Below are 115,343 nucleotides of genomic sequence, written 5' to 3' on the forward strand. Positions count from 1 at the left end.
ACGGTCGTCATGCCGCTCCTGCACGGTCCACTCGGCGAGGACGGCACGGTGCAGGGGCTCCTCGAGTTGGCGAACGTTGCCTACGTCGGCGCGGGCGTGCTCGCGTCAGCGGTGGCGATGGACAAGGCGATGGCCAAGCAGGTACTCGCCGCCGCCGGGATTCCGCAGGCGGCCTACCAGGCGTTCGCCGAACACGACATGACGCCCACGCTGATCGACGAACTGATCGACACTCTGGGCTTTCCCATGTTCGTCAAGCCGGCGAACATGGGCTCCTCGGTCGGTGTCTCGAAGGCGTCATCGGCCGACGAACTCCGCGACGCGATCGCCGTCGCTCTCTCCTACGACGAGATGATCGTCGTCGAGGAGGCGATCGTCGGCAAGGAGATCGAGGTGGCCGTGTTGGGCAACACCGATCCGCAGGCAGCGACGCCTGGTGAGATCGTCCCCGGTGACGAGTTCTACAGCTACGACGACAAGTACCTGAGCGATCAGTCGTACGCGATCATCCCGGCGCCGCTCGACGCTGCTGTGCTCGACGAGGTACGGGAGCTCGCGATTCGCACGTTCAGGGCCTTGCGCTGCGAGGGCCTCGCTCGGGTCGACTTCTTCTACGAGGACCCGACGGAACCGACCGGACGCGGCCGGGGCTTCTTGTGCAACGAGGTCAACACGATGCCGGGCTTCACGCCGATCTCGATGTTTCCGAAGATGTGGATCGCCGACGGCGTCTCGTATCCCGAGATCATCGACCGCCTGGTCGACCTCGCCATCGAGCGACACGGCCGCCGCCGCCGCAACACGAAGCACTGAGATGAACGCGTCCGATCCCGACCGGGCGACGCCTGACGACCTGAATCCCGAGGCGATCACCGAGGAGCGCGCCTGGGAGGAACCACCCCTGAACCATCTCTCGCCGATGGGGCAGGTCGAGGCGATCGGGCGATTCGCACAGGGTGCTGGCGGACCGCGCCTTCGTCGGTGGTTCCAGATCGCCATTCCCCCAGTGATCGCCGCCCTGCTCATCGCCGCGTTCTTGCGCTGAACGCGCCCGCCCGCAGGATCAGAGCGGCGCCAATGCGGCGCGGAGGAACGAGCGGAGTTCGTCTCTCAGCGAGCGGAGTCCCGACGCGTCGGCCGTCCAGCCGACGGTGCGGAGCGCTTCGGGCTCGGTGGCGATGCCGGTCACCGTGGCGTATCCCAACGCAGCGATCAGCCCCGGGTTGCCGCGACGGAGCCGGCCAGCGTCCATCTCGTCACCGAGATAGCGAACCGCACGATCGACCAGCGGTTGGATGCCGACCCGCAGCCGATCGGCGTGAGCGACGTCGAGCCGGCTCAACTCACGAACGAGGCCGAGCAACGCCGGGCGCCGAACGGCAGGGCGGAAGACCGCCCGCACCACGGCGTCGATGCGTTCCAGCGGATCGTCGGGTGCCGCGCGCACCGCAGCATCGATGACCACGAACAACTCCGCAGCGACGGTCTCGAGCACGCCGTCGATCAACGCGTCCTTGGAGGCGAACCAGTAGAGCACCGTCTGTTTGCGCACGCCGACGACCCGAGCGATCTCGTCGAGCGACACGGCGTCGACACCGCGCCGCCCGAACAGGTCGACCGACGCGGCGAGGATGCGCTCGCGTGTCGACGGATTCGAGGTCGGGGGTATGTTCATCGCGCTCTCTACCAATTGGTAGAGGAACGTGGTAGAACTGTCAACCATGAAGGCCGACTCGATCCCCGAATCGCTGGCGGGCAAACGCATCGCGATCACCGGTTCGACCGGCTTCGTCGGCACGGCACTCGTCGAACGGCTGCTGCGTAGCGTCCCAGAGTGCGAATTGATCCTGCTGGTTCGTGACGGCAAGCGCACGCCAGCCGCTCGACGCACGCAGCGCGAGATCCTCAAGAACGATGCCTTCGACCGCCTCCGCGAGACCCACGGCGACGACTTCGACACCGCCGTCGCCTCGCGCGTCTCCACTGTCGCCGGTGACGTCACCCGGGACGGGCTCGGTCTGAACGAGGCCGATCGCTCGCTCTGGGGCACGGCCGACGTGATCATCCACTCGGCAGCCGCCGTGTCGTTCGACTCACCGCTCGACTCCGCGGTCGAGATCAACCTCCTCGGACCCACGCGCATCGCGAACCTCTGCAACGAGATGGGGGTCACGCCCCACCTCGTCGCCGTCTCCACCTGCTACGTCGCCGGAAATCGACGCGGCAACGCGCCCGAAATACTCGTGAGCGACGGCCCCTTCGACGTCGGCATCGACTGGCGCTCCGAAGTCGCCGCGACGAAGCGAATCCGTTCCGACCTCGACGCGGCGAGCCGCACACCCAAGCAACTCGTCACGTTCCGCAAAGCCGCGAGGGCCGAGATCGGCGCAGCCGGCGCTCCGGCACTCGCCGCCAAGACCGAAGACCTGCGCCAGAAGTGGGTGAAGTCCGAACTGGTCGCTGCGGGTCGGGCTCGCGCCGCAAGCGTGGGCTGGCCCGACGCCTATGCGTTCACCAAGGCGCTGGGCGAACAGGCGCTCACCGACTCCAAGGGCTCCGTCCCGGTGTCGATCGTTCGTCCCTCGATCATCGAGTCCGCGCTCGCCGAGCCCAAGCCCGGATGGATCCGCGGGTTCCGCATGGCCGAGCCGGTGATCATCTCTTTCGCTCGCGGTCTCCTCAAGGAGTTCCCGGGCGTCCCGGAAGGCACCGTCGACGTCATCCCCGTCGATCTCGTCGTGGCCAGCATCATCGCCATCGCCGCACAAGGCCCCGACGACGCACCCGCGATCACCCAGATCGCATCGGGTGGCATCAACGCGCTCAAGTACCGGGTGCTCGTCGACAACGTCACCGCGTGGTTCACCCGCAACCCGGTGTACGACCCCAAAGGCCAGCCGATCGTCGTGCCCGAATGGCGGTTCCCCGGCCGCGGGCGCGTGCAGAAGCAACTCCGCCAGGCCAAGACCGTGCTGTCGACCACCGACCGGGTCTTGCAAGCCCTCCCGTTGCGCGGCAAGCAAGCAGAGATCACGGCACAACTCGAAGAGAAGCGCATCGAAGTGGAAACGGCGCTGGAGTACGTCGAGCTGTACGGGCTCTACACCGAATGCGAAGCGATCTATCAGGTCGACAACCTGATGTCGGTGTGGGAGTCACTCGGCGAGTCAGATCGCCGCGATTTCAACTTCGATCCGCGCTCGGTCGACTGGATCGAGTACGTCAACGAGATCCATCTGCCGTCGATCATCCAGCACGCCAGGGTGAAGACGACGCCGGGGCCGTCCAAGTCGATCGACCGGATGGCGCGGATGCGCTCGCAGGTGCTCGATCCGAAGCGACAGGTCGCCGCGTTCGACCTCGAGAACACCCTGATCGCCTCGAACGTGGTGGAGAGCTTCTCGTGGTTGGCGACCCGCCGACTGAGCACCCCGGAGCGGATGCGCTACGTGCTGCGGACGATGGCCGAAGCGCCAGGGCTGCTGCGTCTCGATCGTCAGGACCGGACCGACTTTCTTCGCCACTTCTATCGGCGCTACGAGCACGCACCGGTCGAACAGATCGAGATCGACGCGCGCGAGATGCTGACCCAGCTCATCGTCACCAAGGCGTTCCCCGACGGCTTGCGCCGAGTTCGCGAGCATCGAGCGCTCGGGCATCGCACGATCCTCATCACCGGCGCGCTCGACTTCGCTGTCGCCGGGCTGGCGCCGCTGTTCGACGAGATCGTCGCCGCCGAGATGTCGGTGCGCCCCGATGGCACGCTCTCGGGCGAGATGGTCACCGTGCCACCGACCGGTGAAGCCCGAGCCCAGATCCTCAGCGACTACTGCGAGGCCGAAGGGCTCGACATCACCAACTCGGTCGCCTACGCGGACTCCAGTTCCGACCTGCCGCTGTTCGAAGCGGTCGGGTTCCCCGTCGCGGTCAACCCGGAAACGCGTCTCGCCACGATCGCCCGCAAGCGAGGCTGGTTGGTCGAGAACTGGTCGAAGGCCAACGGCGGACCTCGTCCGATCCTGCCCATCGGCGAGCTGATGGTCGAGCGTGAACGCACTCGGAGGTTCGCGTGATGAAGGCGCTCCAGATCTCCCGCAACGTCGGCCGCTTCGGTGCCGCCCGCATCCTGTCGGCGGTGTCGTCGAGCGGAGCGACACGGCTCGGCCCGCTCGAACTCCGCACGATCGACGACCCCGTCTCACCCGGCAACGGCTGGCACCGCGTGCGGACCCGCTTGTCCGGCATCTGCGGATCCGACCTGTCGCTCGTCGACGGCCATGCGTCGACGTACTTCGAGCACTGGGTGAGCTTTCCGTTCGTGCCGGGGCACGAGGTCGTCGGCGAATTGGCCGACGGCGACGAGGCCGGAACACGCGTCGTGCTCGAACCGGTCCTCGGGCACGCAGCACGCGGGGTCGACCTTCCGTTCGACGGCGCCTGCCCAGCGGACGGCAACGACTACGCCCACCTCGCCACCACGTCGCCACAGGGCGTCGAGCCGGCGATCCAGACCGGCTTTTGCTGTTCGACCGGCGGCGGTTGGGCTCCGTGGTTCTGGGCGCACGAATCGCAACTCCACCGCATCTCGAACGACGTCGCCGCCTTTCCCGACGAGCGAGCCGTGCTCGTCGAACCCTTCGCCGGCGGGATCCACGCCGCACTCCTCACTGCGACCGTGCGCTCCGAGGGCCATGCACCGGTCGTCGCGGTGCTCGGCGCCGGCACGATGGGCCTCGCCGCGGTCGCTGGCCTGCGTCGCTACGTCCCCGGCGTGCGGATCATCGTCGGAGCCCGCTACCCCCACCAGCGCCAGTTGGCGCGCGAGTTCGGTGCCGACGTGGTCGTCGATGCGGCGGAACTCGACCGGGCGGTACGTCGCGAAGTCGGATGCCACATGATCGGCGACCCCGAGTCGGGATTGCTGTCAGGCGGGGCCGACGCCACCATCGACGCGGTCGGCTCCAGCGAGTCGATCGCCGATTGTCTGCGCATCACTCGGCCCCGCGGGCGTGTCGTGTTGCTCGGCATGCCCGCCGACGTCGCACTCGACCTCACCGGGCTGTGGCATCGCGAGGTGGAGCTCAAGGGCGCGTACACCTACGGCACCGAAACACTGTCCGATGGCACCCGAGCGGCGACGTTCGACCTGGCGATCGACACGGTCAGCGCAGTCCGCGCCGAACAACTCGTCAACGCCACCTATCGCCTCGATGATCACGTCGACGCGATCGCCCACGCCGCCAACGCCGGCCGTCGTGGCGCCGTCAAGATCGCCTTCGATCTCCGCACGCAGCAGGAGCCAGCATGAACCATTCCATCCCGTCAGCGCCGTGGCGCACCCCGTCGAAAGTGAGCCGCTGATGCCTCGGCCCGGATTCGTCCTCGACGTCGACCGTTCGACACCGCCCACGCTGTTCTGGCGCGGCGAAGGGTTCAGCCTCGAACGCCTGCCTGCGAACCGCAGTCGGATCATCTACCCGCCGGAGCCTCTGGCGGGCCTCGACGACCTCGACGGCGAGATCCGCAACGCGCTACTCAACCCGCTCGACATGGATCCGCTGCCGACGCTGCTGCACCCCGGCATGAAGCTCACGATCTGCTTCGACGACGCCAGCCTCTCGCTGCCCAAGATGCAGCGCCCCGACAACCGCCAGCGGATCGTCGAAGCGGTGCTCGACATGGCAGCGGCCGCCGGCGTCGACGACGTCCACATCATCGCGGCCCTCGGGTTGCATCGCCGGATGCACGAGTACGAGTTGCGCCACGTGCTCGGTGATCGCGTCGTCGACGCGTTCTTGCCACGCGGATTGCTCTACCAACACGACGCCGAAGACCCCGACAACCTGGCGGTGATCGGCACGACCGATCACGGCGAGATCCTCGAGATCAACAAGCGCGCCGCGGACTCCGATCTCGTCGTCTACGCGAACGTCAACCAGGTCGCGATGGACGGCGGATGGAAATCGCTGACCACCGGCCTCGCCAGCTATCGCTGCCTCAGCGAGCACCACAATCCCGAGTCGTTGCAGAACACCCGCAGTCTCATGGACCGCCACCATTCGGCGCTCCACAAGTCGATCTGGCGGATGGGCAAGCTGTTGCGCGACTCCGGCCCCAAGATCTTCCAGGTCGAGACCACGATCAACACCGAGGCGTTCCCGTCGCCGTTCGAGTTCCTCGCCAAGCGCGAATGGGAGTGGACCGCAAAGGACCGCGCGCTGTTCCTCGGCACGTCGAAGTCGTTGAATCGCCTCCCGAACCGCACGAAGCGAAAGATCTTCCACTCGATCGAGGCGCCATACCGAACCACCAGCGTGCAGGCCGGCTTCACCGAGACCGTGCACGAGGTCACGCTCCAGAACGTCTACGCCCAGCACCTCGTCGAGGTCGAAGGCCAGACCGACATCCTCACGATGGGCATTCCGTTCATCAGCCCGTACAACCCCGAGTCGATCATGAACCCGATCCTCGTGATGTGCATGGGGCTCGGCTACCTGTTCAACATGTACCGCGGCAAGCCGCTCGTGCGTGAAGGCGGCGTCGTGATCATGACGCACCCGACGTACGAGGAGTTCCACCCGGTGCATCATCCGAGCTACATCGACTTCTTCGACGAGGTGCTCGCCGACACCACCGACCCGGCCGTGATGTCGGCCAAGTGGGAGAAGAAGTACGCGGAAGACGACTGGTACCGCCACCTGTATCGCACGAGCTACGCCTACCACGGCGTCCACCCGTTCTACGCCTGGTACTGGGGCGCACACGGCCAACAGCACGCGGGCAAGGTGATCATCGTCGGCGGCTACCCCGACGCGGTTCGCCGCCTCGGGTTCACGCCCGCGTCGACGATGAACGACGCACTCGAGATCGCGTCCGACACCGTCGGCCGATCCCCCACCATCACCCACCTGCACGTGCCAGGCGTCTTGGTCGCCGACGTCAAGTAGGTCGATCGATGTCGAGCAGGACACGACGCCAGTACATCCGACGTGCGCAGCAGTCGAACGGCGGCACCGCCGCGATCCGTGGAGCGCAGCAGGTCGCGGGGTCGGTCGAACGCGCCGTGCGAACGGCGGCGATGCCGCTGCGCCGAGCGACGTTTCCACTTCGTGCGCCGACGGTGCCCCGAGGCGTCGAGGTACCGAGCGAACCCAGCCGGCTCGGACCGAACTACGACACCGAGTGGGCCCGCTCCCCCGTCGCCCGAGCGGCACGGGGACTGATCGTCGAAGGGCCGCTGCGACTCGCCGTCTCGACGGTCGCGAGCCCGACGATCACCGGACTCGATCGGCTCGCCGACCTGGAGCGCGCCGACGAACCGACCCCGGTCATCTTCACCCCCAACCATCACAGTCACATCGACACCGGGTTGATGATCCGCGCGATTCCGGCGCTGTGGCGGCGAGAGTTGATCGTCGCGGCGGCTGCCGACTACTTCTTCGACGCACACTGGAAGGCAGCGCTGTCGGCGCTGTCGCTCAATGCGATCCCGATCGACCGCGACGCGACGAGCCGAGCGACCGCCGATCAGTTGCGCGACCTCATCGCCGACGGCCACAGCCTGATCATCTACCCCGAAGGCGGTCGCTCTCCCGACGGGTGGGGCCAGGAGTTCAAGGGCGGCGCGGCGTACCTGTCGGCGCGAACCGGCGCACCGGTCGTTCCCGTGTTCCTCGACGGGACCGGCGAGATCTACGGCAAAGGAGCGTCACGCCTGCGTCGCGGACGCACCAAGGTCGTGTTCGGATCGCCGCTCGTACAGCGCGACGACGAGAACACGCGCCGGTTCAACGCCCGGATCCAGGCGGCGGTCACGCGTCTCGGCGACGAAGCGCTGACCGACTACTGGACGGCGAGTCAGCGAGCCGCCGACGGATCGAGCCCGTCGCTGTCGGGCCCCGATCACGGCGGCTGGCGGCGGCAGTGGCAACTCGGCGAACGCCGTCGGCTCAGCACTGCCGGAATCCGTCGCCGCCGCGCCCGTCGCTGGCCGGACCTCGGCTGAGCGAGCGGTAACAATGATGTCGATGTTCTCTCGACGCCTGCTCGCTCTCGGATCCATCGCCGCACTCGCCGTGACGGCGTGCTCGGAAGAACAGGCCGCCGCACCGAACACGACGGCGACATCGGGGACGACCGTGGCACCGGCGACATCGACGACCGCTGCGCCGGAGTCGACGACATCGAATCCGGAACCGGCCGTCACCAGCACGACCGTTCCCGGCACGACGATGCCACCGGTCACGACGACCCCTGCGACGACCGCTCCTCCCCCGCCGAGCGGCATTCCCACCGACGACAGCGTCGAGTTGTTCGCCGGCAGCGACCTCGGACCATGGCTCTACGTCGGCCGATGGACCGGTGCAGCGTGGGAAGGCCCCTTTGCCGCCGACGCCAGCCCGATCGCCGCAACGGTCGGCAGTGGCGACACACTGCGAATCACCGACCTCACGGCCGGAACCCGCGAGGGCACCGTCGGTGGTGCCGGCGAAGCCTGCTTCGACGAGCGCATCGGCCCCGTCATCACCCCGAACGCCGGTGTTCCCGACGAGCCCGGATTCGGCTACTCGGCGATCGCCGCCGAAGGTGACGGGCCCCTGCGCCCCCGACCGGTCGCCGACGTCGACGCCGACGTCCCGTCGTACGAAACCGCCGGCGTCGCGGCGTTCGCCGACGACGACGTCGAAACCCAGGCGGGCGAGATCGACCAGATCGTCGTGGCCGACCTCGACGGTGACGGCGACAGCGAAGCGCTCGTCGTGTTCGGCGACGAGTCGCTGAGCGAAGGCGACACCATCGATCCGGGGTTCTCCGGGCTGCTGCTGATCGACACCGACACCGGAGCCGCCACCACCATCACGAAGAGCTTCATCCCGCTCACGTTCGAGGAGGGCACGGCGCCGGTATTCGACACCTACCGCGTCCTCGACGTCGCCGACCTCAACGGTGACGGACTCATGGAGATCGTCGTGCGCTGGTGGTACTCCGAAGGCGCCGGCGTGTCGGTGTACACCTACGACGGCACCACGACCGCCGAGGTGATCGTCGCCGGTTGCGGCGCCTGACCGACAGCGACGCCGTCCGCTGCCCGGGCGGTCACCAGGTGTCGATGTGCGATCGGACCGGTTCGTTGCGCACCGAGCGATGGGTGTCGGGCGCTGCTGCGAAGAGCGTGCTCAGCCACGCTCTCGTGTCGACGGGGTCGATGACGTCGTCGATCTCGAAGTACGTGGCGACGCTCAGTGCCTTGCCGTGCTCGTACATCCGGTCGACCATCTGGCGGAACAACGCCTCGCGTTCGGCATCGTCGGTCACCGCTTCGAGTTCCTTGCGGTAGCCGAGCCGAACGGCGCCCTCCAATCCCATTCCTCCGAATTCGCCCGTCGGCCACGCGATGCAGGCGAGCGGTGCCTTGGTCGAGCCGCCCATCATCGCCTGGGCGCCCAGGCCGTACGCCTTGCGGGTGACGACGGTCGCCGTCGGAACCGTCAGGTTCGCTCCCGTGGTGAACAGGCGCGAGCAGTGTCGTACGAGTGCGGTCTCCTCGACATCGGGGCCGACCATCATGCCGGGCGTGTCGCAGAGCGTCACGAGCGGCAGACCGTACGCATCACAGAGTTGCATGAAGCGTGCGGCCTTGTCGGCGCCGTCGCTGTCGATCGCCCCACCGAGGTGTTTGGGGTTGTTCGCCAGCACGCCGACGGGACGCCCTTCGAGGCGGGCGAGCGCCGTGATCATCCCGGTGCCGAAGCCCGCTCGCAGTTCGAGGACCGAGTCGACGTCGAACAGTCCGTCGATCGCTTCGCGAATGTCGTAGGCCCGCAGCCGGTCGAGCGGTACGACGTCGCGCAACACCGTCTGGTCGGGAGCCTCCCAGTCGTCGATGTGACCCTGGAAGTACGACAGGTAGCGCTTCGCGACGGCGACGGCTTCGACCTCGTCGGTTACCACGATGTCGACGACACCGTTTGCCGATTGGACCTCGATCGGGCCGATCTGTTTCGGTTCGAACACACCGAGCCCGCCGCCCTCGATCATCGCCGGACCGCCCATCCCGATATTGGAGTCCTCGGTGGCGATGACGACGTCACAGCACCCGAGAATCGCTGCATTGCCGGCGAAGCAGTAGCCCGAGCTGATTCCGACCAGCGGCACGGTGCCCGAGAGACGCCCGAACCACCAGAAGGCGAAACAGTCGAGGCCGCTCACTCCGGTGGTGTCGGTGTCACCAGGCCGACCGCCCCCGCCTTCGGTGAAGAACACGACCGGGATGCGGAGTTGCTCGGCGACGTCGATCAGGCGGTCCTTCTTGCGATGGTTCTGATGACCCTGCGTGCCGGCGAGCACGGTGTAGTCGTACGACATCACGACCGCCTTCGACGCTCGTTCCCCGGCGCCGAACAGATCGCCGTTGACCTCGGCGATCCCGCCGATCATGCCGTCGGCGGGTGTGTTGCGAACGAGATCCTCGAGATCTCGACGCCGCCGCTGCGCAGCGACCACCGTCGGCCCGTACTCGACGAGCGTTCCGGCGTCGACGAGGTCGGCCACGTTCTCGCGAGCGGTTCGTCGATTGCGGGCGCGGCGCTTGTCGACGGCCGACGGCCGGGCGGCGTCGAGGCCGAGTTCGTGACGCTCGATCACTTCGCGTAGATCCGGACGGTCGAGCCCGACAGCTGGCGGGGCGTGTCGGTCGTCGTCACTCCCCGGCGGAGGAAGGTCGTGCGTCGAGCGCGCTCTCTCCCCTGTCGCCATCCGCACGGCGACCTCGCCGGGCATCAGGGTCGTCCCGACACCTGCCACCACCGCCTCGATCGTCCCATCGACTCGAGCGACGATCTCGTGGTGCATCTTCATCGACTCGATCAAGGCGAGCACGGTGCCCGCGGTGACGAACTGGCCCACCTCCACGTAGGTCGTGACGATCGTGCCCTGGAGTTCGGTGACGACCTCCACCTGAGAGGGCGACGCAGCAGCAGTGTCAGATTCCGGCATGCCAGCGAAGTTACCGACCCCGGCTTGGCGAGTCGGGATCGAGACCGTCCCACGCAGCGCACGCGAGCCGGCTCGACGCTCTGACGAGACGGGCGAATCGACCTTGCTGACAGCGGGGCTAAGTGTCGGTGTTCGGCGTGCGCTGGAAGGTGGTGATCGAGACCTCACCCATCACGAGGTCGGCGGCGACCGCCGCGAAGAGCGCTGGCACGATGAACCCCGGCTGCCCGGTGGTTTCGGCGACGAACATCACGGCCGCGAGCGGCACGCGATAGCCCGCGCCGAGGAATGCGGCGATGCCGAGCAGCACGTAGAGCGTCGGGTCGACCGTGTTGAACACCTCGCCGACGATCCGTCCGACGAGCGCCCCACCCACGACGAGCGGGATGAACACGCCACCCACACCGCCTCCGGCGAGGGTCGCCGCCGTGGCGCACATGCGGAGCACGAACACCGCGACGAGCAGCCACAACGCCTGCTCCTCGCCCAGCCAGAAGAAGACCTCGTAACCCGATCCCAGCGTGAGGCTCTCGCCATCGGCGGGATTCCATCCGTCGGCCGTCAAGATGCGTGTGACCAGGAACAACGCGCCCAGAAGGGTGCTCGCCACGACGATCCGGATGACGACGGGTCGCAGGGTGTACGCCTTCGCCGTACGCATCAGCTTCGAGAACAGCCGAGCTCCGATCGCACACCCGATACCGATGAGGATGGCACCGAACAAGTCGACGTACTGGAACAGCGACACGGTTCGCTCGTCGTCCGCGAACGAGAAGATGGGTCGCGTGCTACTCAGCGCGACGAAGGTGAGATATCCCGACGCGCTGGCGACGAGTGCGGGGAGCAGCATGCGACGTGCCATCTGGTCACGGAACGGCACCTCGAGTGCGAAGATGGCCCCCGTGGCGGGCGCCTTGAAGATGGCAGCAACACCTGCAGCCGCTCCGGCGACGAGCAGCGTTCGATAGTCGGCTCCGCGGAACGAGGCAGGCAGACGACGCTGCACCATGGCACCGATCGCCGAGCCGCTGTACATCGACGGGCCTTCCAGGCCCATCGCGCCGCCCGATCCGAGCGTCGCGAACGCCGCTGCGAGGCGCCCGACGAACGCCCGCCATCGCAACGGGTACTCCGGGTCGTGGAAGGCCCGGAGGTACTCGTCCGACGTCGCCGGTGAGGCACCGGCGCCAACGGTGTGGAGCAGGATCGCCGACGCCGCGAGGCCGACGCCGGGGGCGATGATGCCCCACCGCCAGTCGGCGTCGAGCAGCGCGTGGAACGCGACTTCGGCCACCACGTACTCGAAGAACCTCACCAGGAGCCCGGTGATCGCGCCGGTGACCGCGGCCAACAAGACCACTTCGCGCGAGCGACGAACGAGACTTCGGAGCTCGCCAGCGCGCAGCTCGAGGTTTCCAGGACGAAAACCCTTGATCACCCCGGCCGTCCACACGTCGGTCGATCCTACGCCCAGTGCGTCCACTCGCCCGGCAACTCGGACACTTCTCGTCGAAGAAGCTCGAATCCCCGACGGCTGGGAGCATCAGCGCTTCAGTTTCGGCCGAAACGTACGATGAACAGGGCATGGCAATCGCATTGGTCACCGGCTCGGCCGGTCTCATCGGCTCACAGGCCGCAGAACACTTCGCCGGTCTCGGCCTGCACGTCGTCGGCGTCGACAACGACATGCGCAAGGTGTTCTTCGGCGACAGTTCCTCGACCGCGTGGATGGCGACCGCGCTGGAGGAAAAGCTCGGTGAGCGCTACACCCACCACAGCCTCGACATCCGTGACCGTGACGGGGTCGAGTCGTTGTTCCGCAAGTACGGCACCGACATCGAACTCGTGATCCACACCGCGGCCCAGCCGTCGCACGACTGGGCCGCACGCGACCCGTTCACCGACTTCGACGTGAACGCGGTCGGCACGCTCAACATGATCGAGAACACCCGCCAGCACTGCCCGGAGGCCGTGTTCATCTTCACGTCGACCAACAAGGTCTACGGCGACACACCCAACCGGCTTCCGCTCGTCGAGCAGGAGACGCGTTGGGAGATCGACCCCGGCCACGAGTACGCCGACGGCATCAAGGAGGACATGTCGATCGACATGACCAAGCACAGCCTGTTCGGTGCGTCGAAGGTCGCCGCCGACGTGGTCGTGCAGGAGTACGGCCGCTACTTCGACATGAAGACGTCCTGCTTCCGCGGTGGCACCCTGACCGGCCCCAACCACTCGGCGGCCGAACTCCACGGGTTCCTCGCCTACGTGATGCAGTGCACGATGAGCGGCACGCCGTACCGGGTGTTCGGCTACAAGGGCAAGCAGGTGCGCGACGCGATCCACTCGTCCGACCTGATCAGCTGTTTCGAACACGTCTGGCGGGCACCGCGTTCGGCCGAGGTGTACAACATCGGCGGCGGGCGATTCTCGAACTGCTCCGTTCGCGAGGCGATCGCGATGTGCGAGGACATCACCGGAAAACAACTCGATCACACCTACGTCGAAGACAACCGCATCGGCGACCACATCTGGTGGATCGGCAGCAACGCGCGCTTCGAGGAGCACTATCCGACGTGGAAGCTCGAGTACGACGTTCGTGCCATCTTGGAAGAGATGTTCGCCGCCAACGCCGATCGCTGGACCTGATGATCGACCGTGGCAAAGTCTCGGTGCTCGGCGTCCAGGTCGACGCGGTCGACTACGAGGCCGCCGTCGCACGCATCATGACCGCGGCCGAGGAGGGGCGACCGTACGCGGTGTCAGCCCTCGCAGTTCACGGCGTGATGACCGGGGTCGACGATCCCGAACACATCACCCGGCTCAACACGTTCGATCTCATCACCCCCGACGGCCAACCGGTCCGGTGGGCGATGAACGCGATTCACGACACCGGGCTCCCCGACCGTGTCTATGGCCCTCGCTTGACCCTCGAGGTCTGCCGAGCCGCGGCCGCCGTCGGCGTGCCGGTGTTCTTCTACGGCAGCACCCAAGACACCCTCGATCATCTGGCCGAACGTCTGCCCACGCTGACGCCGGGTATCGAGATCGCCGGGATGCGCCCGTCGAAGTTCGCGACTTCGACCGAGGACGAACTCGACGAGATCGCGGCCGAGATCCGGGCGACCGGGGCCAAGATCTGCTTCGTCGGACTGGGATGCCCACGCCAGGAAGTCTTCACCTACGAGAACGCACAGCGCCTCTCGATGCCGACGCTCGCCGTGGGCGCTGCGTTCGACTTCCACGCCGGACTCCAGGCCGAACCACCGGCCTGGGTGCAACGGGCAGGGCTGCAGTGGGCGCAACGGCTCATCGCCAACCCGATGCGCCTGTGGCGCCGGTATCTGATCCTCAACCCTCGGTACGTGTGGGCGGCGGTGCGCCAGAAGTTCGGTCGCTACTCCCCCACGACCGGCACCGAGCCGACCCACATCGGCTACAGCTGACTCCGACGAGCAACGGCTCCGCCAACAGGCAACGGCTCCGCGAACAGGCAACGGCTCCGCCAACAGGCAACGGCCTCGCCAACAGGCCAGGCAACGGCCCCGCCAACGAGCGGCGCCTCGTCGCGCTTCCGGGTCGTTCGCCGTCATGCGGCGAGCGATCGACCGGATGTCAGCTGCCGGCGTTGTCGCCGAGCATCGCTGCAGGCGTCTTGACCAAGATCTTCAGATCGGTGCGCCACGACACCTGTTCGACGTAGTCGAGGTCCCATCTGCCGTTCTCGTGCATCGGGCCTTCGCCACGTGCAGAGATCTGCCAGAGTCCGGTCAGGCCGGGACGAACGAGATGGCGCTGTTCCAGACCCGGCCGATAGCTCGCCACGACGTGTTCGAGTTCAGGACGCGGTCCGACGATGCTCATCTCGCCACGCACGACGTTGATCAACTGTGGCAGTTCGTCGAGGCTGTAGCGGCGAAGCACCCGGCCGACAGCGGTGTGGCGAGGATCGTGCACCGTCTTGTGGGTCTCGCGTCGGTCGTAGATGACGTCGAGCGCCGAGTTCCGCCGATCCGGACGCATCGTGCGGAATTTGAGGACCTCGAAGACCTCACCGTCGAGGCCGACCCGTCGCTGCCGGAACAGTACCGGTCGCCCCATCGATACCAGGATGACGATCGAGATGATCGCCATCGGTACCGCAGCGACGACCAGCCCGGCGAACCCTGCCGTACGATCGAACGACGGCTTCACGACCCGCGTGTAGAGCGACGGCCGGAAGGTGACGGGGCGCATCGGCTCGAGTGGCGAGGCCGACTCGAGTTGCGGGACGACCGACAGTCGAGTCCGGTGCTCGCTCTCATGATCCGGCTCGGCGTGCCGCGCCTCGATGACCGATTCGATTCGTACTCGTTCCGCCATGTGACCGCCTGCTTCCATTCTCACCCTCGCGACATCGACACGTTCTCCACCGAACGTGAGCGATTTCCGCCATGCGAGGGCACCGCCCGAGCGCAGTGGGAGTCCGCTCTTCCCGTGCTGCTGAACGCCAGTGTGACAGTGAAACTGTCCATAGGCAAGGCAGTTGACCGAACCTTGACGCGCCACGGAACGTGACATCTGTCAGCCGATCGCCGGACCTCGAACCGAACCGTGTCGCATCCCGACCGAGCCATGACCACCTCGCTACCATCGACTCGTGGTGAACGTGGGGCGAACTGCTCGAGAGCTCGGCAAGCGCGGCGTTCGTGCTGCGGCGATGGCCACCGCCGACCTGCGACCGATGCCCGAACTCGTCATCATCGGCGTCAAGCGCGGCGGGACCACGTCGCTGTTCCGCGATCTGGAGCAACATCGGGCGATGCTCCCACTCGTTCCGTCGGCGAAGCGGCTCCCGCTGCGAGAGAACCAGAAAGGCGTCCACTACTTCGATTCGAACCTGCACCGCGGCCGCCGCTGGTACCGCAGCCACTTCGTGACCGAACTGACCCGAAGCAGGCACCGACGTTCGGTCGGGGCCGCGTTCACCGCCGAAGCCAGTCCCTACTATTTCTTCCAGCCGCTCGCGGCACGTCGCGTGGCTGCCGAACTCCCCGACGCCGTGTTCGTGGTGCTCTTGCGCGATCCCGTCGAGCGCACGATCTCGCATTGGGCCGAGCAGACCCGCAACGGGGTCGAGACTCTCGGATTGCGTGAGGCATTGTGCGCCGAAGCGGAACGCGTCGGCAACGACGCTGACCGGCTGCGATCGGGTGATCTGGCGACGAGCCACGCTCACGAGCAGCAGAGCTACGCCGCGCAGAGCGAGTACGCCGACTCGCTGCAGCGTTGGTTCGACTCGGCCGGACCCGACCGAGTCCTCGTCGATTTCTCGGAGCGCTACTACGGCAACCCGATGCGGGTGATCGGTCGGATCACCGACCGGCTCGGCATCGCGCCGTTCGACGAACCGGTCGGGGGTCATCGCAATGCCGCTCCCCGGCCTGGCACGATCGACGACGACCTCGAAACCGAGTTGATCGAACGCTTCCGGCCTGACGTCGAGCGGGTCGCCGAGCTGCTCGGCGACCCGCCCCCGTGGCCGCGTTTCGGAGGCCCGTCGCCGGTCTGATGCTGCTTCGACACGAGAGATCACTCCAGACCTCATGACTCGCTGCCGATGACGACTCGATGAACGACGACTCGATGAACACGTCGCCCAGCATCGCGATCGTTCCCGCGATCAGCACGGCGAGATGGCGGTCACGATGAAGATGTTGCAGCTCCACGCCGGCTATCGCACGCCCGCGGGCGAAGACACGGTCGTCCACGCCGAGGCAGCTGCGCTTCGCGACGCCGGCCACGAGGTCGAGCAGCACATCGCGCACAACCCGCCAAACGCAGCCGGCGCCGTCGTTGCCCTGGCCCGAAGCCGCAACAACCGCCGCGCAGCAGCTGCGGTGCGACAGCGCATCGTCGAGTTCGGGCCCGACGTCGTGCACGTGCACAACACGTGGTTCGCCTTGTCGTCGTCGGTGTTCGAGGCGGCCGCAGCCTGCGATGTCCCGGTGGTGATGACGGTACACAACTACCGCCTCGGCTGCTTGAGCGTCGATCTGTTCCGGGGATCGACCGTCTGCACGGCCTGCGTCGGACGAACGCCGATACGAGGTGTGGTTCACGGGTGCTACCGGGACTCGCGGATGCTGTCGGCCGTGGCTGCCGTCGAGGTCATGTCGGCGCGACGTCGGCGTGCGCTCGACGCCGTCGACCGGTTCGTCGCCCCGTCGGCGTTCATGGGAGACCGACTCATCGACATCGGCGTGCCCGCGGACCGGCTCATCGTCAAGCCGCACTTCACCGCCGACGTCGGCGAGCGAACCGCTCCCCCGTCGGCCTCGCACGAGTTGCTGTTCATCGGTCGGCTCGCGCCGGGCAAGGGCTTGGAGGTCTTGATGCGCGCGTGGGAACGCCGCGACCGACGAGTCGATCCACAACTACGACTCACCGTGATCGGTGACGGCCCGCTCGCATCCGAGCTCCACGAGGGCGCACCTCGTGACGTCGATTTCGCGGGCTGGATGCCCTACGACCAGGTGCAGCAGCGGATGCTGAGCGCACGAGCATTGGTGTTCCCATCCGAGTGGTACGAACCCTTCGGGATGGTGTTGATCGAAGCGATGAGCGCCGGGCTGCCCATCGTCGCGACGACAGCGTCGGCAGCTGCAGAGATCACCGGAACGCCACCCCCACTCGTCGCCTCTGCCGGCGACGAACGATCGTTCGCCGCCGCCCTCGGCGCGCTCGACGACGACCTCGTCGACACGGCAGGTCGAGCCGCGCGTGCCCGCTACGAGGCGACGTACACCGCGCAGGCCGGCGTCCGCGATCTCGAAGCGCTCTACGAGTCGACGATCTCCCAGCGACGGAGTCGACGATGACGCGGCTCGTCTCCGCGCCCAGCTCCTCGACCGACTGGCGGCGCGTCCCCGGATCTCACCGAATGCTCATCGCACCCGACTCTGGGCGTTCGGCGCGACGCCTTCGCTCGTTGGCCGGCAGTTCGGATTGGCGACGTGACCTCGTCGATCGCGCGGGAATGACCGCGCTCGGCGTGCTCGGCGCACGAGCGCTCCCGGTGGCGCCGCCGCTCGACTGGCCTCCGGTCTCCTACGACGAACTCACCGGAGCGCTTCGGGCGGTGCTCCCGGGCCTGCGCCCGATCGGTCTCGTCTCACCCCGCCAATCGGGTCGTCGACGGCTGTCGATGCTCGCCCGCCTGACCGGCAACCCGGTCGTCATCAAGCTCGGCGACGGCGATGATCGACTCGAACGCGAGGCCGCTGCGCTCGACCTGTTGGCCGCACACCCACTTCCGGGAATCGCCACGCCCGCACCGATCGCAGTCGGCGCGCTGACGCTGCCCGGCGCCACCCAGGTGTCCACCTACCTGGTCACCACGTCGATCTCGCTCGGACGGCAACGCCCCGCCATCGACGCTCCACTACGAACGTTCGAACGCGACCTGGCGACCCGTCTGTCGTCGTTGCCTGAGCCTCCGCGCGAGGTAGCGCACGATGCCGAACATGCGGACAGCGCCTCGGAGTTGGTTCCGGTGCACGGCGACCTCACCCCGTGGAACCTTCGTCGAACCTCACACGGCCTCGCGTTGTTCGATTGGGAGTCGGCCGGATGGGGACCGCGTGGCAGCGACCTGGCCGCCTATCGACGCGCCTGCGACAGCGTCCGACCGTGGTGGGCGCTGCTGCAACAGCACGCGCCACTCCCCTCACCCGCCACACCGGCCTCCCCCGCCCGCGAGCCGGGAGCCTGACGATGCGCGTCCTGGTCATCCACAACTTCTATCGATCCGAGAACGCATCGGGCGAGAACCTCTCCGTACTCGACGAGATCGAGGGCCTCCGCAACCGGAACTGGGACGTCGAGGTGCTGTCGGCCGACAGCGACGTCATCACCGATGGCGACGTCCCGCTCGCCGACCTCGCGATCCGACCGATCTACAGCCGACGCAGCGTCCGTCGCGTGCGCGAGAGCATCCGTCGTTTCCGGCCGCACGTCGCCCTGGTCGAGAACTTGTTCCCGCTGCACTCTCCGTGGGTCGTCAAGACCTTGCACGAAGCGCAGGTGCCGGTTGCGGCTGGCGTGCGTTCCTATCGGATGCTGTGTGCGAAGTCGACGCTGTACCGCGACGGCGCAGCGTGTCGAGCGTGCCTCACCTCGCGCTGGAACCTGCCCGCCATCCGCCATGGCTGCTACCAGAGTTCGCCGATCAAGACGGCGCCGATGGCATTGAGCCTCGCGCTGCATCGCTCGACGTTCGCCTCGATCGACCGCTATCTCGCCGTGTCCGACTACGTCCGTGACGAGTTGATCGACGCCGGATTCGACGCGGAACGCATCGTCGTTCGCCCGAACTTCGTCGACGACCCGGGTCCGCCCGATTCGTCACCGGGCGACGGGTTCCTCTTCGCTGGCCGCCTCACCGAAGACAAGGGCGTCGCCCCGATGCTCGACGGCTGGGTTCGTTCGGAGGTGTGGAGGCACCAGACGCTGCACGTCGCCGGGACGGGACCGCTCGACGAACTCGTGCGCGAACACGCCGACCGCGGTGTGGTGCCGCTCGGGCTCGTACCGCACGAGCAGATCCTCGACGTCGTCCGGACCGCGGCGGTCACCGTGGTGCCCTCGACCTGGCCCGAGCCGTTCGGCCGCGGCGTCATCGAAGCGGCGGCACGCGGTCGCGCGTCGTTGGTGAGCAACGGGGGCGGCGTGGCGAGCCTCGTCGACGACGGCGTGACGGGCTGGACCACCGAGGCCACACCGGACGGACTGGCGGACGGATTCCGACGCGCCGCCGACCTCGAGGCACAACGCCGATTCGGCGACGCCGCCCGACGCCGATTCCTCGAGCGCTACACCCGCGACGCGTCGATCGGCGTCCTCGATCGCGAACTGAGCGTCCTCGCCACGTCGGGCGTCGGCCACGACTGACCACCGCCAGATCGACAGCGCCCGCAACAGCACATCACGCCAACCCGCCAACCCGCCGTCACGCCTGCTCGAGGACCGTGACCATCACGGGAGCAGTACGGAACGAGAGATTGCCTGCGGCGTCGGCCGCCTGCAGCTGGATCCAGTGTGTTCCCGATCCGAGGTCGAGTGACGTGGTCAGCGTCGCCGCGTCGACGACCGCGACCTCCACGAGATTGCGAAGCACTCGGTACTCGGTGACGGCGACATTGTCCGTGGAGGCCGTCCACGACACGCTCAGCGTGCCATCCGCCTCGACCGTGACGTCGAGTTCGCCCGGCGGCGACGGCGGCGTCGTGTCGAGCCCGACGACGTCGACACGCACCGGAGACGTCTTGAACGATTGATTTCCCGCAGCGTCGATGGCCCGCACCTGAATCCAGTGCGACCCGCCGCCCAGGCCGGCCAGGTTCGCCGACGTCGTCGCGCCGTCGACCACGAGCACCTCGACGTTGTTGCGTTGGATCTCGTAGCTGGTCACCCCGACGTCGTCCGTCGACGCGCTCCATGACACATCGATCGTCCCATCGGCGGCCTCGGTCGCGACCAGATCGGTCGGAGTACTCGGCATCTGCGTATCGACACCGTCGTCGATCTCGACGAAGACCGGCGTGGTGCGCGCCGACACGTTGCCCGCCACATCGAAGGCCTCGACCTGGAGGAAATGCCCGCCGACGCCGAGATCGAGCTCGACCGTGAGCGTCGACGAGTCCACGGCCGCGACCTCGACGAGGTTTCGACGAACGACATAGCCCTCCACGGCGGTGTCGTCGGTCGACGCCAGCCAGGAAAAGCTGATGACATCGGTCGCAGGGTCGACCGTGGCATTCGGCGTCCCCGGTTGTGTCGGCCGCTGCGTGTCCGGGCCAGCGATGTCGATACGAACCGGGGGCGTCCGGAACGATGCATTGTCCGCGGCGTCGACCGCCTGCACCTGCAGCCAGTGGGGCCCGGCCGCGAGGTCGTCGATCTCGATCGACGTCTCGTCGCCGGGAACCAATGCGAGTTCGACACCGTTGCGCAGCACGCGATACACGTCGACGCCGACATCGTCGAACGACGGATCCCAGCTCAAGACGACGAGCCCGTCGCCATCGACCGATGCTGCGAGGCTCGTCGGCATCGTCGGGGCGAGATTGTCGCCTGGTGTCATCGAGGGTGAACTCGCCGATCGGTTGCCGGACGGATCGACCGCGCGAACGAAGTAGCGGTCGGCGATCGACCCGTTCGGATCGACGTAGCTGGTGCCGTAGACGAGGGGGCTGACGACGCGGTCGTTGCGGAGGATCTCGTAGCCGACGAAGCCGGGACGGTCGTCGTTCGACGGATCCCAGTCGACCTGAACACCGCCGCTGCTCAACACCGTGGCCGCGGCGTCGCTCGGAACCGACGGAGCCGTCGTGTCACGCGGACAGAACTTGGAGAAGCTCTCCAGGTACTGGCGCTGCCCGCCGACGAACGGTCCTCCGACGATGTCTCCCCCGAACCAGAGACAGTCGTCGACGTCGGCGTGGAGTTCCCACACTCCTTCGGTGAAGGCTGACCGCAGCGACGGCACCCAGGTGGTCTCGTACGTGCGATCGAGCGCGTCGAACGCGCCGACCCACTTGTAGTCATCGGCGCGCGAGAACTCGTCGAGCTGCGGCCAGGTCCGAGCATCTTCGTAGATCCACGAGTTGCCGTGACTGGCCTGGAACACCGTCGAACCGATCCGGGCGAACGCTTGGGTGTCGCCTCCGCGTCCGGAGGTGACGTGACGCTTGAGGATCGAGTAGTCGGAGTCGGTGTAGACGTGGACGTTGTGCTCCGAACCTCCCTGCCAGACCTCGTCGTCGACGGCGATGACCGCCTGCTGATACTGGCGTGAGACGTTCGGGGTCGTGTACTCGGCAGGGCCGTACGCGGCGAGGACGTTTCCGGTCGTCCAGTCGAGGGTCGACACCCCCTGGTCGGCGTTGCCGTTGACGCCTTGGAACGCGCCGACGACGTGCACGCGCCCCTCGTTCGCCTCGACGTCGTACGGGACGCCGCCGACATCGGGAAGGAACTGGTTGTCGGGGAACCCGTCGCTGGCTCGCACTCGGCCGAGACGACCCTGGTTGCGGGTGGCCGACGTCGACTCGATCTGAGTGAAGTTGCCGCCGACGTAGATCCAGGTGACCCCGTCGACGTCGGCCACGTCGAGCGCACGCGCCATCGGCCGCGCCGTCGAGCCACTCAGCTCCATCGAAGCGCGCCAGCCGGGCACGAGCGTTCCGGTGTCGAGGTCGAGCGCAGCGAGTCCTGCGGTCAACGGCTCGCCGTCGACGTTGCTGAACTGACCAGCCACGATCAGTTTGTCGTCGACGACTCGAAGATCCCAGACCGTCCCGTCGAGCGTCGGACGCCAGTCCGGATACCACACACCGGTCTCGCGGTCGAACGCGGCCAGGTAGTTCTGGTCGACGAGCTCGCCGGTACGAGCATCGCGGACGTCGTCGAACTTGCCGCCGACGTAGACCGTGTCGCCATGCGTCGCGATCGCCAGTACCGGTGCATCGACCTGCGGTTCGGAGTCCTCGACCTTGCGCACGCCGAGTACGCCACCTGCGAGTTCCTCGGGATGATCGCTCAGGAACGGGCTGAGCGTCTGTTCCGCGGTACCGGTCGGGGCGATCAGGTCGAGCGGTGGCGTCGAGATCTGCGGACGGAGGTAGACCTGCGTGAACGGGATCGCGTGGTTCTCGTCGGCGAACTCCCACAGGTACGACGCGGCATCGCCAGAGCCCGACACGCTCCCGCCGAACGAGAACCCGGCGAGCCCGCCGTGTCCACTCCACGGGTACGTGAACCAGCGGCCGGCACCGTTCTGGCCGCCGTTGCCGGCACCGACTTCCCCGGGAAGTTGCTCGTTGGAATCTCGGGTGTTCGAGCCCGTGCCGACGACACCGTCGACCGAGAACGACGCGAGCCGATGACCCGCTCCGACCGCCCACGACCACGAGGTGAGATCGAGAGGTTCCCATCGGATCTCTTGCCACGTGGTCCCTGTGACATCCATCGCTCGCCGCAGGCGAACCCCATCGGGCACCAAACGGACATCGCCACCGTTCAGTAACGCGTCGATCATCTCGGTCGACAGTGCTGCGGGCGAGAACGCCGCCGGGCCGTCGACGTTGGTGCGGAGATCCTGCGGGGTCAGCTGCCCGTAGTCACGGAACGTCCATCCTTCGCGTCCGCGGGCGATGAGCAGCCAGCCTCCGCCGTCGGTGGTCATGTCGCAGTAGAACTGTTCGGGTCGCACCAACGATTCCGTCCGCAGCCAGTACACGCCGTCGACCGAATCCGGGTGCACCTGCTTGATCTCCCAGCATGATGCCGCCGCGTGATCGGCGCTGCTGCCGTCGAGCGTGGAGGTGGCCGGTTCGGGCTCTCCTTGCGCCCGTGCCGCCGATGGAGTGATCGTCGCTGCCAGACCGAGCGCGACGACGAGACCGATGATCGACATTCCCGCTCTGGTGTGCATCGTGCTGCCCTCCTCGCCCGGTCCGCCAACACCCCGAGCTGCGCTGCGTCAACGTTAGATCGAGATTCGTGCGGCGGACCACCACGTTCGGTCAAGATCCTGCAAGGAATCTCACGATGCGCGTCAACCCGACTCGTCCGCCAGCCGCACGACCTGGCAAACCGGTACGTTGCAGCTCGGCCCCGTCCACGCCGTCGACCCGGGGTGGTTCACCGCCATCCGATTCTCCGATCCTCAACGAACACTCAAGATGTCCCCCGCTTCGACCGATCACATGTCACCATGAGTTCTTCTGTGTCGACGTCTCCGAACTCCGGATTCTCCACCGGCGCGCCCGGCGGGCCGACCGGCATCGGTCCGGTCGAGGCGTTCTGGCGCTTTCGCGCCTGGACGGTTCCGATCACGATCGTGATCGGCGTCCTCGCCGGCCTCGCCGCGCTCGCGACGAGTGGCACGTCGACCGCCACCACGACGCTCTACCTCACCGATCCACGCGGCACCTCGATCTTCCGAGGCGACGCGTCGAGCAATCCGGCCGACCTCAGCCGATACGCGCGCCAGCGTGCCGAGTTCGCGCAATCGGCCAACGTCCTCGCGAACGTGGTGTCGTCGATCGAGACGCTTCGCGCTGCCGACCCTTCGATTCCATCCGAGGACCTCGACTCGCTGGACGCCGTGGTCGAAGCGTCGACCACGGCCAGTGCCGACGTCCGAGTCGACTGCACGGCGGTCGAACCCGACCGTGCGCTGCGCATCTGCGGTGAGATCGTCACGCAGTACGTCGCGCTCACGCTTGCCGACATCGACGAGCGAGCCGAGCTGCAGATCAACACGCTGCTCGCGGAACGCGACCGGTTGATCGCCGACAGCGACGCACAGGCCAGCTCCATCGCGTCGATCGATTTCCGAATCAGCGAGATCCGGTCGAATGCGGCGTTGTTCGGGAGCGGCGTCGAGTTCGTCGAGCCACCGAAGGTCGAAGAGGATTCGCGGATCATCCCAGCAGTCCAGTTCGGCCTCGCAGGTCTGCTCTTCGCCGGGTTCGCGATGGCGGCGCTGGCCTGGTTCCGGGCTGGCCGTCGACCCGTCGTCACGTCGGGTTCTGACGCGACGCTCACGCTGCGCTCGCCGCTACTCGGGGAGATCGTGGCCAACCCAGCCGAAGCATTCGCTGCAGCGACGCCTCCCGGTTCGGCATACCAGCTCCTCGCAACGAGCTTGGGTGCGGTCCATCCGAGCGGCGGCATCGTGCTCGCGGGGTCCGCTCGCCCGAGCGCGAACGCACCCGAGACCGTGGCCCGCATGGCCACCGCATCCGCCCGCGAAGGTCGCCGCGTCCTCGTCATCGACGGTGACACCGATGGCCGTCGGCTCAGTCGCCTGTTCGGTGTCGAACAGACCAACGGCGGGCTCACCGAACTGCTCGCCGGACTCGTCAGTTTCGACGACGTCCGCCGCTCGGTCGGCGTCGGCGGCGCTGCCGTGCTCGATCTGGTCACCTGTGGTCGACCGATCGACGATCCGTCCAGCCTCTTCCGGTCCCATCAGGGTCGGGAGACACTCGCGTCATTCAAGAGCCGCTACGACCTCGTGCTCGTCTCCATTCCGCCGCTGCTGACCGCAGCCGACGGATCCGCGTTGGCCAGCGCGGCCGATGGCGTCGTGCTCATCGTCGACAGTGGAGCCGAGACGCACGACCTCGACACCGTGCGACAGCGCTTGGAGGTCCTGCGCACGCCGACGATCGGTGTGGTCTTCGATCACCGCGGAGACAATGGCCGCTGACCGGCGATCGCGCCCGCTCGCGGCAGTTCTGTCGCAAGGCATCGTCGCCGGATCCAGCCTCGTCCTCCAACTGATCGCTCTACGCGAGTTGGGAACGGAGGGCCTCGGCGCGTTCGCCGTGCTCTTCGGCATCCTGGTCACGATCAACTCGGTCCAGAGCGGCTGGCTCGGTGACTCCCTCACGGTGCTCGATCGTTTCGACCCCGGCATTCGCCGCGCGCTCGTCCGGTCGCAGCTCGCGATCTTGGTGCTCGTGTTCGTCGGGTCGAGCGTGCTGTCGCTGCCCATCGCTGGTGTCGACGCCACCACGGCGCTGCTCTTCGGACTGGCGTCGGTGGCCTGGGTGTTCGAGGAGACCTTGCGCCGCTTGTTGATCGCCCGCCGCGAGTTCTGGCAGCTCGTGGTCAACGATGCGGCCTTTGCCGTCGGATCATTCGGTCTCGTCGGGTTCGTCATCGTCACCGGCGGATCGTTCACCCTCGAGACATTGATCGTGTCGTTGCTCGCCGGAGCGACCGTCGCGACCGGTGTGGGCGTGGTCCAGTTGCCTCGTGTCGAGCTGTCACGAGGCATACTCGGTCCGAGTCGGATGCGCGAGGTGGCGTCGTTCGCCGTCTGGCGGGCCGCCCAGATCGGGCTCCGTCCCGGCAGTCAGGCACTCGTGCGAGTGATCGTTGTCGGTGCTGCGTCCTACCAGGCCCTGGGCCAGCTCGAGGCCGCTCGCCTCCTCCTCGCTCCCGTGCTCACCGTCGTCAACGGCGCCGGCGTGTATCTGCTGCCGACGTACGCAGCACAGGCGAAGTCCGGTACGAGGTTCCGCCCGTCCGTTCCGGTGGCCATGCTCGCCGTCGGGGGCATCGCTGCGCTGTACGGCGCACTCGCCGTCGTGCTGCGGGTACCGCTCACCGAGATCTTGACCAACGAGCCAGCCGCGATCACCATCGCTGCGATTCTGGCCTGGACGGCCTACTCCGTCGGCTTCGGAGCCGGGGTGCCCGCCGGCAACGCAATGGTCGCTCGCGGTCGCTCGCGCACTGCGTTCGGGGTGCGCGTGATCGACGCCGCCGTCGGCGTCGCTGCTGCGACGGTGTTCGCTGTCGTCGGTTGGGTCGAAGGCGTCCCGTTCGGCCTCGCAATCGGCACGCTCATCGGCGCGGTGCTCCTGCTGCGTCGACTCACCGAAGTCCCCGACGAAGCCGGTTCCGCCACCGTGTTCGCTGCGCCTGGCCTCGCGAGCGTTGCTCCCGACGCGCCGGCGACGCTCGTCGAGATCTCCCCCGTCGCATCGATCGATGCGCCACTCGATCCGGCACCCGACGATTCGACCGCGTTCGTCTGGACGCCTGTCGCTTCGCGACGTGCCGATCCGCTCCCGCCTCCGGCGGTCGGGGCGGTGACATCGGCGGCTCCCGCCGGCTGGTCACCACCGACAGCTTCCGCCAGGTCGTCGACGCCGGTTCCGCAGCGGACAGATCGCGTCTGGCGCCCAGCCGCGCACGCCTTCGCGACCATCGGTCGAGTGCGCGACATCGATCGGTACCTCTGGCTCCTCCCGCTGTTGCTGATCGTCGCGACCGAGTACAAGTTCCGCCGGCGAGCCATCGACGACGCGTTGGGGGGCTCGATCGACATCATGATCGCGGCCGAACTCGGGGTCTACGCTCTCGTCGGAGCCTGGGCCGTGTACCGCCTGGCCCCGACCAGACCGCGCTTGACACCGCTCACGGTCGTGATGTGGGGCTACATCCTGACCACCGCAGCGAGCGCGCTCTATTCGACGTTCCCGATGTTGGCATTGGCGCGAGCCGTCCAGCTCGTGATCATCGGCGCGGTGATCCACGTGGTCGCGACCGACGGTCGACTCGGTCAGATCACCAAGTTGGTCCATGGGTGGATCGTGTTGCTGACGATCTCGATCGCTGCGGGTCTCGCCTACGTTGCGCCCACGACGCGGGCGCAGGAGGGTCGCTTCACCTGGTTGTTCGTCCACAGCGTGAGCGCCGGGTCGATGCTCGCCCTGTCGGTGCCGATGCTTTTCGGGCTCTGGATGACGATGGCCCGACGAGACAACCGGCTCGTGCTTCCATGGCCGAGGTGGGCCTACGGCGCGTTGCTCGCCGTGCACATCGTGTTCTTGCTGCTGACACGGACCCGCGGCTCGATCGGTGGAGCGTTCATCGCGCTCGCCGTCATGGCCTGGATCATGTCGGGCCACAAGGCCAAGCCGCAGTTGGTGCTCGGCAGTCTCGTCGCCGCCGGTGCGTTCCTGCTGGCGTTCGGAGCCGTGATCATCGAGTTCCTCACGCGTGGCGAGACCGTCGAGAGCATCGGCACGTTCAACCGGCGCACCGAGATCTGGACGCTCGCCTGGGACGCGTTCGTCAGTCGACCCCTGCACGGGCTCGGTTTCACCTCGGCGAAAGGTGTGTTCTTCGACGAGACCGGGCTCGGCGGCGCACACAACGCTCTGATCAACGTGATGATCGATGCTGGCCTCGCCGGATTGGTCTGGTGGACGGCGCTCTTGGTCGCCGTCGGCGTGGGCATCGGGCGACTCGGTCCGCTGTCTCGCTCGGACACGCCGATGTCCGGAGCGTGCGGCTCACTTCGTGCCGATCGCAGCATTCTTCTCGGCATGTTCGTCGCCAGCATGATCAACAGCGTGACGACCGAAGGCCTCGGTGCCGGGGTGAACGTCAGCGCGATCTGGCTGTTCTTGATGGTCGCCTGGATCTCGACGATCCGACGAGCGTCCGTGCCCATCGAACCCCCGGCTGTCGACGTCACATGGCAGCACCAGCGCGAGGTCCCTCGCCGCGACGATGCGGCCCAGATCATCTGATCCGGTCAGGAGCCGAAACCTCGACGCCCGGCGCCCGTCACCGTCAAGCCAACCGAGGTGAAGGGCTCCACCATCAGGCCAGCAGAGCGTGACCGAACAGGCGTGACCGAACAGGCGTGACCGAACAGGCGTGACCGAACAGGCGTGACCGAACAGGCGTGATAGCCGGGGCGGGTCAGCAGGGGCGAACGGCTCAGCCCGCGAGCGCGGAGCGGAAGAACTCGATGGTGTGACCGAGTCCGGTTCGCAGATCGACCGTCGGTTCCCAACCAAGCCGATCGCGAGCGATCGTGATGTCGGGCTTGCGCTGTTTCGGATCGTCGCTCGGCAACGGTTCGAACACGATGCCAGCCTCGTTGGCCGTCATCTCGGTCACGAGCTCGGCGAGCTCGAGCATGGTGAACTCTCCCGGATTACCGATGTTGATCGGTCCGGTCTCGTCGCTGTCGAGCAGCGCGAGGAACCCGCGAATCTCGTCGTCGACGTAGCAGAAACTGCGCGTCTGGGTTCCGTCGCCGTAGATCGTGAGTGGTTCGCCGCGCAACGCCTGCGTGACGAAGTTCGACACGACGCGTCCGTCGTCGGGCTGCATGCGCGGCCCGTACGTGTTGAAGATGCGTACGACCCGGATCGGCACACCGTGCGCTCGGTGGTACGCGAACGTGAGCGCCTCCGAGAAGCGCTTCGCCTCGTCGTACATGCTCCGCTGGCCGATCGGGTTGACGTTGCCCCAGTAGTCCTCGGTCTGCGGGTGCACCGACGGGTCGCCGTAGACCTCGCTCGTCGAGGCCATGAAGAAGCGGGCGTCGTGGTGCCGGGCCAGTTCGAGCAGGTTGCGCGTGCCGATGCTGCCGACGTCGAGGGTCTCGATCGGGAGTTCGTAGTAGTCCTTCGGCGAGGCCGGGCTGGCGAGGTTCATGACCGCATCGACGACACCGTCGACGACCATCGGCTCGGTGACGTCGTGCTTCATCAACTCGAAGCGGTCATGACCCTCGAGATGCTCGATGTTGTCGGCGCTACCGGTCACGAAGTTGTCGATGCAGACGACCGAGTCGCCCCGCGCGAGCAGGGCGTCGCAGAGGTGCGACCCCAGAAAGCCGGCCCCTCCGGCGACCGCGACGTGCATCAGCGGCGGCCCACGCCGTCGTAGCCGAGACCCGCTGCCTTGACGTCGCTCGGAGCGAACAGGTTGCGCATGTCGACGATCGTGATGCCGGCGCCCGCGCGTTCGGCGACCTGGTCGAGGTCGAGCTTGGCGAACTCGGGCCATTCGGTGAACACACAGATCACGTCGGCCCCGTCGGCGATGTCGATGAGTTCGCTGCTCAACTCGACGCCGGCCAGCGTGGCTTCCTGGTGCGGCGACAGATCACCGCAGGTCGTCGGATCGAAGGCGCGCACGTGCGCCCCCGCCTTGCGGAGCTGGGCGATGATCGCCATCGCCGGTGATTCGCGCAGGTCGTCGGTGCCAGCCTTGAACGTGAGTCCCATCGCCCCCACGGTGACACCGGAGAGGTTGGAATGATGCCGGCCGACGGCTTTGGCGACCTTGTCGACCATGCGCGTCCGCTGTTCGTCGTTGACGTCGATGACGCCCTTCATCATCGAGAAGTTGTACCCGTGCTCTTCGGCGATCTTGACGAGCGCTCGCGAGTCCTTCGGGAAGCACGATCCGCCCCAGCCCGGTCCGGGCCGCAGGAACTGCGAACCGATACGCGAGTCGGATCCGATGCCGTCGACGACCGCGGCCACGTCGGCGCCGACCGCTTCGCACATCGCTGCGACGGCGTTGACGAAGCTGATCTTCATCGCGAGGAACCCGTTGGCGGCGTACTTGATCGTCTCGGCTGATGCCGGGTCGGTGATGATGATCGGCGTGTCGATCGAGTCGTAGAGCGCACCGACCTTCTCGGCCGCTTCGCGATTTGCAGCGCCGATGACGACGCGATCGGGTTGCAAGAAGTCACGGACCGCCGTGCCCTCTCGGAGGAACTCGGGGTTGGACACGACGAACACGTCGTCACGCTGGAGTTCGTTCTCGACGGCCAGGGTCGAGCCGACCGGCACGGTCGACTTGTTCACGACCACGGCACCGGGCTTCAGAACCGGAGCGATTTCGCGTGCGGCCTGTTGGATGTAGGACAGATCGGCGGATCCGTCGTCACCTTGTGGGGTCGGAACGCAGAGGAACACGATGTCGGCATCGCGGGCGGCTGCCACGGATCCCATCACGAATTCGAGACGGCCGAGCGAACGCGAGTCGTTGACGAGCTGTTCGAGCCCGTCCTCGACGATCGGGATGTGTCCGGCATTGAGCAGGTCGACCTTGCGCGGGTCGATGTCGCCGCACACCACGTGGTGCCCCAGGTGGGCGAAACAGGCACCGGTGGTGAGGCCCACGTATCCTGTTCCTACTACGCCCAATCGGATCGAGGTGTCTGGCATGGGTGTGAATCCTTGGCTGATGACGGTGGACATTGCGGGCCCCTTCGGGTCTCTGGCGGTCGTTCTATCTGGTGAGCGGTCATCGGCGTCCGAGACACTCGCAATTTCATCGGCACCGAGAGCACCGATCTTGAGGAATCGTTGACGAGCAGGCGGTCTGATCAGCTCACCGGTTCCGAGCGTTCGGCCGCACTCGCGACCGCGGCTTCGACGCTCTGCACCACGACCGACCATCCCCCACGACGAGGCGAGACAGCGGTCATGGTTTCGGTTGCGGTTCCGGCTCCGGTTGTGGCAGCCGGCGGCTGGTCCGCTGCTGCACGAGCGCCGTTGGATGGCGACGCCGTCGGCGTCGCGGATTCGGCGCGTGTTTGCACACGTTCGGCAGACGCCGGACGCGTCGCCACCGCGCGCGTGTCGATCCCGCCCTGTCCACCGCCGGAACCCGGCGTGGTCGTCGGTGTCGTCGGTGTCGTCGTCGGTGGAGGCACGGTCGAGCCGGGTGGCGGAGTGGCTGTCGAGCCGGGCGGAGTCGTCACGGTCACGCCGTCGTCGGCGAGATCGGCCGGCCGCGTCACCGCGCCGGCCGGGTAGGCGGTGTCGAGCAGTGCCGATGCCGCGGTGACTCGATCCGTCAGTGGCAGACCGAGCGGCGCTCCTGGCATCACGCGAGCGTCGGATGACGACCGGACGAAGGGGTTGGCATCGGCGATGACCACGTCGTCGAGGCCCGCACCGGTGACGGATCGGTGGGTCTCGACATCTGGCGACAACGCCAGCGAGTATGGCCAGCGCGCCCAACGCGAGACCAGCGGAGTTGCCGAGGTGGGCGACATCCAGTACCGGTTGGCGTCGACCTTCACTCGCATCTGCTCGGCCGATCGCTGCTCTGTCCAGTCGTCGACGTTGAGTAGCGCCGGCGCGCCCGGCCGTCCACCGCCCAACAGGTTGTTGATCACGGCGACGTCGGTCAGGTCAGCACGATCGCCGTCGAGCACATAGACGTCGCGGACGTTGCCGAACAAGCTGTTGTGCCAGACCTCCACGTCGCTGCTCTCGAGCACCCAGACCCCGGCTTCGCCGTTGTCTTCAGCAACGTTGTCGATCACGACGACGTCGGTCGACAGCTCGATCTCGATACCCGAACGACCATTGCGCGACGCCACGCTCGAACGCACGACAGCACCGATCACGTCCAGGTCGGTCCAGATTCCGGGACCCGCGTTGTCGGTCACCACGGCTCTCGTGACCGTCAGGCCGTCGGTGTCGGTGATCTTCATCCCGCCCGCGGAGTGTTTCGGGTCGAAGCCTTCCGCGTTGTTCTGCGTCACGACGACGCGCTCGAACGCCAGCGCAGTCCCCCGATGCCCGTGGATGCCGAGATGGCCGTTGCGGTGTGCGGTCACATCGGAGACCGCAACGCGAGCGCCCATCACCGACAGGCCGATGCGTGCATTCGACTCGACCGTGACGTTGGCAACGCTCAGATCGTCGGCGTAGGCGCGCACCGCCGCCATGTTCCGGTTCTGCGTCGCGTAGCGCCGAACCGTGAGGTGCTCGACGCTCGAACCGTGCGCCTCGTTGAGATACAGACCCCAGTTCAGCGCACTGCCCTCGACGAGTCTGCCGGTCGGATCGTCACCCAACCAGACGCGGTCCGCGACCCGATCGTGATGGAACGTTCCCGGTCCGACCTCGCTGCGTGCCGCGACCTCACGAAGTGCGACCCCATCAAGAAAGAACATCTCCGGCCACGCTGCCTCCGGCCGTTCCGGCGTGGTGAAGGGCGCTTCGACACGTTCGAAGTCCGTCGACCAGGAAGCAAACCAGGCGCCTTCCGAGGCGGCCCAGCCGGAGACCGGAATGGCGCCGTCGAGCACCACTCCATCGGCTTCATCGGCTCCACCGGCTCCCGCGGCGGGTGCTCCTCGCAGGTGGAGCGCCTTGCGGTACACCTGGACCGATTCGTGATATCGGCCGGCTCCGATCGAGACCGTGTCACCGGAGTGCGCGAGTTGTACGGCGCGCCCGATCGTCGCCAGCGGATCTCCTGCCTGCCCGGTCGCCTGGTCGCTGCCGTCCGGAGACACATGCCAGATCCGAGACGCAGTGGCCACCTCCGACGTCGACTCAGCCACGACCAGCCCGAGCAGCAGCGCGAGCGCGGCGAGCACAGCCCTCCGGCGACGACGACCGTCGATCGACATGTCGACGAGTGACGCGTGGGCGGAGAAGCGTGAGGTCGGGAGGTGCATCGAGGCGAGCGGCGACCGTTCCGGAAGCGTCCCCTTCGACACTCCACCTTCGATCACTCGCGTGTGCATCGGTCACGCTGACGTCGTCTTGACCCAAGACTCCGGCAAGGAATCGGCTGGATTCCGTCAAGCCGCGGCGATGCACGCTGGTCGCGTCACTCGTCGCGTGTCGGGTATGGCCTGCGTCACCCGAAGGCGTTCGGTACCGTCGGGGTCGTGTTGACAGCCATCAGTTCCGTCGCCCAGCCGGTCGCCCTCCAGCTCGCACGACAGGCCGACGGCACCAACGACGTCGACGCCCCGCTGCTCGACGCTTGCGGGGAGACCCCGAACTGGCTGTGCGAACGGGTCCTGGAGTGGACCGACGGCAACGAGACCGCCGCCGGTGCCGCCGATTGGCTCGTCGGCCGCCCGCTGACGATCGTGCTGATCCTGCTCGGAGCCTGGGTGGTCTCGAGATTCGCACGCCGCTACGTGGTGCGGACGATCGAGAAGCTCATGGCGCCGACCCGTGACCAGGCGCGACGCAGCATCGAACGCCTCGGGTTCGAGGCCCCGCCGATCCTCGTCGGCGAACAGGTCGACCCGCGGGTGCTCGCCCGCCGAGCATCGCGCGCGACCTCCGTCGGCGCCGTCGTCTGCAACACGGTGACCGTGCTGATCTGGTCGATCGCGATCGTGTTGGTCCTCGGCGAGATCGGGCTCGCTCTGGGCCCGTTCATCGCCGGGGCCGGCATCGTCGGAGTCGCGCTCGGCTTCGGCGCGCAGAGCCTCGTGAAGGACTGCATCACCGGGCTGTTCATGCTGCTCGAAGACCAGTACGGGATCGGCGACGTCGTCGATCTCGGCGAAGCGATCGGCACCGTGGAAGCCGTCGCCCTCCGCACGACCGTCTTGCGCGGCATCGACGGCACCGTGTGGCACGTCCCGAACGGTGAGATCGTACGGGTCGGCAACAAGTCACAGCTCTGGTCGACGGCGCTGATCGACATCGACGTCGCCTACGACGCGGATCTCGACCGGGTGCGCCAACTCCTGCTCGACACCGCGCTCGAGGTGTGCGCTGCGCCCGAATGGGCCGACGACGTGCTGGAAGAACCGCAGGTGCTCGGCGTCGAGATGCTCGGCGCCGACGGCATCACGTTCCGCATGGTGGTGAAGACGGCGCCCGGAGCCCAGTGGGCGCTGCAACGCGCCCTGCGCGAAGCGTTCAAGCATTCCTTCGATGCGGCCGGGATCGAAATTCCCTTCCCGCAACGAACGATATGGATGCGAAATCCTCCGAGCGAGTGACATGATGTGCCCTCGATGATCGGCTTGAGTTGGGATTTCTTCGCGCCGACGCCCGGCGGCGCGATGCTCGGCGTCGCCGTGATTCTCACGTTCGGCGCCTACGCCGCGTTCTGGTTCGCCGAGCGCCTGAGCGCGCCCCGCCGACCTGAGGTGGTCGGCTCGTCGGGTGCGCTGCGCAGCGAGTCTCCCGCGGTGGTCAACGTGCTCCTCAACGACGCGACGCTCACCGCTGAGGGTATGCGAGCGACGATGATCGACCTTGCGGCACGTGGCTGGTTGCGGATCCTGCCGCCCGAAGACGACGACGAGGTCAGCCGAGTGCGACCCGCCGCGACAGCGCTCGACGGCGACTCGCTGCTCCCGCACGAACGGCTGGTGTTGCAACACACGCTCGCTCGCTTCACGACCGATCGGGCGATTCCCGCCCGGCATCTGGCTGTGGACATCTCCGGACAGTGGTGGGCCCGGTTCCGCCGTCTCGTCTACGCGGAGGGTCGCCGCGCCGGGCTCCTCACCCGACGCTGGACACCGCTCATCGTCGCCGGCCCGGCCGCGGTTGCCTTCTTTGCCTTGCTCGCCTGGAATGCCGGACGTGACGGAGGCCAACCCGAGGTCGCAGTCGTCGACTCGCTCGAACGCCGCCTCGTCGCGCTCTCGGTCCTGGTCGCGCTCGTCGTGTTGGTCGCCCGCATCGTGCTGCGCATCGTTCGAGGCGAGGTCACCCTCACCGACGCCGGCGTGGCGGCGGCCGGACGCTGGCTGGCCGTGCGCACCAAGCTCGTCGAGGCTGGGCTCGGGCCGATGGCGCCCAGTTCGAACGACATCGGTGACCGACGCCTGGGCTACGCCACGGCGCTGTGTCTCGCCGACGGAGCGGCGGTCGAACTCCCGCTCGCTCGCGAAGACCATCACCTCGTCTGGAGTTCGGTCGGCGGAACGGGCCGGTTGGTCCGAGTCCGGTATCCGTGGCGGCCGGGCTACGGCCTGCATCCGGCCGTCGCGTTGGGCGGCGGCTTGGCGGCGTTCCTGATCGGGCTCCGGCTGCGTCGGTTCTTCTCCGATGTCGCCCGCGAACAAGCGTGGGACTCTCTGTACGAGCGCTTCTCACAACAGGACTGGCTGATCGGCGACGTCGCGACCGGGATCACTGCGATCACGCTGATCCCGATCCTGTTCGGCCTGTGGACCGCGCTCGCCGGTGCCGCCGACATGTTCAACACGGTCGATCGCACCGGCGTCGTCATCCGCACTCGGCGCCCAGCTGAGATCTCGCCGCTCCCCCGCCCGGTGATCCGACGGATCGAAGGCGACCGCTACAGCCTGTACGTCGCGATCGACGACGGCCGCTCCGAGGTCGTCACCGCGTGGAGAGCGACCGAGCGAACGGCGATGCCCGAAGACGTCGATGCCGTGGTGCGGGCCACGCCGATCCTCGGCTACGTCCGCAAGGCGACGCCCATCGGCCACGTACTCCCCGACTGAACGACCTTCGACCGATCGATCGCTTGCTCGGCGGCGTCTCGCAGCTCGAACATCGATCGCAACCCGGAACGCAAGAAGAGACGAACGCCCCATCGGCGCGAGCGAATGGGCGTCAGCGTCAAGACGGTGATGTTGGCCGACGGCGAGCCGTAGAGCCGCAAGCGAGCCGGACGTCGACTCCACGGCGTCGTGCGCACGCGAGCGGTCCAGGTGATCTCACGATCGATCCGCCGCAGCGTGGACACGTCGACGACGAGTCGCGATGACGCATCGAGGAGTCTCAACTCCTCGATGACGTCGGCGGTGACGGCCGGGTGCGCGAGCAACGTCACCTGGATCTCCTCGCGACAGCCCGCGCTTCGGCGCTGGTCGAGCGGCGCTCCCGTGCGCGTGCCCTCACCGCGACGAGCGTGGACGAGTGCAGGACCATCGGAGGCCACCAGCGGCACCGGGGCCCCGAACACGTCGATCAAGGTACGGCGACGGGCCTCGCGCGATCGCCGGAGCTCGGCTCGGTCCGCGTCGGTCATGATGATTCGATCGTCGGGGATCTCTCCCCGCCAGATCGCGTCGTCGTCGCACGACGAACGCCGCGAGGTCATCTTCCGACGTCGATGGAGCATCGCCGTACGTGCCACGCCGCGACGGTATCGCGGCCTCGCCGTCGACGCGAGACGCGGCGCACGCTCGTTCGGCGAGCGGGTTCAGCAGGAGAGTTCGGAAGGCAAGTACAGCGAGCGTTCAGCCGGCGCGGTTTGCGTTGCGTCGGATCGCGTCGGCCATCTCGGCCCATCGCGGCCGAGGGAGATCGTGTCCCATGTCGGGATACATCACGAGCCGCGAGTTCGGAACCGCCGCCGCCGTGGCGATGCCGCCCGACGGCTTGACGAGCTTGTCGACGAGACCGTGCACGACCAACGTCGGTGCGGTCACGTTGGCGAGCCCCGGGGTCCGGTCCGGGCTGGCCATGATCGCGGCGGTCTGGCGCTCGGTGCTGAGCGGCCGGAAGCTGCGGGCGACCGACGCGGCGGTACGAGCTCGATGCTCGTTCGGGTCGAAATGCGGACCGCTCCACAGCAAGAAGTTCTCCACCGAGCGATCGGCTGCGGTGTCGCGGGTCGGGCGCTGCGCTCGCGCCATCTTGACCATGACCTTGCCGGCGATGCGGCCGGACTTGCCGTCACCCGGGTTCGACATGATCGACGTCAGCGACCGGACCTTGTGGGCATGATCGATCGTCAACTGCTGGGCGATCATCCCGCCCATCGACATCCCGACGGCGTGAACGGCGCCGAGGCCGAGACCCTCGATCAAACCGGCGGTGTCGACGGCCATGTCGACCAACGTGTACTCCGTGGACGGGGGCCGCTTCGCCAGCGTGCCGAGGACCGCTCGGACCGGCTTGGGCGGTTCGAACTCGAACTCGGTGCTCAAACCGATGTCTCGGTTGTCGAACGTCGTCACCTGAAATCCGACCGCAACGAGTTCACCGATGAACTCCGCCGGCCAATCGGTCAGCTGCCCACCGAGCCCCATGATCAACAGCAGCGGATCACCGCTGCCGTGCTGTTCGTATTCGAGGGTGATGCCGTTCGCCTGGATCTGCGCCATGACGACGGAGACTACGAGGACTTCGGCGACTTCGTTGACGCCGTCGCATGGGGCCGACTCAGCGACGAGCCCGGCGACCTGTGTCGACGCGCCAGTAGCCCGCCTTGAGATACGCGCCTTCGGGGAAGCTGACCGGGTGATCGATGTCGTGACCGGTACGACGGATCTCGGTCAGTCGGGCGCCGTGCTCGACGGCGGCAGCCGTGACCGTGTCGAAGAAGTCGTCGCTGGTCACCCGACTCGAACACGAGGCCTGCACCAACACTCCGCCCTGTTCCACGACGCCCATCGCGAGCTTGGTCAGCTTCGCGTACGCGGCCTTGGCCCGCCCGACGGTGGCCGCCTTCTGCGCGAACGACGGCGGATCGATGATCACGATGTCGAAGCGCCGAGCGGAACGACCCAGGTGCCCGAGCGCATCGAAGGCATCCGCACACTGCGTCGTGAACTCGCACGCGGCGACCGTGTCGAGGTCATGGTTGTACGACATGTTGCGCTTCGCGACGGCGATCGTCGGGGCGGACTGATCGATCGCGTGGACCGACGTCGCTCCCCCTGCTGCCGCGTGCACGCTGAACCCGCCGGTCGAGGCGAAAACGTCGAGGACCGAGCGGCCTTTGGTCATCTTTCCGACCTGGAGACGGTTGGCTCGCTGGTCGAGGAAGTGCCCGGTCTTCTGCCCGCGACGAACGTCGGCTTCGAACGTGAGTCGCCCCTCCTGGAACAGCACCGGATCGGGCGGGTCACCAACGATGACGTCGCCGTCGTCGAGACCGAACGTCGGCCGATCCGCCATCGATCGAGCGAGGCGGAGCACGACATGCGCCGCACGCGTGGCTGCTTGCACTGATGGCACGAGATCGCGCAGGTGGGGCAGCCACGCGTCGCTGTACAGCTTGATGACGGCGACGTCGGCGTAGCAGTCGACGATCAGGCCCGGGAGTCCGTCGTTCTCGCCGTTCACCGCCCGATAGCCGAGCCGGTGACGTGGCGCGCCTTCCCAGAGCGCAGCTCGAGCGGCCACTGCGGTCTCGATCGTCGTGGCGAACCACTCGGCGTCGATCGTGACCGGACGTCCGGCGTGCAGGATCTTCAGTCGGATCGCCGAGGCCGGATCCCAGAGCCCGATCGCTGCGAACTCTCGCTGCTTGTCGAACACCACGGCGAGATCGCCGGGTGCTCCCTCACGATTGGTCGACTCGATCGAACGGTCGTACACCCACGGATGCCCCGCTCTGACGCGGCGCAGTGCGTCGGGCGTGATCCGCACCGCGACCCGCTGGTCGCTCGTCGACGGGAGCGCGTCGAGCCCGCTCACGACGACGACCCGGTGGTCTCGTCGAAACTCTCGAACGCTGCGACGACACCGACCGCCGGTTCGACGGCACCGTCGAACACCTCGCGCCACGCTGCCTCGACGGCGTCGGCGCCGAACCGATGGTCGATGCGCAGCCATGACCGACTTCCGTCGACGAACTCGTCGAGCGCCGAGGCGCAGAGAGCGTCGTAGGCCTCGGTCCCCCATTGCTCTCGGCGACGGCCGACTTCGGTCGGGGCGAAGAACAACTGCGGGCTCGGCCCATCGAGATCGTTCGACGCAGCGGCCGGAGCATCGTGGTGGCTGCGACCGACGGTCATCGAGTAGGCGAGGCGATCGCCGAACGCTCGGTGCACCGCTGCGAGCGAGGTCGGGTTCCCGGCCATGTCGATCGACACAGCGCCGCCTTCGGTCGCAATCTCGTCGATCTCGTCGTAGGTCACGACCTGGTCGTAGAAGCCGAGATTCTCGACGAACTCGCGGTTGCTCGTCGAGGTCACAGCGACGACGTCGACGCCTTTGCGGAGCGCAGCACGTTGGGCGAAACCGATCGCAGTCTTGGACGATGCGGACAGCACGACCACCCGCGTCGTCCCGAAGTACTCCGCTCCGCTTCCGCCGCCATCGGCGAAGAACTCCTCCGCGAGCAAACCGGTCAGGAACAGGCCGCGCAGCACAGCGTGGCGGTCTTCGCCATCGGGTGCCTCGTCGTACATGCCGTCGGATTCGACGTCGACGTAGGCGCGGTACACCGGTGCGTGCGCTTGCCGATGCGGGCCGTCGTCGCGGAATCCTTCGCGGGTGGTGGTCGGCGTGAACACGACGTGCGACGCCATCGGATACCAACCGTAGAAGCGGCGCCCGACCGCGATCTCGTCGTGTCGCGACTCGACGACCTCTGCCCAGCCCATCGCCGGGACGCGGCCCCAACCGGGGCGGCCGTCGTCGGCGTCGGGCTGCGACGACGGGAAGAAGTCCCAGTAGCCGAGCATGTCGCCGAACACGGCGTAGGTGATGTTGTTGGCGGTGATGGCGAACCGATCGACTCGGAAGCGCACCTGGCCATCCTTCAACTCGACGTCCTCGACGAGGAGCCGGGTCGTGCCGATCTCGTCGCGTCGAACCTCGAGCGTCTGATGCTGCGCAGTCATCTCGCAAGCATGCCCGATCCCCGGGCCCGTTCACGCCGCGACACGCCATGACACGCCGCGACGCGACGTGACGCGACGTGGCGCGACGCATCACGACGGGTAGGAGATTCGAAACCGGCGCGGCCGAACGACTACACAGCAGACATGAGCGACAACACCTACCGGTCGGCGACCCCCGGCGATCTCGACGTGGCCAACCTCTTCGGACTGCGCGGCAAGGTGGCTGTGGTCACCGGAGGTTCGCGCGGCATCGGTTACATGATCGCCGCCGGACTCGTCGTCAACGGCGTCAAGGTCTACATCACCGCGCGCAAGGCGTCCGCGTGCGACGACGCGGCTGCCGAACTGTCGGAGTTCGGCGAGTGCATCTCGCTACCGGCCGATCTGGCGTCGGCCGAGGGGCTCGACACCTTCGTGCGCGAGATCGCCGAGCGCGAGCCAGCGATCGACATCTTGATCAACAACGCCGGGGCCGCGTGGGGTGCACCACTCGGCGAGTTTCCCGACATCGGCTTCGACAAGGTGATGAACATCAACGTCAAGGCCCCGTTCATGTTGACGCAGGCGTTGCTTCCGCGGCTCGAAGCTCGCGCGACCGCTGCCGATCCCGCCCGCGTCGTCATGATCGGATCGATCGACGGCATCCGCGTGCCGATCGGCGACAACTACTCGTACTCGGCTGCCAAGGCCGGAATCCACATGCTCGCCCGGCACCTGGGAGCGCATGTCGTCGGCAAGCACATCACGGTGAATTCGATCGCTCCCGGACCTTTCGAGTCGAAGATGATGGAGTACCTCCTCGACGACGACGCCTCGCGCCAGATGGTCGTCGATCAGGTCCCGCGGCAGCGCATCGGCACCGCAGAGGACATCGCGGGCACGGTGATCTTCCTGACGAGTCGGGCTGGCGCGTTCACGACGGGCGCGGTGATTCCCGTCGACGGGGGCATCTCGACCATCCGCATGGGGTGAGGCGTGTCTGGCCGTCGCGCGTCCTCGCGACGAGTCGGCCATACTTGGCGCCCATGGGGATGCGGCTGAAGGAGCGCTATCACATCGGCGAGCAGATCTCGGGCGATCCGATCGTGCAGGTGATCGACGACTTTCTGACCGAGACGGAACGCTTGCACATCATCGGGCAAGCACAGGGCAACATGAAGCAGGCCCTGGTCAGCGCTGTCGGCGCCGCCACCATGAGCGAGGGCCGAACCGGGTCGGTGTGCTGGGTGAAACACGACCAGACACCGATCGTGCGCGGTCTCGTCAAGCGGGTGAGCAACCTCGTCGGTATTCCGGTCAAGCACGCCGAGTCGCTGCAGGTCGTGCACTATGCCGAGACCCAGCAGTACCGCCCGCACTTCGACGGCTGGGACATGAACAGTGAGAAGGGCAAGCAGCGCACCGCGAAGGGCGGTCAGCGATTGGTCACTGCACTGTGCTATCTGAACGAAGTCGACGACGGCGGCGGCACGATCTTCCCGAAGCTCGATCTCGAGGTCGACGCGAAACCGGGCCGGATGGTGATCTTCCACAACGTGGTCGACCCCGAACTGGCCGACCTGACGCGACACCCGAAGTCGTTGCACGGTGGATCGCCCGTGTGGGGCGGCGAGAAGTGGGCGTGCAACCTCTGGTTCCGCGCCAAGCCGTATCAGGATCCCGGCGCCCGGCCGTCAGGGAAGCGCCCTCCAGGTCCTGCTCGCCGATGACGGCACGGCGAAGCCGGTCGGGCAGCAGGGCGAGCCGCCAGGCGCTGCGTCTCGGCATCGACCTCGACGGCGTCGTCGCCGACTTCAACGCTGGCTGGATTCGTCTACATCGAGAAGAGTTCGGCAGCGATCTGCATCCGTCGATGGTCCAGACGTGGGACGGCCTCGCTGAACTCGGCGGGTTCGCCGACATGCGTGCCTTCTGGCGCTGGGCTGAAGGAGGCGCGTCTCGACCGTCGATCTTCCGTCACCTCGAGCTGTATCCGACCGCGCTCGACACGCTGCGCCGACTCCGCCGAGACGGGCATCACGTCGTGATCGTCACGACCAAGCCGTCCTGGGCGGTCAACGACACCTTCCGCTGGCTGGCCGACAACGAGATTCCGACCCGCGAGGTCCACATCACCGATCACAAACACGAGGTCGACTGCGACATCTACCTCGACGACTCCCCGACGGTGCTTCCCGACTTGCTGACGCACCATGCCGATCGACTGATCTGCCGCTTCGTCCGCCCCTGGAACGTAGCGTTGGACGGCGCCGTGGACATCTCCAGTTGGTCTGGTTTTTACGAGATCGTCGACGTCCGTTCACGAGGGCCCTGGATTCGAGAGCCGGAGTGACCCTAAGGTCAGGATGGTCTCGGGCCGGCGATGTCGTGCTCGGGGCGCTCCGCACAGCGACGCTTCGGTGTCAGCAGCCACGGCGTCGCCCAACTACGAAAGACGTGAACATGAACCGACGACACCTGGTCGCCCTGAGCGTTGCGGGAGCTCTTGCGCTCGCAGCGTGCGGAAGCGACGACGACGCAGCCGACACCACCGACGCTCCGGTCGAGACCGAAGCACCCGCAGACACCGAAGCCCCGGTCGAAACCGACGCACCCGCAGACACCGAGGCCCCGGTCGAAACCGACGCACCCGCAGACACCGAAGCCCCGCCGGCTGAAGTCCCCGCCGATTGGCCCGAATCCATCATCTTCACGCTGACGCCGTCGCAGGAGACCGGTGGCCTCATCGAGACGGCGGAGCCGCTCGCCGAACTGCTGTCCGCCGAACTCGGCATCGGCGTCGAAGCCCTCGTGCCGTCCGACTACGCCGGCGTGATCGTCGCACTGCAGTCCGGCCAGGCACAGGTCGCCGGTGGCCTCGGCCCGTCACAGATGGTGCAGGCGGCCGACACCGCCGGTGCCGATCTGATCCTGCAATCGGTCCGCTTCGGCGACTCGCAGTACGTGACCCAGTGGTTCACGAACAACCCCGACGAGTTCTGCACCGACGAACCGGTCGCCGACGAGGACGGCTTGCTGTTCTGCAACGGTGTCGCCGACGCAACCGGACCCACCGACGGACCGATCGGCGCCGAGCAACTCCCGCTCATCGCCGGCAAGACCGTGTCGTTCGTCGATCAAGGCTCGACCTCGGGCTACCTGATCCCGTCGCTCGGCCTCCTCGAAGCCGGTGTCGATCCACTCGACGACATCGAGTCGCTGTTCGCCGGTGGTCACGATTCCTCCGTGCAGGCCGTCTACGACGGTGACGCCGAAGTCGGCGTGTCGTTCAACGACGCCCGTGGCGGTCTGCTCGAAACCGTGCCCGACGTCGGTGAGAAGGTCGTCGTGTTCGGCTGGTCCTCGCCGATCCCGAACGACGGGTTCGCCGTCGCCGGCGACCTGCCAGAGGATCTGAAGGCAGCGATCACCGACGCCTTCGTCACGATCGCCGACACCGAAGACGGCGCTGCGCTGTTGGACGAGCTGTACGAGATCGACGGTCTCGTCCCGGTGCCCGAGGGCTCCTACGACATCATCCGCTCGCTCGAGACCGAACTCGCCGACCTGCTCAGCTGAGCGGCCACGCGACGCAACCATGCTCGACCGGGCCTCGTTCGCACTGCGAGCGGGGCCCGGTCCGCGTCGATCTGTCGACTCGACGTGTCACCGCCTTTCCGACGAAAGACCAACCTTCACATGATTCGATTCGAACAGGCCAGCGTCACGTACCCGGGCGGGGTGGCCGCGATGAAGCACCTCGACCTCGAGATCTCCGACGGGGAGTTCGTCGTGATCGTCGGCCTGTCCGGCGCGGGTAAGTCGACCCTCATCCGAGCGATCAACGGGCTCGTCCCGCTCACAGGTGGCCGCTTGGAGGTCAATGGTCGAGACGTCGTCGGCCTCGATCGGCGAGGGCGCCGTGCGCTGCGCTCCGAGGTCGGCATGATCTTCCAGGGCTTCAACCTCGTCGACCGCACCACCGTGTTGAACAACGTGCTCATGGGACGCCTGCATCGGGTGCCGACCTGGCGCACCCTGATCGGTCGGTACCCGCCCGCCGACGTCCAGATCGCGGCGCGAGCACTCGACCGTGTCGAGATCCTCGACCGGGCGTACGTCCGCGCGACGAACCTCTCGGGCGGGCAGCGGCAACGGGTCGGCATCGCCCGAGCGCTCGCACAGGAACCCTCGATCATTCTCGCCGACGAACCGGTCGCCTCACTCGACCCGCCGACGAGCCACGTCGTGATGAAGTACCTCCAGCAGATCAGCCGCGAGCTCGGCATCACGACCATCGTCAACCTCCACTTCCTCGACCTCGCCACGGCCTACGCCGACCGCATCATCGGCCTGCGTGACGGCGAGTTGGTCTTCGACGGCCCCGGCTCCGACGCCGATGCCGACACCTTCCGCGACATCTACGGACGCAGCCTCACGGCCGACGACACGATGGCCAAGCAGGCCGCCCTGTGACCCTCCTCGGGGCGGACACTTCCGACCGCGCTCGCCGCGGCGAGCGCGGAGCCGGCAGCGACGATCTCCGACTCCCGCCGCGGCCACGCCCATCTCTTCTGGTCATCGCGATCTCGCTCGGCGCCATTGCGTTCACCGTCGTCAGCGCACGGCGCGTCGAATTCTCACTCTCCGATCTCGTCGAGAACCTCACGCGCACCAACCCCGTGCTCGAGGGCCTCTTCGACATGCGCTGGGACGAGATGTTCTCGGCTCGATCGCGCAAGGCCTTCCTCGAAACGCTGCAACTCGCCGTGTTGGGCACGACCGCAGGGGTGATCGTGGCGTTGCCACTCGCTCTCTGGTCGACCGAGGTCGGCAATCCCTACGTCGTCCCGCGGCTCATCTTGCGATCGATCAACAACGTGATCCGCTCGATCCCCGACCTGCTGTGGGCTGGCCTGTTCGTGCTCGGCGTGGGTATCGGTGCGCTCTCTGGCCTGTTGGCGCTGTTCTTCTTCTCGCTCGCCGTGATGGTGAAGCTGACCGCCGACACGCTCGACGGCATCGACATGGGCCCGGTCGAGGCCGCCAACGCCGCCGGCGCGACGCACACACAGATGTTACGGACCGCGGTGATCCCCCAGATCCTCCCCGCGTTCAGTTCGTACGCGCTGTACGACTTCGAACTCAACCTCCGAGCCTCAGCGGTGCTCGGTCTCGTCGGTGCTGGCGGCATCGGGCAGCGGCTCGACTTCTTCCGCAACCGTGGCCAGTGGGACAGCCTCTGGGGCCTCGTGCTGATGTTCTTTCTCGTCGTGTTCGTCGTCGAACGGATCTCGGTCAGCATCCGGAGGCGTCTCGTATGACGTCCGCACCGATGCCCGCCGCTGCTGCTCCTCCCCCGATCCAACTGCCATCGAAGTCGCGCGACACGTTCCGTCTCGTGCTGACGACGGCGTTCGTCGTCCTGCTCGGCTGGTCGGCGATCTCGGTCGAGCTGAAGTGGTCTCGACTGCTCGAAGCTCCCGCCGACATGTACCGCCTCGCCAAGGTCATGTTCGGCGACATGGCGTGGGATCAACTCTCGTCGCTGATCGGGCTCATGTGGGACTCGATCGCAATGGCGTGGATGGGCACACTGATCGCCGCGATCTTCGCCGTGCCGCTCTCGTTCCTCGCCGCCGAGAACCTCGTCGGGCGACCGATCGCCTGGGTGACCCGGCAAGTGTTCAACGTGTTGCGCGCCGTTCCCGAGGTGATTCTGGCGCTGCTGTTCATCCCCGTGTTCGGGCTGTCACCGATGGCCGGGGTGCTCGCGATCGGCGTCGGCTCGATCGGCAGCCTCGGCAAGCTCTTCTACGAGATCATCGAGAACATCAAGGCCGGACCCATCGAGGCGACCGACGCCGTCGGCGCCAACGCGTTGCAGCGCCTCCGGTGGGGTGTGCTGCCGCAGGTCGCCCCCGAGCTCACGTCGTTCCTGCTGTATCGCTTCGAGATCAACATCCGAGCGTCGTCGGTGCTCGGCATCGTCGGGGCTGGAGGCATCGGCGGGGCGCTCGCCGATGCGATCCGCTTCAAGGAGTTCGGTCTGGCCGGGCTCGCGCTGATCGTCGTGATCGTCGGCACGATCGCGGTCGACACCGTGTCGGGTGCGATTCGCCGGCGCATCGTCGCCGGACCGAAACAGCGTTCGATGATGAACGACACCGACGAGCCGGTCGACGATCCGCTGTCGACGGTCTCGCCTGCAGCGCGTGCGCTCGCCGAAGAACCCGGGCGATGATCTGACCATGGCGCAGCGGACCCCCGACCAGTTCATCCTCGGCGTCGACCTCGACGGTGTCGTCGCCGACCACACCCGCCGCTTCCGCGACATCCTCGCCGACATCCGCGGCGTCGACCCCGAGATCTACCCGCTGCAACGATCCTGGGACTTCGGGGAATGGGATCTCGGCCCCGATGAGTACGCCGACTACCACCGCATCGCGGTGATGGAGCACGACATGTTCCGCACGATGCCGATGATCGAGGGCGCAGCGGACGCGCTGTGGCGCCTGTCGGACGCTGGCGTGTGGATCCGGATCATCACCCACCGCTTGTACGTGCACTGGGGGCACGAGAAGGCGGTCGCAGACACCGCAGCGTGGCTCGACGCGAACCGCATTCCCTACCGGGATCTCTGCTTCCTCGGCGCGAAACCCCAGGCAGAGGCCAATGCCTACATCGACGATGCGCCGCACAACGTCGCCGAATTGCGAGCGCACGGCAACACCGTCATCGTCTTCGACCAGCCCTACAATGCCGGCGTCGACGGCCCGCGAGCCCGCTCCTGGGTCGAGGTGGAAGAGATCGTCTCGGAGTTGGCCACCGCCCACGCCGGACGCTTCGAGCCGCAACTCCCCGGCTTCGACAGCGGCTCCGACCGCCTCGACCGCCGCCGCGGAGGCGCATCAGCCTGACCCTGACGGTGTGTGTCAGACACAAACCGTCACGCCTCGCCGACTCGACCGTACGATGCTCCCATCGCCGCACCCGATGACGACATGACCAGTGATGGAAAGGAGCCGAGCATGGGAACCGACGCAACACGGTTGACGCAATTCAGTCACGGAGCTGGTTGAGGCTGCAAGCTCGCCCCTGGCGAGCTGGCGCACGTCGTGCGTCACCTCTCATCATCACATCCCGCCGAACTCCTCGTCGGGCCCGACACCGGCGACGACGCCGCGGTCTGGAAGCTCGACGACGAACGGGCGATCGTGTCCACCGCTGACTTCATCACCCCGGTGGTCGACGACGCGCGCACCTGGGGCCGTGTCGCCGCTGCGAACAGCGTGTCCGACATCTACGCGATGGGCGGTCGGCCCCTGTTCGCGCTGAACCTCGTCGGGTGGAACACCGATGCGCTGTCGACCGACCTGCTGAGCGAACTGCTCGCCGGAGGCCAAGACATCGCAACCGCGGCCGGGTTCGTCATCGCCGGCGGGCACACGATCGACGATCCCGAGCCGAAGTACGGAATGGCCGTCACCGGCGAAGTCCATCCGAACCGCATCCTCACCAATGCCGGGCTGAGTCCCGGTCAGGACATCGTGCTCACGAAGCCACTCGGCGTCGGCGTGCTGACCACGGCGATCAAGGCCGGCGTGGCCACCGATGACGAAGCCGCCGGCGCGGTCGACTCCATGACCCGACTCAACGACGTCGGCGCGCGTCTGGCCTCGACGAACGGCGCGACCGGGTGCACCGACGTGACCGGATTCGGCCTGCTCGGGCATCTCGGCCGCATGGCGATCGAGTCGTCGGTCGAGATCGAGGTCTCGTTCGCCGCGATCCCGTTCCTTCCCGGTGCCCGGGAGCATGCGCTCGCCGGCATCATGCCGGGAGGAAGCCGTCGCAACCTGGCGTGGGGCGCCGAGCACCTCGACGCCGGCGACCACGGCGAGGTCGATCAGCTCTTGATCGCCGACGCGCAGACATCGGGCGGCCTCGTGTTCGGCGTCGATCCGAGCATGTCGGCAGCGGTCCTCGCGGAGCTCGCCGCAACCGGACATCGAGCTGCCGTCATCGGACGCAGCGCCGCGTTGCGTGCCGGTGGCGCCGCGATCATCCTCCGCTGACCGCCATCTGCCCGCCGGCACGCACCAGCAGTCGATCGCTCGAGGTACATCTCCCACGTACGGCCCGACGGATCGAGCGTTCTACTCTGGAGCGATGACTGACACGGTCTCGTACGCCATCGGACCCTCGGAGCCCGAACTCCGCGACGTGACGGTCGGTGACCTGCTCGCCGAAGCGGCAGCGGCGGTCCCCGATCGGACGGCGCTGGTCGAAGGGCTCCCCGACCGCGACGCTCGTCGCTCCTGGACCTACCAGGAGCTCTACGACGAATCGGTACGCGTCGCACGGGCCCTGACACAGCGATTCGAACCGGGCGAGCGGGTCGCGGTCTGGGCGCCGAACATCCCCGAGTGGATCCTGCTCGAGTTCGGGTGTGCGCTCGCCGGCGTCACGCTCGTCACCATCAATCCGGCGCTGCGCGAACACGAGGTCCAGTACGTGCTCTGCCAGTCCCGCTCGGCCGGAATGTTCGTGATGAACGAGTTCCGAGGCTCACCGATGCGCGCGATCGCCGACCAGGTCCATCCGTCATGCCCCGATCTCCGCGAGGTCATCAGCTTCGACGACTGGGCTGACTTCGTCGCAGCCGGTCATGATCCCGCCGTCACGCTCCCTGCGGTCGCCCCGAACGATTCGATGATGATCCAGTACACCTCGGGGACCACGGGCTTTCCGAAAGGAGCACTGCTGCATCACCGAGGTCTGGCCAACAACGGAGCACACGTCGCCGACCGGATGGGAATGCGCGAGGAGTCGGTGGCGATCGCCGTGATGCCGTTGTTCCACACCGGCGGCAGCGTCCTGACCGTCCTCGGCGCCGTCTCGACGCATTCGACGTTGGTGCTCGTGCAAGCGTTCGAACCCGGCCTCGTGCTGGAGCTCTTCGACACGTATCGAGGCACCGCCATGATGGGCGTACCGACGATGCTGATCGCGCTGCTCGAACACCCGAGGTTCGCCGAGGTCGATCTGTCGTCGATCGAGGCGATCGTGTCGGGCGGCTCACTCGTTCCCGAGGAGCTCGTGAGGCGCTTCGAAGCCGAGCTCGGCGCGCCGTTCACGATCGTCTTCGGCCAGACCGAGTGCTCACCGGTCGCGTCCATGACCCAGACCTTCGACTCGCTCACTGACAAGGCCCAGACCATCGGGCCGCCGATGCCGCACGTCGAGGTGAAAGTCATCGATCCGGACACTGGCGAGACGCTCCCGATGGGTTCGGTCGGCGAGTACTGCACCCGCGGCTACCACGTCATGTCGAGCTATTTCGACATGCCCGAGCACACGAATGAGGCGATCGATGCCGATGGCTGGCTCCACACCGGCGACCTCTGCGCGATGGACGAGCGCGGCTATTGCACGGTCGAAGGTCGCCTCAAGGACATGATCATTCGCGGCGGAGAGAACATCTACCCGAAGGAGATCGAGGAGCTCCTGTTCGAGCATCCCACGGTCGGCGAGGTGGCCGTGGTCGGCATCCCCGACGACAAGTGGGGTGAGACCGTCGCCGCATTCGTTCGGCCCGCTGCCGGCGCGACCGTCGACCAGCGCGAACTGTTCGCGTATGTCCGCGAGCGCCTCGCCCCGCACAAGACCCCGAAGGACTGGATCGTCGTCGAGGACTTCCCGTTCACCGGGTCCGGGAAGATCCAGAAGTTTCGACTCCGCGAAATGTGGGAAGCTGGCGACTTCTCGTCGTCGACCGATTGCTGACGACCGACGCTGCGGCTCAGACCGTCGGGGTCCAGCGGGCGGCTGCGTGGACGACGCCACCGTGCACGAGCCATGCGTCGGTCGCACCAGCGGACTCGGAGCGCTCGGTGCCGACGCCTCGACGGTCGACGAGCAGGTCGTAGTCGATTCCGTGGGTCACCGGCTGGAGGTACTCCATCTCGCCACTCCCGCTGTGTTGGTGTGCTGCGTCGATCCGTGCGACCTCTTCGAGAAACGCCCAGGTCGACGCGTTGTTGACGTGGTCGAACGGGTCGAGATCGGTCCGGCGGATCGTCCAAGCACGCCGTTCGCAATCATCGGTCGGGCCAGCGAGCGCCAGCCGCGACGACACGCTTCGACCGGCCGCAGATGCAGCGTAAGCCGAGCGAAAATCGTCGCCGACGCGCGCGGGTCGACCGGTTGCGACGTCGATCTGGACCCACAAGCTCACCGCGTCGATCTCGGCGCCCCGTTCGCCGACCAAGCGTGATCGCCGTTCCGCCCAGCTGCGCCCGATGCCGGTGCACCAGGTCGAGGCCTCGAGCCGTTCACCCAGTTTGGCCGCCTGCCCGATCACGATCTTCGTGCGACGCACCAGCCATCCGAACGCACGGTCGAGTTCGGCATCGTCCGCGTCGTCGGTGGCGATGTCTTGCAGCAACCGAGCGGTGGCGTCGAGTCGAAGCCGGCCCACACGATCCACATCGCCGAGCCGAACCTTCGTCCGATCCGAGAAGATCCGCGCGCCGTGGGTGGGCGCAAGCAATTCGACAGCACCGGCAGCGACGGACACGCCCACGATGATGCCAGCGACGAGTCCCGCTCGAAACCGTGTCGTCAGGTCAGCATGCGGCGAATAGCGTGCGGTCATGCCTGATCCAGCCGAATCCGTCTCTGCGCATCGTTCGATTGCCGAGCGCTTCGTCGACCGCCGCAGCCACGCCGGTGCAGTGGCACTCTCCCCCGATGGCGAACACGTCGCGTTCGTGGTGTCGACCACCGATCTCGCGAGGAACACCAGTACGAAGCGGATCTGGCTCGACGACGCTCCGCTCACCGCTGGCGATCACGACTCGAACCCGGCGTGGTCTCCCGATGGCCGATTCGTGGCGTTCACGTCGAAGCGTGGAGCGAAACAGAGCGACACGACCTTGCACGTCCTGCCGATCCATGGACCGGGTGAGACCCGCACGGTGTGTTCGATGCCCGACGGGATCGGCGACGTCGCCTGGTCGCCCGACGGCACGTGGATCGGATTCACGAGCCGCACCCGCGACCAGCGCTACACGAAGGAGGACGAGTCGTGGCAGGCGCCACGCAAGATCGAGCGCTTCTTCAGCCGGCTCAACGACGAGGGCTGGGTCTTCGACCGGCCCAATCACGTGCACGTCGTGCGCGCCGACGGCTCCGCTCCGCCACGCAACCTCACACCCGGCGAGTTCCAGCACGACGGCATCAGTTGGACCGCCGACTCCACCGCCATCGTCACCGACGCACAGCGCCACGACACGTGGGATCTCGACCTCGCGAACGACATCTACCTGATCCCGCTCGACGCCGACGAACATCCCGACACGATTCGTTGTCTCACCGCGCACGACGGCACGTACGGTGCTCCCGCGGTGTCACCAGACGGAACGAAGGTCGCCTTCGTCGGCTACGGCGATCTGCTGACCTACCCACAGAACGCGAAGGTCGGCATCCTGGGGATCGATGCCGACGGCGTGGCCGAGTCCGGCATCACCTGGATCTCGACCGGCCTCGACCGCACGTTCCAGGCGCTCGCCTCGGAGCAACCGCCGGTCTGGGAGACCGACACGACGCTGCTCGCCAGCGCCGAAGATCGAGGCGACACTCACCTGTACCGCCTCGATGTCGACGGCTCCGGCCCGCCCGAGCCCGTCACGCACGGCCCGCTGTCGATCACCTCGTTCGACACCGCCGGAGGTGTGCTCGCATCGACGAGGAGCACCGTCACCGATCCGAGCGAGGTGTTCATCGGCGACGAACGACGCACACACGTCTCCGCCGCCTACGCGGCGAACGCCGTGGGCTGGGAGAAGTTCACGGTTCCGACGACCGACGGAACCGACGAGATCGACTGCTGGATCATGCGGCCGCCCGACTTCGACGAGACACAGACATACCCGGTGCTCCTCAACGTTCACGGCGGACCGTTCACGCAGTACGGCGAAGTCTTCTTCGACGAGATCCAGATGCAAGCCGCAGCCGGCTTCGTCGCCGTGCTCGGCAATCCTCGGGGCGGGAGTGGGCGCCACACCGGGTGGGGACAGGCGATCCTCGGCCCGAAGCACCCGGTCACACCCGGTTCGGGATGGGGCGGACTCGACGTCGACGACGTCCTGGCGATCATCGACGGCACCCTCGATCGGTTCTCGTTCTGCGACCGCGATCGTGTCGGCATGCTCGGCGGGTCCTACGGCGGATTCATGGCCACATGGCTCGCGGCCCATCACGGCGAACGGTTCCGCGGATTGTGTTCCGAGCGGGCGGTCAACAACCTGCTGTCGGAGGAATGGTCGAGCGACATCGCCACTGCCTTCCGCACCGAACACGGCCCGTCGCACATCGACGACCCCGACGTCTACATGGCGTCGTCGCCGATCCGCAACGTCCGCAACATCGACACGCCGATGCTGCTGATCCACTCCGAGCAAGACTGGCGCTGTCCGATCGTGCAGGCCGAAGAGCTCTGGGTGGCACTGAAGTTGCTCGACAAAGAGGTCGACTTCTACCGATTCCCCGGCGAGAACCACGAGTTGTCGCGCAGCGGATCGCCGGTGCATCGGGTGCAGCGAGCCGAGATCATCCTCGACTGGTTCGCCGAAAAGCTCGCTGTCCGCTGACCCCCTGAAGGCGTAACGGTTTGTGTCTGACACAAACCGTTACGCCAGCAGACCGGTGGTGGTGCCACCCGTACCGGGCGCCGGGCACCGTCGTCCGGCGTGCGACGCTCGGTACCGTCACGCTCGTGTTTCGACGTGTGGTGAGATCGATCGACGGCCAAGCGCTGCGCGACATCGTGCCATTGGCGATCCCGGCGATCCCGTTCGGGTTCGTCATCGGTCTCGCCATCACCGAGACCGCGATGCCGACCTGGATCGCGTGGCTGACCGCACCGCTCGTGTTCGCCGGCGCCGCTCAACTCGCGATGGTCACGCTCGCTGGCACGGCCTCCGTCTGGGCGATCATGGCCGCGGTGCTGGTGATCAACACCCGACACGTGATGTACAGCGCGGCGATGGCACCGATCTTCCGGACCCAGCCTCGGTGGATGCGCTGGCTCGGGCCCTTCCTGATGGTCGACCAGGTGTTCGCCCTCGCCGTCCTCCAGGGAGAACGCGACCCGGCGTCGTTCCGTCGCTACTACTCCACCATCGCGATCTTCCTCTTCCTCGTCTGGAACACGGTGGTACCGCTCGGCATGCTGATCGGCCCGGTGATTCCCGACGACTGGCGCCTCGACTTCGCTCCCCCGATCATGTTCGCCGGGCTCGTCCTCTACTCGATCAACCGGGTCCCCGCGGCTGCGGCGGCAGTGGTCGGCGGGCTGACGTCGCTCGCGACCGTCGGGTTGCGCGATCGGCTCGGCATCGTGATCGGCGCGCTCGCCGGTGTCGTCGCTGGCGTGGTCGCCGAGCAGTACCTGGGTGGGCGCATCAACTCAGCTGTGACGACACCGGGGCGAGGCGACGCCGAGATACCGTCGAGCGAGACGACGTCGTGACGACCGCTGCTGCGCTCTCCGTGCTGGCTGTCGCGGCCCTGGGCACCTACTTGGCTCGCAGCGGGCTGATCCTGCTCCTCGCCGACCGGACGCTGCCGACACGCGTCGAACAAGCATTGCAATTCGTCGGCCCCGCTGTGCTCGCCGCGCTCACCATCAACCTCGCTGTCGGCAGCGACGGCATCGGATCGATCGAGTTCGCCGAAGTCGGTGCGCTCACCCTGGCCGGCATCGTCACGATCTGGCGACGCAATCTCGTGCTCACGTTCGTCGTCGGGATGAGCACGCTGTGGCTGCTCGGCGCACTCACCTGAACGCTTCGAAGCAGGTCGAACGAGCCCGACTGGGTACTGTCGCGGCATGTCGAAGATCACGTTGATTGCCAAGCTGACCGCCGCCGAAGGAAAGGGCGCCGAACTCGAAGCAGCACTCGCCGAACTCTGCGCCGCCGCCGATGCCGAAGATGGTCTCGAGGTCTATAGCGCGCATCGCGCCAACGACGAAGAAGGTGTCTACTACTTCTTCGAGATGTACCAAGACGGCGAAGCACTCGCCGTCCATGGCAAGGGTGACGAGATGAAGGAAGCCATGGGCAAGCTCGGCGGCTTCCTCGGTGGACGCCCCGAGATCACCCTGATGACTCCGATTGCGGCCAAAGGGCTCGTCATCTGAGTCAGCCTGCGTCTCGACCGGCGGGCCTCGACTCCTGGCGAGCGTGGCTCACCGTGGTCGCTGCGTTCTTCTCGTCTGCGGTCACCCTCGGCACCGCCTACAGCTTCGGCGCGTTCTTCGAGTCGATGAGCGAGGAGTTCGGTGCCGCGAAGGGTGAGACGGCCGTGATCTTCGGGATCACGACGTTCACGTTCTTCTGGCTCGGCATCCTCACCGGCCGTATGGCCGACCGGTTCGGACCGCGGGTCGTCCTGGCGTTGGGCGCAACGGCGATGTTCGTCGGACTCCTCGCCACGAGTCGCGTCGATTCGTTGGGCCTCGGCTACGTCACCTACGGCGCGGGCGTCGGTGTCGCCGCAGCCTGTGGCTATGTGCCGATGGTCGCAGTGGTCGGTGGATGGTTCGTCCGTCAACGGGCGCTGGCGGTCGGCGTGGCGGTCGCCGGGATCGGCGTGGGGACGCTCGTGCTGTCGCCGTTGTCGGCGGCCCTGATCGATCGGTGGGGATGGCGTGACACCTACGTCGTCTTCGCGTTCGCAGGTGCCGGCGTGCTGCTGGCGTGCATTCCGCTCGTCGATCGCCCCCCGAACGACGGGACCCCGCAGCCGTCCCGATTCCGAGCTGCGGCGGCGAGCCCCGTGTTCCGCCGGTTGCTGATCTCGGCGTTCTTTCTCGGCCTCGCGTTGTTCGTCCCGTTCGTCTTCGTCGGTCAGTACGCAAAAGAACGTGGTGTTTCGCCGGTCGCTGCCGCAGTGCTGGTCGGCGTGCTCGGCGGGTCGAGCGTCGTGTCGAGGATCGGGTTCGGTTCGCTCGTGCGCCGATTCGGTTCGTACCGGCTGTATCGCTCCTGCTTCATCATCCACACGGCGAGCTTCGCCATCTGGTTCGTCGCTGGGTCGTCGTATGCCCTGATGGTGCTGTTCGTGCTCGTGCTCGGCGCCGGCTACGGCGGATTCGTCGCACTCGGTCCCATCGTGATCGCCGACCGAATGGGCGTCGCCGGCCTCGGCTCGATCCTCGGTCTGCTCTACACGGGTCCCGGACTCGGCGGGCTGATCGGACCGCCGAGCGCCGGTTGGCTGATCGACACGACCGACAGCTACCGCTGGGCGATCGGAGCCTGTTTGCTCTGCTCCACCACGGCCGTGCTGGTGCTCACCGGACTCCCCGTCGACGGGGCCGGGCGACTCCGACGAGCCGACGACGCGATCGGGTGACCCCGGAGACACCACCCGGGACGACTCCGGCGAAAGGTCATCGTGCCTGGCACCATGACCTCCGGCGAAAGGTCATCGTGCCTGGCACCATGGCCTATTGGGGCGGTGCGTAACGGGTGGCGAGATGGGCGAGGAGTTCGCGGCACTCGCGTGCACAGTTCGCCAGGATCTCGGCAACGGGCTCCACCGATTCGATACGACCCGCCACCTGTCCGGTGAGCGCCAAGCTCGCGTTCATGTCGCCGCCGAAGTACAGGTCGAGTGCCGTACCGACGAGCGCCGACATCGCGTTGGTTTCGGTGTCGAACTCGAGTGCTTCGCTACGTTCGGTGCGCAACGCGCGCAGCGACGGCGACGTGTGGCGGTTCAAGAACACGGTGTCGGTCTCGGCGGCGTCGACGATCGACTGCTTCCAGTTGTCGTGCACCGGCGATTCAGCCGCCGACACCATCCGCGTGCCCATCTGGATGCCTTCCGCCCCGAGCGCGAACGCAGCCGCCATCGACGCGCCGTCGATCATGCCGCCCGCCGCAATGATGGGCACGTCGACCTTGGATGCGATCAGCGGCAGCAGCACCATCAGCGCCACGTCACGAGGGTTCTTGAACCCGCCGCCCTCGCCGCCCTCGACCACGAGGCCGTCGACGCCCGCCTCGACCGCCTTGAGCGCCCCGTGCAGCGTCGGCACGACATGGAACACCGTGAGCCCCGCCTCCTTGAGCGTGGCCGTGTACTTCATCGGGTTCCCCGCGGAGGTCGTGACGAACCGAACGCCTTGATCGATCACGAACTGCACGATGTCGGGATCGCGCACGAACGCCTGAGCGATGTTGACCCCGAACGGCTTGTCGGTCAGATCGGCCATCTTGGCGATCTCACCACGAACCGCGTCGAGTTCCCCCGACGACGTCTCGATGATGCCCATGCCGCCGGCGTTCGACACCGCCGACGCCAACTGCGCCCGGGCGATCCATCCCATCGGCGCTTGCACGATGGGGAGTTCGACGCCCAACATCTCGGTGACTCGGTTCGGAAAGGTCGTGCTCATCGGGACGATCATGGCAGACCGTCACGTTTCCGTCGGAGGCGAGCCGTCCCGTACGGTCGGCACATGGAACTGAACAACAAGGTCGTGGTCGTCACCGGAGCCGGTTCGGGAATCGGCGAGGCGCTCGCGCGCGCAGCGGTAGCGGAGGGTGCGCGCCACGTCGTCGTGGCCGATCTCGACGGTGTCGGCGCCGCTCGGGTAGCCGACGACATCGGCGGCACTGCGGCCGAACTCGACGTGGCCGACGAGGCGGCGGTCCGGCGTCTGGTCGCCGACACCGAAGCGGCACACGGCCCGATCGGGCTGTTCGCCTCCAACGCAGGCTTCGTGACGAGCGCAGGGCTCGAAGACTCCAACGCCGCGATCCAGAAAATGTGGGAGGTCCACTGCATGGCCCACATCTACGCCGCCCGCGCCGCGCTACCGTCGATGATCGCCCAAGGCGAGGGGTACCTTCTCAACACGGCGTCGGCAGCCGGACTGCTCAGCCAGATCGGCTCGATGACGTACTCGATCACCAAGGCCGCGGCGGTATCCCTCGGCGAATGGCTGTCGATCTCGCATCATCATCAGGGGATCCGGGTGTCGGTGCTGTGCCCGCAGGCAGTGCGTACCAACATCGTGCAGAACAGCCCGGACTTCGACGGCAGCAGTGACCCGGAAACGTTCGAAGGTGGCGTGGCCAGCGGCGACGGTGTCCTCGATCCGGCAGACGTCGCAGCGATGTGCATCGACGCAATCCGAGCCGAGCGATTCCTCGTGCTTCCTCACCCCGAAGTGCAGACCTACGTCGAGCGCAAAGCTACCGACCGCGATCGCTGGCTCACGGGGATGCGCCGATTCCAGAACGCGCTCCACCCCGATGGCGTGCTCCCGGGCGACGCCATCGCGCCGACCATCTGAGACGGCGGACCGCCAGACGTCCCGACAGCGGGTGGTTCCCGCAGCGCGGCTACGCCGCGTCGAACGTCATCGTGCGACGCGAGATCGCGTCGCGCACTTCGATGATCGTCAGGACGACGAAGAACTGGGCAACGGCGACGAACGCCACCGACGCTGACGCTGCCGTGTCGAGGTGATAACTGATCGTCAGCCCGATCACGACCGACAGCCAACCGAACACGACGCCGACGAGCATCGCGATCGGCATACGCCGCACGAGCAGCACGGCCGTGGCGGGCGGTGCGACCAGCAGGCCGAACACGAGCAGTGTCCCGACGACTCGGAAGGTCGACACGACCGACAGCGCAAGCAGCATCAGCATCGCGACATGAGCGACGCCCGGACGCATGCCGAGCACCTCGGCCTTCTCTCGGTTGACGGCAAGCGCGAGGAATGCACGGTGACCGATGACGAGGCCTGCGATGGTCACCCCGAGCGCGCCAAGTCCGAGCCAGAGGTCTCCGCTGCGCACGCCCAACACGTCGCCGAACAAGAACGACGTGAGGTCGCCGGCAAAGGTGACCTCACGACTGATCAGCACCACGCCGAGGGCGAGCATGCCGACGAACAACAACCCGATCGCCGTGTCGTCCGACAGACGGGTCGTCCGATGCACGACGTTGATGCCGAACACCATCACCAGGGCGCTTGCCATCGCTCCGAGCGTCACGTCGAATCCCCAGATGACCGCCAGCGCGATTCCCGGCAGGACACCGTGCGCCATCGCGTCGCCGAAGAACGCGAGCCCGCGCACCACCACCCAGGTGCCGATCAGCGCCGTGGTGGTGGCGGCGAGCAGACCGCCCATGAGCGCTCGCTGCGTGATCTGTGAACCGAACGCGTCGGTGAAGAGATCGAACATCGCAGCGATCGTGTCAGATCACGCGAGCGCGTCGGCAATCAACGTGGCGTTGAGCGACAGATAGTCGAGATAGGTCTCGGCACCTGAACCGGGTTCGCCGAGCGAGCCCGAGTACAACTGCACAATGGTGAGATCGCCGCCGACCTGGTCAGCGAGCGCCTGTGCCAGGCGATCCGACTCGGTCGTCTCGGCGAAGATCGCCGGAACCCCGAGCTCTCGGATCATGCCGGTGAGATCGTCGAGGTCGGATGCGGACACGTCAGCCGACGTGGTGAGCGATGGGATGATCGCTCCCACCACGTCGAGGTCGTAGCGATCGGCGAAGTAGCCGAAGGCGTCGTGGTTCGTGATGAGCACACGACGCTCGGCAGGGATCGGTTCCAACGTGGCGCGGACTTCGTCGTCCTTGGCCTGGAGGGCCTCGACGTAGTCGGCGATGTTCGCTTCGATGGTGCTGGCATCGAGACCGAGTTCGATCAACTCGTCCCCCAGCGCCTCGACGACTGACACCATGGCCATCGGATCCATCCACACGTGCGGGTCGACACCGCCATGGTCATGGTCATGGTCATGGTCGTGGTCGTCCTCGACCGCCTTGTCCTCGTCGCCGTGATCCTCGTCGCCATGGTCCTCGTCGCCATGGTCATGATCCTCGTCGCCATGATCCTCGTCGCCGTGGTCATGATCCCCGTCGCCATGATCCTCGTCGCCATGATCCTCGTCGCCATGGTCCTCGTCGCCATGGTCATGATCCTCGTCGCCATGATCCTCGTCGCCATGATCCTCGTCGCCATGGTCATGATCCGAATGACCCTCGTCGGCCTCGAGGCTGAGTCCCGCATGATCGGTGAACGCGAACACCCGTGTTCCGCTGTCGGCGACGGCGTCGATCACTCCGGCGAGGCCTTCTTCCAGGCCCAGACCGTTCACCACGAGCAGATCGGCCTGCTCCATCGCCTCGGCGTCTCGCGCTGAGGGCGCAAAGTCGTGGGGATCGGCACCGAGCGGCATCACGACCTCGACCTCGACGAGCGTCGGCACGGCGTCACCGAGCGCGGCTCGCACGATGTCGCCGTGGATCGATGCGGTCACGACCACCGAGAGCGGCTCGATGTCGCCAGCCTCCTCGGCCACGGTCGTCGGCGCGGCGCTCTCCGTGGCCACCGGCTCGGGCTCCGGCTCAGCATTCGGCTCCGGTGCCGCAGTGTCGGCCGGGGCATCCGCGTCGGTCTCAGCGGGCGACTCGCTGGTCGTATCGTCGCTGCCGCACGCTGTCAGCCCGAGCGCAACAGCGAATGCCAACGCCGCACTCTTCTTGGCCACACCGGTTTTGATAGTGAGACTCTTTCTCATAACCACATGGTAGGTCGGCAGCCCACCATCGCCAACGTCGGGAGCGCGCAAAGCCGCAACAAGGCGCAGCGACGCGTGTGACTCAGGCGCAGTTCGCGCAGTGGCCGTACACGTCGAGGTTGTGATGCGCCGCGACGAAGCCATCCGAACGCTGGAGCGCTGCGAGTGCCACGGCCAGCGCCTGTTCCACTGCGTCGTCGAACACGACGTCGGCGACGGAGCCACACGACTCACAGATCAGATGATGGTGGTGCTCGGTCAGCGCCTCCGACAACTCATAGAGCGAATGGTCGCCGCCGTGGCTGAGCCGACGAACCACCCCGGCCTCTTCGAGCAGCGACAGATTCCGGTACGCCGAACTCTGCGCGAGATCGTCCGACATCTCGAGCAACTCCGGCAGCGTGACCGGGCCGCCCGCTCGACGGAGTCCGGCGACGACGGCACGACGGCCGGTGGTGTAGCGGAGGTCGTGATCGGCCAGTTGTTGGGTGACCGCCCGATCGAGTTCGTTGGTCGACGACATGACGAGCGTCAGGATAGTGCTCGACCCGAATCGTCGGCGGCCCGGCCAGCGCTCCGACGCGGCCGGTCAGTCCGCACCGACCGCTCGCTCGGCGATCAACCGTTCGATCTCCTCCTCGGTCAGCCCGGCCTCGGCCAGCAACATCCGGCTGTGCTCACCGAGACGGGGCGCCGGGGTCGAAGGGGCGAGATCGACGCCACGAATCCGCATCGGTGCGCGCACCGACCGGTACGAACCGAGCGCAGGATGCTCGATCGTGGGAAACACGCCGATCGCCTCCGCCTGCGGATCGGCGGCGACCTCGTGGAGACCGAGGACCGGCCCCCAGATCAGCCCGTGTTCGTCGAAGATCGCTCCCCACTCGTCGCGCGTCTTCTGCGCCAGCGTCTCGTCGATGATGTCGACGAGTTCGGACAGGTTGTCGAAACGCGCCTTCACCGAGTCGAAGCGCGGGTCGTCCACGAGATGGTCAAGGCCGACCGCAGCGCAGAAACGCGGGAACGCCGAGGCCTGCGGCATGTTGAACACGACCCACTGGCCGTTCGCGCACGGGTAGCGGTTGGTCAGCGGCGTGATCTGCTGACGTCGCGATCTGTGCCGGACGGGTGCATGATCAGCAGCGGTGACCGCGTAGTCGCTGGCGAGCGTCCACGCAGCGGTTTCGAACAGCGAGGTCTCGACGACCTGCCCCTCCCCCGTCCGCTCGGCGAGGCGAAGCGCAGCCAGGATCCCGGCGACCAGCGCGAGCCCGGTCGTGTGATCGCCCTGAGCAGGGCGCGCCATCGCGACCAGCCCATCGCTCGATTCCCGCATCGAGTCGTACAGGCCCGATCGGCCGAAGAACGCGGTGACGTCGTAACCGGGGCGCCAAGCCTCCGGCCCGTCGGTGCCGTACCCGGTCAGCGTCGCGTGCACGAGGCCGGGGCGGATCTCGAACAGCGTGTCGGGGTCCAGCCCAAACTTCGCCTGACGCCGCGGCAGCAGATTGCACATGAACACGTCGGCGTCGGCGCAGAGCCGGCGCACGACATCGGCGCCTCCCGTCGAGCCGAGATCGACTGCGATCGAGCGCTTGCCCCGGTTGTCGACATCGAACACGAAGTCGTAGCCACGCAGGTCCCCGTCGACCTTGGCCGGACGACCCGTCCCGCGCATCGCATCGCCTTCGAGGGGTTCGACCTTGATCACCGTGGCACCCAGGTCGGCAAGGATCGCCCCGGCGCTCGGCGCCGCCATCCAGCTGTCGACCTCGACGACGGTCACATCCTCCAGGGGCTTCATCGACGCGGCGTCACCCGACGGCTCGTTCATCGGTCGTTCTCCATCACCGCAGTGTCACGCGGTGACGGTGGCAGCGAAGAATCCGCGGAGCGCCTCGGCCATCTCGGCTCGGTAGGGCGCGCCGGTCAACAACGCTCCGACGGCCACGATCGAGGTGTGGATCTGCCCGCGAGCCACCACGTGTCGAACCGACACGCCGGCGTCGGCGAGCGCTTCGGCGTAGGCGTTGCCTTCATCGCGCAACGGGTCGAACTCGCAGGTGACGATCATCGCCGGCGGCAAGCCGACCAGCGACTCTGCGCGCAACGGCGACACCCGAGGATCGCTGCGATCCTCGACGTCGACGTAATGATCCCAGAACCAGGTCATCAGGGCCTTGGTCAGGATGTAGCCGTCGCCGTTCTCTCGGTACGACTCGCGATCGAAGTCGCAGTCGGTGACCGGCGAGAGCAGCACCTGTCCGCACAGGGACGGGCCGCCTTCGTCCCGTGCACGCTGGGCGACCACGGCCGCCACGTTCGCGCCGGCGCTCCAGCCGGCGACCGCGAGTTCGCCAGGGCGCCCGCCGAGCGCCTCGGCGTGTTCGGCGACCCATCGTGTTGCGGCGAACCCGTCGTCGGCCGCCGCCGGGAACCTCGCTTCGGGAGCATGCCGGTAGTCGACCGACACGATGACGGAATCCGACTGGTTGCAGAGGTCGCGGCACAGCGCGTCGTCGGAGGTGGCGTTGCCGATCACCCAACCGCCGCCGTGGAAGTAGACCGTGACCGGGTGCGGTCCCGGTGTCGCCGGCCGGTAGAGCCGATACGCGAGCTCGGTCACACCGTCCGCCGCGGGCAGGGTGCCGTCGACGACGTCGCCGACCTCTGGGCCGGGCGGATTGGCAGCCGACATCGCCTCCGAGAACGCTCGTGCCTCGACCGGCGACATCGTGTCGAACGACGGCAGCCCCATCTCCGCCATCATCTCGAGCAGGATCATCACGTCGGGCTGCACTCGACACACCACACCGTCGTTGACGACCGAGCGATCAGCACCACGCAACTCGAAGCCGAGATGGTCGCGCTCGACGACCTGGTCACAGATGCCCCGGTAGCGGTCGACGCCACCGAGGTAGGGCAGCACGACCCGCGGCTTGCCGGGGACGTTCGCCCCCATGTACCAGGAGTTCGCCTGCGGGAACAGGGTGATGTCGGCGAAGTCGTTCGTGTGGGTGACCCAACCGTCTTGGGCCAACTGCGTCGGCTCGATCGTGTCGAGCCCGTTGGCGCGCAGGTGCTCGATGGCCGCCGTGATCCAATCGACGTGCTGCTCGATCGAGACCGCCATGTTCGACATCACCGACGGACTCTGCGGCCCGGTCACCATGAACAGGTTCGGGAAGCCGTGCGACATCAGCCCCAGGTAGGTCTGCGGTCCGTCGGCCCAGACGTCGCGGAGTTGCGCACCGTCGCGTCCGGCGATGTCGACGGCGACGATCGCCCCGGTCATCGCGTCGAACCCGGTGGCGAACACGATCGCGTCGAACTCGTACGAGGTCGCACCGTCGCCGTCGACGACGTCGATCCCCGATTCGGTGATCTCGCTGATCGGCGTCGAGCGGAGATCGACGAGGCGCACGTGCGCTTCGTTGAAGGTCTCGTAGTAGTTCGTGTCGAGGCACAACCGCTTCGTGCCGATCGGATACGACGTCGGGCACAGCGCCTCGGCGGTCGCCGGATCCTGGACGATCGAGCGGATCTTGCTCCGGACGAACTCCGCGGCGGTTTCGTTGGACGCAGGGTTCAGCAGCAGGTCGTTGTACGCGCTGGTCAGCGAGAAGATGGTGCCGTCTTGCCAGGCCTGTTCGTAGCGAGCCAAGCGGGCCTCGTCCGACACCGCGAGCGCGCTGTCGGTCGCCTGTTCCAATGGAACGCCGACCGACGACCAGCGAGCCGAGTGCCGGTAGGCGTCGCGGTCGGACTCGACCGCGGACCGCTTGGCGTCGTCGACCGGGCCATTGCGGGCAGGCAGCGAGAAGTTCGGCGTCCGCTGGAACACCGTGAGCTCGCTGGCCTGGCTGGCGATGATGGGAATCGACTGGATTGCGGACGAGCCGGTGCCGATCACGGCGACGCGTTTGCCGGTGAAGTCGACCCCCTCGTGCGGCCATCGACCGGTGTAGTACGTCTCGCCGTCGAAGCGCTCCGCTCCGGCGATGTCGAGGTCTTTCATCGACGACAAGCAACCGCTGGCCATCACGTAGTACCGGCACGTGGTCTCGACGCCGTCGTCGGTCGTGATGCGCCACAGCCGCTCGGCGTCGTCCCACACCGCACCCTCGACGCGCGTCGAGAACTGGACGTCGCGCCGCAGGTCGTGCTTGTCGGCAACGAAGTTCAGGTAGCGAAGGATCTCGGGCTGGGTCGCGTAGCGCTCCGACCACTCCCATTCGTGTTCGAGCTCCGGGTCCCACGAGTACTGGTAGTCGATGCTCTGGACGTCGCAGCGGGCGCCGGGATACCGGTTCCAGTACCACGTGCCGCCGACGCCGTCGCCGGTCTCGAAAGCCCGAACGCTGAGACCGGCCTGGCGACACGAGTGCACCAGGTACAGCCCGGCGAAACCTGCGCCGACGACGATCACGTCGAGATCGACGTCCGGGGTGCGGTTCTGCTCGTTCATGACAACCTCCGTTTCGCGCCGGGAGACACCACCCGGCGTGACCATCATCACACGACCCGAGGGCGGCAGTCGAGACGGCGACGTTGCCGCTCCGCTGACGCTCGGTCGGTAGTGTCGCGGCGTGGCAGCCAACGGCGAATCGGCATCGTCGAGGCGTGCCGCGGTTCGGCGTGTCGTCGCGAATCGACGGCTGCGCAGCGCGCTTCGTGGGTTCGGTGGGTTCTCGCTCGCCGAGTACGGCGGCTGGCTGGCGATCATGCTCGTCGCATACGAGCGTGGCGGCGCGGGCGAAGCCGGCATCGTCGCCGTGCTGCTGCTGCTTCCCGCAGCGGTCGCCTCGCCGCTCATCGCGACGCTCGGAGACCTCGCGGCGCGCGAGCGGGTGTTGACGCTCGGTTTCCTCACGACGGCAGCACTCCTCGGGGCAACCGGAGTGGCCGTGGTCGCCGAGGCGCCGGCCGTCGTCATCTACGGACTCGCCGTCCTGTTCTCGATGTCGATCATGTTCGCCAGGCCGGCGATGGGTGCGTTGATCCCTGTCGAAGCGCGCAGCGCGGACGAGTTGACGGCCGCCAACGTCGCTGTCGGGTTCGTCGGCACGGCTGGAGCACTCGCCGGACCAGCGCTGGCGGCGCTCATCGTCATCGAGGGAACGCCGGGACAGGCGCTGCTGGTGCTCGCCGGGCTCGCCGGTGTCGCCGGGCTGTCGACGATCGGTGCAGGCACCTCCGCGCAGCCCGAAGCGACCGACGACGACCCCGACCTCGGCTCGCCCTTGCGCGCCATGGCCGACGGCTTCCAGACGCTGCGCTCGGACGCCCGCATCTCGTCGTTGGTGGTGTCGATCAGCGCCACGTCGGTCCTCATCGGCGCCGTCGACGTCGGGGCGGTGATCCTCGCCCTCGACGTACTGGGGGACGACGAGTCCGTTGCCGGTCTTCTGACGACGATGTTCGGGCTGGGCGCCGTCCTCGGATCGGTGGGCAGCGTCGCCCTCGTCGGACGTCAACGTCTCGCTCGGACGCTGACGGCGAGTGTCGGCGCTGCCGGTGCATCCCTCGCGATCGTGGGAGCGAGCAGCATCCTCGTTCTGACGGTCGTGCTGTTGGTCGTCGCCGGACTCGCCGTTTCACTGGCCGAGGTCGCCGCGCGCACCATGATGCAAGGGCTCACCTCCGACGACACGCTGTCGCGACTCTTCGGAGTGCTGGAAGGGACACAGGCGCTCGGATTGGCGGCTGGCGGGTTCGCAGTGTCGATGGCGACGGTTGCGTTCGGCCCCACCGCTGCGTTCGCTGGCGTGGCAGGTGCTGTCGCCGTGGTCGCGATGACCACCTGGCGTCGGCTCGCATCGATCGACCGCGAACGACACGTCGCGCCGCTACCCCTGTACGACCTGCTTCGCAGCACCGCCGTGTTCGGTGCGCTGCCGCCGTACGTGATCGAGCAGCTGAGCCAACGGTTCCACCTGACGCACCACGAGGCCGGATCGTCGATGCTGCGCCGCGGTGGCCGCGGGCGCCACGTCGGGGTGATCGACAGCGGCAGCGTGACCGTGACCCTCGACGACGGGGCCACCGTCGAACGAGGACGCGGCTCGATCGTCGGTGAGATCGCCGTCCTCCGCAACGCCGAGCGGTCCGCCGACGTCGACGCCGGTCCCGACGGTGCCGACGTGTACTGGATCGATGGCGTCGCCTTCCTCGACGCCATCAGTCGCGTGCGTCGTAGCCATGCTCGCGCCGAAGCCGAAGCGAGCCGACGTCTCGGCGAGACCGCCTGAGAAGTCGGTCGTCGCTCGACACGACCCGCTGCGTCAGTTCGCCGTGAACTCGACGCGCAGCCGCGGTCGGAGGCGTGAGCGCAGCACGAGCCCGACGAGCAGCAGGGCGCCCGCCACGCTGACGATCGTCATCGGGTGCGTTCCGGTCGCCGGGAGTTGGGTGACCGGTCCACCGGGCTGGCCGAGCGGGATCTGCGGTTGCGCCGGAGGTACGGGAGGTGCCGGCGGTGGCGGCGGGTCGAGCGTCATCGCCATGCGCAGCACCACCGTCTGGTCGATGGCACCACTGCCGACGGTGATCGACAGCGCTGCTTCGCCGGCGACCAGGTCGGCCGCCGACACGACGATGTCGATCGATGCGTCGTAGGTCTCACCGGGCTGCAGCGTCACGACGGTGTCGATCGGTGCGGAACGGGCGGAGCGCACCGCGGAGGCCGCTCCGTCGACGGTGACCCCGTCGAACGAGACCGGCATCGTGCCGGTGTTCTGAACCTGCACCAACACATGGATCGTCTCGTCGACCCAGTACCCGGCGGCACTCGACGGGCTGGACAGCTCGGTCACCGTCACCTCGAAGCGCTCGAACGGCAACTCGACCCGCGCGCTCGCTTCGCCCGACAACGTCATGCCGTCGGCGACCAGGGAGACGTCGAGCCCCAGGTCCGCGTGCCCGAGGTCGAGATCGGCCTGCGTCAGGTCGCGCTCGATGTCACATCGCCACGTCCGAGCAGCGGTCGACACACACGTCGCTGCGTCGTCGGAATCGACGACCGGTTGGCCGGTCGATGTCGCGGCAGCACCGAGCATCTTGACCTGGAAGCCCTGCACGACGCTGTGCGGGCGACCGTGGTCGCCTTCGACGTCGTAACCGTTGGGCGGCGTGGCCGCGGGCGCCAACGCGGTGACGGTGATCGACCGCGACGGCGCCTGATCGCTCCATTCGTCGTCGAACGCTGCGAGTCCGTCGAGCAGGGTGATGCCCAGATCGACGGCGAACGTCGACGCCGAGCGGTCGGCGGCGGTCACGGGGAGGGTGAGGTCACAGGTGTAGTCCGAGGACGCGGCGAGCGTGCCGAGCCCGAACGTGTCGATTCCCGCGGCGATCGTCAGGGCGCCATCGGGCCCGGTGCACGAGTCGACGGTCGCGCCGGCGATCGGTTCGAGCACGACGCCGATCGGCGGTCCCGGTCGGGTCGACAGTCGGATGGTCGCCTCGGTCGTCTCGCCGGTCACGTCGAAGCCCGTGGTGAGCAGCTCGAACTCGACGCCGGACGCCGACAGCAGTGCGGGGTCCGCCTGACGGTCGATGTCACCATCCGCGATGAGGCGGGCGCCCAACTCCACGTCGACCAGCCCGGCGGGTTCGATGGCGGCAGCGTCGATGTCGACGCCGAACCCACGAACCGACCCGGCCTCGGTGACCGTGTTCCAGAGTTGGAGGTTGTTCTCGAAGCGGCAGACGTTCGTGCCGATGATGTCGTCACACCCCGTGATGGTCACGCCCGGTGCCGGGTACAGCGGCATCTCGAAACGCCCCCACGCAGGAACCTGGTCGAGCTTGATGGTGACGCTGCCGGTCGTGCTGGCCGTCGACGACGCGCCGGCAACGGCCGGGGTCGGCAACCAGACGATGTCGTCGTCGAGTTCCACCACGAACTCGACGTAGCGCTCGGCGACCTCGAACGGGATGGGCAAGCTGGCGTCGACGTCGTCGGGGAAGGTCAGGTCGTCGTCGACGAGGTCACTGTCGCCGGGGACGAGCGACGTCGCTCGCACCAGGATCGGGGTGTTGGCCACCAGGTCGGCGTTGCTCAAGGTTCGGCTCGATGTGCAGGTGACCGTCTGGCCGGGCGCCAGCGTGAGCGCAGCGACGGACGATCCGGAACAGTCGAGGTTGCCGAGACTGCCGCCGGTGAGGACGAAGTCGGTCAGTTCGATCGTGCCCTGGTTCTCCAGATCGAGTGAGATCGAGAGTTGGTCGCCGACGGCGGGGGCGACAGGGTCGACGGTGATGTCGAGCCCGAGACGCCGTTCGACGAACACGTCGACCGAGCGTTCGAACACGGCGATCGGGAAGCCGTCGGCGAACACGGTGGCCGACATCGGCGCTGCCAGGTCGATGAAGTCGGCGGCGCCGAGCGAACGGGTGAGTGTGCAGTTCAGGGCCGTCGTCGTCGCGGGTGGGCAGCCACCCACCGTCGTCCCGGCAACGGAACCGACGGAGAGCAGCACGGCGGTGTCTGCTGCGACACCGAGCGTGTACGACAACTCGTCGTTCATCGCTCGCGGGGTGAACGGTACGTACGCTCCCCCGTTCAGTTGGAGCGCACCCGCCACGAAGTCGACGTCCACCGGCTCGAAGTCGACCGGTGACGTGCCGCGTGCCGTCTCGTTGCTGAACACGTCGTGTTCGATGACGTCGATGTCACCGCTCGCGGGCGGGCTCGCAGGAAGCGCCAGTCCGAGGGTCAGGTCGCATGACACGACGGTCGTCGCCGGCAGCAAGGCCTCGATGACGGCGGCGCCGCCGATCACGGTCGTCGCCAGGTCGCTCCCGCCGCTGGTGCACGAGGCTCCGACGACGGTGCCCTCGACCTCGACGTGGGTGATCGCGGCGTTCGAGTCGGTCGTGAAGCCGACCGTCACCGGCGTCTCCGGGCCGAACTCGCCGTAGTAGATGGTGTCCGGAGCCGTGACGGCAGTCGCCGCCGACGCCGTGGCCGCGGGGACGACCACGGCCAACCCGGCGACGAGCCCGATCGCTGCCGTCGTACGGACGCTCGCTCGGAGGATGGGGAGTGGAGAGTTCATGATGCTGACCTTGCTCAGATGTTCGCCGGGTAGGCGACGGTCGTTCCGCCGAGGAGTGAGTTGCTGCCGAGCCCCATCTGGCCGTTGGCGTTCGAGCCCCAGCAGAGTCGGGCGAGCACGTTGAAGTTCTGGGCACATGCAGCGGTCGCTCCGACGGTGCGCAGTCGCGAGTTGGCGTCGATCGTGACGGTGGCGAGTGCACCGGCGGTGTCACCGGCATAGTGCTTGCCCCAGCACTGGATCTGTGTCGAGCCGGTCGGCGGTGAGGTGTTGGCGCACGTCGTGTCGCCACCCGCCAGCATGTTGAAGTCCATGCTGTAGTTGACGCTCGCGAAGGTTCCCGTCGGCCCGCCCGTGGCTGCGGCGACGTTGGTTGCCGTCGAGGTGCTTCCGAGCTGGTTCTGCGAGTTGTCACCCCAGCACCGGATCTCGCCGATCGAGTTGGTCGTCGTCGCCATGCCCGTGTTGCGGATTCCGCCGAGCACCGCACAGGTGTGGGCACGGCCCGCCGAGATCTTGCTCGGCGCCCAGATCTGCAGGCCGGTTCCCGCCCCGCCGTTGTCTCCAACGGCCGCTGCGTTGCCGACGCAGGAGATGAGGGGGTCGCCGTAGTACTGCTCGTTCTGGCGGAGGCAGGTGTGGCTCCCGCCGATCGTGAAGTTGTCGCCGAACCGATCGATGTCGATGTCGACGCTGTGCTGTTTGAAGTTCGACGGCGTGGTCGCCCACAGGTCACGGTCGGAGGCGGAACCCACTCCTGCGCCCTTGCCCCAGCAGTGTGCATCGAGGACGGAGTCGTTGGTCCAGCTTCCCGCCGCACGGTTCTGCGACGAGGAGTTCGGGGAGTAGGTCCCGAAGATCGTCTGCGCACAGGCCTGCTCTCCGCCCACGACGAGGTCGTACGCGTCGTAGTTGTAGAGCCGATCGATGCTGGATTCGCGTACCCGAACCGGCGTTGGCGACGACTGGCCCTGCCCGTTGCCGAGCTGGCCGTCGAGACCGTAGCCCCAGCACCAGGTCGATCGAGTCCAGTGGAGTTCGTTCCAGGGGTCAGGGGTGCCGACGCCGTCGCGGAGTTCCTTCTTGAGGGCACAGGTGAACTCCTTGCCCTCCGCAGCGTTCGCCGATGCTTCGACGTTGCTCCATCCGGTGATCGGCACACCACTCGAGTCCGTCACGTACACCGGCTCGGTCGACACCGTCGTCGTGGTCGAGAACGCGTGTCCGAGCTGTCCCGAGGCATTGCCGCCCCAACACTTCATGGTGCTGTCGGTGTAGATGGCGCAGCCATGGTCACGGCCGAGGGAGATGTCGGTGATGCGTTCCGTGGTGAAGTTCAGGACCTTGCGAACCGCCCCGTGTGCTTCTCCCACCGTGACGAAGATGTCGACGGTGACGGTGGCGTGATACTGCCACTGCCCGCCGACGAGCGTGCGGGCCTGGCCGTAGCAGCCCCATTGCCCAGTGGCGTAGAGCTTGCAGTCGAACATCGTCGACGAGCTGCCGCCCGGGTACTTCGCGACGGTCGAGAAGGTCGGTGCTCCGGACACGGCTGGAAGTTGGATCGGTACGAACGCCGTCGCCGAGAGTTCACTCGGGACGCTCGGCGGGGTGATGACGACCGGTTCCTTGATCTCGATCGCCCACGTCGCGGTTGCGGTGTTCAGGAGCGAGTCGGTCACGGTGATCGTGACCGTGACGGCGTCCGCCACCGTGGTGGCTGTTCCGCTCACGACACCGGTGCTCGAGTCGATTGTCAGACCGGCCGGCAGGTTCGCCGACGCGGTGAACGTGTAGGGCCCCTTGCCGCCTGCCGCGACCGCCGCGCCGAGGGTCTCGGTGACGCCCCGGTGGCCGATCGCCCAGAGGTCGGTGGCCGAGAGCGTGAGCGGCTCGAGCAGCACCTCGATCGTGACGGTCCGCGTCACCTCGGTGCCGGCAGCGTCGGTGACGGTCAACCCGACCTCGTAGTTGCCGGACGATTGCGGACGACCGGAGAAGGTCGCCGTCGCTCCGTCTGTCGTCATGGTGACGCCGGCCGGAAGCCCGGTCGCAGCGGACCAGACATACGGCGTGACGCCTCCCGAGACGGTCGCCGTGCCGCTGTAGCTCGCGGCAGGGTCGAACAGGTTCGGACTCGTCGGCATCGACGTCACGTCGAGGGCCAGGGTGGCAGCTGCGGCGATCGTGATCGTCGCGGTACCCGACGCCGAGCGGCCGGTGCTGTCGGTTGCCGACACGGTGATCGGGTACGTGCCACCGGTCAGTGGACGGCCGGTGATCGCACGAGGCGACGCTCCGGTCGCTGCGGTGAGCGTCGTCGGGAGGCCCGAGACGGTCACGGTCGGGTTGTTGCCACCCGACCACGAGAACGAACCGGTGTAGTTCACGCCGGCCGATCCGGTGGTCGCGATGCCGCTCACATCGACGGCGAGCGGGTCGCGGACGTCGATGGTGTGACTCCGAGTTCCTTCGAAGATGCCGGCAACGGCCTTGACGGTGAACGTGACCGGCCCGTTCTCGCCGGTCGGCGTGCCGGAGAGCACCCCGGTCGTCGGATTGATGCTGAGCCATGACGGCGCGTTCTCGAGTGAGAACGTGTGTGCCCCGATGCCACCGGTCGCCGACGCGCCGGCGCCGGAAAGCGCTGCGCCGTTGTCACCGTTGGCGGGTGCGGTCACCGTGACCGCAACGGGTTCGGTGTCGCCGACGACGAGCGTGAAGTCGGCCGTTGCGGAGCGGTTGTCGCTGTCGGCGACCGTCACCCGGAATGGGTGGGTTCCTGCCGTCGTCGCAAGGTTCGCCGACGAGAAAACGCCGGTCGTCGCGTTCAACTCGACGAAGTCGGGCACCGGCGACGAATCGGTGGTGGCGATGCTGTAGGTGTAGGGCGGCACGCCACCCGTCGCCGACACGCTGCCGTCGTAGAGGTTGCCCGTGCCCAGCGTGGTGCGAGCGCTCGACACGTCGACGACGATTGCCGGGATCACCCGCAGGTTGACGATCGACGACACGGTGTAGTTCGCTGCGTCAGTGACGGTGTAGGTGACGGGGATCTGCACCGTCTGGTCACCGCTGGTCGGGCGTCCCGAGAATGCACCCGTGGTTGCGTTCAGGACGATCCCGTCGGGAAGCCCCGTCGCCGAGTACGACACGGGCGCGTTGCCGCCGGTGGAGGTGATCGTGCCCGTCACGTCGAGGTCGGTGTAGGCCGTGGTCGGCGCACCCGTTGCGTCGATGGTGAGCGGGCCGGTGACCGTGAACGTGCGCGTGCCGGTCACTGCAGGCGAGCCCGCCGAGTCGGTGACCGAGATCGACACGGTCGACTCGCCGGCCGCCGTCGGGGTACCGGTGACCGTGCGGGTCGGGCCGTCCTCGTCGCCGACGAGGCTGAGTCCATCCGGGAGTCCGGTGACGTCCCAGCTGTACGGAGCGACGCCGCCGGTGACGGAGAGCGTCGAGTTCGCTGCGTAGGAGGTTCCGGACACGCCGTTCGGGAGCGTCCCGTCGACCAGTGCCAAGGCGGGTTCGATCACGACCGGAACGGTCTGGCGCACTGCGGGACGGCCACTTGCGTCGCTCAACTCGAGCGTGACGCGGTAGCTACCGACCAGCGTGGGTGTACCGGTGAACGCGAAGCTGTTGTCCGGTCCGCTGGCGACCGAGACACCGAGCGGGAGTCCGACCGCCTTGAGGTCGTAGGGTGCGCGGCCGCCGCCGACCTGGACCTCGCCGGCGTAGGTGCCGCCGAGGGCACCGGACGGGAGATCTGTGGTCAGGATCGACGCGCCCGCGACCGAGCGAAGCGACACCGCGGCGACGGCAGGGGTCGAATCGATCGAATCGGTGACGGTGACGTCGAACGAGAGCACGCTGGCCGTCGGCTGAGAGCCGACGACGCGGACACGGCGACCGTCTTGCGACGCGTCGAACGTGACACCCGACGGGAGGTCGGTGACGGTCCAGGTGTACGGGCCCGTGCCACCGACGACGGTCATCCAACCGTCGGCGGGCTGCATCTCGGCCGAGCCGACCGGCACGGTGACCAGCGTCGTGTCGAGCACCAGTGGCGGGCGGATCGGGAAGTACCGGGTGGTCGCCGCCTTCGCACCCAGCCGTGATTCGACGTCGACGCGGTACGCCTGGGTGCCGGCGACGAGGGGAGTGCCGGCGATCGTGATCGTGCGACCGGATCGGATCACCTCGAGGCCGTACGGCACGCCGGTGGCGCGATGGGTCACGGCGTCGACACCGTCGGCGATGGTGATCGAGTGGGAGTAGAGCTGACCGACGTCGCCCGCCGGGAAGGTGACGTCGGGGATGTTCACGGCGGGGACGACCGTCCACGGCACCTGGAACGAGACGTCCGGCGCGACCGAGCTGTCGCTGATCGACACCTGGATCGTTCCCGAACTCGCCGTCGGCGTCGTGCCGACGAAGGCGTTGACCGGCGTCGTCGTGGTGGTCGCCGCGAGCGAGACCCCCTCGGGCAGCCCGGTCGCCGACCAGGTGTACGGGCCCTTGCCGCCCACGGCGAGCGCGGTGCCCTCGAAGGATCGACCGACTTCGCCGACGCCGACCGTTGCGGGTCCCGGGCCGAACTTGGGCACCACCTTCACGCCGATGACCTTCTCGCTGTACAGGTCACTGGCGAACTTGCCGGGCGGCACGATGCTGGCGTCGACGGCGAACGTGAGCGGAGCCGACGAGGCCGGGGTGCCCGAGATCGTGACGGTGTTGCCACGACCCGACAAGGAGAATCCGGCGGGAAGCTCGTGGCTCCACTTCACGACCGAGCCAGCCGGAACGTTCGAGAGCGAGACGGTGCCGGAGAGTGGCTGTCCCTCGACGCCCTCGGCGGGCAAGGTGTGCGTCATCGGCACGGTGCGATTTCGGTCGCGCGAGAACACCTCGACCGGGCCCCACAGCGTGCCGCGAGCCAGGCTGGTCGACGCAGAGAAGCCGACCGTGGTCAGCAACAGGTCGAACTCGAACGTGAGCTCGGCGTCGATCCCGGCGTCGATCTGCGCGGTCACGACCACCCACTTGGCGATGTCGGGGTTGACGACCGCCTTGATGCTGGGCTTGACCCAGACCTTGAAGCCGAGCACGCCGTACAACGCGGCGCTGTACGAGCCGATCAAACCGACCTCGAACGTCGCCTTGCCCTTGGTGTCCAGGTTGAATCGACGGTTCAGGTCGAACTCGTTGATCGTCTTGAGCCCGCCGTCGTATCGAGCGCCGATCTTCGCCGACGCGGTCGCGCCAGCGGAGATCTCGAGGTCGCCGTCGGCCTCGACGCTCACTTCGACTTCCAGCCCCAGGCTGTGGGTGATGACGATCGGCACGGGGCCGATGGAGAACTTGATCTTGGGGAGGTCCTTGCTGAACAGCCGCCGCGTGAGGTTGCACGAGCCGCCGTCGGGCAGCGTGCCGGTCGCGTCGAGCGAGATGCTCGGCGTGTAGAAGGCTTCGGCGCGGACGTAGAAGGCACCCCAGCTCGCCGATCCGCTGTACGACAAGCCGTTCACGTCGAAGTCGATGTCGACGTCGCCGCCTGCACAGTCGACCGTGGTGTTGCCAGCGGAGATGCCCAACGAGTTGGCCGCCACGATGGCGGCTTCGTTGACCTGGCGAGCGGACTGGGTGACCCCGCGGGCATCCTCCTGGATGATCCCGGTCTCGGCGTCGGCGACGAAGTCGAACGAACCCGACGGGATCACCTCGCCGAGCGTCACCTCGTCGGCTGTCACCATCGAGCCGTCGACGGCGCTGACACGGCCGTAGAACGGAAGGCCGTCGGTGTCTTCGAGCACGACGATCTCGTCGACGTCGAGGTCGGCTCCGTCGGGCATGGCAAACGTCGCAGAACCCGTCTGGTAGCCGCCCGATGCGAGCTCGACCTGCGCGTCGCCTTCGGTCAGGGCCACGACGTGGGAGCTCAACTGGTTCACGCCTGGCGGCAGCCATGCCACGACATCGACGACGACATCGGTATCGACCGGACTGTAGATGCGGACCTTGCCCTCGTCGCCGAGTTGCACCAGCACCTGGTTCGCGATGTTCTGCCCGGCGGCGAAGTTGAGGCTGGACGCTTCGGGGAGTTCGTCTTGCGAGGGGTAGACGGTCAGGAAACCCGAAGCTGAGGGGCGGACGGCGGCGACGTTGAGGATGACCGAACCGGCTCGTTCCGCGACACCGGCGCGACCGCCGACCTGCACGTCGAGGACCGTGCCGCCGCGAATCGGACCAGCGCCAGCCTGCGCACCGTCGATCGTGCTCATGCCAGGCCGCGTGTCGAGCAGGCGGCTCGGTACCAGCGATGCGACGTCGGAGTCGTCGGGGAGCCAACCGACGACGTCGACCACGATGTCGGTCTCCGAGGAGGTGTACACGCGGAAGCGACCCGTGCCACCGAGTTCGGCGACGACCTGATTGGCGACCGCCGATCCGGTCGAGTAGTTCAGACTGGCGGCGTTCGGGCGCTCGTCGCCGTCGGCGTACACGGTCAAAAAGCCGTTCGCCGACGGATTGACGGCGGTGACGCTGATCACGACACTGCCCGCGCCGATCACCGGAACCCCGCCCCGGCCGATGACGCTGACCGGCACCGAACGGTCCGCTCCGACTCGACCGATCCCGGCCATCTTGCCGTCGACGGTCTCTTTGCCGGGCCGGGTGTCGAGAAGCCGCGCCGGAACGAGTGTGGGTGCTTCGCCGGTGGCGTCGACCCAGCCGACGACGTCGACGACGAGGTGCGCCGCCGCCCGGTGGTAGATCGCGACGCGACCGTCATCTCCGAGGCGGACGAGTACCTGGTTGGCGACCGCAGTGGTGACGCCGTGGTTCAAGCTCGCGGCGAGCGGACGATCGGCCGTGGCCGGATAGACGGTTGCGTAACCGGGTGTGGACGGACGAACGATCGAGACGTTGAGCATGACGGCAGAGGCGCCGTCGCTCGGGACGCCACCGCGACCGGCCACGTCGACGACGAATTCGTGATCGGCGGGCAGCGAGCCGCCGCCGGACTGTTTCCCGTCGATGGTCGAGTCGGCGGCGCGGGTGTCGACCAGTCGGGCCGGAACCAGGGGCGTGATGCCGCTGCGCGACGTCTCGATCGCCTCGGATGGCGCGGTCGGGACGGTCGTCTCGGCAACCGAGGATTCGAGTGCCGCCTGCTCCAATACCGGCAGCTCAGCGGGCGTCGGCTCGGCGGAAGCGGATGCACCGATGGGGAGTCCGGTGACGATGGCCGCCATGCCGAGCAACATCGCGATGGCGGACCGACCGGAGATATGAACTCGCACGGACTCACGTCGGCGGCCGGACGTCACATCTTGAACAAATCGTGCAGATTGTTCGGTCGTCCCGCCGCAGTCAGGCGGCGGTCACCATCAGGAGCGACTGATCGTCCAGCCGGCCGATTGCGTCCGAAGCCGCCAGTAGTCGGCGTAGCGACCGTCGGCGGCGAGCAGTTCGTCGTGTGTTCCCGACTCGACGATGCGGCCACCGTCGACGAAGTGGATCGCGTCGGCACGACGGATCGTCTCCAACCGGTGGGCGACGACGATGGTCGTGCGCCGCTCGGCGAGGTTGGCGAGCGCTTCACGCAACAGCCGCTCGTTGGTCGGGTCGAGCGCGGAACTCGCTTCGTCGAGCAGCAGGATCGGCGCGTCCTTGCACAACGCCCGGGCGATGCCCAGACGCTGCCGCTCCCCGCCCGACAACCCGCGCGCCCCTTCGCCGAGCACCGTGTCGTAGCCGTCGGACAATTCCAGGATGCGGTCGTGGATGCGAGCGGCACGTGCCGCGTCGACGATGCGCTCGGTCGTCGCCGTCGGGTCGCCCGAGCCGATCACGGTCGTGACGGTGCCGCTCATGACCCCGACATCCTGGAACACCGCAGTGACCAGACCGGCCGCCTGTGCCATCGACATCGACTCGATGTCGATCCTCCCGATGCGCACCGACCCGGAGCGAGCATCGACCAGTCCGGCGACGAGCTTCAGCAACGTCGTCTTGCCGGCACCACTGGGCCCGACCAGCGCCGTGACGGAGCCAGGCGCAACCGACAGGTCGACTCGGTCGATGACCACGTCGTGCTCGCCGTACCCGGCGGTCACACCGACCAACTCCACGCCGATCGACCCGGTGTCGTCCGCAGCGACGTCGGCGAGCGGGCGATCCGGGACGACCGGCAGTCGCTGCCATTCCTCGACCCGACGCAACGAGGCTCCGAGTTCGGGCAGATGAAGCGCTCGGGCTCCGACGTCGAGCTGCGGTCGGAACAGCACCGTCGTGAGTAGCAGCGCAGCGATCATCGCCGACGACTCGGACGGATCGTCGACGACGAGGAACCCGGCCAGCACGATGATCGCCGCGGTACCTGCATCGATCAGCGCCTGGAACGCGGAGTAGGCGGCCGTCAGCCGGTCGACGCTGGCCACGTCGGCTTCTCGGATCCCGTCGACCGAACGAGCGAGTCCGTCTCGACGGTCTGCTGCGATGTCGTGCGCCCGGATGACGTCGATACCTCGGACGTACTCGAGGAGCCGTTCGGTGGTTTCGCCTTGCAACCGTCGCCGTTCCTCGTACACGGCGAGCACGCGGCCGAGCCCGAAGCGCAGTACCGGTACCGCCAGCAAGGTCACGGCGAGCGCCGCCACAGCCAGCCACGGGGCGAGGAACGCGAACGAGATCGTGACGACGACGGGAACGACGATCCCGCTGATCAACACCGGGAGTTCCCAGGAGATGAAACCGGCGATCTTGCCGGCGTCGTAGGTGAGCACCGTGAGCGCACGTCCCGCGTCGTCGCCCGAGAGCGCCGAGGGTGGCGCCGCGCGCATCCGATCGAGCAGTTCGTGTCGGATCCGAGCGGTCGCCTGATACGACACGACCCAGAGGATGCCGTTTGCATACCTGGCCACGAGGAACCGGACGAGCAGCGAGCCGCCGCAGATCGCGGCGACCGTCGACGCGTCACCCGTGGTCACCGGCTCGCCCTCTGCCAGGTCGACGACCACCACGACGGCGACCAACGCCGGGACCACGTGCAGCAGCGATGCGATCGCCGTTGCGATGAAGCCGATCGCGAGCGGGCGCCGTTCGGGCGCACAGATCCGCAGGAGTCGCAACACGGAGTCGATCACGGGGCGCCTCCGATCTCTCCACGCTCGGGTTCGACCCCGGAGATCGCCACGGCGCCGGCGACGGGCGCTCCGAGCCCGATGCCTTCAGCAGCGATCATGTCGTCCCACATCTCCGCGTACCGCCCGCCGTCATCGAGTAGCTGCTCATGGCGACCCTCGGCGACGATCTCACCGTCGTCGATCACGACGATGCGGTCGGCTCCGGTGACCGTGCGCAGTCGATGGGCGATGACGATCAGGGTCCGCCCGACGATCAGCTCGGAGATGGCCGCCTGGATGGCGGCTTCGTTGTCGGGATCCGCCATCGCTGTCGCCTCGTCGAGCACGACGATCGGCGCATCGCGCAGCATCGCTCTGGCGATCGTGAGCCGCTGACGCTCGCCTCCCGACAGCCCGGCACCCGGTGCGCCCAGCACGGTGTCGTACCCGTCGGGCAACCCCATCACCACGTCGTGGATCTGCGCCGCCCGGCACGCTGCGACCAGTTCGTCGTCGGTCGCGTCTCGGCGGGCGACGCGCAAGTTGTCGGCGACGGAGTCGGCGAACAAGAACGCATCTTGAAACACGAGCGCCTGCCGCGACAGCAGATCGCTCACCGCCATCTCACGAACGTCGACGCCGCCGATCGAGATCGAGCCGCTGTCGACGTCCCAGAATCGAGCCAGCAGACGTACGAGAGTCGACTTGCCGCCGCCCGATGGTCCGACGAGCGCGACGGCCTCGCCCGGGTCGACGCGGAACGAGATGTCGCGCAGCGTCGGCGTGCCGGGCTCGTGGAAGAACGTGACGTTGCGAAACTCGATGTCGTTGCTGGCCGGCCGCTGCGTCGGCGTGCGTTCGGGCAACGACGTCGAACCGAGCATCTCGTCGACGACCGCGGCGCCGTAGCTCACCCATGACAACCGGAATCCGAGTCGGTACGCGCGTTCCAGTGGTTGATGGATCCCCGCGCCGAGGAGCAGCACGAGGAGCAACGAGGTGACGTCGGTGCGATCGGTCGCGATCAGCCACACACCGACCGGGAGCACGGCGACGAAGTCGGCGGTCACGAGCACCCGGAATCCCGTACCCAGCGTGGCGTAACGCCGCGACCAACGCACTTCGGCGGCGGTGTGAGCGTCGGCTCCGGCGCGAGTCGGTGCCGACACTGCGCCGTGGGCATCGAAGAGGTGGAGCACGTCGGGGTTGCGGAGCAGTTCGGCTGCGCTCGCGTGCAGGTCGTCGGACGCCGACGTGCTGCGGCGGACGTCGTCGGACGTGTCGCGAAGCCCTCGCCACAGCACGAAGAACGCGACCGGGGCGAACACCAGCGATGCCAGGGCGAGCCATGGATCGATCACGATCAGCGCGATCGCGGCGACCACCCAGAAACACAGCGCCGACACCAACTCGGGGATGGCGTGGGCGAGCAGCACCTCGAGGCGTTGCACGTCTTCGGTGAGCGCCCGCTGCACCTGACCGCTGCGTCGGCGGGTGAACCAGCCGAGCGGGAGCGTTGCGAGCTTCTCGGCGACCTGGAGGCGCAGGTCTCGGATCACGTCGAAAGCAGCGACGTGCGAGATGTGCAGCGCCCGTCCCCAGACGACGAATCGGACGACCGACGACAGCGCAGCGATCGCTCCGAGCACGACGAAGCGTCCAGCGGTCGCGTCGCCGTCGACCAGATCGCTCACGGCGACGAACAGCATGATGAACGGAACGACTTCGAGCAGCGTCGCTGCCACCGCCAGGATGCTGGACCCGATCATCGCCCGTTTCGCCGGACGGCACAGTCGAGCGATGATCTTCAATCCGGTCGAGAACGCCGGGCGATCGGGAAGTTCAGACACGTTCGTCCTCGTTCGGTGATGGTGGGTGCGGTTCCGCACTGCTGGGTACGGCGCCGTCGACGAGAGCCAGCAGCGACCTGGTCGCGGCGTGCGTCGGCGCGCCCAACAACTCTGCGGTGGGGCCCTGTTCGACGATCGCCCCGTCGGCGAGCACGACGATGCGGTCACAGATCACGGCTGCCTCGGCCAGATCGTGCGTGATCAGGACCGCCGACACACCGAGCAGGTCTCGGATGTCGAGCAGTGCGGACGCGATGCCCGCCCGCACCGAGGCGTCGAGCATCGACATCGGTTCGTCGAGAACGAGCAGCGCCGGTTCGGCCACGAAGGCCCGTGCGATCGCCACCCGTTGCCGTTGCCCGCCGGAGAGTTGCCCGGCGCGTCGGCGCAGGAACTCATCGTCGTCGCCGAGCCCGACGACTCGCAACGCCTCGGCGGCACGACGGCGACGGGTCGCCCGATCGACCCCGGCGATCGCGAGCGGCTCGGCGACCAGGTCGGCGATCGACATCGCCGGATGCAACGACGCATAGGGATCCTGGTGGATCAGGGCGAGTCGGCGGCGCGCGCCGCGAAGGCGTCGCCGCGACGAGCCGATCAACTGTTGACCACTCACCTCGATCGAGCCGGCGTCGGGTCGCACGAGACCGAACAACGTGCGAGCGAGCGTCGACTTTCCCGAGCCGCTGACACCGACGAGCCCGACGATCTCCCCGCGCCGCACCTCGAGATCGACCCCGTCGAGCGCGACCGTTTCGGTCGTCGAGAACCAGCGCCGGGAACGATACGTCTTCGACACGCCTCGAACCGTGACGACGACGTCTCCGAGCGCGTCGCGTTCGGATCGTTCGCGCACCGTCGGGAACTCGGTGACGACGGGTTTCGGAACCGCACCGTTCGTCGGCGAGTAGAGCGCGCACTCGACGGTGCGCTGGCCGAATCGAACCGGCTGCGGCACCTGCGTCGTGCATTCGTCATGAGCGTGAGGGCACCGCTCACTGAACGCGCACCCGTGCCCGAGATCGAGCAATGACGGCGCGGTGCCCGGGATCGTCGCCCAGGTCTGCGTCTGCAGCGACGGCGAGGCGGCGAACAGCCCCTGCGAGTACGGATGCAACGCGTCGCTCGCAGCGGACGCGGTGGGCACCGACTCGACGATGCGGCCTGCGTACATCACCGCCAGACGATCGGTCGCCCGCCGCACCGTGGTCAAGTCGTGCGACACGATCAGGAGACCGAACCCGTCGCGTTGCTGTCGTTCCAACAACGACTCCATGAACCGAGCAGCGATCACGACATCGAGGCCGACCGTCGGTTCGTCGGCGATCAAGACGTCGGGTCGACATGCGAGCGCCGCCGCCAACGCCACGCGTTGTCGCATGCCGCCCGACAGTTCGTGCGGGAACGCTCGTGAGGCTCGCGCGTCGAGGCCGACGTCCGCGAGCAGGCGACGCGACTCCTCCAGAGCCTCCGAACGCTCCAGCGATCGATCCCCACGGTGCACCATCATCACCTCGGCAACCGCTCGATCGACGCGATGCGTCGGGTGCAGACCCGACATGGCGCCCTGCGGCACCGCGGCGATCCGACGACCTCGCAGCTCGCGCCATCGAATCGCTGCCGTCGGCTCCGTCGGATCGACGTCGATCTCGACGTCACCGATGGAGAGCCGCCCCGACACCACCGCCGACGACGGCAACAGCCCCATGAGTGCCGAGACCAGTGTGGTCTTGCCTGAACCCGACTCGCCGATCAAGCCGACGCGCTCACCTCGTTCGACCCACAGGTCGACGCCGCGAAGGGCGGGCAACGGTCCTCGGTCGGAGTGGTACTCGACTCGAAGGTCCGCGACCGACAATGCGGGCACCGCGTTGGTCGCCGCCCCGTTCGCCACGATGTCACCCACGGCGACCCTCGGGGTTCAGTTTCTTCTCGATCGCGACGCCGACGAGCCCGAACGACACGACGAGCAGCGCAATGGCGAGACCCGGCGGAACCACCCACCAGCGCCACGCGTCGGTCAGGAACGCGCTGCGGACGTTGGCCCAGTACAACATGCTGCCCCACGAGGCCCGGGACGGGTCTCCGAGCCCGAGGAACGCCAGCGACGCCTCCAGCAGGATCGCGCCCATCGCCGCGCGCAGGAACAGCGGGATCACGAGCGGCGCCGCGCCGACCGACAGGTGCCGCCACAGCAACCGCCATCGAGAAGCGCCCATCCCCTCGGCGACCTCCACGTGACCACGCGATCTCGCCTCGAGCGTCGCCGAACGGATCAGTCGGGCCGGGCGCGCCCACGTGAGTGCGGCGATCAAGGCGATCTGGGTCGTGATGCCTCGGCCTGCGAACGTCGACGCCACGATCAAGAGCGGCAGGAACGGCAGGGCCAGCACCACGTCGACCAAGCGCATCGACAGCGTGTCGACCCAGCCCCGGACGAGGCCGGCGAGCGCCCCGATGAGGGTTCCGACGCCGACGGCGAGCGCTGCGGTGCCGAGCCCGACGATCAACGAGGTGCGCGTGCCGGTGATCAGCTGCGACAGAAGGTCTTTGCCGACGTCGTCGGTGCCGAGCAGGTGCGAGTTCGACGGTCGTTCGAACGGCGTTCCCGACCGCACCGACGGATCGTACGGGCTGAGCCACGGGGCGGCGATCGCGATGAATACGAATGCGCTGAGCAGCACGGCACCGACTGCTCCGATCACCCCGAGGTCACGACCGATTCGCCGCAGTCGACCGGGCGAGAGCATCGGCGCCGCCAGCATGGTCTCAGCGCTCACGTTGCGATCGAGGGCGGTCACGACGCCGCCGATCGGGTGCGGGGATCGATCAGGGGATACGTGAGGTCGGCGATCAGGTTGGCGACGATGACGGTCACGGTGAGCAGCAGGAACGAACCCTGCAGCAATGGGTAGTCACGAGCCGACACCGCTTCGAACACCAGCCGGCCGAGGCCCGGGTACGCAAACACGGTTTCGACCACCACGGCGCCGCTGATCAACCAGCCGATCTCGAGCATCACCAGCGTGTGGATCGGCAACGCAGCTGCGCGCAGGGTGTGGCCGTAGCGCAGCCGACGTTCGGGGATCCCCCGCACGCGAGCGTGCGCGAGGTGCGTCGATCCCATCACCGAGATCAACGACGATCGCGTGACGAGATACGTCTGCCCGAAGCCGGTGATGATGAGTGTCGACGCGGGCAGGACGAGATGTTTCGCGACATCGAGTACTCCTCCCCCGTCGATGAGCGAGGTCGCGCCGAACGTCGGCAGCCAGCCGAGGTTGACGCCGAAGACCAGGATCAGCAACATGCCGACCCAGAACGGTGGCAGCGAATCGAGCGCGAGGCTGGTCGACAGGCCGCCGGTGTCGGCCTTGCTCCCGGAGCGGGTGGTGAGCACCGTCGCCAACACCACCCCGAGGACGGTCGTCACCACGAGTGCGGTCCCGACGAGCAGCAGCGTCCAGCCGATGCGTTCTGCGATGTGCGTGGTCACCGGGCGGCCGTCGCCGAGCGATGTGCCGAGGTCGCCGCGCAGCAGCCCGGTCAGATAGTCACGGAATTGCGTCCACAGCGAATCGTCGAGGCCATATCGCTCGAGGAGTTCGTCACGTTGCCGAGACGTCAACTCCCCCACGTCGCCTCCGCCGGCGATCGCCCGAATCGGCGACCCCGGCATGAGGCGAGGGATGACGAAGTTGAGCGCGACGGCGACGAGCAGTACCCCGAGCGTGAGCCCGATTCGACCGATCGCCGCTCGCAAGGACTCGTGCAGCGATCAGACAGCGCTGACGAGCGACAGCTTGCCGAGGGGTCCCTGACCGTTCTGGTAGACCCAGCCGTCGAACGTGCTGGAGCGGTAGGCGTACACACCGTCTTGGTAGTACAGCATGACGAACGGGCGGGCCTCTGCGACGAGCCCCTCGAGCTCACCGAGGGGTTCGGCCCGCTCCTCGACCGTTGCCGCCTCGTTGACCTGGGCGATGAGAGCGTCGATCGCCGGATCGGCGAGGCCGGTCACGTTGAGTGTGCCGATCGCCGGATCGGAATGCAGCAGCGAACCGAATCGTCCGGCGTCGAGCTGGATCGGTGCGCTCCAGCCCCACATCGCCATGTCGTAGTCACGACCGTTGTTGACGTCGAAGCCGGGCCACACCTGCTCGTCGACCGTCTCGGCTTCGAGCGGAGCGACCTGCGCGTCGATCCCGACCGCGGCAAGCTGCTCGCTGATGATCTCGGCGGAACGGATCCGCGACGGGTTGTCGGCATAGACGATCAACTCGAACTGCATCGGCTCGCCGTCGAGCACCCGCGTCCCGTCGTCGCCGAGCGTGGCGCCCAGAGCATCGAGCGCTGCGGCCGCGGCATCGGGGTCGAACTCGTGGGTGGCGGTTGCAACGGTGACCGGCCCATCGGGGTGCAGGAAAGCGGGGTTCGGTGCGGTGCCCGACCCCAACAGCACGGCATCGATGAGTTCCTGCGGATCGATCGCCAGCCCGATGGCGTTGCGCACGGCCGGATCGTCGAACGGCGGGCGTTCGTTGTTGAGGTTGAGCATCGTGGCGGCGAAGCCCGGGCCGGCGGAGACGGCGAGGTTCGAATCGGCCTCGAACTCGGCGACGAGCTGCGGCTCGACGATGCTCGACACCATGTCGACCTCACCGGCGCGCAAGGCGGCGAACGCCGTGGCCGGTTCGGGGATGACGGCGAGAACGACGGTGTCGGCGACCGGTGCGCCCATGGCGTAGTCGGTATTCGCGGTCAGCGTGTAGGAACGGTCGACTTCGTAGGACTCGAGGCGGTACGGGCCGGTGCCGATGTTGACGTCGGTGCCCGAGTTCTGTGGGTCGGCCTCGGCTGACCAGACGTGCTCCGCGAGCATCGGCATGTCGGCGAGCGGGCGCACGGCGAAGTCGGGGCTCGCTTCGGTCAGGGTGATGTCGACCGATGTCGGCGAGGTGGCCTCGACGCTTTCGACGGCAGCGACGCCAGGGGTCCAGCGGGGATGGGTGTTGTCGACCACGTAGTCGAAGGTGAAGACGACGTCGTCGGCGTCGAAGGCTTCGCCGTCGTGCCAGGTCACGTCGTCGCGGAGGTTCATCGTCCAGACGAGGCCGTCGTCGCTCACCGTCCAGTCGGTTGCGAGCAGAGGCTGCGGCGAGTTCGTCTCGTCGAGCTGCACGAGGCTGTCGTGGAGCAACCCGAGCAGGTTGAAACCCGGATAGCCGGTGACGTAGGTGTAGGGGTTCAGGCTCGACTCGTCACCGCCGATCGCGATGACGATCTGCTCGACCGCTGCACCCGACGGCTCCTCGGCGGCATCGCCGCTCGGCTCGGTCGTCGCCGTGTCGGCGTCGTCGGCCGGTTGTGTGGCGGCGGGTTCGTCGTCACCGGCCGGTTCGTCGGCGGCATCGTCGTCGCTGCCGCAGGCGGCTGCAACGAGGGTCGAGGCGATCAGAACACCGACGAGGCGGCGAGAACTTGTGCGCATCTGGCGAAACCTAATTTCAGATGCGTCCAGCTCGCAACTGGTGCGTCGAAAATCTCACGGCCGTAACACTGCGTTCATGACGCCAGCCGTATGCGAGGCTTGTTCGATGGCTACTCAGGCGTTCACGATCGACTCCAGCCTCGACGCGGACGACGCGTTCACGCGGTTGATCGACCTGACCAGGGTCGGCGAGTGGGACCGGGGCATCAGCAACGCTCGCCACGTCGACGGCGAGCCCGGCGAGGTCGGTGCGCGCTACGAGGTCACGGTGACCGGCTTCGACGGAGCGCTCACCCAGGTCGTCTACGAGTTGCTCGAGGTGCAACGCCCGAGCCACTTCGTGATGGAGGGCTCACATCCGACGTTTCGAGCACACGACACGATCGATGTCACCGCAGGCGACGAATCGGGCTGCTCGGTCACCTATCAGGCCGAACTCCACCTCGGCGCGACGCCGTCGGGCGTGACCGACGAGATCCTCGAAGCCACGTTCCCGAAGGTCGCGGCCGTCGCCGAGGCTGGCCTACGCGTCTTTCTCAATCCCGACGCCTGACTCGGCTCCAATCCCGCCAGGCTCAGAAGTCGGGGAACAGCGCGGTCATCGTCTCCCACGGCACCTGACCGGTGACCGGCCAGCCGTTGTCGCGTTCGAGTCGGATGACCGCCGCCTCGGTGCCCGGCCCGAACTCGCCGTCGACCGTCACGGCATAGCCGAGCGAGCGGAGCACCTGCTGGATCGATCGGATCGTCTCGCCGCGTTGGCAGAGACGGAACGGCGGGCTCTCGTTGACGATGTAGCCGTTCGGACACGGGCTGAGCGTCGGCGGCGGCGTCGGCGCGGGTGGCGGTGCCGTCGGAGCAGGAGTTGGTGGTGGTGGCGGCAGCGTCGCCGTGGTGGCCGTGGTGGTCGTCGTCGTGGTCGTCGTGGTCGTCGTGGTGGTCGTGGTGGTCGTGGTCGTGGTCGTGGTGGTGGTGGTGGCCGGCGGCAACGTCGTCGTGGTGGTGATCGTGGGCGCGGTCGAGCCTTTCAGCGGCAGCGGGATCGCCGATGCGCCACGCGCCATGATGTCGTCGATGAACTCGGAGAACGACTGCTGCGAGATGCGATCGAGGAACACCGCGCACTCCCCTGCCCCACCGAGAGACGCCTGCGACGCGCAGTCGAGCAGCGGAACCAAGTGCTGATCGGTGAACGCGTCACCCGCGTACGCGGTGTACCGCTCGATCCAGTCGAAGACGGGACGACACACGTCGACCCGGTCGACGATCTCAGCTCGGCGTTCGCCGTTCGGGTCCGCTACGCCGACGATCGCGGCTGCCTGCTCGACCGCATCGTCGATCGCGGTCACGCACACCCGGTCGGTGGCGATCGGCGGGACGATCGCCACCGCCGTCCCGGCTGGCGCAGTGACCGACGCCGACCCGTCGGCGAACTCGATCGAGCGCACGCTGATCGTCGCGCCGAGCTGGCGGACGTCGGCTGCGTAGAACGCATCGCGTTGCGTGGCCGACACCTCGAGGAAACCTCGATCGCCGGGCGCGTAGGCCGCGACCGAACCGCTGTGGCCCGGCGCGTACGTGAAGTCGACGTCGAGATCGATGCGGTCGAGGACCGATGCGCCACCGCTGATCTCCACGGTGACGCCGAGGGCGACGACCGACTCGGGCGCGTGGTTGGTCGCGATGCCCTCGAGCAGAAAACCCGGCCTCGGATCGGAGGCGGGCAGCGGCTGCACGTCGAGCCCCGTGAATCGAATCGTGTTCGACGCATCGAAGACGACCGAGTCGCTCGGCGGCGGTCCGGAGGAGGTCGGCGGGGTGCCGGAGCTCCCGGCGGACCCGCCACACCCCGCGACGAGCAAGGCCGCAGCCGTGGCCAGCAGGAATCGATGATGCATGAATGCTCCCGTGCGTCCGATCACGTGACGTCGCCGAAATTCTGCCAGGCCGTCCCGGTTCGTCGCGGGATCGCACCGCCGCATCGGCAGCTGGTTCGCGTGTGGTTCACGGCCCGTTGAGAAGTTGCACGAGTGAACAAACACAGGCACCTCATTGCTGGACTGCTCGTCAGCGTCGTCACGCTCGCAGCGTGCGGTGGCGGCGACGATGCGTCGCTCACCACCGACGACGCCGTTGCCACCACGCAGCCCGCCGACCCGCCAGCCACCGACCCACCGGTGACCGAACCGCCAGCCACCGACCCACCGGTGACGGACCCACCGGTGACCGAACCGCCAGCCACCGACCCACCGGTGACCGAACCACCGGGTCCTGCGTTGCCCGACTGGGCGTCGGGCGAGCTGGTGACCGTCCAGTCCGACACCGGCCCACTCGAACTGCCCGTCGAACTGGCGGCGTTCTGTGAGCCGAGTCGTTCGTTCTACATCGCCGCCCGCGGCCTCGACTTCCTCGACGTGCAACAGAGTCGCTCCGCCGAACAACTGTTCCTCGCCCTGGGTGCGCTCGCGCCGCTCGCGATCGACGCCGCTCCTTCGGACGAGTTCGCGACCCAGCCGATCGCCGCGCGCGACGCGCTGGCCGTCATCGTGCCGGGGTTCCAGGAGATCGGCTGGGACCGCCAACGGACCGCCGAATTGTCCGACCTGCAGGCGTTCGGGGAAGCGATCGAACAGCTCACGGAGACGGTCGCCTCGTTGCGCTCGTTCCTCCTGGATGCCTGTGGCGCCGACACGGAGGTCCTCGACACTCAGGCCCGAGGTGCCGCCGAGGCCGCCGCGATCGCTGCCGATGAGGTGCTCGAGGTGCCGCCGACCACCGTCGCCGCCGAGGCGGTGCCGGGCACGGCGATCGCCAACGACGCGTCGACGATCACGTTGTCGGTGCCCGCTGACTGGGTGCAGACCGAGGAGTCGCTCGAGAGCGGCCGAGATCAGCTCGTCGCGTCATCGAACATCGACACGTTCTACGGGTTGGCGACACCCGGTGTCTTGGTGCTGCGTGGCGAAGGCGGCTTCCGCGACGGCGGCTTCGTGGGCCGCGTCCTCGAGTTCGAGGCCGACCTCCTGGAGATCGGGTGCCAGCTCCTCGACCAGGTCGACTACGACGACGGGCTCTACATCGGCCAGGAGCGCACCTACGACTGCGGTACCGAAGGACTCGACGTTCGACTCCTCGGTGGCACGACCGCCGACGAATCGCTCTACGCGATGGTGATGTTGATCCATCCGACGAACGAGCCCGGCATTCGTCAGTTGATCGTCGACACCTTCCAGGTCTCCTGACCGTGCTCCTCGGCTGAGCGCCGATACAGCACGTGTGGCCGCAGCACGTGGCCGACCGCGACCCTCGGGTGCTCGAAGTCGTCGGCCGCGTCGCTGGTCATGCCGAGCTTCTCCATGACTCGGCGCGATCGGACGTTGACGCGGGCGGTCATCGACACGATCTCGTCGAGGCCGAGACGCTCGAATCCGTCGGCCATGGCGGCTCGCGCGGCTTCGGTGGCGATCCCTGATCCCCACCATCGCCGAGCGAGCCGCCAGCCCACTTCGACCGCCGGCGTGAAGTGCGCTTCGAACGTCGCCGGCCACAGGCCCACGTAGCCGGTGAAGTCGCCGGTCGCAGCCGACTCGACCGCCCAGAGCCCGAAGTCGTGCTCGTCGAAGTGCGCCTCGATGCGGTCGACGAACGCGTCGCTCTCGGTGCGCGACAGCGGTGCCGGGAAGAACTCCATCACGTCGGGATCGGCGTTCAGCGCGGCGAACGGGTCACGGTCGGCGTCGGTCCAACGCCGGAGCCGCAGTCGTTCGGTGCGCAGCTCGAGCGTCGGCATGCCCGCATCCTGGCACGGTCATCGCCCGGCGTGCTGCGGGGTTTCCGCCGCGCTGCCTGCGCTGGGCGACGCGCCCGCAGGTTCACGTGGTGAAGTAGCCCGAGATGTCGATCGTCGCTCTCACCTCGCGCAACGGCGTGCCGAACGGCCATCCGAGGAACAGGTGGTTCGAGCGATCGACCGGAATCACGCCGGCGTTCGCGGTGACGGACCCCGGTGCGGAGAAGTTGACGTTCGACGTACTCAGGTCCGGACTGCTGTCGGTGATCTGGACGAAGCCGCGTGAGTCGGGCGAGATCACCGTGGCGTTGATCAGCACCGCGGACGCTCGCTCGACGACGGCGTGGATCGGAATCGCGCTGTTGTACCGGTTGCCCCGGAAGTAGCCGTTCCAGTAGACGTTGGTCGTGGCCGCTGCGCCGCGTGTGTCGGTGACGCGCTCGGGTTGCAGCGGCACGTAGGCGCCAGAGGTCCCGGTGCCTGGCACGAACCATCCGCTGAGGTCGACGATGAGGTTGGCGCCCGCCGACGTGTAGAGATCGATCGTGCCCTCCGGCGACACCGGCACGATGGTGAGTCCGCCGCTCGCCTGTCCCGGCCCGAGGTTGACGACCGCCGACTCGCCGGCGACCAGCGTCCCGCCGGCCGCTGCCTGGATGAAGCCTTGAGCGTTCGCGTCGAGGGCCGAGACGTTCACCACCGCTGCGGTCGCATCATCGGGAAGCCCCGAGTCGAGGGCTCGTAGGTCGAGCGTCGTGGTCGAGCGCGCACCGGGCTTCGATCCGCTGAAGTTCACCCGTTCGGACGGACGGGTGTCGAGCATCCGGATCGGTGCCCGGCTCTCGAACAGCCCGGCGTCGGAGGCGGACGGCGACGACGTGTCGACGAAGTAGCCGACCACGTCGACGATGAGATGCGTGGCGACCGACGTGAACACCGAGATCGAGCCGTCGTCGCCGACCGTCGACACGGCGAAGTTGCCCACGGCGCCGCCCGGCCCGCTCACGTTGACGTTCGCCGTCGCACCCGGTGTGACCGCTCCCGTCGGATACACCTGCGCGAACCCGCGACCGGCGGCTCCGGCCATGGTGACCGTGACCGCCACGGCGATCACGCCGTCGGGGCGATCGGGCTGCATCGCCGGCGTGATCACCACCGACTGACCGGCGGCCGGACGTGCCCCAGTGTGATTGGTTCGCTCGGACGGACGAGTGTCGAGTGCACGCGTCGGATCGATGGAGCGGTACGCACCGCGCACTCCCCCGCCGTCGTAGTCCTGGCAGTCGCTCGGTCCGAAGCGGAGCACTTCCTGGTACGTCGCCTGACCCGGTCGGCGATCACGCAGGATGAACACCGTTCCGTCGGGGTAGGTACGGTTCTGCCCTGCGAAACCGGTGACCTGCGGACCCGGGGCCGGCCCGAACCGCGGGTCGAACGGCTGGGCGATGCGGCTGACGGCCGACTCGTCGCTGCCGGGCTCGATGTGGGCGATCTGGATCTCGGCTTCGGCGGCTGGCTCGATCCAGCTGAAGATCGGCCGCTGCCCGACGCAGTTGAAGTTGCCCCAGTACTGGATGCCGGTCCGCGAGCTCACCCCGCTCGAACGGTCGCCGTCGGCGTACACCGGCGACGCAACGTCCGGCACGACGAGGGCCCCCAGTGCGAGTGCCACGACCGCGAGAAGGCCGGCGGCGATCTGGGTCGGCGACCGATGACGTGACGAGTGGATGGCAAGCCTGCTGTGCAACATGCGTCGAACGTACGCAGGGGTCGGTAACAGCCGACCAACAGCGCGAGCGCCGTCGTCGCATTCGACGACGGCGTTGACAAACGCATACTGAGTATGCATACTCAGTAACTATGGCTGTTCGCGAAGGACTGTTGGTACTCCTGCGGGACGGACCGCGCTACGGATATCAGCTGAAGACCGAGTTCGAGGCGGCGACCGGCGGGGTGTGGACGATCAATGTCGGCCAGGTGTACACCACGCTCGAGCGCCTCAACCGGGACGGGCTGGTGACCCTCGACGAGCGTGACGAGCAGAAGCTGTACTCGATCACCCTCGCCGGCGTCGAAGAACTCGGCGCCTGGTGGGATGCCGTTCCCACTGAGGATCCTCCCCCTCGCGACGAGTTGATGCTCAAGATGCTGATGGCGATCGAGCACAGCGCAGAGCACGGTCTCGACGTGATCACCAAGCATCGCACCGCACTCACGTCGCTGCTCCAACGTCGACGCCGCGCCGCCTCGGGCAGTGGCTCGTCCAACGGTGACGGATCCGATGCCGGTGAAGGGCTCGCCGCCGCGCTCGTGGCCGACGCGCTCATCGTGCGAGCGGAAGCCGACCTTCGTTGGCTCGACCTGTGCGAAGCGCGACTCCTCGCAGCGAAAAGGCGCTCGACGCACACGAGCACCGGCACCGGCACCAGCAGATCGAAGCATCACTCGAACGACACCACGGCCACCTCCGGCCAGAAAGCAGCAACGTGACATGGCCGCCATCGACACCGCCACCCAACCCTTCCCCGCGCCGACCGCCACACCGATGTTGGAGTTCCGTGATGTCGTCAAGAGCTACGGCTCGGGGCCGACCGAGGTCAGAGCGGTCACCGACGTGAACCTCACGTTCCCTGCCGGCCAGTTCTGTGCCGTGATGGGACCGTCGGGCTGCGGCAAGTCGACGCTGTTGCATCTCGCCGGCGCACTCGAAGCACCCAACGCCGGGCGAGTGCTGGTCGATGGGTTCGACGTGTCGACCATGTCGCCCCTCCGGCAGGCCGAACTGCGCCGTCGCCACGTCGGCTACGTGTTCCAGCAGCTCAACTTGATCCCGGCACTGACGGCGATCGAGAACGTGATGCTCCCCCTCGAACTCGACGGCGTGCCCACCAAGCAGGCTCGAATCCGCGCAGCGGACATGCTGCGGCGCGTGGATCTCAGCCATCAGATCGACCGGTATCCCGACGACTTCTCGGGAGGTCAGCGTCAGCGGATCGCGATCGCACGAGCGGTGATCGGCGAACGACGCCTCCTCCTCGCTGACGAACCGACCGGCGCGCTCGACACGATCTCGAGCGACGAGATCGTCGCCCTGCTCGCTGGCCTGTGCCGCGACCAGGGCACCACCGTGATCATGGTCACCCACGAACCGCGTCTCGCATCATGGGCCGACCGCACCGTGTTCCTCCGCGATGGTCGCATCGTCGACGACTCGGGCGACATCACCGACGTCGACCGCTCGATCGGCGCGACGAGCACCAACACCATCGGAGCGCTGCAGTGACCATCGTCGACGACCGCCCGACCACCGAGTCGGAGCGGGCGCCGTCGCCGTCTCTCGGCCACAGCTGGGCGCCGACGGCCTCGTGGCGTCTGGCTGCTCGCCTCGCACGCCGAGAGGTGCGTCGGCGGCCGGGCCGCACGCTGCTGGTCGCCTTGCTCGTGGCGATCCCGATCTGCGCGATGGCCGTCGGTTCGATCATCACCCGCTCCGACACCGACCGCGCCGCCTACGCACGATCGAACGGAGCCTCCGATTTCTCGATCATCCAGTACTCGAGCATCGACGACGCAGGCGAGTCCCAGGAGCCCCTGACCGTCGCCGATCTGCCGGCGGGCACCCTTCCCACCGGCACCGCCTCCACCGATGTGCTGAGCGTCTACACGTCCGTCACGACCACCGACGGCAGCCACGTCGACGTCACCGCGACGCATCTGGACAGCGCCTCCGCGATCGTCGAGGGCCTCATCGACGTCGCCGAAGGACGTCTGCCCACGAACGGCACCGACGAGGTGCTCCTGCATCCCGAGCTGGCTGATCGGTTCGGCGTCGACGTCGGCGACCGACTCGAACTCGCCCGACCCGACGACGCGTTGACGGTGGTCGGCCTGGGTCGAACCAGCGATGACCACCGTCGCCCACTGATGCTGTTCGGTGACCTCGAGCGCAACCAGCTGCGCGCATGGCAACTGCTCACGCTCGTCGACCTGCCGCCCGGCAGCTCCGCCAGCGCCGCCCTCGACTCGATCGCACGGTCGGGCGCCTTTGCCCCCGACCAGCTACAGGTCCTGAGCGCTCGCACTCCAGATGGCTACTGGTACGCGGAAGGGTCGTACACGACCGGAGATGCACAAGCCGCGAGACTGGCGTGGGGATGGGTGGCCGGGGTCTTGTCGCTGGCCGCGCTGGGTGTGATCATCGCCGCCGCGTTCGCAACGAGCGCCCGTCGACAACTCGCGACCGTCGGGCAACTCGCGGCCAACGGAGCGTCGCCCCGCCTCATCCGTCGGACACTGTCGCTACAAGGAACATGGTCCGGAGCGGTCGGTGCTGCGGGAGGCATCGTGCTCGCACTCTCGATGTTCATGTGGGGCACTCCAGTGCTCGAACGCATCGCGAACCGCAGCTGGAACGGCTCCACCGTTGCCCCGGTCGACATCGCGGTGCTGTTCGTCACCGGCGTCGCCGCTGCGACGATCGCTGCGTTGCTGCCTGCGCGCAGCTTGGCGAACACGTCGGTACTGTCCGCGCTCGCAGGTCGACGCCCGATCCGACCGGTGCAGTCCCGCACCGTCACCGCCGGCGTGATCTGCTTCGTGAGCGGTCTGTTCCTCCTCGCTGTCGCCGCCGCCGCTGCCCAGGGTTCCGTCGGCGGCGGCGAGACCGACCTGTTCGCCGCGGTCGCCGTTCTCGGCGGGGTCGGCGTACTCGCAGGGATGTGCCTCGCCTCACCCCTGGCGATCACCGGGGCCACCGCCGCCGCGTCCAAGCTCGGCGCATCATGGCGTCTTTCCGGAAGGTCGCTGTACCGCACCCGCTGGCGCTCCGCTGCCGTCGTCACCGCCATCGGTGTCGCCGGGGCATTCGCGGTGGCCGGAGCGTCGGTCGCCTCGAACCTCGAGTCGACCAGCGAAAGCCCGACCGATCTCCCTCGCGATGTCGTGGTCGTGACCACGAACAACAACTCCGACGTGTCGATGGTCGACGCTGCGGTACTGAACGACGTGCGAGACGTGATCGGGCCCAGTACCGAATCGATGGTGTACGGACTCGATCTCGCTCCGCCCACCGATGCACGACTCGAAGCCGTCTACGCCGAACAATCGGCCCCGAACGCCGACCCCGCGCTCGGGTCCAACCTGATCACGCCGAGTGAGATCGTCGTCGCCGACGACGACCTGATCGACGGGATGGGATTGTCGGCATCCGATCGGGCCGCGCTGGACGAGGTCGGCGCGATGGCCGTGTGGGCCACCTTCGTGAGTGACGATCCTGGCGCGCCGATCCGGTCGCCGATCGAATCACCGGTCTTTCGGACCCGCCTGGTCGCCGGCGACGGCGACTTCCAGTTCGACGCGGTCGGATTGCAGAACCCCTACACCAGCCGCAACGGCGTCAACAGCTACCTGATGACCGAGGAGTACGCCGCCGACCTCGGCATCGGCGTGATCCCCACCGGGATCCGATTCACCGCCGGCGACGACCTCACCAGTTCTCAACGGCGGGCGCTCGACCAGATCCGTTTCGGCGACACCGTTCTCAGTGATGTGTGGATCGTCGGCGATGAAGCCGCTGCGTTCCCGAGCGAGCAGACCCGCGGGCGCTTCTGGATCAACTACCAGTACGTGACCTGGACTCCGTCCGCGACGCTCGTGCAGGGAGCGATCGTGGGCGCGACGTTGCTGCTGGTCCTGCTCGTCGTCGCCATCGGGCTGTCGCTCGCCGCGGTCGAGAGCCGCGACGAACGCAACACGCTGATCGCCATCGGAGCATCACCGTCCACGTTGCGACGCCGATCGGCCACCACCGCCACAGTGCTCGCTGCGACCGGCGGCGTGCTTGCCGTCCCCACCGGCCTGCTCCCGGTGTGGGTCGTGACACGGGTGAGCGAGGGAACGGCATCGGTGCCGTGGCTGTCGATCGTGGCGATCGTGGTGATCGTTCCGCTGTTGGTCGGGGCGGTTGCGTTGATCGGATCCGCCATCGTCCAACAGCTCCATCCGCCGAAGGCGCTACGCGACTTCACCGACTGATCCTGACCACCTCTGGTTCGGGCGAGCGCTGCATTGGCCCGACCGGGGCCTCCGGCGAGATGCTCGATGCTCCGGTTCGAGTCAGAGAGCACATCGACCGCTCGCCCGATCGGGGGACGGCGCGACGCGGCTGCGACGCGGTGAGCGTCGCGATCTCGGGCCGAACGGCTGGCCTGATCGCTCACGTCGTCTTCGAACCCGTCACCTCACGACGGCCGAACAGGGCGTTGACCACAGCCGGAGTCCGGCTCCACCGCAACGTTCGGTGTGTCGAAGACTTCAACTCCGTTAGTGGGAGGTCACGTCGAGTGCCGTTGGATGATGTCGACCGGCCCGCCCTCGGACTCGTCGTTCCGTTCCGCGAGTTCGACGTCGACACCGGCGCGGGCTGAGTCACGAGACCTCGGCGTCGCGTCGCCGAGGTCGAGCGGGCCGGGCCGTCCGAACAGGTAGCCCTGAGCGGCGTCACATCCGAGTGCACGTAGGCGGTCGGCGGTCGGCTGGTCTTCGATCCCTTCGGCGGTCACGGTGAGCCCGAGGTGGTGCCCGAGTTCGATCATCGTTCGCACGATCACCAGGTCCTGGGGGTTGTCGAGCATCTCCGACACGAATCGTCGATCGATCTTCAGTTCGCCGAGCGGAAGGGTGCGCAGGTGGCTGAGCGATGAGAACCCGGTGCCGAAGTCGTCGACGGCGAGCACGGCGCCCGATGCCGCGAGCTCGGAGATGACGTCGCGTGCGACGCTGCTGGCGTCGAGTACCTGCGACTCGGTGATCTCGACGACGAGGCGCGACATCTGGACGCCGGCGGCCGACAGGATCGTCTCGCACCGCGCCGGTAGGTCCGGGTTGCGAAGGTCGGTGACGGTCAGGTTGACGGCGACGGTCAGGTGTTCTGGCAGTTGCGCGAGGGCGGCGGCCGCACCACGGATGGCGGTGTCGGCGAGCTCGTCGGCGCAGCCGGCCACGGTGACCATGTCGAGGAAGTCGGCCGGCGCGAGCATGCCTCGCTCGGGGTGGTCCCAGCGCACGAGCGCCTCGAAGCCGACCAGTGCCCCGTCGCCGAACCGGTACTTCGGTTGGAACCACATCACGAACTGGCCAGCGTCGAACGCATCGCCGATCTGGCCGAGCAGGTGGAGCTGTTCGGCGCTGCGGTCGAGCGAGCGGTGGTAGAACCGAACTCCGCCGTGTTTGCGCTTCGCGTCGTACATCGCGAGGTCCGCACAGCGAAGCAGCGTCTCGGCGTCGGCGGCGTGATCCGGCGCGCGGGCGACACCGACGCTGGCGCTCCCGGCGATCGCTGCGCCGTGGAGGTTGACCGGGGTGCGACAAGCGGCGGCGACCTGGTCGATCATGTGGGAGATCCGAGCGTCGGGCGGGTCGACGAGGAGCATGGCGAACTCGTCGCCACCGAGCCGGGCGACGAGTGCGGTGTTCGCCCCGACCTCGGCGAGGCGCTCGGCGAGCTGCTTGAGATAGGCATCGCCGCTGAGGTGGCCGAGCGTGTCGTTGAGCGCCTTGAACTCGTTGAGATCGATCAACAGCAGGACGACGTGAGTGCCGGTCGCGATCGCCTTGTTCGCTGCCTCCATCAGCGTGGTGCGGTTGGCGAGCCCGGTGAGGTCGTCGTGCGTTGCTCGGTGCCGGATCAGTGACAGCACCTGCTCACGTTCGGTCACGTCGGTGACGAGTACCGCGGTCGCGTCGCCGGGCAGGTCGAACACCTCGACCTCGACGGTTCGTTCCGTTCCGGCGGTGTCGCACACCGGCCACGGGCCGAGCGTCGCGACGTCGTCACCGCCTCCCGCTTGGAGGAGTTCCCCGAGTTCGGCTCGGTCCGCGAGTTCGGGGAGGACGGCAGCGAAAGGCAGCCCGACTTCGGCGACCGTGAGCCCCCAGTCGATCGGGTCGGTGACCTGGGCGACGATCAGTTCGTCGCCGCGCCGTTCGACGACGACGGTCACCGCCGCCATTCGCTCGACGATCTGCTCTTGGCGGCGAAGACCGACCTCATTCGCGAGTTGGCTGGTGACGTCGACGGTGACGCCGCGAACGACGTCACCACCACCGCTCTCGTCGGCCAGTACCACCCGGTCACGCAGCCAGACGAGTGACCCGTCGGGGCGCTCGTAGCGGTAGACGTGGTCGGTCTGGGCGAGGTCGGCCGCACCGAACCTCGAGAGGTACTCGTCGCGGTCGGCGAAGTGGACATCGGCAGCGATGCCGCGCTCGACGACGTCTCGAAAGGAGCGGCCGAGGATCGCCTCGGTGCGCCCGGTGATCGCACGAATCCGGCCCGAGGTCCGCTCGCCTTCCCACACCAGCATCGGGAGTGACTCGACGGCGGCGTCGATGCGCATCCCAGCACGCCGCTGACTCGCGAGCTTGCGGTTCGAGCCGCCGATCAGAACCGGCAGGAAGATCACCGCCACCACCGTCATCTGCGGAGCAACCGAAACATCGCTGAGATACCCGAGGAGCGCCATCGTTGCGACCGAGCCGCCGCCGAGCCAGGCCGTCCACACCGGGCGGAGGAACGCAACCGCACCGCCCAGCGTCAACATCTGGAAGAGCAGGGCAGCGGGCCAGAGCGTCGGTTCGATGATCGCCACGACGACGCCGCTCGCAACCGCCAACAGATCCAGCCACCCCGTCGGATTCGGCACGCCGACGACACGCCGGACCACCAAGTGGGCCGGCCCGACCACGACCGCAAGGAACACAGCGACGCTGAACCGAGCAGGACCGGCACTCTCGACGACGAGCGCTCCCGACGTCAACAGGTACACGACGCCAACCCGAGCCCAGAACTGGACCCGGTCGAAACGAGCCTGCCCGCGCCGTGACGATGCGTCGAGCGGTCGAGGCGCGCCGGGTCGAACAGTCACTGAGTCTGTCATCGGAAAGAGGAGCCCGTCGCTTGAATGACGGTCGACCCGTTGGCACCACCTGCAAGCCGTTCGCCGCTCCCTACGGTTCCGGTGGCCTTCCGAGCCGATCACCAACCAAGCCACCCGAACCACTCCAGGGCCGAGATACCGCCCACATCACCGGGCCGCTAGCGAGTTCACGACCATGCAGTGCCGAACGTGAAGGCGCTGGCACCTGCCCTCGTGATCCACGCATGATCGGGGACTGTCAGTTCACTCGTTGTGGCCTCGGAAGAACCGTCGTGCGCGTGCCGGGTCATCGCCGTGACGGTGACCCTTTGCTGGACGCCGACGAAGCCCGTCCTGACAAGCAGCGGGCAAGTGGCCGATTTCGGCGTTTCGACACGAGCCGAAAAAGCCGTTGACCAGGGCCGGAGCCCTGGTCAACTGAATCATTCGTTGGTGTCGAAGGGGGGACTTGAACCCCCACGCCCATTAATAGGGCACTAGCACCTCAAGCTAGCGCGTCTGCCAATTCCGCCACTTCGACGAGTGGACCGCACTCGACGTGCGGGCAGTTGATGATATCCGAAACGAACGCCGCAACCACCGCGTCCGTCCGCGATCAGATCGCGTCGAGGAAGAAGCTCACGGCGACGAGGGTGAAGATCCACACCAGCGCAAGCACGAACGTGATCCGATTCAGGTTGCGCTCGGCCGCAGTGGACCCGAGGGCCGCTCCGCCGCCGCCACCGAACATGTCCGACAGACCGCCGCCACGACCGCTGTGCATGAGGATGCCCGCGATCAGCGCGATCATCGAGACCACGTTCAAGACCAGGGTGATGTAGAGCAGGACGTCACGCACGGTCATCCAGGTTATCGCCCGCTGTGCGACGAACGGAGCCGCCCGCCCGATTTCGACAGCGGACCAACCCGGTGTCGATTCGGACTTCGCACCTGGAATGATGTCGGCCGATGTCCCACGGCCCATCCAGATCTGACGCTCCGACTGCCGCCGTGTCAGGGCGGCTCGGGCGGGACTACGTCAAGTTGTTCGCCAGCGCCGGGATCTCCAACCTCGGTGACGGCATCGGGGCCATCGCCTACCCCTGGTTGGCCTCCGCCGTCACCCGCTCGCCGCTGTTGATCGCGCTCGTCTTCGTGGTCCAGCGGGTGCCGTGGCTCGTGTTCAGCTTGCCTGCGGGCGTCATCACCGACCGCGTCGACCGACGCACACTGATGATCCGCGCCAACGTCGCTCGCACCATCATCACGCTCGCGGTCGCCGTGTTCGTTCTCGCTCGTGGCTCCGATCTACCGAGCCCCGACATGCTCGACGCCGCGCTCGCCTCGGTCGACACCGACATCGTGCTGTACCTCCTCGTCTTGTTCGCCACGCTGCTGCTCGGCATCGCGGAGGTGTTCTACGACAATGCCGGCCAGACGTTCATGCCGGCCATCGTCCATCGCGACGACCTCGAGAAGGCCAACGGTCGGCTGTGGTCGGCCGAGCAGGTCGCCAACACCTTCGTGGGCCCACCGCTCGGCGCGGCGTTGCTCGTCGTGTCGTTCTCGATGCCCTTCTTCGTCGACGCGGCCACGTTCGCCGTCTCCGCTGCGCTCATCGCGTTGATCACCACCACGAAGGTGCCGCCTGCGGCCGTCGCAGAGCGTCAGCCGTGGCGAACCGAACTGGCCGACGGCTTCCGTTGGCTGTGGCACCACGAACTCCTCCGACCGATGGCGATCATTCTCGGTTGTCTCAATGCGCTGGGCATGCTCACCTTCGCCGTGCTCGTGCTGTTCGCCCAGGAAGTGCTCGACACGAGCCCGACCGAGTTCGCGCTGCTGCAAACCGGCGGAGCGCTCGGCGCGGTGATCGGCGGTTGGACGGCCTCGTCGATCTCCCGACGCATCGGGTCCGGACCGTCGCTGTGGCTGACGATGCTCGGCAGCGGTACGGCCCTCGCCGTGATCGGTGTGAGCACGTGGTGGGGTGTCGTCTGGCTGATGTTCGGCGTGTCGGCCCTGCTCGGCACGCTGTGGAACGTCATCACCGTCAGCCTGCGCCAGGCGATCATCCCCGATCATCTCCTCGGCCGGGTCAACAGCGTCTACCGCTTCTTCGCGTGGGGAATGATGCCGATCGGCTCGATCCTCGGCGGACTGTCGGTCACGATCGCCAACCAGTTCGTCGACCGGGGCCTGGCACTTCGACTCCCCTGGTTCATCGCCGCCGGACTGCATCTGCTGCTGTTCGCCTTCGCCGCACCGCGCCTCACCACCGCCAAGATCGATGCCGCCCGCGCCTCGGTCGTCGAGAACTGACCGACACCGGAGCAAGGCGTATCGGTTTGTCTCAGAGACGAACCGATACGCCGTCAACGGGGCCGGGGCATGTTCGGCGGTGGCGCCAGGTTGGTGGCGACCCAGTCGGCGTCTGCCGCTCGCAGAATCGCCAGCAATCGCTCGTGTTCACTCGGGCGTTCGGTCCGGTCGACGAGGAGATACCTGAACCCTCCACGGATCGCGACCAGGCCGACGCCCGCAGCAGCACGACGCCGGTACCATCCGCTGCGCCCGCGTTCGAGTCGGTCGATGTCGTCCCACGAGCGTCGCGCTCGGCGCAGCGGCGTGACCCGCACGAATCCGTCCGTGTCGAACTCCGTCGCGAGCGGCATGTCGAACAGCACCACCGCCAGTGCGCCGACCGCCAGCACGCTCACGACGATCGCGCCAGCCGACACGCCGTCGACGACGAACAGCCCCAACCCCACCGCCAACGCCACCACGACACCAGCAGTCGGCGCAAGCACGCCACGCCGTGACGCCCTGATCGTCAAGACCTCCGGGTCGGGAGACGGCGTCGCGTTCACGCCATCCACCGTGTCATGTGCGGCGACGGTCAGCAGGTCAGCTCGGCGCCGACCACGACTCGTCGTCGGCCGACTCGGCGGTCGCACCGGCGACTGACACCGATCGCACGTCGTCGCCCAGGATGGGATGGTGACACGCGGTGAGCAGACCCGGTACGTGCTCGACCAGTTGCGGTTCTTCGCGCTCACACAACTCGGTCGCACGCCAGCAGCGAGTGCGGAATCGACAGCCCGACGGCGGGTTGATCGGTGACGGCACGTCACCTTCCAACACGATGCGCTCACGTTCACGCTCACGCGTCGGGTCGGCCACCGGCACCGCCGACATCAACGCCCTCGTGTAGGGGTGCGCCGGCTGCGAGTACAGCGGCTGGCGATCGCCGATCTCCATGATCTTGCCGAGATACATCACGGCGATCCGGTCCGACACGTGGCGAACCACAGACAGGTCGTGCGCGATGAACAGATACGCGATCCCGCGCTCGCGCTGGATGTCGCGCAGCAGGTTGACGACACCGGCCTGTACCGACACGTCGAGCGCCGACACCGGCTCGTCGAGCACGATGAAGTCCGGGTCGAGCGCAATCGCCCGGGCGATACCGATGCGCTGACGTTGCCCACCGGAGAACTCGTGCGGATACCGGTTGCCGTGCTCGGGCTGGAGCCCGACAGCCGACAGCAGATCCGCGACCTTCGACTTGCGTTCCTGACGACTCATCGAACGGCGATGGATCACGAACGGTTCGCCGATGATGTCGTTCACCGGCAGCTTCGGGTTCAGTGAGGCATACGGATCCTGGAACACGATCTGCATCTGCTGGCGCAGCGACTGCAGTTCCTTGCCGTCGACCTCGGTGACCTCGCGGCCGTCGAAACGCACCGAGCCCGACGTCGGTTCGTGCAGACGCAGGATCGCACGGCCGGCCGTACTCTTGCCCGACCCCGACTCACCCACGAGTCCGAGCGTCTCGCCACGATCGATCTCGAACGAGACGCCCGACACCGCTTGGACGCGGTCGACGACTCGCTGGAACAGACCGTCACCCTTGATCGGGAACTCCTTGACCAGGTCCTGGACCTCGACGAGCTTGCTCATCGCTCACCTCCCCGATGCGAAGCGTCGAACAGCGAGCGCGGATCCGGCAAGGCCATCACCTGATCGACGTGGTAACAAGCGGCCAGATGCCCGGGCTGGTCCGTCTCGATCAACGCCGGCTCCTCCGTGCGACACCGATCGGTCGCGATCGGGCACCGCGGCGCGAACATGCACGCCGACGGCACGTTGATGAGCGTCGGTGGCGCACCCGGGATCGGGATCAGGTGCTCGGCGTCCGACTCGAGTTCGGGGATCGACCCGAGCAGCCCCGCCGTGTACGGCATCCGACTCTCGCTGAAGATCTGGTCGACCGCGCCCGTCTCGACGAAGCGACCGGCGTACATCACACCCACACGGTCGGCGACACCGGCGACGACGCCGAGGTCATGGGTGATCAACACGATGGCCGCGCCGACCTGATCCTTCACCTCGAGCAGGGTCTCGAGCACCTGTGCCTGCACGGTCACGTCGAGGGCCGTCGTGGGCTCGTCGGCGATGATGATGTCGGGGTCGTTGATGATCGCCATAGCGATCATCACGCGCTGGCGCATCCCGCCGGAGAACTCGTGCGGGTAACTCTTCGCGCGGCGACTCGCCTGAGGAATGCCGACCAGGTCGAGCATCTCGACCGCGCGGGCACGAGCGACCTTGGGAGCGACCCGATGGTGCGCCAGCACCGCTTCGGCCAACTGGCGTCCCACGGTGTACACCGGATTCAGCGACGTCATCGGATCCTGGAAGATCATCGAGATCCGGCTGCCGCGCAACTTGCGGACCTCACGATCGGGCCGTCCGAGCAGGTCGTCGCCGAGATACCGAGCCCGCCCCGAGATCCGCGCCGTGCGCGGAAGCAGGCCGAGCAGCGCCATCGACGACACCGACTTGCCGCTTCCCGACTCCCCGACGATCGCGAACACCTCGTTGCGTCGAACCTCGTACGACACGCCGCGGACTGCTTCGACGACGCCGTCTTCGGTCGGGAACGACACCGAGAGATCTTCGACGCGCAACAAGATGTCGTCGCCCATCGCTTCATCGGGGTTCGTCGCGTCGAGAGCGTCGGCGGTCACTGGCGGACTCGAGTCTGCTTGGGGTCGAACGCGTCGCGCAGACCGTCACCGATGAAGTTGATCGTCAGCGCCACCACGATGATGAACAGGCCCGGCCACCAGAACAGCCACGGACGCACGTTGAACGCCGCCCGATAGGTCTGCACGAGGCGGCCGAGGGAGAACTCAGACACGCCGAACCCGAGGAACGACAATGCCGCCTCGACGAGGATCGCTGCCGAGATCAGCAGCGTCGCCGACACGATCACCGACCCGATCACGTTGGGCATGATGTGCTTCCAGATGATCCGGCGATTGGACGCTCCGAGCGCGCGAGCTGCCTCGACGAACTCTTTTTCGCGCAGCGACATGAACTCTGCTCGGATGACCCGAGCCGTGGTCAGCCAGGCGAGGCAGGCGATGATGAACGCACCGAGCAGCAGGTTGCCCTCGGGGTCCATCCGACGACCGAGCACGGCGACCACGACGAGCAGCGGGATCGTGAACAGCACGTCGACGATGCGCATCAGCACCGAGTCGACCGCACCGCGGTAGAACCCGGCGAGGGCCCCGACGACGGTACCGATCGTGGTCGCGATCAATCCCGACAGCAGCGCGATCGTGATGCTGCCCTGCGCGCCCTTCAACGTGACCGCGAAGTAGTCGCGGCCGATGTCATCCTGGCCGAACGGGTGCTTGCCCATCATGAGGCCATCACCGTCGAGCCACGGGATGAGGTCGAGGGTGGGGCGACCACGGTTCTGCACGGTGCCACTCCGGTTGTACGGAAGATCCCAGAACCACAGACCGACGTACGACAGGATCACCACGCCGATCAGCACGGCGAGCGAACTCATCGCGAGCCGATGGCGGAAGAATCGGCGAGCGATCAACTGCCACTGCGTGCGAGCCTTCACCGACATGCCCTCGCTCGAATCGAGCAAGGAGTCGGGCGGGCCGTCAGACGCCGGAAGGTTGTCAGCGATGGGAGCGGTCATCGGCGGATCCTCGGGTCGAGGTAGGCGTACAAGATGTCGGCAATGGCGTTGAGCAGCACGATCGATACCGAGACCACGACGAGGAAGCCCATCACGGGGTACGGGTCGACCTCGGCGAGACCTTCGACGAAGAGCAAGCCCATGCCTCGCCATCCGAAGACCGTCTCGGTGATGACGGCGCCTTCGATGATCGTCGCGAAGCTGATCGTGACCACCGTCATCACCGGGATCAGCGCCGTGCGGAACGCGTGACGCAGGATGACCTGGGTGGCCGGCAGACCCTTGGCCTTGGCCGTGCGGACGTAATCGGACTTCAGCGTGTCGAGCATCGACGAGCGGGTGAAGCGCATGAACGTGGCGTAGCCGATCAGTGCGAGCGCCAGTGACGGCAGGATCTGGTGGCCGGCGTAATCGACCATGCGTTCCCAGTACGTTCCCGTGAGGTTCGGGGTCTGGGGGCCGATCGTGCCGATCGTGCGGCCGGGGGTCCAGGCCGAGATGAACTGGTCGAACAAGATGATGCCACCGACGAACACCGTCGACGCCAAGCCGGTGGTGACCGAGGCGCGGCGATCGACCTCTCCGCCGACGAGTCCGCCGACGGCCGCGCCGGTCCCGAGCGAGAGCACGAGAAGGACCATCATCTGCGTCCAGTCGGGATTCTCGATCCACGACGAGAACGCGAGTGCGCCGAACAGGCCGACGCCAGCGGCGGCGAGACCAGCGGCGAGCACCCGCTGGTTCGACAGCGGTGCGTAGATCGCTGCAGCGAGCACACCGGCTCCCGCGGCGAGCACCGTGACAGCGATCGGCGACAGGCCAGGGTTGGTCATCCAATCGGTCGCGTCGACGATCAGCAGCACCACGAGATTGATCGCACCGACGATCGCCGCAGCGAGCAGACGTCGACCTCGGTTGCCGACGACGAGACCGGCCGCGGTGGCGGCCGCCAACCCGGTCAATATCCCGATGCCGGTGGTGGAGAGCCCCGGAGCTTGGAGGAAGTCGTTGAACTTGATGGCTCCGAACTCCTTGAGGAGCACAGCCACCCAGAAGACCGGGAGCGAGAAGAACAGGAACGCCGTGAAGGTCGAGACGTAGTCGAGGCCGCTGTACTGGCGTACGGCGGTGATGATACCGACGGCGATCCCGAGGCCGATCGACAGGATCGTCGCCAAGACCACGAGGCGCATGGTGGTTTCGATCGCCTGACCGAGCAGCACCGAGACGTTCTGGCCCTCGCGGTTCTGGCCGAAGTCGAGACGGAACAGTCCGGTCAGCCAGTCGAAGTACCGCTCGAAGAACGGATCGTCGAGACGCAACACGCGCCGACGCGCGGCGATCAGTTGGTCACGGTTGGGGTTGGTCGAGATCCGCAGGTCGGAGAGCGGGTCGCCGGAGATCGTGACCAGGAAGAAGGTGAGGATGCTCGAGGCCAACAAGATGGGCAGCGAGACGAGCAAGCGTCGGAGAATGAAGAAGAACATGAGGCACTGGGGCACGGGATGGGGGCTGCCCGAAGGCAACCCCCATCGTCGTACTCAGGTCACAGCGACGGCGAACCGTCGCTCGACAGCGCTGTGATCAGCTCAGCGCCCACTGCGAGGCGTTGAACGTCAACCCGTTCTGCGACGGGTTGTAGATGACGTTCTCGGCGTTGTCGGAGTATGCGACCACGCCCGGGAAGCTGAACACCGGGATGGTGGCGAGTTCCTGCCAGAGGATCGTGTCGATCTCGTTGGCGAGCTCGTTCTGACGGACCGGGTCCGGCGTGATGAGGAGCTCGTCCATGATCGGCTGGATCTCGGGGATGTCGATGTTGCCGACGTTGTTGCCTTCGCCCGGACGGTAGGTCGAGACCGCACCGCTCTTGAGCGGGCTACCGGCCCATGCGAACATGGCGATGTCCCAGTCACCGGCGGCGAGCTCGACGTCGAAGAAGGTCTCCGAGCCGGCGTCGACGACGTTGAAGCCGGCTTCGTTGCAGCTCTCGATGGTCAGCGCGACCTGGTTCGTACGGCGCAGGTTGCCGCCGTTGTCGAACCAGCCGATGCGGACTTCGAGACCGGTCTGGCCGGCCTCTTCGAGGAGTGCAGCCGAACGCTCGAGGTCGACGACGTCGTACAGGCCACCCGAGGTGTCGGTGTAGCCCTCTTCGAACGGCTGGATCCAACGGTTGTTGAGAACCTGCGCATCGGGCTGCAGCGGCACGATCAAGTTGTCGACCATCTGCTGACGGGGCAGGCACAGCGCGAACGCTTCGCGAACGCGGAAGTCCTGGAACGCCTCGTTGTTGAAGTTGAAGTCGAAGTGCTCCCAGATGTAGGTGCCACCCGGCTCGACGACGACGCCGTCAGCTGCTTCGAGCTGGCCGAGGAGGTCAGGGTTCGGCTGCGGGTCCATGGCGTTCACTTCGCCGTTGGCGAGGGCCTGAGCCTGCGCTTCTTCGGCGATGTAGCGAACGGTCACGGTGCTGGCTGCCGGGGTGCCCCAGTAGGCCTCGTTCGGAACGAGGGTCAGGCTCTGACCGGCTTCCCACGAACCGAAGGCGAGCGGGCCGCCCGACAGCATCGTGTCGGCGTTGATGGTGCCCGGGTCGACGGTGTAGAGGGTGTTGTACGCCTCGGCGATGGCCTCGATCGCGGCACGGTCGCCGCCTTCGAACGCTGCGACGAGGTCGTCGACGCCGGCTTCACGCTCGATGACGTGGGCCGGAACCTGACCGCCGAACAGCGACTGCCAGTCGGAGTACGGCTGGTCGTAGACGGCGGTGATCGTCTTGCCGTCTTCGGAACAGGTGACTTCCGACAGCGACTCGTAGCCGGTGGTACCGACGAGGTCGAACAAGAAGACTTCGACGCCGCTCTCTTCGTCGACGACGGGTTCGCCGGCGTCGTCGAGCTGGAAGTACAGGCCGTTGTTGGCGTGGTACTGGAGCTGGAAGTCGTCACAGTCGATGGGCTCACCGTCGGACCAGACCGCAGCCGGGTTCACGACGTACTCGATCGTCTGCGGGGAGTCACTGACCAGCGTGACCGAGGTCATCAGCTCTTCGTTGAGTGCCAGGCCACCGTCGGGTCCGGCGAAGTTGTACGGGCTCGGCTGCACCTCGTTGAGAATGATGCCGTTCTTGACCGAGTTGCTGGTGCCCAGGTTGTTGTTGTAGTTGCTGAACTCCTGCGCGTTGGCGTAGGTGAAGACGTTTCCAGCGGGCTCCTCGGTGTCTTCCGCGGGCTCCTCGGTGTCCTCGGCGGGCTCCTCGGTGTCTTCCGCGGGCTCCTCGGTGTCTTCTGCGGGCTCCTCGGTGTCTTCCGCGGGCTCCTCGGTGGTGTCTTCGGCAGGCTCTTCCGAGCCGGTCGAATCGTCGTCGTCGCTACCGCAGGCAGCGAATACGAGCGCCGACGCTGCTGTCAGCGCAAGGAGCTTGTGGCTCCGGCGAGTGGTGTTCACGTGAATTTCCTCCTGATGGGATACAGAAGGGGAGGTTGGATCGAGATGCAGGAATCGGCTGGCGGTAAGCCAGCGCTCAACAGCATCCGTCGCCTTCGAACTCCTCCCCGGTGTTCGAAGGTTCGACGACCATAACAGCGATTGCTACCGCGTGGTAGGCCATCTCGTATCGGCCGTGTGAAATGTCAACGCGTCCGAAAGGTCTGCGACCGTCACTCCGGTGCGCTGAACTGGATCAGGCGAGCGAACTCGTCGGGGTCCAGGCTTGCGCCTCCGACGAGCGCGCCGTCGATGTCAGGCTGCGCCATCAGTTCCGCCGCATTTGCCGCCTTCACCGATCCGCCGTACTGGATGCGCACGGCGTCGGCGGCGGCGTCTCCGGCCGACTCGCGGACCTTGGCACGAATCTCGGCGCACACTGTCTGGGCGTCGTCGGCGGTCGCGGTCTTGCCGGTACCGATCGCCCAGATCGGCTCGTACGCGATGACGAGCGAGGCGATCTGGTCGTTCGACACACCAGCAAGACCCGCCTCGATCTGGCCGAGCACCTTCGAGGTGGTCTCCCCTGCTTCGCGCTCCTCCAGCGTCTCACCGCAGCACATGATGGGCGTCATCGAGTGCTTCAAGATCGCGAGCACCTTGGCGTTGACCATCTCGTCGGTTTCGCCGAAGAGTTCCCGCCGCTCGCTGTGGCCGCAGATCACGTACTCGACGTTGAGCTTCTGGAGGAACGCCGGCGAGACCTCGCCGGTGAAGGCCCCCGTGTCTTCGAAGTGGCAGTGCTGCGCACCGATCGAGAACGCCAGATCCTCGCTCTCGATCAACGTCTGCACCGAGCGGATGTCGGTGAACGGCGGGTGGATCGACACGTCGACGGCCTCGAAGGTCTCCTTCGGGACGAGATAGTGCAGTTTCTGCACCACCTGGATCGCCTCGAAGTGGTTGAGGTTCATCTTCCAGTTGCCGCTGATGAGGGGTGTCCGGGTCATGTCGTTCCTTGCAAGAGAAGGTCATCGTGCCTGGCACCATGACCTTTGGGTGGTTCAGTCGTGGCGGAGCGCGGCGAGGCCGGGCAGGTCGCCGTTCTCGAGGAGTTCGAGACTGGCGCCGCCACCGGTCGACACGTGGTCGACCTCGTCGTCGAGCTTGAACTGCGCCAACGCGGCCGCAGAGTCGCCGCCGCCGACGACGGTGAACGCCTTCGTGTCGGCCATCGCCTGAGCGACGGTGCGGGTTCCCGACGCGAAGCGTTCGTCTTCGAACATGCCCATCGGGCCGTTCCAGAACACCATGCGGGCATCCATGATCACATCGGTGAACGCAGCAGCCGAGCCCGGGCCGATGTCGTAGCCGATCGAACCGTCGCCCAGGCGCGACCCGAACTGCGCGAAGTTGCCGTCGGCGTCGGTGCCGGTGATGTCATCGGGCAGATGGATCGTCTTGCCCATCGCCGCGGCCTTCTCGAGCAACCCCCGGCAGGTCTCGACCATGTCGGGCTCGAACAGCGACGCGCCGATCGGCTTGCCCTGCGCCGCGAAGAACGTGAAGCACATCGCTCCGCCGATGACGATCGCATCGACGGTTTCCAACAGGGCCTCGATCACGCCGAGCTTGTCGGAGATCTTGGCCCCGCCCAGCACCGCGACGAAGGGATGCTTCGGCTTGTTCCGCAAGCCGAGGAGCACCTCCACCTCGCGTTGCAGCAGGCGACCCATCGCCGACGGCACCCGCTGCGGCGGGCCCACGATCGAGGCGTGCGCACGATGCGAGGCACCGAACGCGTCGTTGACGTAGGCATCGATGCCGTCGACCAACCGATCGACGAATGCCGGATCGTTCGCCGTCTCGCCCGGATCGAACCGAAGGTTCTCCAACAGTCCGACACTCGGTGCGAGCTCGGCCAGCCGTGCCCGCACCGGATCCATCGAATACTTCGGATCGGGCGCGCCCTTCGGTCGACCGAGATGGCTCGCCGTGACGACGGTGGCGCCGCGCTCGACGAGCCACTCGATCGTCGGGAGCGCCGCACGGATGCGGAAGTCGTCGGTGATGGTGGCGACGCCATCGGCGTCGTGATCCAGCGGCACGTTGAAGTCAGTCCTGACGAGCACGCGTTTGCCCGTCAGGTCCCCGACCTTCGCCGCCAGATCCTCCAGAGTGGGGATCTCGCTCATGTGGTGATCGTCGCTCCCGTCCGCGCAGACGTCAGCGCTTGACTTTGCTGCCCGCGAACACGGCCATGTCGACGAGGCGGTTCGAGTAGCCCCACTCGTTGTCGTACCAGCCGTTGACCTTGACCATCTTGCCCTGGACCATCGTCATGCCCGCATCGAACGTGCAGCTCGACGGGTCGGTGACGATGTCGCTCGACACGATCGGATCCTCGGTGTAGCTGAGCACGCCCTTGAGCGGACCCGACTTGGCCGCCTTCGCAAACGCCGCGTTGATCTCCTCGACGCTCGCCTGCTTCTTCAGGTTCGCCGTGAAGTCGGTGAGCGAACCGGTCGGCACCGGCACGCGCAGCGCCCCGCCGTCCAGCTTGCCCTTCATCGACTCCATCACGAGCGCGGTCGCACGGGCAGCGCCCGTCGAGGTCGGGATGATGTTGATCGCAGCGGCGCGCGCACGACGCAGGTCGCTGTGCGGTCCGTCGACGAGCGACTGGTCGCCGGTGTACGCGTGGACCGTCGTCATCAGACCTTCGACCACACCGAACGCGTCGTCGAGCACCTTGACCAACGGCACGATGCAGTTGGTGGTGCAGCTCGCGTTGGAGATCACCTTGTGCTGACTGATCCGGAAGTCCTTGTGGTTGACCCCGTACACGAACGTGCCGTCCGCAGCCGTGCAGGGCGCAGACACGATGACGAGCGGAGCGCCGCCTTCGAGGTGGGCTGCGGCCTTGTCACGCGTATTGAAGATGCCGGTCGACTCGATCACCACGTCGACGCCGAGGTCCCCCCACGGCAGGTCGGCCGGGTTGCGTTCGCTGAGTACCTTCAGCGTGTCGTCGCCGACCTTGATCCCGCCCTTGACCGCGCGGATGTTGTCGGGGAGCACGCCGAGCACGGAGTCGTACTTCAAGAGGTGCGCCATCGTGTCGAGCGATCCCAGATCGTTCACCGCGACGAAGTCGATATCGGCGCCCTGCTGCTTCGCGGCGCGGAAGAAGTTGCGGCCGATGCGACCGAAGCCGTTGATGCCGACGCGAACTGTCATGTGAGTGATTCCTTTGCTGGTCCGGACGGCGCTGCGACCGGGTCGAGGGAGTGAGAGTTGGGGGTCTTCGATGCTGGGGCGGAAGCAACCGTGTCGCTACGACGCAGAGCGCCGCCATGGCCCGACTGTAGCCGCGTCGAGCGGACCCACGCGGCGAACCTCCGGCTCGGGCGCAACGACTCCCGATCACCCGCTGCCGACGAGACGAACCGGATCATCAGCGGGACCGCCGATCAACCGTCGACGGCCTTCATCCGGCCGTCCTCCCGCAGGAATCAGCCGTGAGCCGACCGTCAGCGGCCGACGTCGCGGTGCGAGGTTCGCACCGCCACCCCGCGTCGACGCAGGCGCGCCGCGAGTTCTTCTGAGACGGCCACCGAACGATGTCGACCGCCGGTGCACCCGATCGCCACGGTGAGATAGCTCCGCCCTTCCGCTTCGTACTGCGGCAACAGCGACGCGAGCAGGTCGTCGAACCGATCGACGAAGTCCGATCCTGCAGCGGTCTCGAGCACATGGTCGCGCACCTTCGGATCGTGGCCGGTCAGTGGGCGCAGGTCGTCCTGCCAATGCGGATTCGGGAGGAACCGGACGTCCATCACGATGTCGGCATCGAGCGGAACGCCGTGCTTGAAGCCGAAACTCTCGACCGACACCTGGACGCGAGCGTCGGTATCGGTGTCGAACGCCCCGAGCAGACGTTGCTTGAGCTGATGAACGTTGAGATCGGTGGTGTCGATCGCCAGATCAGCAACCCCTCGCACCGGGTCGAGTTGCGACCGCTCCAATTCGATCGACTCGACCAAGCCGGCGGCGTCGTCCGCGAGTGGGTGGCGTCGCCGGGTGGCGTCGTAGCGCCTGACGATCTCCGCGGTCGTCGCATCGAGGAACAGCACACGAACCCGGTGACCGCTCGAACGGATCTCGGCGATCTTGCCCAGGAGTTCGTGATGCTGGCGCCCGGCGACCAGCGCGAGCTGCGCGATGTCGCTGCCCGGCTTGGCTGCGAGGTCCACGATCGTGTCGATCAGCGTGGTCGGCATGTTGTCGACCACGTAGAACCCGAGATCTTCGAGCACGTCGGCGGCTCCCGATCGTCCGGCCCCCGAGAGCCCGGTGATCAAGACGATCTCTGCCACAGCTCCCCACCGTACCCGCGCCACCGACCCCGCCCGGCGACCGTAACGGTTTGTGTCTGACACAAACCGTTACGGGTCGGCGGTCAATGCCTGGCGGAGTCGAGTCGGAGGCGAAGGTGCAACAGCCGAGGGAAGGCGGCGCTCGCTTCGTAGCCGGCCGCTTGCGCACGGAAACCCGACGGCGGTGCCGGCTCGTCCATGTGCTCCAGCACCAGACCGTTGGCCGCGAGCGTGTTGAGATAGCGCGACATCGGTCGGTGGATGAAGCGGATCCACACGCCGAGTTCGACCTGCTCGACCGTCTCCACTTCGTCGAGGTACGGGCCGAGCCGCCAGTACTGCTCGGGCGGATCGACCAGGTGATCGTCGACCCACGCGCTCCCCGGTGCCTGCAGGATCGGATGGTTGAGGAAGAAGCTGAATCGGCCGCCCGGCTGCAGCACGCGAGCGACTTCTGCGATCGCCTCGTCGACGGCGTCGATGTGCTCGAACACGAGGCAGGCGATCACGGCGTCGAACGCGTCGTCCGGGAACGGCAACGCCGCCGCTCCCGCCTGCACGAACGACGCGCCACCACGCTCACGGGCGACGCGCACACAGTTCCACGTGGGATCGATCCCGATCACGGTGCTTCCCTGTCCGGCTGCGAGACGACTGATCTGTCCGTCGCCGCAACCGATGTCGAGTACCCGTCGTGCCCCCGCCAACTCGGCCGCGGCCAACGGGAGGATCTGCTCCTCGTACTCGGGATCGGCGCCGTCGGTGAATCCCTCGATCCACCAGTCCGCGTGCTGCTCCCAGAGATCGTCGCTCACCCGGGCAGCGTAGGGCGAAGGCGACAGAGTGGGTCTGACCCACTCTGTCGCCGTTGCGCGGGGCGGATGTCGGTACCGTTCGAGCATGAAGTTCTCCGTGTGGCCCAACCCGAGTCGATCCCCGCAGGAGGTGCTCGACCTCGCCCGCATGGCCGACGACGACGGCTGGTACTGCCTCTGGTACGCCGACCACTACATGCCCAACACCGGCGACGAGTCGTTCAAGCCGGGAGACGTTCACGAGTGTTGGTCGATCCTGCCGGCCGTCGCCGCGGTCACCTCCAGGATCCGGCTCGGCCCGCTCGTCGCCCCGACGTCGGTGCACCACCCGGCGCTGCTTGCGAACCGCGCCGGCACGATCGATCAGATGTCGAACGGCCGCTTCGTGCTCGGACTGGGCGCGGGCTGGCAGATCAACGAACACGCTGCGTACGGCATCGAGTTGGAAGCGCCGGGCGCACGTGTCAGCCGCTTCGAGGAGTCGATCCAGATCGTCCGATCCCTCCTCGACCACGAACGCACCAGCTTCGACGGCGACTTCTACACCTTCACCGACGCACCATGTGACCCCAAGCCCGTCCAGCCGAAGCTGCCGATCCTCGTCGGGACCGGCAGCCCTCGCATGCTGCGCATCACCGCTCGGCACGCGCAGCAGTGGAACACGTGGGGCGCGCCCGATCTCGCCGCCGATCGTCGACGCGACTTCGTCGACGCGTGCGAGTCGGTCGGCACCGATCCGGCCTCGATGCACACGTCCGTGCAGGCACTGATCGTGATGACCGACGACGCAAGCGTCGCCGAGCAGGCCCTCGCCGGGCCGATGGGCGACCGCACCATCGCCGGGTCCGACGCCCACATCGTCGAGCAACTCGGGCGCTACGCCGCGAACGGTTTCGACGAGTTCATCCTCTTCGACGGCACGCTCGGCGCCACCCACGACGAACGACTCGACGCCTACCGCCGTTTCCACACCGACCTCGCGGCCCAGCTGTAGTCGGCCGTCGAGAGACGGTCGTCAGTCGTCAGTCAGAGCGTCGTCAGTCAGAGCGTCGGGCGTCCGCGGCGCATCGACCGGCGTCGAGGCGAACTTCTCGAAGATGGCTTCAGCGACGGCGTCGGGCAGGAACGAGTGCGCCTTGAGGTCGTCGAGGCTCGCCCGCTTCACCGCGTTCACGCCACCCATGGCCTTGGTCAGCTTCTTCTTGCGGACCTCGCCGAGGCCAGGGATGTCGTCGAGTGCGCTGACGGTCATCCGTTTGCTGCGACGCTCGCGATGGAAACTGTTGGCGAAGCGGTGCGCTTCGTCTCGGATGCGCTGCAGCATGAAGAGCGCCTCACTCCCCCGAGGAATCTCGATCGGCTCCGACCGACCCGGCACGTACACCTCTTCGAAGCGCTTCGCGAGCCCGGCGACGGGGATCTCGTCGGCGAGGCCCAACTCTTCGACCACACGCTGCGTTGCGCTGACCTGCCCCTTGCCGCCGTCGACGAGCAGGAGTTGCGGCGGGTACGCGAACTTGCCCGGCTTGCGCTCGCGCTGCTTCGACGGCACGTCGTCGTCGCCCGGGCCGGTCCGCTCGTCGACCGGCCGATCGCGGTCGTCGATGTAGGCCTGCAATCGCCGACGAACCACCTCGGCCATCGCCGCGTAGTCGTCACTGCCACCCACCTCGTCGCCACCGACACCATTCACCTTGAAGCGTCGATACTCCCGCTTGGCAGGCAACCCGTCCTCGAGCACGACCATCGACCCCACGTAATCGGTGCCTTGCAGGTGCGCCATGTCGTAGCACTCGATGCGCAGCGGGGCTTCGGGAAGATCGAGCGCGTGCTGCAACTCGGTGAGGGCCCGACTGCGCGTGTTGTGGTCGCTCGCCCGACGGAGGCGGTGACGCGTGAACTCTTCTCTCGCGTTACGCGTGACGGTCTCGAGGAGCGCTCGCTTGTCACCTCGCTGCGGCACGCGGACCTGGACCTTCGAGCCGCGGATCATCTCCAGCCACTGTTCGTACGTGTCGCGGTCGTCGGCCTCGAACGGCACCAGCACCTGCTTGGGTACCCCGACGACCGGCTCTTCGCCGTACATCGACTCCAGGATGCGGTCGATCATCTTGCCGGGCGTGAGTTCCTCCACCTTGTCGAGAATGAAGCCCTTGCGACCGACGACGCGACCCTTGCGCACGTAGAACACCTGCACCGACGCTTCGAGTTCGTCCTCGGCGATGCCGAACACGTCGAGATCCTCGCTCTTGTCGGCCACCATCTGCTGTTTGGCAATCGCCTTGCGGACGGCGTCGAGGCGATCGCGAAGACGAGCAGCGCGCTCGAACTCGAGATCGGTCGCGGCCGCGCGCATGTCGGCTTCGAGTCGGTTGACGATCTCGTCGGTGTCGCCGTCGAGGAACGCACACAACTCGGTGACCAGTTGGCGGTACTCCATCTCCTCGATCTCACCGACACACGGCCCTGCGCACTTCTCGATGTGGAACAGCAGGCACGGACGACCGAGCCGCTGGTGTTCGTCGAACTTGTTCTGGCTGCACGTGCGGATCGGGAAGCTGCGCAACAGCAGATCGAGCGTGTCGCGGATCGCATACGCGTGGGCGTACGGGCCGAAATAGCGGGTGCCCTTGCGTTTGTGTCCGCGCATGACGAGCGCTCGCGGCCAGATGTCGTCAGTGGTGACCGCGAGAAACGGGTAGCTCTTGTCGTCACGCAACCGGACGTTGAAGCGCGGGTCGTGCTCCTTGATCAGGCTGTACTCGAGCATGAGCGCCTCGACCTCGTTGCGGACGATCGTCCACTCCACGGTCTCGGCGGTCTCGACCATCTGCGCGGTGCGTGGGTGCAGGTTGCGCGGGTTCTGGAAGTAGTTCGACAACCGCTGGCGCAGGCTCGACGCTTTCCCGACGTAGATGACGCGCCCGTTGCGGTCCTTGAACTGGTAAGAACCCGGCTCGTCCGGAATCGTCCCTGCGGGTGGTCGTTTCATGACGTTTTGAGCATAGGGAGACCACCGAGCAACCAGTTCGGCGGATACCGTGGGGGGCTGATGTCGCAGTACTTCGCCGCCATGTTCCGTCGTCGCCCGAACGAAGGATGGTTGCGCGTCGGCAAGTACGACGCCACCACCGTCGACATCTTGTGCGCGCTCGCCGTCGCGACGATGTTCATCTACGGCGCGAGCCTCTCGCTGTTCGAGA

Annotated in this window: 85 protein-coding genes, 1 tRNA gene and 1 pseudogene (2 of these 87 running past the window's edge); 42 read left to right on the plus strand and 45 right to left on the minus strand. The window is 67.2% G+C overall.

The window, feature by feature from the left end:
• Together ACE37B_RS18130 and ACE37B_RS18135 are read left to right on the plus strand one after the other, a co-directional pair.
• Positions 1-813: the 3' portion of a D-alanine--D-alanine ligase family protein gene (locus tag ACE37B_RS18130; RefSeq protein ID WP_409924744.1), read on the plus strand. The gene continues 378 nt to the left of window position 1, outside the view; the window shows 813 of its 1,191 coding nt (coding positions 379-1,191); its start codon lies off the left edge, out of view; it ends in the stop codon at positions 811-813.
• A 1-nt stretch (position 814) separates the two neighbouring features.
• Complete coding sequence (locus tag ACE37B_RS18135; protein WP_409924745.1) at positions 815-1,045, plus strand: hypothetical protein; 231 nt, start codon at positions 815-817, stop codon at positions 1,043-1,045.
• Positions 1,046-1,063: 18 nt separating this feature from the next.
• On the opposite strand, the gene ACE37B_RS18140 is transcribed toward ACE37B_RS18135, so the two are convergent.
• Positions 1,064-1,675 (minus strand): TetR/AcrR family transcriptional regulator, encoded by a 612-nt coding sequence (locus ACE37B_RS18140; protein WP_409924746.1) that lies wholly within the window; start codon positions 1,673-1,675, stop codon positions 1,064-1,066.
• A 46-nt stretch (positions 1,676-1,721) separates the two neighbouring features.
• Between ACE37B_RS18140 and ACE37B_RS18145 the strand changes: the two genes are divergently transcribed.
• Genes ACE37B_RS18145 through ACE37B_RS18165 form a run of 5 tightly spaced genes read left to right on the plus strand, consistent with a single transcriptional unit; the run spans position 1,722 to position 9,065 of the window.
• Positions 1,722-4,073, plus strand: coding sequence for an HAD-IB family phosphatase (locus ACE37B_RS18145; protein ID WP_409924747.1), 2,352 nt, complete (start codon positions 1,722-1,724; stop codon positions 4,071-4,073).
• Positions 4,073-5,308, plus strand: coding sequence for a zinc-dependent alcohol dehydrogenase (locus ACE37B_RS18150; protein WP_409924748.1), 1,236 nt, complete (start codon positions 4,073-4,075; stop codon positions 5,306-5,308). Before ACE37B_RS18145 ends, ACE37B_RS18150 begins: the two co-directional genes overlap by 1 nt.
• A gap of 52 nt (positions 5,309-5,360) precedes the next feature.
• The gene (locus ACE37B_RS18155) at positions 5,361-6,947 is read left to right on the plus strand and encodes a lactate racemase domain-containing protein (RefSeq protein ID WP_409924749.1); all 1,587 of its coding nucleotides are present in this window, start codon (positions 5,361-5,363) and stop codon (positions 6,945-6,947) included.
• An 8-nt stretch (positions 6,948-6,955) separates the two neighbouring features.
• Positions 6,956-8,005, plus strand: coding sequence for a lysophospholipid acyltransferase family protein (locus tag ACE37B_RS18160; RefSeq protein WP_409924750.1), 1,050 nt, complete (start codon positions 6,956-6,958; stop codon positions 8,003-8,005).
• A gap of 22 nt (positions 8,006-8,027) precedes the next feature.
• Positions 8,028-9,065 (plus strand): hypothetical protein, encoded by a 1,038-nt coding sequence (locus tag ACE37B_RS18165; protein ID WP_409924751.1) that lies wholly within the window; start codon positions 8,028-8,030, stop codon positions 9,063-9,065.
• A gap of 31 nt (positions 9,066-9,096) precedes the next feature.
• Here the strand turns inward: ACE37B_RS18165 and ACE37B_RS18170 are convergent.
• Positions 9,097-10,974, minus strand: a pseudogene (locus tag ACE37B_RS18170) (carboxyl transferase domain-containing protein); the annotation flags it as partial.
• Between the two features lie 139 nt (positions 10,975-11,113).
• Complete coding sequence (locus ACE37B_RS18175; protein ID WP_409924752.1) at positions 11,114-12,448, minus strand: chloride channel protein; 1,335 nt, start codon at positions 12,446-12,448, stop codon at positions 11,114-11,116.
• Positions 12,449-12,579: 131 nt separating this feature from the next.
• On the opposite strand from ACE37B_RS18175, the gene ACE37B_RS18180 reads away from it, so the two are divergent.
• The gene (locus ACE37B_RS18180) at positions 12,580-13,644 is read left to right on the plus strand and encodes an NAD-dependent epimerase/dehydratase family protein (protein WP_409924753.1); all 1,065 of its coding nucleotides are present in this window, start codon (positions 12,580-12,582) and stop codon (positions 13,642-13,644) included.
• Positions 13,644-14,441, plus strand: coding sequence for a WecB/TagA/CpsF family glycosyltransferase (locus ACE37B_RS18185; protein ID WP_409924754.1), 798 nt, complete (start codon positions 13,644-13,646; stop codon positions 14,439-14,441). The genes ACE37B_RS18180 and ACE37B_RS18185 overlap by 1 nt, the downstream gene beginning before the upstream one ends.
• Positions 14,442-14,610: 169 nt before the next feature.
• Here the strand turns inward: ACE37B_RS18185 and ACE37B_RS18190 are convergent, their stop codons facing one another.
• Positions 14,611-15,357 (minus strand): sugar transferase, encoded by a 747-nt coding sequence (locus ACE37B_RS18190; RefSeq protein WP_409924755.1) that lies wholly within the window; start codon positions 15,355-15,357, stop codon positions 14,611-14,613.
• 280 nt (positions 15,358-15,637) lie between these two features.
• On the opposite strand from ACE37B_RS18190, the gene ACE37B_RS18195 reads away from it, so the two are divergent.
• The 4 genes from ACE37B_RS18195 to ACE37B_RS18210 all read left to right on the plus strand — a co-directional run bounded on the left by ACE37B_RS18195 (position 15,638) and on the right by ACE37B_RS18210 (position 19,926).
• Complete coding sequence (locus ACE37B_RS18195) at positions 15,638-16,546, plus strand: sulfotransferase (RefSeq protein ID WP_409924756.1); 909 nt, start codon at positions 15,638-15,640, stop codon at positions 16,544-16,546.
• Positions 16,547-16,670: 124 nt separating this feature from the next.
• Complete coding sequence (locus tag ACE37B_RS18200; RefSeq protein ID WP_409924757.1) at positions 16,671-17,855, plus strand: glycosyltransferase family 4 protein; 1,185 nt, start codon at positions 16,671-16,673, stop codon at positions 17,853-17,855.
• A gap of 158 nt (positions 17,856-18,013) precedes the next feature.
• Entirely contained in the window at positions 18,014-18,748 is a 735-nt protein-coding gene (locus tag ACE37B_RS18205) for a phosphotransferase family protein (RefSeq protein ID WP_409924758.1), read from the plus strand.
• A 2-nt stretch (positions 18,749-18,750) separates the two neighbouring features.
• Complete coding sequence (locus ACE37B_RS18210) at positions 18,751-19,926, plus strand: glycosyltransferase (protein ID WP_409924759.1); 1,176 nt, start codon at positions 18,751-18,753, stop codon at positions 19,924-19,926.
• Between the two features lie 58 nt (positions 19,927-19,984).
• Here the strand turns inward: ACE37B_RS18210 and ACE37B_RS18215 are convergent, their stop codons facing one another.
• Complete coding sequence (locus ACE37B_RS18215) at positions 19,985-23,470, minus strand: fibrinogen-like YCDxxxxGGGW domain-containing protein (protein ID WP_409924760.1); 3,486 nt, start codon at positions 23,468-23,470, stop codon at positions 19,985-19,987.
• Positions 23,471-23,752: 282 nt separating this feature from the next.
• Here ACE37B_RS18215 and ACE37B_RS18220 point away from each other — a divergent pair, with 282 nt between their 5' ends.
• Positions 23,753-25,255 carry a hypothetical protein gene (locus ACE37B_RS18220; protein ID WP_409924761.1) on the plus strand — a complete coding sequence of 501 codons (1,503 nt, stop codon included), beginning with the start codon at positions 23,753-23,755 and terminating at the stop codon, positions 25,253-25,255.
• Positions 25,245-28,097, plus strand: coding sequence for an O-antigen ligase family protein (locus ACE37B_RS18225; RefSeq protein ID WP_409924762.1), 2,853 nt, complete (start codon positions 25,245-25,247; stop codon positions 28,095-28,097). The genes ACE37B_RS18220 and ACE37B_RS18225 overlap by 11 nt, the downstream gene beginning before the upstream one ends.
• 193 nt (positions 28,098-28,290) lie before the next feature.
• On the opposite strand, the gene ACE37B_RS18230 is transcribed toward ACE37B_RS18225, so the two are convergent.
• The 3 genes from ACE37B_RS18230 to ACE37B_RS18240 all read right to left on the minus strand — a co-directional run bounded on the left by ACE37B_RS18230 (position 28,291) and on the right by ACE37B_RS18240 (position 32,869).
• Positions 28,291-29,226 (minus strand): UDP-glucuronic acid decarboxylase family protein, encoded by a 936-nt coding sequence (locus ACE37B_RS18230; protein WP_409924763.1) that lies wholly within the window; start codon positions 29,224-29,226, stop codon positions 28,291-28,293.
• A complete protein-coding gene (locus tag ACE37B_RS18235) occupies positions 29,226-30,545 on the minus strand; it encodes a UDP-glucose dehydrogenase family protein (RefSeq protein WP_409924764.1) in 1,320 nt (439 codons plus the stop codon). The genes ACE37B_RS18230 and ACE37B_RS18235 overlap by 1 nt, the downstream gene beginning before the upstream one ends.
• Positions 30,546-30,706: 161 nt before the next feature.
• On the minus strand, positions 30,707-32,869 hold the full coding sequence (locus tag ACE37B_RS18240; protein WP_409924765.1) for a right-handed parallel beta-helix repeat-containing protein: 2,163 nt from the start codon (positions 32,867-32,869) through the stop codon (positions 30,707-30,709).
• Between the two features lie 147 nt (positions 32,870-33,016).
• Between ACE37B_RS18240 and ACE37B_RS18245 the strand changes: the two genes are divergently transcribed.
• Positions 33,017-34,093, plus strand: coding sequence for a mechanosensitive ion channel family protein (locus tag ACE37B_RS18245; protein ID WP_409924766.1), 1,077 nt, complete (start codon positions 33,017-33,019; stop codon positions 34,091-34,093).
• A gap of 15 nt (positions 34,094-34,108) precedes the next feature.
• Positions 34,109-35,575 carry a DUF2207 family protein gene (locus ACE37B_RS18250; protein ID WP_409924767.1) on the plus strand — a complete coding sequence of 489 codons (1,467 nt, stop codon included), beginning with the start codon at positions 34,109-34,111 and terminating at the stop codon, positions 35,573-35,575.
• On the opposite strand, the gene ACE37B_RS18255 is transcribed toward ACE37B_RS18250, so the two are convergent.
• The 4 genes from ACE37B_RS18255 to ACE37B_RS18270 all read right to left on the minus strand — a co-directional run bounded on the left by ACE37B_RS18255 (position 35,530) and on the right by ACE37B_RS18270 (position 39,655).
• Positions 35,530-36,213 (minus strand): hypothetical protein, encoded by a 684-nt coding sequence (locus tag ACE37B_RS18255; protein WP_409924768.1) that lies wholly within the window; start codon positions 36,211-36,213, stop codon positions 35,530-35,532. The two genes, ACE37B_RS18250 and ACE37B_RS18255, sit on opposite strands and share 46 nt — an antisense overlap.
• Positions 36,214-36,316: 103 nt before the next feature.
• Positions 36,317-37,186: an alpha/beta fold hydrolase gene (locus tag ACE37B_RS18260; protein ID WP_409924769.1), complete on the minus strand. Its 870-nt coding sequence runs from the start codon at positions 37,184-37,186 to the stop codon at positions 36,317-36,319.
• 58 nt (positions 37,187-37,244) lie between these two features.
• Positions 37,245-38,504 (minus strand): class I SAM-dependent rRNA methyltransferase, encoded by a 1,260-nt coding sequence (locus tag ACE37B_RS18265; RefSeq protein WP_409924770.1) that lies wholly within the window; start codon positions 38,502-38,504, stop codon positions 37,245-37,247.
• Complete coding sequence (locus tag ACE37B_RS18270; protein WP_409924771.1) at positions 38,501-39,655, minus strand: DUF2855 family protein; 1,155 nt, start codon at positions 39,653-39,655, stop codon at positions 38,501-38,503. The genes ACE37B_RS18265 and ACE37B_RS18270 overlap by 4 nt, the downstream gene beginning before the upstream one ends.
• Positions 39,656-39,844: 189 nt before the next feature.
• On the opposite strand from ACE37B_RS18270, the gene ACE37B_RS18275 reads away from it, so the two are divergent.
• The 10 genes from ACE37B_RS18275 to ACE37B_RS18320 all read left to right on the plus strand — a co-directional run bounded on the left by ACE37B_RS18275 (position 39,845) and on the right by ACE37B_RS18320 (position 49,423).
• Positions 39,845-40,627 carry an SDR family oxidoreductase gene (locus ACE37B_RS18275; RefSeq protein ID WP_409924976.1) on the plus strand — a complete coding sequence of 261 codons (783 nt, stop codon included), beginning with the start codon at positions 39,845-39,847 and terminating at the stop codon, positions 40,625-40,627.
• A 53-nt stretch (positions 40,628-40,680) separates the two neighbouring features.
• On the plus strand, positions 40,681-41,364 hold the full coding sequence (locus ACE37B_RS18280) for a 2OG-Fe(II) oxygenase (RefSeq protein WP_409924772.1): 684 nt from the start codon (positions 40,681-40,683) through the stop codon (positions 41,362-41,364).
• Positions 41,361-41,987: a 5' nucleotidase, NT5C type gene (locus ACE37B_RS18285; RefSeq protein ID WP_409924773.1), complete on the plus strand. Its 627-nt coding sequence runs from the start codon at positions 41,361-41,363 to the stop codon at positions 41,985-41,987. The genes ACE37B_RS18280 and ACE37B_RS18285 overlap by 4 nt, the downstream gene beginning before the upstream one ends.
• A gap of 110 nt (positions 41,988-42,097) precedes the next feature.
• Positions 42,098-43,213, plus strand: a complete 1,116-nt coding sequence (locus ACE37B_RS18290) for a phosphate/phosphite/phosphonate ABC transporter substrate-binding protein (protein WP_409924774.1) — start codon at positions 42,098-42,100, stop codon at positions 43,211-43,213.
• 120 nt (positions 43,214-43,333) lie between these two features.
• On the plus strand, positions 43,334-44,110 hold the full coding sequence (gene phnC, locus ACE37B_RS18295) for a phosphonate ABC transporter ATP-binding protein (RefSeq protein ID WP_409924775.1): 777 nt from the start codon (positions 43,334-43,336) through the stop codon (positions 44,108-44,110).
• Positions 44,107-44,958 (plus strand): phosphonate ABC transporter, permease protein PhnE, encoded by an 852-nt coding sequence (gene phnE / locus ACE37B_RS18300; protein ID WP_409924776.1) that lies wholly within the window; start codon positions 44,107-44,109, stop codon positions 44,956-44,958. The genes phnC and phnE (ACE37B_RS18300) overlap by 4 nt, the downstream gene beginning before the upstream one ends.
• Entirely contained in the window at positions 44,955-45,878 is a 924-nt protein-coding gene (gene phnE, locus ACE37B_RS18305) for a phosphonate ABC transporter, permease protein PhnE (RefSeq protein ID WP_409924777.1), read from the plus strand. The genes phnE (ACE37B_RS18300) and phnE (ACE37B_RS18305) overlap by 4 nt, the downstream gene beginning before the upstream one ends.
• Positions 45,879-45,885: 7 nt before the next feature.
• On the plus strand, positions 45,886-46,554 hold the full coding sequence (locus ACE37B_RS18310; RefSeq protein ID WP_409924778.1) for a 5' nucleotidase, NT5C type: 669 nt from the start codon (positions 45,886-45,888) through the stop codon (positions 46,552-46,554).
• 111 nt (positions 46,555-46,665) lie between these two features.
• On the plus strand, positions 46,666-47,712 hold the full coding sequence (gene selD / locus ACE37B_RS18315; protein WP_409924779.1) for a selenide, water dikinase SelD: 1,047 nt from the start codon (positions 46,666-46,668) through the stop codon (positions 47,710-47,712).
• A gap of 94 nt (positions 47,713-47,806) precedes the next feature.
• On the plus strand, positions 47,807-49,423 hold the full coding sequence (locus ACE37B_RS18320; protein ID WP_409924780.1) for an AMP-binding protein: 1,617 nt from the start codon (positions 47,807-47,809) through the stop codon (positions 49,421-49,423).
• A gap of 16 nt (positions 49,424-49,439) precedes the next feature.
• Here the strand turns inward: ACE37B_RS18320 and ACE37B_RS18325 are convergent, their stop codons facing one another.
• A complete protein-coding gene (locus tag ACE37B_RS18325; RefSeq protein ID WP_409924781.1) occupies positions 49,440-50,294 on the minus strand; it encodes an acyl-ACP thioesterase domain-containing protein in 855 nt (284 codons plus the stop codon).
• Here ACE37B_RS18325 and ACE37B_RS18330 point away from each other — a divergent pair.
• The 5 genes from ACE37B_RS18330 to ACE37B_RS18350 all read left to right on the plus strand — a co-directional run bounded on the left by ACE37B_RS18330 (position 50,293) and on the right by ACE37B_RS18350 (position 55,060).
• The gene (locus ACE37B_RS18330) at positions 50,293-52,290 is read left to right on the plus strand and encodes a prolyl oligopeptidase family serine peptidase (protein ID WP_409924782.1); all 1,998 of its coding nucleotides are present in this window, start codon (positions 50,293-50,295) and stop codon (positions 52,288-52,290) included. The two genes, ACE37B_RS18325 and ACE37B_RS18330, sit on opposite strands and share 2 nt — an antisense overlap.
• 125 nt (positions 52,291-52,415) lie before the next feature.
• Positions 52,416-53,171 carry an AzlC family ABC transporter permease gene (locus ACE37B_RS18335; RefSeq protein WP_409924783.1) on the plus strand — a complete coding sequence of 252 codons (756 nt, stop codon included), beginning with the start codon at positions 52,416-52,418 and terminating at the stop codon, positions 53,169-53,171.
• Positions 53,168-53,485: an AzlD domain-containing protein gene (locus tag ACE37B_RS18340; RefSeq protein ID WP_409924784.1), complete on the plus strand. Its 318-nt coding sequence runs from the start codon at positions 53,168-53,170 to the stop codon at positions 53,483-53,485. The genes ACE37B_RS18335 and ACE37B_RS18340 overlap by 4 nt, the downstream gene beginning before the upstream one ends.
• A gap of 46 nt (positions 53,486-53,531) precedes the next feature.
• Complete coding sequence (locus tag ACE37B_RS18345) at positions 53,532-53,843, plus strand: putative quinol monooxygenase (protein ID WP_409924785.1); 312 nt, start codon at positions 53,532-53,534, stop codon at positions 53,841-53,843.
• A gap of 53 nt (positions 53,844-53,896) precedes the next feature.
• Complete coding sequence (locus tag ACE37B_RS18350) at positions 53,897-55,060, plus strand: MFS transporter (protein WP_409924786.1); 1,164 nt, start codon at positions 53,897-53,899, stop codon at positions 55,058-55,060.
• A gap of 94 nt (positions 55,061-55,154) precedes the next feature.
• Here ACE37B_RS18350 and ACE37B_RS18355 read toward each other — a convergent pair whose 3' ends face one another.
• The gene (locus tag ACE37B_RS18355; RefSeq protein WP_409924787.1) at positions 55,155-56,108 is read right to left on the minus strand and encodes an NAD(P)H-dependent flavin oxidoreductase; all 954 of its coding nucleotides are present in this window, start codon (positions 56,106-56,108) and stop codon (positions 55,155-55,157) included.
• 63 nt (positions 56,109-56,171) lie between these two features.
• Here ACE37B_RS18355 and ACE37B_RS18360 point away from each other — a divergent pair, with 63 nt between their 5' ends.
• Positions 56,172-57,011, plus strand: a complete 840-nt coding sequence (locus ACE37B_RS18360; protein WP_409924788.1) for an SDR family oxidoreductase — start codon at positions 56,172-56,174, stop codon at positions 57,009-57,011.
• A 49-nt stretch (positions 57,012-57,060) separates the two neighbouring features.
• On the opposite strand, the gene aztB is transcribed toward ACE37B_RS18360, so the two are convergent.
• The 5 genes from aztB to ACE37B_RS18385 form a co-directional block, all read right to left on the minus strand.
• The gene (gene aztB / locus ACE37B_RS18365) at positions 57,061-57,912 is read right to left on the minus strand and encodes a zinc ABC transporter permease AztB (RefSeq protein WP_409924789.1); all 852 of its coding nucleotides are present in this window, start codon (positions 57,910-57,912) and stop codon (positions 57,061-57,063) included.
• Positions 57,913-57,930: 18 nt separating this feature from the next.
• Positions 57,931-59,235 (minus strand): metal ABC transporter solute-binding protein, Zn/Mn family, encoded by a 1,305-nt coding sequence (locus ACE37B_RS18370; protein WP_409924790.1) that lies wholly within the window; start codon positions 59,233-59,235, stop codon positions 57,931-57,933.
• A 112-nt stretch (positions 59,236-59,347) separates the two neighbouring features.
• Positions 59,348-59,788 (minus strand): Fur family transcriptional regulator, encoded by a 441-nt coding sequence (locus ACE37B_RS18375; RefSeq protein ID WP_409924791.1) that lies wholly within the window; start codon positions 59,786-59,788, stop codon positions 59,348-59,350.
• A gap of 66 nt (positions 59,789-59,854) precedes the next feature.
• Positions 59,855-61,099: a CaiB/BaiF CoA transferase family protein gene (locus tag ACE37B_RS18380; RefSeq protein ID WP_409924792.1), complete on the minus strand. Its 1,245-nt coding sequence runs from the start codon at positions 61,097-61,099 to the stop codon at positions 59,855-59,857.
• Between the two features lie 24 nt (positions 61,100-61,123).
• Positions 61,124-63,733: a flavin-containing monooxygenase gene (locus ACE37B_RS18385; RefSeq protein ID WP_409924793.1), complete on the minus strand. Its 2,610-nt coding sequence runs from the start codon at positions 63,731-63,733 to the stop codon at positions 61,124-61,126.
• 121 nt (positions 63,734-63,854) lie between these two features.
• On the opposite strand from ACE37B_RS18385, the gene ACE37B_RS18390 reads away from it, so the two are divergent.
• Positions 63,855-65,516, plus strand: coding sequence for a cyclic nucleotide-binding domain-containing protein (locus ACE37B_RS18390; RefSeq protein WP_409924794.1), 1,662 nt, complete (start codon positions 63,855-63,857; stop codon positions 65,514-65,516).
• Between the two features lie 33 nt (positions 65,517-65,549).
• On the opposite strand, the gene ACE37B_RS18395 is transcribed toward ACE37B_RS18390, so the two are convergent.
• The 8 genes from ACE37B_RS18395 to ACE37B_RS18430 all read right to left on the minus strand — a co-directional run bounded on the left by ACE37B_RS18395 (position 65,550) and on the right by ACE37B_RS18430 (position 84,799).
• A complete protein-coding gene (locus tag ACE37B_RS18395; protein WP_409924795.1) occupies positions 65,550-68,327 on the minus strand; it encodes a hypothetical protein in 2,778 nt (925 codons plus the stop codon).
• A gap of 14 nt (positions 68,328-68,341) precedes the next feature.
• Entirely contained in the window at positions 68,342-75,586 is a 7,245-nt protein-coding gene (locus ACE37B_RS18400; protein ID WP_409924796.1) for a putative Ig domain-containing protein, read from the minus strand.
• A 135-nt stretch (positions 75,587-75,721) separates the two neighbouring features.
• Positions 75,722-77,479 carry an ABC transporter ATP-binding protein gene (locus tag ACE37B_RS18405; RefSeq protein ID WP_409924797.1) on the minus strand — a complete coding sequence of 586 codons (1,758 nt, stop codon included), beginning with the start codon at positions 77,477-77,479 and terminating at the stop codon, positions 75,722-75,724.
• Positions 77,476-79,308, minus strand: a complete 1,833-nt coding sequence (locus ACE37B_RS18410) for an ABC transporter ATP-binding protein (protein ID WP_409924798.1) — start codon at positions 79,306-79,308, stop codon at positions 77,476-77,478. Before ACE37B_RS18410 ends, ACE37B_RS18405 begins: the two co-directional genes overlap by 4 nt.
• Positions 79,301-81,214, minus strand: a complete 1,914-nt coding sequence (locus ACE37B_RS18415; protein WP_409924799.1) for an ABC transporter ATP-binding protein — start codon at positions 81,212-81,214, stop codon at positions 79,301-79,303. The genes ACE37B_RS18410 and ACE37B_RS18415 overlap by 8 nt, the downstream gene beginning before the upstream one ends.
• Positions 81,207-82,088 (minus strand): ABC transporter permease, encoded by an 882-nt coding sequence (locus tag ACE37B_RS18420; RefSeq protein WP_409924800.1) that lies wholly within the window; start codon positions 82,086-82,088, stop codon positions 81,207-81,209. The genes ACE37B_RS18415 and ACE37B_RS18420 overlap by 8 nt, the downstream gene beginning before the upstream one ends.
• Before the next feature lie 17 nt (positions 82,089-82,105).
• Complete coding sequence (locus tag ACE37B_RS18425; protein ID WP_409924801.1) at positions 82,106-83,071, minus strand: ABC transporter permease; 966 nt, start codon at positions 83,069-83,071, stop codon at positions 82,106-82,108.
• A gap of 15 nt (positions 83,072-83,086) precedes the next feature.
• Entirely contained in the window at positions 83,087-84,799 is a 1,713-nt protein-coding gene (locus tag ACE37B_RS18430) for an ABC transporter substrate-binding protein (RefSeq protein WP_409924802.1), read from the minus strand.
• 106 nt (positions 84,800-84,905) lie between these two features.
• On the opposite strand from ACE37B_RS18430, the gene ACE37B_RS18435 reads away from it, so the two are divergent.
• A complete protein-coding gene (locus ACE37B_RS18435) occupies positions 84,906-85,352 on the plus strand; it encodes an SRPBCC family protein (protein ID WP_409924803.1) in 447 nt (148 codons plus the stop codon).
• A 22-nt stretch (positions 85,353-85,374) separates the two neighbouring features.
• Here the strand turns inward: ACE37B_RS18435 and ACE37B_RS18440 are convergent, their stop codons facing one another.
• The gene (locus tag ACE37B_RS18440) at positions 85,375-86,697 is read right to left on the minus strand and encodes a peptidoglycan-binding domain-containing protein (RefSeq protein WP_409924804.1); all 1,323 of its coding nucleotides are present in this window, start codon (positions 86,695-86,697) and stop codon (positions 85,375-85,377) included.
• Positions 86,698-86,829: 132 nt separating this feature from the next.
• Between ACE37B_RS18440 and ACE37B_RS18445 the strand changes: the two genes are divergently transcribed.
• Positions 86,830-88,041, plus strand: coding sequence for a hypothetical protein (locus tag ACE37B_RS18445; protein ID WP_409924805.1), 1,212 nt, complete (start codon positions 86,830-86,832; stop codon positions 88,039-88,041).
• Here ACE37B_RS18445 and ACE37B_RS18450 read toward each other — a convergent pair.
• Positions 88,008-88,589, minus strand: coding sequence for a GNAT family N-acetyltransferase (locus ACE37B_RS18450; protein ID WP_409924806.1), 582 nt, complete (start codon positions 88,587-88,589; stop codon positions 88,008-88,010). The two genes, ACE37B_RS18445 and ACE37B_RS18450, sit on opposite strands and share 34 nt — an antisense overlap.
• Positions 88,590-88,671: 82 nt before the next feature.
• Positions 88,672-90,339, minus strand: coding sequence for a hypothetical protein (locus ACE37B_RS18455; RefSeq protein ID WP_409924807.1), 1,668 nt, complete (start codon positions 90,337-90,339; stop codon positions 88,672-88,674).
• A gap of 110 nt (positions 90,340-90,449) precedes the next feature.
• Between ACE37B_RS18455 and ACE37B_RS18460 the strand changes: the two genes are divergently transcribed.
• The 3 genes from ACE37B_RS18460 to ACE37B_RS18470 are packed head-to-tail and all read left to right on the plus strand — an operon-like array spanning position 90,450 to position 94,622.
• Positions 90,450-91,079, plus strand: coding sequence for a PadR family transcriptional regulator (locus ACE37B_RS18460; RefSeq protein WP_409924808.1), 630 nt, complete (start codon positions 90,450-90,452; stop codon positions 91,077-91,079).
• Position 91,080: 1 nt separating this feature from the next.
• Positions 91,081-91,872: an ABC transporter ATP-binding protein gene (locus ACE37B_RS18465; protein ID WP_409924809.1), complete on the plus strand. Its 792-nt coding sequence runs from the start codon at positions 91,081-91,083 to the stop codon at positions 91,870-91,872.
• Positions 91,869-94,622, plus strand: a complete 2,754-nt coding sequence (locus ACE37B_RS18470) for an FtsX-like permease family protein (RefSeq protein WP_409924810.1) — start codon at positions 91,869-91,871, stop codon at positions 94,620-94,622. Before ACE37B_RS18465 ends, ACE37B_RS18470 begins: the two co-directional genes overlap by 4 nt.
• A 299-nt stretch (positions 94,623-94,921) precedes the next feature.
• On the opposite strand, the gene ACE37B_RS18475 is transcribed toward ACE37B_RS18470, so the two are convergent.
• The 3 genes from ACE37B_RS18475 to secG all read right to left on the minus strand — a co-directional run bounded on the left by ACE37B_RS18475 (position 94,922) and on the right by secG (position 98,369).
• Complete coding sequence (locus ACE37B_RS18475; RefSeq protein WP_409924811.1) at positions 94,922-97,513, minus strand: EAL domain-containing protein; 2,592 nt, start codon at positions 97,511-97,513, stop codon at positions 94,922-94,924.
• A 442-nt stretch (positions 97,514-97,955) separates the two neighbouring features.
• A tRNA-Leu gene (locus ACE37B_RS18480) sits at positions 97,956-98,045 on the minus strand.
• Positions 98,046-98,120: 75 nt separating this feature from the next.
• The gene (gene secG, locus ACE37B_RS18485; protein WP_409924812.1) at positions 98,121-98,369 is read right to left on the minus strand and encodes a preprotein translocase subunit SecG; all 249 of its coding nucleotides are present in this window, start codon (positions 98,367-98,369) and stop codon (positions 98,121-98,123) included.
• A gap of 146 nt (positions 98,370-98,515) precedes the next feature.
• Between secG and ACE37B_RS18490 the strand changes: the two genes are divergently transcribed.
• Positions 98,516-99,826 carry an MFS transporter gene (locus tag ACE37B_RS18490; protein WP_409924813.1) on the plus strand — a complete coding sequence of 437 codons (1,311 nt, stop codon included), beginning with the start codon at positions 98,516-98,518 and terminating at the stop codon, positions 99,824-99,826.
• Positions 99,827-99,879: 53 nt separating this feature from the next.
• Here the strand turns inward: ACE37B_RS18490 and ACE37B_RS18495 are convergent, their stop codons facing one another.
• From ACE37B_RS18495 to ACE37B_RS18545, 11 genes are all read right to left on the minus strand, one after another.
• Positions 99,880-100,374: a hypothetical protein gene (locus ACE37B_RS18495; protein ID WP_409924814.1), complete on the minus strand. Its 495-nt coding sequence runs from the start codon at positions 100,372-100,374 to the stop codon at positions 99,880-99,882.
• 37 nt (positions 100,375-100,411) lie between these two features.
• The gene (locus ACE37B_RS18500) at positions 100,412-101,470 is read right to left on the minus strand and encodes an ABC transporter ATP-binding protein (RefSeq protein ID WP_409924815.1); all 1,059 of its coding nucleotides are present in this window, start codon (positions 101,468-101,470) and stop codon (positions 100,412-100,414) included.
• On the minus strand, positions 101,467-102,498 hold the full coding sequence (locus tag ACE37B_RS18505; RefSeq protein WP_409924977.1) for an ABC transporter ATP-binding protein: 1,032 nt from the start codon (positions 102,496-102,498) through the stop codon (positions 101,467-101,469). The genes ACE37B_RS18500 and ACE37B_RS18505 overlap by 4 nt, the downstream gene beginning before the upstream one ends.
• A gap of 38 nt (positions 102,499-102,536) precedes the next feature.
• Positions 102,537-103,517: an ABC transporter permease gene (locus tag ACE37B_RS18510; RefSeq protein WP_409924816.1), complete on the minus strand. Its 981-nt coding sequence runs from the start codon at positions 103,515-103,517 to the stop codon at positions 102,537-102,539.
• Positions 103,514-105,004, minus strand: a complete 1,491-nt coding sequence (locus ACE37B_RS18515) for an ABC transporter permease (protein ID WP_409924817.1) — start codon at positions 105,002-105,004, stop codon at positions 103,514-103,516. The genes ACE37B_RS18510 and ACE37B_RS18515 overlap by 4 nt, the downstream gene beginning before the upstream one ends.
• A gap of 97 nt (positions 105,005-105,101) precedes the next feature.
• Entirely contained in the window at positions 105,102-106,967 is a 1,866-nt protein-coding gene (locus ACE37B_RS18520; RefSeq protein WP_409924818.1) for an ABC transporter substrate-binding protein, read from the minus strand.
• A 212-nt stretch (positions 106,968-107,179) separates the two neighbouring features.
• Positions 107,180-107,956 (minus strand): triose-phosphate isomerase, encoded by a 777-nt coding sequence (gene tpiA / locus ACE37B_RS18525; protein WP_409924819.1) that lies wholly within the window; start codon positions 107,954-107,956, stop codon positions 107,180-107,182.
• A gap of 54 nt (positions 107,957-108,010) precedes the next feature.
• Complete coding sequence (locus ACE37B_RS18530; protein ID WP_409924978.1) at positions 108,011-109,132, minus strand: phosphoglycerate kinase; 1,122 nt, start codon at positions 109,130-109,132, stop codon at positions 108,011-108,013.
• 40 nt (positions 109,133-109,172) lie between these two features.
• The gene (gene gap / locus ACE37B_RS18535; protein ID WP_409924820.1) at positions 109,173-110,186 is read right to left on the minus strand and encodes a type I glyceraldehyde-3-phosphate dehydrogenase; all 1,014 of its coding nucleotides are present in this window, start codon (positions 110,184-110,186) and stop codon (positions 109,173-109,175) included.
• Positions 110,187-110,479: 293 nt separating this feature from the next.
• The gene (gene rapZ, locus ACE37B_RS18540) at positions 110,480-111,325 is read right to left on the minus strand and encodes an RNase adapter RapZ (protein WP_409924821.1); all 846 of its coding nucleotides are present in this window, start codon (positions 111,323-111,325) and stop codon (positions 110,480-110,482) included.
• Between the two features lie 83 nt (positions 111,326-111,408).
• Positions 111,409-112,140: a class I SAM-dependent methyltransferase gene (locus tag ACE37B_RS18545; RefSeq protein ID WP_409924822.1), complete on the minus strand. Its 732-nt coding sequence runs from the start codon at positions 112,138-112,140 to the stop codon at positions 111,409-111,411.
• Between the two features lie 85 nt (positions 112,141-112,225).
• Between ACE37B_RS18545 and ACE37B_RS18550 the strand changes: the two genes are divergently transcribed.
• Positions 112,226-113,134, plus strand: a complete 909-nt coding sequence (locus ACE37B_RS18550) for an LLM class flavin-dependent oxidoreductase (RefSeq protein ID WP_409924823.1) — start codon at positions 112,226-112,228, stop codon at positions 113,132-113,134.
• Positions 113,135-113,155: 21 nt separating this feature from the next.
• Here ACE37B_RS18550 and uvrC read toward each other — a convergent pair whose 3' ends face one another.
• Positions 113,156-115,132, minus strand: coding sequence for an excinuclease ABC subunit UvrC (gene uvrC, locus ACE37B_RS18555; protein WP_409924824.1), 1,977 nt, complete (start codon positions 115,130-115,132; stop codon positions 113,156-113,158).
• A 60-nt stretch (positions 115,133-115,192) separates the two neighbouring features.
• On the opposite strand from uvrC, the gene ACE37B_RS18560 reads away from it, so the two are divergent.
• Positions 115,193-115,343 carry the 5' end (the start) of a DUF6576 domain-containing protein gene (locus tag ACE37B_RS18560; RefSeq protein ID WP_409924825.1) on the plus strand. It continues 794 nt past the right edge of the window, so only the first 151 of its 945 coding nucleotides appear in the window; the start codon lies at positions 115,193-115,195; its stop codon lies off the right edge, out of view.

Origin of the sequence: Ilumatobacter sp., assembly GCF_046290335.1 — a bacterium.
Classification (GTDB): Bacteria; Actinomycetota; Acidimicrobiia; order Acidimicrobiales; family Ilumatobacteraceae; genus Ilumatobacter_A.

Bases quoted from the DNA above. Each gene is read 5' to 3' on its own strand.
- ACE37B_RS18240 (WP_409924765.1), bottom strand. From the start codon at position 32,869: ATGCACACGCGAGTGATCGAAGGTGGAGTGTCGAAGGGGACGCTTCCG.
- secG (WP_409924812.1), bottom strand. From the start codon at position 98,369: ATGACCGTGCGTGACGTCCTGCTCTACATCACCCTGGTCTTGAACGTG.
- ACE37B_RS18510 (WP_409924816.1), bottom strand. From the start codon at position 103,517: ATGACCGCTCCCATCGCTGACAACCTTCCGGCGTCTGACGGCCCGCCC.
- ACE37B_RS18190 (WP_409924755.1), bottom strand. From the start codon at position 15,357: ATGGCGGAACGAGTACGAATCGAATCGGTCATCGAGGCGCGGCACGCC.
- ACE37B_RS18515 (WP_409924817.1), bottom strand. From the start codon at position 105,004: ATGTTCTTCTTCATTCTCCGACGCTTGCTCGTCTCGCTGCCCATCTTG.
- uvrC (WP_409924824.1), bottom strand. From the start codon at position 115,132: ATGAAACGACCACCCGCAGGGACGATTCCGGACGAGCCGGGTTCTTAC.
- ACE37B_RS18205 (WP_409924758.1), top strand. From the start codon at position 18,014: ATGACCGCGCTCGGCGTGCTCGGCGCACGAGCGCTCCCGGTGGCGCCG.
- ACE37B_RS18380 (WP_409924792.1), bottom strand. From the start codon at position 61,099: ATGAACGAGCCGTCGGGTGACGCCGCGTCGATGAAGCCCCTGGAGGAT.
- ACE37B_RS18395 (WP_409924795.1), bottom strand. From the start codon at position 68,327: ATGAACTCTCCACTCCCCATCCTCCGAGCGAGCGTCCGTACGACGGCA.
- ACE37B_RS18345 (WP_409924785.1), top strand. From the start codon at position 53,532: ATGTCGAAGATCACGTTGATTGCCAAGCTGACCGCCGCCGAAGGAAAG.
- ACE37B_RS18150 (WP_409924748.1), top strand. From the start codon at position 4,073: ATGAAGGCGCTCCAGATCTCCCGCAACGTCGGCCGCTTCGGTGCCGCC.
- ACE37B_RS18435 (WP_409924803.1), top strand. From the start codon at position 84,906: ATGGCTACTCAGGCGTTCACGATCGACTCCAGCCTCGACGCGGACGAC.
- ACE37B_RS18215 (WP_409924760.1), bottom strand. From the start codon at position 23,470: ATGCACACCAGAGCGGGAATGTCGATCATCGGTCTCGTCGTCGCGCTC.
- ACE37B_RS18320 (WP_409924780.1), top strand. From the start codon at position 47,807: ATGACTGACACGGTCTCGTACGCCATCGGACCCTCGGAGCCCGAACTC.
- tpiA (WP_409924819.1), bottom strand. From the start codon at position 107,956: ATGACCCGGACACCCCTCATCAGCGGCAACTGGAAGATGAACCTCAAC.
- ACE37B_RS18360 (WP_409924788.1), top strand. From the start codon at position 56,172: ATGGAACTGAACAACAAGGTCGTGGTCGTCACCGGAGCCGGTTCGGGA.
- ACE37B_RS18225 (WP_409924762.1), top strand. From the start codon at position 25,245: ATGGCCGCTGACCGGCGATCGCGCCCGCTCGCGGCAGTTCTGTCGCAA.
- phnE (WP_409924777.1), top strand. From the start codon at position 44,955: ATGACGTCCGCACCGATGCCCGCCGCTGCTGCTCCTCCCCCGATCCAA.
- aztB (WP_409924789.1), bottom strand. From the start codon at position 57,912: ATGTTCGATCTCTTCACCGACGCGTTCGGTTCACAGATCACGCAGCGA.
- ACE37B_RS18455 (WP_409924807.1), bottom strand. From the start codon at position 90,339: ATGTTGCACAGCAGGCTTGCCATCCACTCGTCACGTCATCGGTCGCCG.
- ACE37B_RS18270 (WP_409924771.1), bottom strand. From the start codon at position 39,655: ATGACTGCGCAGCATCAGACGCTCGAGGTTCGACGCGACGAGATCGGC.
- ACE37B_RS18400 (WP_409924796.1), bottom strand. From the start codon at position 75,586: ATGGCGGCCATCGTCACCGGACTCCCCATCGGTGCATCCGCTTCCGCC.
- ACE37B_RS18250 (WP_409924767.1), top strand. From the start codon at position 34,109: ATGATCGGCTTGAGTTGGGATTTCTTCGCGCCGACGCCCGGCGGCGCG.
- ACE37B_RS18290 (WP_409924774.1), top strand. From the start codon at position 42,098: ATGAACCGACGACACCTGGTCGCCCTGAGCGTTGCGGGAGCTCTTGCG.
- gap (WP_409924820.1), bottom strand. From the start codon at position 110,186: ATGACAGTTCGCGTCGGCATCAACGGCTTCGGTCGCATCGGCCGCAAC.
- ACE37B_RS18430 (WP_409924802.1), bottom strand. From the start codon at position 84,799: ATGCGCACAAGTTCTCGCCGCCTCGTCGGTGTTCTGATCGCCTCGACC.
- ACE37B_RS18140 (WP_409924746.1), bottom strand. From the start codon at position 1,675: ATGAACATACCCCCGACCTCGAATCCGTCGACACGCGAGCGCATCCTC.
- ACE37B_RS18235 (WP_409924764.1), bottom strand. From the start codon at position 30,545: ATGCCAGACACCTCGATCCGATTGGGCGTAGTAGGAACAGGATACGTG.
- ACE37B_RS18135 (WP_409924745.1), top strand. From the start codon at position 815: ATGAACGCGTCCGATCCCGACCGGGCGACGCCTGACGACCTGAATCCC.
- ACE37B_RS18155 (WP_409924749.1), top strand. From the start codon at position 5,361: ATGCCTCGGCCCGGATTCGTCCTCGACGTCGACCGTTCGACACCGCCC.
- ACE37B_RS18145 (WP_409924747.1), top strand. From the start codon at position 1,722: ATGAAGGCCGACTCGATCCCCGAATCGCTGGCGGGCAAACGCATCGCG.
- ACE37B_RS18230 (WP_409924763.1), bottom strand. From the start codon at position 29,226: ATGCACGTCGCGGTCGCCGGAGGGGCCGGCTTTCTGGGGTCGCACCTC.
- ACE37B_RS18550 (WP_409924823.1), top strand. From the start codon at position 112,226: ATGAAGTTCTCCGTGTGGCCCAACCCGAGTCGATCCCCGCAGGAGGTG.
- ACE37B_RS18210 (WP_409924759.1), top strand. From the start codon at position 18,751: ATGCGCGTCCTGGTCATCCACAACTTCTATCGATCCGAGAACGCATCG.
- ACE37B_RS18505 (WP_409924977.1), bottom strand. From the start codon at position 102,498: ATGGGCGACGACATCTTGTTGCGCGTCGAAGATCTCTCGGTGTCGTTC.
- ACE37B_RS18280 (WP_409924772.1), top strand. From the start codon at position 40,681: ATGGGGATGCGGCTGAAGGAGCGCTATCACATCGGCGAGCAGATCTCG.
- ACE37B_RS18385 (WP_409924793.1), bottom strand. From the start codon at position 63,733: ATGAACGAGCAGAACCGCACCCCGGACGTCGATCTCGACGTGATCGTC.
- phnC (WP_409924775.1), top strand. From the start codon at position 43,334: ATGATTCGATTCGAACAGGCCAGCGTCACGTACCCGGGCGGGGTGGCC.
- ACE37B_RS18165 (WP_409924751.1), top strand. From the start codon at position 8,028: ATGTTCTCTCGACGCCTGCTCGCTCTCGGATCCATCGCCGCACTCGCC.
- ACE37B_RS18500 (WP_409924815.1), bottom strand. From the start codon at position 101,470: ATGAGCAAGCTCGTCGAGGTCCAGGACCTGGTCAAGGAGTTCCCGATC.
- ACE37B_RS18465 (WP_409924809.1), top strand. From the start codon at position 91,081: ATGGCCGCCATCGACACCGCCACCCAACCCTTCCCCGCGCCGACCGCC.
- ACE37B_RS18180 (WP_409924753.1), top strand. From the start codon at position 12,580: ATGGCAATCGCATTGGTCACCGGCTCGGCCGGTCTCATCGGCTCACAG.
- ACE37B_RS18440 (WP_409924804.1), bottom strand. From the start codon at position 86,697: ATGCATCATCGATTCCTGCTGGCCACGGCTGCGGCCTTGCTCGTCGCG.
- ACE37B_RS18285 (WP_409924773.1), top strand. From the start codon at position 41,361: ATGACGGCACGGCGAAGCCGGTCGGGCAGCAGGGCGAGCCGCCAGGCG.
- ACE37B_RS18220 (WP_409924761.1), top strand. From the start codon at position 23,753: ATGAGTTCTTCTGTGTCGACGTCTCCGAACTCCGGATTCTCCACCGGC.
- ACE37B_RS18325 (WP_409924781.1), bottom strand. From the start codon at position 50,294: ATGACCGCACGCTATTCGCCGCATGCTGACCTGACGACACGGTTTCGA.
- ACE37B_RS18330 (WP_409924782.1), top strand. From the start codon at position 50,293: ATGCCTGATCCAGCCGAATCCGTCTCTGCGCATCGTTCGATTGCCGAG.
- ACE37B_RS18310 (WP_409924778.1), top strand. From the start codon at position 45,886: ATGGCGCAGCGGACCCCCGACCAGTTCATCCTCGGCGTCGACCTCGAC.
- ACE37B_RS18460 (WP_409924808.1), top strand. From the start codon at position 90,450: ATGGCTGTTCGCGAAGGACTGTTGGTACTCCTGCGGGACGGACCGCGC.
- ACE37B_RS18375 (WP_409924791.1), bottom strand. From the start codon at position 59,788: ATGTCGTCGACCAACGAACTCGATCGGGCGGTCACCCAACAACTGGCC.
- ACE37B_RS18450 (WP_409924806.1), bottom strand. From the start codon at position 88,589: ATGCCGACGCTCGAGCTGCGCACCGAACGACTGCGGCTCCGGCGTTGG.
- ACE37B_RS18185 (WP_409924754.1), top strand. From the start codon at position 13,644: ATGATCGACCGTGGCAAAGTCTCGGTGCTCGGCGTCCAGGTCGACGCG.
- ACE37B_RS18355 (WP_409924787.1), bottom strand. From the start codon at position 56,108: ATGAGCACGACCTTTCCGAACCGAGTCACCGAGATGTTGGGCGTCGAA.
- ACE37B_RS18200 (WP_409924757.1), top strand. From the start codon at position 16,671: ATGGCGGTCACGATGAAGATGTTGCAGCTCCACGCCGGCTATCGCACG.
- ACE37B_RS18260 (WP_409924769.1), bottom strand. From the start codon at position 37,186: ATGGCGCAGATCCAGGCGAACGGCATCACCCTCGAATACGAACAGCAC.
- ACE37B_RS18160 (WP_409924750.1), top strand. From the start codon at position 6,956: ATGTCGAGCAGGACACGACGCCAGTACATCCGACGTGCGCAGCAGTCG.